Origin of the sequence: Roseburia sp. 1XD42-69, from assembly GCF_003612565.1 — a bacterium.
GTDB lineage: Bacteria > Bacillota > Clostridia > Lachnospirales > Lachnospiraceae > Roseburia_B.
The window spans coordinates 107,135-190,206 of record NZ_RAZG01000001.1 but is presented as its reverse complement, the minus strand read 5'-3'; the positions used below and the strand labels follow the sequence as shown (position 1 = coordinate 190,206).

The 83,072-nt window shown below is 31.0% G+C and carries 121 protein-coding genes and 2 tRNA genes (1 of these 123 cut by a window edge); 55 read left to right on the top strand and 68 right to left on the bottom strand.

The features are described from left to right. A partial coding sequence (locus D7Y06_RS01355) for a hypothetical protein (RefSeq protein WP_147415560.1) occupies positions 1-2,402 on the bottom strand: 2,402 nt, incomplete at its 3' end. A 131-nt stretch (positions 2,403-2,533) separates the two neighbouring features. Here D7Y06_RS01355 and D7Y06_RS01350 point away from each other — a divergent pair. Beyond that, complete coding sequence (locus D7Y06_RS01350) at positions 2,534-3,088, top strand: hypothetical protein (protein WP_120406036.1); 555 nt, start codon at positions 2,534-2,536, stop codon at positions 3,086-3,088. A gap of 49 nt (positions 3,089-3,137) precedes the next feature. Here the strand turns inward: D7Y06_RS01350 and D7Y06_RS01345 are convergent, their stop codons facing one another. Then, positions 3,138-4,022: a hypothetical protein gene (locus D7Y06_RS01345; RefSeq protein ID WP_120406035.1), complete on the bottom strand. Its 885-nt coding sequence runs from the start codon at positions 4,020-4,022 to the stop codon at positions 3,138-3,140. A gap of 3 nt (positions 4,023-4,025) precedes the next feature. After that, entirely contained in the window at positions 4,026-5,561 is a 1,536-nt protein-coding gene (locus tag D7Y06_RS01340; RefSeq protein ID WP_120406034.1) for an AAA family ATPase, read from the bottom strand. 202 nt (positions 5,562-5,763) lie between these two features. Here D7Y06_RS01340 and D7Y06_RS01335 point away from each other — a divergent pair, with 202 nt between their 5' ends. Next, positions 5,764-6,513 (top strand): XRE family transcriptional regulator, encoded by a 750-nt coding sequence (locus D7Y06_RS01335; RefSeq protein ID WP_120406033.1) that lies wholly within the window; start codon positions 5,764-5,766, stop codon positions 6,511-6,513. A gap of 186 nt (positions 6,514-6,699) precedes the next feature. On the opposite strand, the gene D7Y06_RS26420 is transcribed toward D7Y06_RS01335, so the two are convergent. After that, positions 6,700-6,876, bottom strand: a complete 177-nt coding sequence (locus tag D7Y06_RS26420; RefSeq protein ID WP_199714593.1) for a hypothetical protein — start codon at positions 6,874-6,876, stop codon at positions 6,700-6,702. Between the two features lie 52 nt (positions 6,877-6,928). Here D7Y06_RS26420 and D7Y06_RS01330 point away from each other — a divergent pair, with 52 nt between their 5' ends. Further along, positions 6,929-7,372: a DUF2513 domain-containing protein gene (locus D7Y06_RS01330; RefSeq protein WP_120406032.1), complete on the top strand. Its 444-nt coding sequence runs from the start codon at positions 6,929-6,931 to the stop codon at positions 7,370-7,372. A gap of 299 nt (positions 7,373-7,671) precedes the next feature. Here D7Y06_RS01330 and D7Y06_RS01325 read toward each other — a convergent pair whose 3' ends face one another. Together D7Y06_RS01325 and D7Y06_RS01320 are read right to left on the bottom strand one after the other, a co-directional pair. Then, positions 7,672-7,887 (bottom strand): hypothetical protein, encoded by a 216-nt coding sequence (locus D7Y06_RS01325; RefSeq protein ID WP_120406031.1) that lies wholly within the window; start codon positions 7,885-7,887, stop codon positions 7,672-7,674. 6 nt (positions 7,888-7,893) lie between these two features. After that, positions 7,894-8,481 carry a DUF3990 domain-containing protein gene (locus D7Y06_RS01320; RefSeq protein ID WP_120406030.1) on the bottom strand — a complete coding sequence of 196 codons (588 nt, stop codon included), beginning with the start codon at positions 8,479-8,481 and terminating at the stop codon, positions 7,894-7,896. A 245-nt stretch (positions 8,482-8,726) separates the two neighbouring features. On the opposite strand from D7Y06_RS01320, the gene D7Y06_RS01315 reads away from it, so the two are divergent. Next, complete coding sequence (locus tag D7Y06_RS01315; protein WP_120406029.1) at positions 8,727-9,275, top strand: hypothetical protein; 549 nt, start codon at positions 8,727-8,729, stop codon at positions 9,273-9,275. 195 nt (positions 9,276-9,470) lie between these two features. On the opposite strand, the gene D7Y06_RS01310 is transcribed toward D7Y06_RS01315, so the two are convergent. Continuing rightward, positions 9,471-10,088, bottom strand: coding sequence for a hypothetical protein (locus D7Y06_RS01310; protein ID WP_120406028.1), 618 nt, complete (start codon positions 10,086-10,088; stop codon positions 9,471-9,473). A 376-nt stretch (positions 10,089-10,464) separates the two neighbouring features. Between D7Y06_RS01310 and D7Y06_RS01305 the strand changes: the two genes are divergently transcribed. The 3 genes from D7Y06_RS01305 to D7Y06_RS01295 all read left to right on the top strand — a co-directional run bounded on the left by D7Y06_RS01305 (position 10,465) and on the right by D7Y06_RS01295 (position 12,938). Next, entirely contained in the window at positions 10,465-10,725 is a 261-nt protein-coding gene (locus D7Y06_RS01305; protein WP_147415559.1) for a hypothetical protein, read from the top strand. A 184-nt stretch (positions 10,726-10,909) separates the two neighbouring features. After that, positions 10,910-12,559, top strand: coding sequence for a hypothetical protein (locus D7Y06_RS01300; RefSeq protein ID WP_120406026.1), 1,650 nt, complete (start codon positions 10,910-10,912; stop codon positions 12,557-12,559). A gap of 13 nt (positions 12,560-12,572) precedes the next feature. Beyond that, positions 12,573-12,938, top strand: coding sequence for a hypothetical protein (locus tag D7Y06_RS01295; RefSeq protein ID WP_120406025.1), 366 nt, complete (start codon positions 12,573-12,575; stop codon positions 12,936-12,938). 426 nt (positions 12,939-13,364) lie between these two features. On the opposite strand, the gene D7Y06_RS01290 is transcribed toward D7Y06_RS01295, so the two are convergent. From D7Y06_RS01290 to D7Y06_RS01265, 5 genes are all read right to left on the bottom strand, one after another. Further along, entirely contained in the window at positions 13,365-14,171 is an 807-nt protein-coding gene (locus tag D7Y06_RS01290; RefSeq protein WP_120406024.1) for a bZIP transcription factor, read from the bottom strand. Between the two features lie 274 nt (positions 14,172-14,445). Beyond that, the gene (locus tag D7Y06_RS01285; RefSeq protein ID WP_120406023.1) at positions 14,446-15,897 is read right to left on the bottom strand and encodes a hypothetical protein; all 1,452 of its coding nucleotides are present in this window, start codon (positions 15,895-15,897) and stop codon (positions 14,446-14,448) included. Positions 15,898-15,932: 35 nt separating this feature from the next. Continuing rightward, the gene (locus D7Y06_RS01280; RefSeq protein ID WP_120406022.1) at positions 15,933-16,913 is read right to left on the bottom strand and encodes a DUF262 domain-containing protein; all 981 of its coding nucleotides are present in this window, start codon (positions 16,911-16,913) and stop codon (positions 15,933-15,935) included. A 986-nt stretch (positions 16,914-17,899) separates the two neighbouring features. Continuing rightward, a complete protein-coding gene (locus tag D7Y06_RS01270; protein WP_120406020.1) occupies positions 17,900-19,891 on the bottom strand; it encodes a phage tail tape measure protein in 1,992 nt (663 codons plus the stop codon). A 78-nt stretch (positions 19,892-19,969) separates the two neighbouring features. Further along, positions 19,970-20,392, bottom strand: a complete 423-nt coding sequence (locus D7Y06_RS01265) for a hypothetical protein (RefSeq protein WP_120406019.1) — start codon at positions 20,390-20,392, stop codon at positions 19,970-19,972. Between the two features lie 269 nt (positions 20,393-20,661). On the opposite strand from D7Y06_RS01265, the gene D7Y06_RS01260 reads away from it, so the two are divergent. Continuing rightward, a complete protein-coding gene (locus D7Y06_RS01260; protein ID WP_120406018.1) occupies positions 20,662-20,844 on the top strand; it encodes a hypothetical protein in 183 nt (60 codons plus the stop codon). Positions 20,845-21,051: 207 nt separating this feature from the next. Then, entirely contained in the window at positions 21,052-21,237 is a 186-nt protein-coding gene (locus D7Y06_RS01255) for a hypothetical protein (RefSeq protein ID WP_120406017.1), read from the top strand. Here the strand turns inward: D7Y06_RS01255 and D7Y06_RS01250 are convergent. From D7Y06_RS01250 to D7Y06_RS01130, 25 genes are all read right to left on the bottom strand, one after another. Next, the gene (locus tag D7Y06_RS01250) at positions 21,227-21,406 is read right to left on the bottom strand and encodes a hypothetical protein (RefSeq protein WP_120406016.1); all 180 of its coding nucleotides are present in this window, start codon (positions 21,404-21,406) and stop codon (positions 21,227-21,229) included. The genes D7Y06_RS01255 and D7Y06_RS01250 overlap by 11 nt on opposite strands. A 36-nt stretch (positions 21,407-21,442) precedes the next feature. Next, a complete protein-coding gene (locus D7Y06_RS01245; RefSeq protein ID WP_120406015.1) occupies positions 21,443-21,625 on the bottom strand; it encodes a hypothetical protein in 183 nt (60 codons plus the stop codon). A gap of 5 nt (positions 21,626-21,630) precedes the next feature. Next, the gene (locus tag D7Y06_RS01240) at positions 21,631-21,831 is read right to left on the bottom strand and encodes a hypothetical protein (protein WP_120406014.1); all 201 of its coding nucleotides are present in this window, start codon (positions 21,829-21,831) and stop codon (positions 21,631-21,633) included. Continuing rightward, complete coding sequence (locus D7Y06_RS01235; RefSeq protein WP_243119028.1) at positions 21,824-22,261, bottom strand: hypothetical protein; 438 nt, start codon at positions 22,259-22,261, stop codon at positions 21,824-21,826. The genes D7Y06_RS01240 and D7Y06_RS01235 overlap by 8 nt, the downstream gene beginning before the upstream one ends. 59 nt (positions 22,262-22,320) lie before the next feature. Continuing rightward, complete coding sequence (locus D7Y06_RS01230) at positions 22,321-23,208, bottom strand: GIY-YIG nuclease family protein (protein ID WP_120406013.1); 888 nt, start codon at positions 23,206-23,208, stop codon at positions 22,321-22,323. A 284-nt stretch (positions 23,209-23,492) separates the two neighbouring features. Further along, the gene (locus D7Y06_RS01225; protein WP_120406012.1) at positions 23,493-24,065 is read right to left on the bottom strand and encodes a hypothetical protein; all 573 of its coding nucleotides are present in this window, start codon (positions 24,063-24,065) and stop codon (positions 23,493-23,495) included. 8 nt (positions 24,066-24,073) lie between these two features. Next, positions 24,074-24,379 carry a hypothetical protein gene (locus D7Y06_RS01220; RefSeq protein ID WP_120406011.1) on the bottom strand — a complete coding sequence of 102 codons (306 nt, stop codon included), beginning with the start codon at positions 24,377-24,379 and terminating at the stop codon, positions 24,074-24,076. Between the two features lie 16 nt (positions 24,380-24,395). Next, positions 24,396-24,767 (bottom strand): hypothetical protein, encoded by a 372-nt coding sequence (locus D7Y06_RS01215; RefSeq protein WP_120406010.1) that lies wholly within the window; start codon positions 24,765-24,767, stop codon positions 24,396-24,398. Positions 24,768-24,778: 11 nt separating this feature from the next. Then, complete coding sequence (locus D7Y06_RS25790) at positions 24,779-25,567, bottom strand: glycoside hydrolase family protein (RefSeq protein ID WP_158591185.1); 789 nt, start codon at positions 25,565-25,567, stop codon at positions 24,779-24,781. Positions 25,568-25,951: 384 nt separating this feature from the next. After that, the gene (locus D7Y06_RS01205) at positions 25,952-26,212 is read right to left on the bottom strand and encodes a hypothetical protein (RefSeq protein WP_120406009.1); all 261 of its coding nucleotides are present in this window, start codon (positions 26,210-26,212) and stop codon (positions 25,952-25,954) included. 62 nt (positions 26,213-26,274) lie between these two features. Continuing rightward, positions 26,275-27,288, bottom strand: a complete 1,014-nt coding sequence (locus D7Y06_RS01200; protein WP_120406008.1) for an Ig-like domain-containing protein — start codon at positions 27,286-27,288, stop codon at positions 26,275-26,277. Between the two features lie 53 nt (positions 27,289-27,341). Further along, positions 27,342-28,100 (bottom strand): hypothetical protein, encoded by a 759-nt coding sequence (locus tag D7Y06_RS01195; protein WP_120406007.1) that lies wholly within the window; start codon positions 28,098-28,100, stop codon positions 27,342-27,344. Beyond that, a complete protein-coding gene (locus tag D7Y06_RS01190) occupies positions 28,090-28,683 on the bottom strand; it encodes a hypothetical protein (protein WP_120406046.1) in 594 nt (197 codons plus the stop codon). The genes D7Y06_RS01195 and D7Y06_RS01190 overlap by 11 nt, the downstream gene beginning before the upstream one ends. An 11-nt stretch (positions 28,684-28,694) precedes the next feature. Beyond that, entirely contained in the window at positions 28,695-29,717 is a 1,023-nt protein-coding gene (locus tag D7Y06_RS01185; protein ID WP_147415558.1) for a hypothetical protein, read from the bottom strand. An 18-nt stretch (positions 29,718-29,735) separates the two neighbouring features. Then, positions 29,736-30,188 (bottom strand): hypothetical protein, encoded by a 453-nt coding sequence (locus tag D7Y06_RS01180; RefSeq protein WP_120406005.1) that lies wholly within the window; start codon positions 30,186-30,188, stop codon positions 29,736-29,738. Between the two features lie 20 nt (positions 30,189-30,208). Further along, positions 30,209-30,976 carry a hypothetical protein gene (locus D7Y06_RS01175; RefSeq protein WP_120406004.1) on the bottom strand — a complete coding sequence of 256 codons (768 nt, stop codon included), beginning with the start codon at positions 30,974-30,976 and terminating at the stop codon, positions 30,209-30,211. A 2-nt stretch (positions 30,977-30,978) separates the two neighbouring features. After that, a complete protein-coding gene (locus D7Y06_RS01170; protein ID WP_120406003.1) occupies positions 30,979-31,188 on the bottom strand; it encodes a DUF5659 domain-containing protein in 210 nt (69 codons plus the stop codon). 88 nt (positions 31,189-31,276) lie between these two features. Continuing rightward, positions 31,277-32,293 carry a hypothetical protein gene (locus D7Y06_RS01165; protein WP_120406002.1) on the bottom strand — a complete coding sequence of 339 codons (1,017 nt, stop codon included), beginning with the start codon at positions 32,291-32,293 and terminating at the stop codon, positions 31,277-31,279. Positions 32,294-32,312: 19 nt separating this feature from the next. Then, positions 32,313-32,915: a hypothetical protein gene (locus D7Y06_RS01160; RefSeq protein ID WP_120406001.1), complete on the bottom strand. Its 603-nt coding sequence runs from the start codon at positions 32,913-32,915 to the stop codon at positions 32,313-32,315. Positions 32,916-32,930: 15 nt separating this feature from the next. Beyond that, complete coding sequence (locus tag D7Y06_RS01155; protein ID WP_120406000.1) at positions 32,931-34,394, bottom strand: hypothetical protein; 1,464 nt, start codon at positions 34,392-34,394, stop codon at positions 32,931-32,933. A 23-nt stretch (positions 34,395-34,417) separates the two neighbouring features. Further along, positions 34,418-34,606 carry a hypothetical protein gene (locus D7Y06_RS01150; RefSeq protein WP_120405999.1) on the bottom strand — a complete coding sequence of 63 codons (189 nt, stop codon included), beginning with the start codon at positions 34,604-34,606 and terminating at the stop codon, positions 34,418-34,420. Positions 34,607-34,625: 19 nt separating this feature from the next. After that, on the bottom strand, positions 34,626-36,128 hold the full coding sequence (locus tag D7Y06_RS01145) for a hypothetical protein (protein WP_243119027.1): 1,503 nt from the start codon (positions 36,126-36,128) through the stop codon (positions 34,626-34,628). A gap of 81 nt (positions 36,129-36,209) precedes the next feature. Next, the gene (locus D7Y06_RS01140; RefSeq protein WP_120405997.1) at positions 36,210-37,985 is read right to left on the bottom strand and encodes a hypothetical protein; all 1,776 of its coding nucleotides are present in this window, start codon (positions 37,983-37,985) and stop codon (positions 36,210-36,212) included. A gap of 10 nt (positions 37,986-37,995) precedes the next feature. Beyond that, positions 37,996-38,943, bottom strand: coding sequence for a hypothetical protein (locus tag D7Y06_RS26415; protein WP_199714591.1), 948 nt, complete (start codon positions 38,941-38,943; stop codon positions 37,996-37,998). A 15-nt stretch (positions 38,944-38,958) separates the two neighbouring features. After that, complete coding sequence (locus D7Y06_RS01130; protein WP_120405996.1) at positions 38,959-40,314, bottom strand: zinc-ribbon domain-containing protein; 1,356 nt, start codon at positions 40,312-40,314, stop codon at positions 38,959-38,961. Between the two features lie 681 nt (positions 40,315-40,995). Between D7Y06_RS01130 and D7Y06_RS01125 the strand changes: the two genes are divergently transcribed. Further along, on the top strand, positions 40,996-41,706 hold the full coding sequence (locus tag D7Y06_RS01125; RefSeq protein WP_120405995.1) for a hypothetical protein: 711 nt from the start codon (positions 40,996-40,998) through the stop codon (positions 41,704-41,706). 234 nt (positions 41,707-41,940) lie between these two features. On the opposite strand, the gene D7Y06_RS01120 is transcribed toward D7Y06_RS01125, so the two are convergent. The 12 genes from D7Y06_RS01120 to D7Y06_RS01070 all read right to left on the bottom strand — a co-directional run bounded on the left by D7Y06_RS01120 (position 41,941) and on the right by D7Y06_RS01070 (position 50,167). After that, positions 41,941-42,135: a hypothetical protein gene (locus tag D7Y06_RS01120; RefSeq protein WP_120405994.1), complete on the bottom strand. Its 195-nt coding sequence runs from the start codon at positions 42,133-42,135 to the stop codon at positions 41,941-41,943. Continuing rightward, positions 42,128-42,322, bottom strand: a complete 195-nt coding sequence (locus D7Y06_RS01115; protein WP_120405993.1) for a hypothetical protein — start codon at positions 42,320-42,322, stop codon at positions 42,128-42,130. Before D7Y06_RS01115 ends, D7Y06_RS01120 begins: the two co-directional genes overlap by 8 nt. Positions 42,323-42,446: 124 nt before the next feature. After that, the gene (locus D7Y06_RS01110; RefSeq protein WP_120405992.1) at positions 42,447-43,091 is read right to left on the bottom strand and encodes a hypothetical protein; all 645 of its coding nucleotides are present in this window, start codon (positions 43,089-43,091) and stop codon (positions 42,447-42,449) included. A gap of 98 nt (positions 43,092-43,189) precedes the next feature. After that, positions 43,190-43,283, bottom strand: a tRNA-Ser gene (locus D7Y06_RS01105). A gap of 136 nt (positions 43,284-43,419) precedes the next feature. Continuing rightward, complete coding sequence (locus tag D7Y06_RS01100) at positions 43,420-43,878, bottom strand: hypothetical protein (RefSeq protein WP_120405991.1); 459 nt, start codon at positions 43,876-43,878, stop codon at positions 43,420-43,422. Next, positions 43,878-44,168, bottom strand: a complete 291-nt coding sequence (locus tag D7Y06_RS01095; RefSeq protein ID WP_120405990.1) for a hypothetical protein — start codon at positions 44,166-44,168, stop codon at positions 43,878-43,880. Before D7Y06_RS01095 ends, D7Y06_RS01100 begins: the two co-directional genes overlap by 1 nt. Positions 44,169-44,238: 70 nt before the next feature. Further along, a complete protein-coding gene (locus D7Y06_RS01090; RefSeq protein ID WP_120405989.1) occupies positions 44,239-44,841 on the bottom strand; it encodes an HNH endonuclease signature motif containing protein in 603 nt (200 codons plus the stop codon). Between the two features lie 559 nt (positions 44,842-45,400). After that, positions 45,401-46,354 carry a tyrosine-type recombinase/integrase gene (locus D7Y06_RS01085; protein WP_120405988.1) on the bottom strand — a complete coding sequence of 318 codons (954 nt, stop codon included), beginning with the start codon at positions 46,352-46,354 and terminating at the stop codon, positions 45,401-45,403. Between the two features lie 43 nt (positions 46,355-46,397). Continuing rightward, positions 46,398-48,362 (bottom strand): zinc-ribbon domain-containing protein, encoded by a 1,965-nt coding sequence (locus tag D7Y06_RS01080; protein ID WP_120405987.1) that lies wholly within the window; start codon positions 48,360-48,362, stop codon positions 46,398-46,400. A 315-nt stretch (positions 48,363-48,677) separates the two neighbouring features. Continuing rightward, complete coding sequence (locus D7Y06_RS01075; protein WP_120405986.1) at positions 48,678-49,436, bottom strand: Rha family transcriptional regulator; 759 nt, start codon at positions 49,434-49,436, stop codon at positions 48,678-48,680. Between the two features lie 287 nt (positions 49,437-49,723). Continuing rightward, the gene (locus tag D7Y06_RS25785) at positions 49,724-49,870 is read right to left on the bottom strand and encodes a hypothetical protein (protein WP_158591184.1); all 147 of its coding nucleotides are present in this window, start codon (positions 49,868-49,870) and stop codon (positions 49,724-49,726) included. Positions 49,871-49,891: 21 nt separating this feature from the next. Then, the gene (locus D7Y06_RS01070; RefSeq protein ID WP_120405985.1) at positions 49,892-50,167 is read right to left on the bottom strand and encodes an HU family DNA-binding protein; all 276 of its coding nucleotides are present in this window, start codon (positions 50,165-50,167) and stop codon (positions 49,892-49,894) included. 194 nt (positions 50,168-50,361) lie between these two features. Between D7Y06_RS01070 and D7Y06_RS01065 the strand changes: the two genes are divergently transcribed. Further along, the gene (locus tag D7Y06_RS01065; protein WP_120405984.1) at positions 50,362-50,493 is read left to right on the top strand and encodes a zinc ribbon-containing protein; all 132 of its coding nucleotides are present in this window, start codon (positions 50,362-50,364) and stop codon (positions 50,491-50,493) included. Between the two features lie 138 nt (positions 50,494-50,631). On the opposite strand, the gene D7Y06_RS25780 is transcribed toward D7Y06_RS01065, so the two are convergent. From D7Y06_RS25780 to D7Y06_RS00985, 16 genes are all read right to left on the bottom strand, one after another. Further along, positions 50,632-50,802 carry a hypothetical protein gene (locus D7Y06_RS25780; RefSeq protein WP_158591183.1) on the bottom strand — a complete coding sequence of 57 codons (171 nt, stop codon included), beginning with the start codon at positions 50,800-50,802 and terminating at the stop codon, positions 50,632-50,634. Between the two features lie 29 nt (positions 50,803-50,831). Further along, positions 50,832-52,049 carry a hypothetical protein gene (locus D7Y06_RS01060; RefSeq protein WP_120405983.1) on the bottom strand — a complete coding sequence of 406 codons (1,218 nt, stop codon included), beginning with the start codon at positions 52,047-52,049 and terminating at the stop codon, positions 50,832-50,834. 7 nt (positions 52,050-52,056) lie between these two features. Continuing rightward, positions 52,057-52,287: a hypothetical protein gene (locus tag D7Y06_RS01055; protein WP_120405982.1), complete on the bottom strand. Its 231-nt coding sequence runs from the start codon at positions 52,285-52,287 to the stop codon at positions 52,057-52,059. A gap of 120 nt (positions 52,288-52,407) precedes the next feature. After that, a tRNA-Ile gene (locus D7Y06_RS01050) sits at positions 52,408-52,482 on the bottom strand. 503 nt (positions 52,483-52,985) lie between these two features. After that, positions 52,986-53,618, bottom strand: a complete 633-nt coding sequence (locus D7Y06_RS01045; RefSeq protein WP_120405981.1) for a hypothetical protein — start codon at positions 53,616-53,618, stop codon at positions 52,986-52,988. A 166-nt stretch (positions 53,619-53,784) separates the two neighbouring features. After that, on the bottom strand, positions 53,785-54,543 hold the full coding sequence (locus tag D7Y06_RS01040; RefSeq protein ID WP_120405980.1) for a hypothetical protein: 759 nt from the start codon (positions 54,541-54,543) through the stop codon (positions 53,785-53,787). Positions 54,544-54,565: 22 nt separating this feature from the next. Beyond that, positions 54,566-57,076, bottom strand: a complete 2,511-nt coding sequence (locus D7Y06_RS01035; RefSeq protein ID WP_120405979.1) for a hypothetical protein — start codon at positions 57,074-57,076, stop codon at positions 54,566-54,568. Between the two features lie 63 nt (positions 57,077-57,139). After that, positions 57,140-57,958 carry an antA/AntB antirepressor family protein gene (locus D7Y06_RS01030; RefSeq protein ID WP_199714589.1) on the bottom strand — a complete coding sequence of 273 codons (819 nt, stop codon included), beginning with the start codon at positions 57,956-57,958 and terminating at the stop codon, positions 57,140-57,142. A 239-nt stretch (positions 57,959-58,197) separates the two neighbouring features. Continuing rightward, positions 58,198-58,632 carry a hypothetical protein gene (locus D7Y06_RS01025; protein ID WP_120405978.1) on the bottom strand — a complete coding sequence of 145 codons (435 nt, stop codon included), beginning with the start codon at positions 58,630-58,632 and terminating at the stop codon, positions 58,198-58,200. Next, complete coding sequence (locus D7Y06_RS01020) at positions 58,616-59,020, bottom strand: hypothetical protein (protein WP_120405977.1); 405 nt, start codon at positions 59,018-59,020, stop codon at positions 58,616-58,618. Before D7Y06_RS01020 ends, D7Y06_RS01025 begins: the two co-directional genes overlap by 17 nt. 146 nt (positions 59,021-59,166) lie before the next feature. Then, complete coding sequence (locus tag D7Y06_RS01015; protein WP_120405976.1) at positions 59,167-59,526, bottom strand: hypothetical protein; 360 nt, start codon at positions 59,524-59,526, stop codon at positions 59,167-59,169. Further along, positions 59,516-59,734, bottom strand: coding sequence for a hypothetical protein (locus D7Y06_RS01010; RefSeq protein ID WP_120405975.1), 219 nt, complete (start codon positions 59,732-59,734; stop codon positions 59,516-59,518). The genes D7Y06_RS01015 and D7Y06_RS01010 overlap by 11 nt, the downstream gene beginning before the upstream one ends. A 158-nt stretch (positions 59,735-59,892) precedes the next feature. Then, positions 59,893-60,663, bottom strand: coding sequence for a hypothetical protein (locus D7Y06_RS01005; RefSeq protein WP_120405974.1), 771 nt, complete (start codon positions 60,661-60,663; stop codon positions 59,893-59,895). 103 nt (positions 60,664-60,766) lie between these two features. Further along, positions 60,767-61,618 (bottom strand): antA/AntB antirepressor family protein, encoded by an 852-nt coding sequence (locus D7Y06_RS01000; protein ID WP_120405973.1) that lies wholly within the window; start codon positions 61,616-61,618, stop codon positions 60,767-60,769. 363 nt (positions 61,619-61,981) lie between these two features. Then, positions 61,982-62,170 (bottom strand): hypothetical protein, encoded by a 189-nt coding sequence (locus D7Y06_RS00995; protein WP_120405972.1) that lies wholly within the window; start codon positions 62,168-62,170, stop codon positions 61,982-61,984. 1,273 nt (positions 62,171-63,443) lie between these two features. After that, positions 63,444-63,650, bottom strand: coding sequence for a hypothetical protein (locus D7Y06_RS00985; protein WP_120405970.1), 207 nt, complete (start codon positions 63,648-63,650; stop codon positions 63,444-63,446). Between the two features lie 273 nt (positions 63,651-63,923). Between D7Y06_RS00985 and D7Y06_RS00980 the strand changes: the two genes are divergently transcribed. From D7Y06_RS00980 to D7Y06_RS00965, 5 genes are all read left to right on the top strand, one after another. Continuing rightward, entirely contained in the window at positions 63,924-64,148 is a 225-nt protein-coding gene (locus D7Y06_RS00980; RefSeq protein ID WP_120405969.1) for a hypothetical protein, read from the top strand. A 176-nt stretch (positions 64,149-64,324) separates the two neighbouring features. Beyond that, positions 64,325-64,504 carry a hypothetical protein gene (locus D7Y06_RS00975; RefSeq protein ID WP_120405968.1) on the top strand — a complete coding sequence of 60 codons (180 nt, stop codon included), beginning with the start codon at positions 64,325-64,327 and terminating at the stop codon, positions 64,502-64,504. A 132-nt stretch (positions 64,505-64,636) separates the two neighbouring features. Continuing rightward, a complete protein-coding gene (locus tag D7Y06_RS00970) occupies positions 64,637-64,846 on the top strand; it encodes a helix-turn-helix domain-containing protein (RefSeq protein WP_120405967.1) in 210 nt (69 codons plus the stop codon). Between the two features lie 127 nt (positions 64,847-64,973). Next, positions 64,974-65,150 carry a hypothetical protein gene (locus D7Y06_RS25775; RefSeq protein ID WP_158591182.1) on the top strand — a complete coding sequence of 59 codons (177 nt, stop codon included), beginning with the start codon at positions 64,974-64,976 and terminating at the stop codon, positions 65,148-65,150. Positions 65,151-65,567: 417 nt separating this feature from the next. Beyond that, positions 65,568-65,759 carry a hypothetical protein gene (locus D7Y06_RS00965; RefSeq protein ID WP_120405966.1) on the top strand — a complete coding sequence of 64 codons (192 nt, stop codon included), beginning with the start codon at positions 65,568-65,570 and terminating at the stop codon, positions 65,757-65,759. Between the two features lie 453 nt (positions 65,760-66,212). On the opposite strand, the gene D7Y06_RS00960 is transcribed toward D7Y06_RS00965, so the two are convergent. Both D7Y06_RS00960 and D7Y06_RS00955 read right to left on the bottom strand, forming a co-directional pair. Further along, entirely contained in the window at positions 66,213-66,452 is a 240-nt protein-coding gene (locus D7Y06_RS00960) for a helix-turn-helix domain-containing protein (RefSeq protein ID WP_120405965.1), read from the bottom strand. Further along, positions 66,445-66,681, bottom strand: a complete 237-nt coding sequence (locus D7Y06_RS00955; protein WP_120405964.1) for an XRE family transcriptional regulator — start codon at positions 66,679-66,681, stop codon at positions 66,445-66,447. The genes D7Y06_RS00960 and D7Y06_RS00955 overlap by 8 nt, the downstream gene beginning before the upstream one ends. Positions 66,682-66,985: 304 nt before the next feature. Between D7Y06_RS00955 and D7Y06_RS00950 the strand changes: the two genes are divergently transcribed. From D7Y06_RS00950 to D7Y06_RS00935, 4 genes are all read left to right on the top strand, one after another. Next, positions 66,986-67,246, top strand: coding sequence for a hypothetical protein (locus D7Y06_RS00950; protein ID WP_120405963.1), 261 nt, complete (start codon positions 66,986-66,988; stop codon positions 67,244-67,246). Between the two features lie 176 nt (positions 67,247-67,422). Then, entirely contained in the window at positions 67,423-67,602 is a 180-nt protein-coding gene (locus D7Y06_RS00945) for a hypothetical protein (protein ID WP_120405962.1), read from the top strand. Between the two features lie 658 nt (positions 67,603-68,260). Beyond that, entirely contained in the window at positions 68,261-68,575 is a 315-nt protein-coding gene (locus tag D7Y06_RS00940) for a DUF4258 domain-containing protein (RefSeq protein ID WP_120405961.1), read from the top strand. A 2-nt stretch (positions 68,576-68,577) separates the two neighbouring features. Next, positions 68,578-68,805 (top strand): YgiT-type zinc finger protein, encoded by a 228-nt coding sequence (locus D7Y06_RS00935; protein WP_120405960.1) that lies wholly within the window; start codon positions 68,578-68,580, stop codon positions 68,803-68,805. A gap of 234 nt (positions 68,806-69,039) precedes the next feature. Here D7Y06_RS00935 and D7Y06_RS00930 read toward each other — a convergent pair whose 3' ends face one another. After that, positions 69,040-69,504: a type II toxin-antitoxin system PemK/MazF family toxin gene (locus tag D7Y06_RS00930; RefSeq protein ID WP_120405959.1), complete on the bottom strand. Its 465-nt coding sequence runs from the start codon at positions 69,502-69,504 to the stop codon at positions 69,040-69,042. A gap of 136 nt (positions 69,505-69,640) precedes the next feature. On the opposite strand from D7Y06_RS00930, the gene D7Y06_RS00925 reads away from it, so the two are divergent. The 35 genes from D7Y06_RS00925 to D7Y06_RS00770 form a co-directional block, all read left to right on the top strand. Next, a complete protein-coding gene (locus tag D7Y06_RS00925) occupies positions 69,641-69,841 on the top strand; it encodes a helix-turn-helix domain-containing protein (protein ID WP_120405958.1) in 201 nt (66 codons plus the stop codon). A 561-nt stretch (positions 69,842-70,402) separates the two neighbouring features. After that, the gene (locus tag D7Y06_RS00920; RefSeq protein ID WP_120405957.1) at positions 70,403-71,017 is read left to right on the top strand and encodes a hypothetical protein; all 615 of its coding nucleotides are present in this window, start codon (positions 70,403-70,405) and stop codon (positions 71,015-71,017) included. 85 nt (positions 71,018-71,102) lie between these two features. Beyond that, a complete protein-coding gene (locus tag D7Y06_RS00915; protein WP_120405956.1) occupies positions 71,103-71,330 on the top strand; it encodes a hypothetical protein in 228 nt (75 codons plus the stop codon). Positions 71,331-71,426: 96 nt separating this feature from the next. Beyond that, positions 71,427-71,666, top strand: a complete 240-nt coding sequence (locus D7Y06_RS00910; RefSeq protein ID WP_120405955.1) for a type II toxin-antitoxin system HicA family toxin — start codon at positions 71,427-71,429, stop codon at positions 71,664-71,666. A 12-nt stretch (positions 71,667-71,678) separates the two neighbouring features. Next, complete coding sequence (locus D7Y06_RS00905; RefSeq protein WP_120405954.1) at positions 71,679-71,882, top strand: type II toxin-antitoxin system HicB family antitoxin; 204 nt, start codon at positions 71,679-71,681, stop codon at positions 71,880-71,882. Between the two features lie 2 nt (positions 71,883-71,884). Continuing rightward, positions 71,885-72,094 carry a type II toxin-antitoxin system HicB family antitoxin gene (locus tag D7Y06_RS00900; protein ID WP_120405953.1) on the top strand — a complete coding sequence of 70 codons (210 nt, stop codon included), beginning with the start codon at positions 71,885-71,887 and terminating at the stop codon, positions 72,092-72,094. Positions 72,095-72,246: 152 nt separating this feature from the next. Beyond that, positions 72,247-72,642, top strand: a complete 396-nt coding sequence (locus D7Y06_RS00895; protein WP_120405952.1) for a PBECR3 domain-containing polyvalent protein — start codon at positions 72,247-72,249, stop codon at positions 72,640-72,642. 150 nt (positions 72,643-72,792) lie between these two features. Then, positions 72,793-72,990 carry a RepB family protein gene (locus D7Y06_RS00890; RefSeq protein ID WP_158591181.1) on the top strand — a complete coding sequence of 66 codons (198 nt, stop codon included), beginning with the start codon at positions 72,793-72,795 and terminating at the stop codon, positions 72,988-72,990. Between the two features lie 171 nt (positions 72,991-73,161). Next, entirely contained in the window at positions 73,162-73,356 is a 195-nt protein-coding gene (locus D7Y06_RS00885; protein WP_120405950.1) for a hypothetical protein, read from the top strand. Between the two features lie 317 nt (positions 73,357-73,673). Beyond that, positions 73,674-74,069 (top strand): hypothetical protein, encoded by a 396-nt coding sequence (locus D7Y06_RS00880; protein ID WP_147415556.1) that lies wholly within the window; start codon positions 73,674-73,676, stop codon positions 74,067-74,069. Between the two features lie 17 nt (positions 74,070-74,086). Continuing rightward, entirely contained in the window at positions 74,087-74,311 is a 225-nt protein-coding gene (locus tag D7Y06_RS00875; RefSeq protein WP_120405948.1) for a Lar family restriction alleviation protein, read from the top strand. Between the two features lie 84 nt (positions 74,312-74,395). Next, entirely contained in the window at positions 74,396-74,551 is a 156-nt protein-coding gene (locus D7Y06_RS25770; RefSeq protein WP_158591180.1) for a hypothetical protein, read from the top strand. Between the two features lie 63 nt (positions 74,552-74,614). Next, positions 74,615-74,887 carry a hypothetical protein gene (locus D7Y06_RS00870; protein WP_120405947.1) on the top strand — a complete coding sequence of 91 codons (273 nt, stop codon included), beginning with the start codon at positions 74,615-74,617 and terminating at the stop codon, positions 74,885-74,887. A 16-nt stretch (positions 74,888-74,903) separates the two neighbouring features. Further along, positions 74,904-75,203: a hypothetical protein gene (locus tag D7Y06_RS00865; RefSeq protein WP_120405946.1), complete on the top strand. Its 300-nt coding sequence runs from the start codon at positions 74,904-74,906 to the stop codon at positions 75,201-75,203. Between the two features lie 58 nt (positions 75,204-75,261). Further along, a complete protein-coding gene (locus D7Y06_RS00860) occupies positions 75,262-75,480 on the top strand; it encodes a hypothetical protein (protein ID WP_120405945.1) in 219 nt (72 codons plus the stop codon). Positions 75,481-75,510: 30 nt separating this feature from the next. Continuing rightward, the gene (locus D7Y06_RS00855) at positions 75,511-75,696 is read left to right on the top strand and encodes a hypothetical protein (protein ID WP_120405944.1); all 186 of its coding nucleotides are present in this window, start codon (positions 75,511-75,513) and stop codon (positions 75,694-75,696) included. Between the two features lie 123 nt (positions 75,697-75,819). Further along, positions 75,820-76,521, top strand: a complete 702-nt coding sequence (locus tag D7Y06_RS00850) for a hypothetical protein (RefSeq protein ID WP_120405943.1) — start codon at positions 75,820-75,822, stop codon at positions 76,519-76,521. A gap of 12 nt (positions 76,522-76,533) precedes the next feature. Further along, positions 76,534-76,764 carry a hypothetical protein gene (locus tag D7Y06_RS00845; protein ID WP_120405942.1) on the top strand — a complete coding sequence of 77 codons (231 nt, stop codon included), beginning with the start codon at positions 76,534-76,536 and terminating at the stop codon, positions 76,762-76,764. 15 nt (positions 76,765-76,779) lie between these two features. Next, positions 76,780-77,019 (top strand): hypothetical protein, encoded by a 240-nt coding sequence (locus D7Y06_RS00840; protein WP_120405941.1) that lies wholly within the window; start codon positions 76,780-76,782, stop codon positions 77,017-77,019. 100 nt (positions 77,020-77,119) lie between these two features. Next, positions 77,120-77,290, top strand: a complete 171-nt coding sequence (locus tag D7Y06_RS00835; RefSeq protein WP_120405940.1) for a type II toxin-antitoxin system HicA family toxin — start codon at positions 77,120-77,122, stop codon at positions 77,288-77,290. A 56-nt stretch (positions 77,291-77,346) separates the two neighbouring features. Then, entirely contained in the window at positions 77,347-77,766 is a 420-nt protein-coding gene (locus tag D7Y06_RS00830; protein ID WP_120405939.1) for a type II toxin-antitoxin system HicB family antitoxin, read from the top strand. Between the two features lie 56 nt (positions 77,767-77,822). Further along, a complete protein-coding gene (locus D7Y06_RS00825; RefSeq protein ID WP_120405938.1) occupies positions 77,823-78,113 on the top strand; it encodes a helix-turn-helix domain-containing protein in 291 nt (96 codons plus the stop codon). Between the two features lie 340 nt (positions 78,114-78,453). After that, a complete protein-coding gene (locus D7Y06_RS00820) occupies positions 78,454-78,723 on the top strand; it encodes a hypothetical protein (protein WP_120405937.1) in 270 nt (89 codons plus the stop codon). 27 nt (positions 78,724-78,750) lie between these two features. Beyond that, positions 78,751-78,909 carry a hypothetical protein gene (locus D7Y06_RS25765; protein WP_158591179.1) on the top strand — a complete coding sequence of 53 codons (159 nt, stop codon included), beginning with the start codon at positions 78,751-78,753 and terminating at the stop codon, positions 78,907-78,909. Positions 78,910-78,911: 2 nt separating this feature from the next. Next, a complete protein-coding gene (locus D7Y06_RS00815) occupies positions 78,912-79,154 on the top strand; it encodes a hypothetical protein (RefSeq protein ID WP_120405936.1) in 243 nt (80 codons plus the stop codon). Between the two features lie 54 nt (positions 79,155-79,208). Further along, on the top strand, positions 79,209-79,433 hold the full coding sequence (locus tag D7Y06_RS00810) for a hypothetical protein (protein ID WP_147415554.1): 225 nt from the start codon (positions 79,209-79,211) through the stop codon (positions 79,431-79,433). A gap of 35 nt (positions 79,434-79,468) precedes the next feature. Next, the gene (locus D7Y06_RS25595) at positions 79,469-79,636 is read left to right on the top strand and encodes a hypothetical protein (protein WP_158591178.1); all 168 of its coding nucleotides are present in this window, start codon (positions 79,469-79,471) and stop codon (positions 79,634-79,636) included. Positions 79,637-79,680: 44 nt separating this feature from the next. After that, complete coding sequence (locus D7Y06_RS00805; RefSeq protein ID WP_120405934.1) at positions 79,681-80,205, top strand: hypothetical protein; 525 nt, start codon at positions 79,681-79,683, stop codon at positions 80,203-80,205. Between the two features lie 55 nt (positions 80,206-80,260). After that, positions 80,261-80,713 carry a zinc-ribbon domain containing protein gene (locus D7Y06_RS00800; protein WP_120405933.1) on the top strand — a complete coding sequence of 151 codons (453 nt, stop codon included), beginning with the start codon at positions 80,261-80,263 and terminating at the stop codon, positions 80,711-80,713. A gap of 44 nt (positions 80,714-80,757) precedes the next feature. Further along, on the top strand, positions 80,758-80,988 hold the full coding sequence (locus D7Y06_RS00795) for a hypothetical protein (protein WP_120405932.1): 231 nt from the start codon (positions 80,758-80,760) through the stop codon (positions 80,986-80,988). A gap of 214 nt (positions 80,989-81,202) precedes the next feature. Continuing rightward, positions 81,203-81,391 (top strand): hypothetical protein, encoded by a 189-nt coding sequence (locus tag D7Y06_RS00790; RefSeq protein ID WP_120405931.1) that lies wholly within the window; start codon positions 81,203-81,205, stop codon positions 81,389-81,391. Positions 81,392-81,425: 34 nt separating this feature from the next. After that, on the top strand, positions 81,426-81,740 hold the full coding sequence (locus tag D7Y06_RS00785) for a hypothetical protein (protein ID WP_120405930.1): 315 nt from the start codon (positions 81,426-81,428) through the stop codon (positions 81,738-81,740). A gap of 17 nt (positions 81,741-81,757) precedes the next feature. Beyond that, the gene (locus tag D7Y06_RS00780; protein ID WP_120405929.1) at positions 81,758-82,489 is read left to right on the top strand and encodes a hypothetical protein; all 732 of its coding nucleotides are present in this window, start codon (positions 81,758-81,760) and stop codon (positions 82,487-82,489) included. Positions 82,490-82,600: 111 nt separating this feature from the next. Then, positions 82,601-82,804, top strand: coding sequence for a hypothetical protein (locus tag D7Y06_RS00775; RefSeq protein ID WP_120405928.1), 204 nt, complete (start codon positions 82,601-82,603; stop codon positions 82,802-82,804). An 85-nt stretch (positions 82,805-82,889) separates the two neighbouring features. Beyond that, positions 82,890-83,072: the 5' portion of a hypothetical protein gene (locus tag D7Y06_RS00770; RefSeq protein WP_120405927.1), read on the top strand. Its footprint extends 21 nt past the window's final position; 183 of the gene's 204 nt are visible here — the first part of the coding sequence; its start codon is at positions 82,890-82,892; the stop codon falls past the right edge of the window.

Sequence of the window (83,072 nt, the reverse complement as noted above, 5' to 3'; positions counted from 1 at the left end):
AGGACATCCTTCTTTTCATACAATTTGTCCAGAAATTCCAGACCATTTGTCGCATCCTCACCAAAGACATTTCCTAATTTTTTCACCGCATCATACATTTCATCAATGCCCATGGTATAGGATTTATCCCCTAAGAGATATTCCATTGTGGAGCGGAAATGTTTTCCGTAATCGCCGTTTTTAAACATCTCCATTGCGGATTTGTATGCTTCCTGGTAATTTTCAAACTCTGCATTGTAATCATCCTGCTCCATGGCCTTGTCATATGCAGATTTGGATGCCGCTGCACTTTGCAGACTTTCATCCATGCCGTGTAATACCTGGTCAAGTGCAAGGGCATCCTCTGTGATTGCGGAAAAACCGTCTGCGCCATTGCATACCTGGTTAAAACATGCGGCGGCGAACTGTGCGGATATGCCGGATTTTGTTAAGAGGGATGCAAGTTCTTCATTTTCCCTGGCAAGTGAGTAGAGGTCATCTTCTGCAATTCCTGCTTCTTTGGATAGTTTTTGCAATTCTTTCCTTGTGTCGGAGAAAGCTTCAGAGTCCCAGAGTGATTGGAAACGGTCGGAGAATGATAAAATATCAGTTTCATTAGTTTTGCGTATTTCATCCTGTAACTGTTCAAATGTCATATTACCGGCATTTTCAATGGTATAGGCAATTTCCAAATCTTCTGAAGATAGTTTATTTACATTTTCTTGTCCAAATGTATTTACTAATTGCTGATAGCTTTCTGACTGAATTAATCCCATTGTTTCTAACAGAAAGATTAATTGTTTAACTGTAAGACCATATGTTTCAGCTACATTTGTTAATTCTCCATAAGCATTAATTTGTTCCTGCGTTGCAATATTTGGATTAAAGTTTTCAATATCTTCCACGGAGAAAGATGTGATACCATCAGATATACCATCAATAGAATCTAGTGCAGAAGATATTTTATCTTGTAGCCCATCAGTGTTTGGTTCAAAATTTAGATTAAATTGCCATTCGCCAAACATTTGTTGTAACTCTGGATACATTGATTTAAAATAATCAGCAACATCATAGTCATAATTATTTGTAGCTTGGTCGATAGCAGATTGTAATGTTTTGGCATATTCGTTAGCAGAAGTTTTAAGAGTTTCTTCATTTCCTGAATTAACTGCTTTGTTATATGCTTCTTTTGCTTTATTGATTAAATCAAACTGTTCATCATATTGATTATTAGGATTATCAGTTAATATTTTTTCATATAGTACATGCTGATCATATAAATTTTTATATTTTACAAGGGCATCATCTACATCATTTGATATTTTTGTAAAATCATTCTCAAATCCAGTAGATAATTCAAAGTCTTGTGATAATTCCTGTATTCCATATAATTTATCCTGGATTTCTTCAAGAGTACCATAAACTTGAAAATGTTTTCCATCACCATACATATCGTCTACAATATTTAGACCATATGATTTTGCAATTAAATTATCTAATACGTCATTACCAGTTGTTTGCAACTCATAAAAACTGTGTCGCATTTTATCAACCATTTTATCCATATTAGATTGTATACGTGTATCATCTGTATTACCAAATGTCCACCAATCGGCAAATTTGTCACCGCCAGTTTTTTCATTGAATTCATTCTTGGCTTTAAAGTAAGATCTTTTACTTAATTCATCAAGTGCATCTGTCTGTCCATTGATTGCAGTTGTGATGTTTTCAATAGCGCCTTTTTCAGCTCCGAATTTTTCTATCAGCTCATTCTGAATTGTCATTAAGTCAACTCTGGCTTGTGATACTTCATCAAAAGAAGATGAATTGTCATTTATAACTGTTTTTAGTCCTTCAATTTTTTGTTTGTACCCTTCAATGTCAGAAGAATTATTGGATAATTCAGAACCTAAATTACTTGCAGATTGCCTAAGATTTTCTTCAGAGTGAACTAATTCATCAATTGTTTCAGCAACTTTAGATATTACTACACTGATAGCTAATCCTGCAAACATATTCCCAACCGTTGCAAGGGCCTGGAGTGCTACTTTACCTGCTTTTGCTGAAAGTGTCATACCTTCAACAGATGCCTTAAATCCCTCAGTGGTCATTTCACCATTTTTACAGGTTTTAGCATAGTCAATGATTCTTTGGTCAACATTCTCCATTTGTTCAGCTAATGCTTCAGTACTGAGAGAAGAACTGTTGAATTTTTCTTTGAACTCATCAAACTGCTTTAATATTTCTGGTGTTAAGATATTTGACTTTTTGCCACTGAATAAAGACGCAAGAGCACCGTTTTCACCAAATAATTTACCATTATTTTTAGCAAGTTCCTTTTTAAATTCTTTCCACTTTTCCTTAACATCTGTTATTGTATTTCCGAATATAGCAAATTCTTTGTTTTTTGTTGTGAATATCATACTATTAGAATTAGCGTTGTGGAATACGCTGTTAGAGTATTTGTGGAGAATACTCGGAATTTTATACTATGTGGAGTAGCATAAAATCTTTTTGTATGCTATAATACAGACAAATAACGAGGTGATTCTTCATGGGAAAAGTAATGTTTTGTAAGAAATGTGGATGGGTTGGTGGCGTTTTGTTTGGAAAAAAGTGTAGTTTTTGTGGCACAAAAATGGAAACACTACCAGAAGATATGAAACAAAAATATAACATTTTTAATGAAAATTGGTCAAAATTATATTCTGAGCTTCATATGCTTAATACGGCTGATGGAGCAAAAAGAAGAATAGAAGAACTACTTTCTCGTGAAAACAACTTTATTATGAATGAGGTTTCCTCAAACTCATTATTTTCGATAGAAGAATATAACAAGCAAGTTGAAAATAACAAGCAAGGATATTATGAAACTGTTGAGTATCACAATAAACAAATAGGAGAGCAGCAATCAAAAAATCTTGCCCGAATACAAAAAGAAAACGACAAACAAAGCTGTATACCTAAATGTCCTATCTGCGGATCAACTAACATCAAAAAGATTGCTATGACAACAAGAGCGGTGAAAACCGCAACATTTGGCATAGTTGGAGCAGTAGACGATGCAGGTAAAACATATAAATGTGGGAATTGTGGAAGTAAGTTTTAAATAGATTATCACATCCTTTCAAAATATAAAGGGCATCACAAGATGCCTTTTATTTATGTAATATAATTTTATGTTTTTTTGGGTCTTTTGATCCTTTTTTAATATCTCCAATATAATTACTTTCTCCTTGATGTTCTGGTTTATTATTGAATACTTCTATAGCCCCATGCTCAACATCAGTTGATAGATAGATAATTGGCTTAGTTTTAGACTTAAATATTTCTCTAATTGCACCATTATTGATTTTAGTTAAATATTCATCAAATAAATACCCATTTCTTAAAGAAACCTCTTTCCCTAGTGATAAGAATGCAGCAATTGATGCTTTCCCAGATTTAATTAATTCTTCTCTAGTAGTTTGATATTCTTTTGTCAACCATTTATTTGGTAATGGTTCATCTAATGTCGGAGCAATAATTATATCTTTTTTAAGCCCAACACCTTCACTAATAAGTATCGCAAGATATGAGTTTTCTTCTTTATAAATATGTCTTATGTAATGAACAAATGATGCAATTTCATCATTTATTTTAAAGTTATCAGGAGATAGAAATAATACACATTCAATAGTATTTTTAATAATATATTGTATCAACTTATTAAAATAGATATTCACATCATCATTATAAGAAGAAATATAACTACTTGGTATTAACCCATCCGCACATTTATAATCAGACAAAATTATTCTTTCGGTTGTGTCCAACAAATCAAATAACTTTCTAACAATTTCTTTCTTTTTAGAAGTTGGTTCCCGGTATTTATCAAACGGCTCTTTATTTAATTTTTGTAGAAGAGGTATCAGCAAATCACTTGATATATGTTTTTCAACCAAAAGTTTATTTACAAAATTTATAAGCTCATCTAAATATTTAAAATTATCCTCATCATAAGGTAAAGACCAAATAAGAGATGGGTCAATTACTAATTTCATTATTTATATCTCCATCATATTGTTTAAGCCAGTATCTACAATATCTGTTATTTCGGAATCATATTGAGTAAAAAAGAATTTGCTCTTATCTTTTTCAGTTCCCTTATATTTATCTATCTTCTTTAAACGTACATTAGAACTATGTGTTTCCTCGTTCTTTTCAACAATATAAATTTTGATAATATCGTTTAATTCATCATAATTTTGCATAACACGATGAATAATCCTATTAATAAAATGGTCACTATGAGTTTCAACTATTACATTTTTTTCATTTTTAGCAAGAGCAATAAGAAAGTCTGCCATTTGCAGTTGCATTTCTGGATGAAGATGTATTTCAGGTTGTTCAAGTAATAAAGATTGGTCTTTATTCATATACAATCCCTGAACAATTATAGGAAGAGCTTGACCCACTCCAAAGCCAACATCTACAATATTATGTTCATTAATATTAAGTGAAATCAATCCATTTGTTTTATTAGCTAAATCTAAAGTACCTAATTCTAAATAATTCATCCATCTTCTTACTAAACCACTGAATGTATCTTTTTTGAATCCCCATTTCACATATTTTTTTTCGCCATTTTGTAACACAATTGGAGGTATACAATCTGTTTTTATACTATTATATTCTTTTGCTAATAACATAGGCATTTTTTCGCCAGAAATGCCAACTGAATCAACATTACCATTTAAACTATACCTTCTTACTGGCTGTTCTCTTAATGGAGCAATAAAGTTAATACCATCTGTTTGAAAAGCAGCAATTTTGAATATTGATAATAAATTTGGAAGAGTATAAATAACGTCTCTTGGCATACTATCTGCATACAAATTTTTGATTTGTAAACCAGAAAAGTAACATGTACAAGGATAATTACAAAGAATCGTTGGTATGGTTCCTTTAGTGGAAGGAATTCCATTAACATTTAGAACCCAGCCAGCTTTTTCGGAATGTTCGTTCTTTGTTATATAAATGTAATGTGTTAAATCATCAATAGATTTTTGGTTAGAATCTAATAATTCTAATTCTATATTATATGATCTGATAATATTACTCTCTATATAAAATTCAAAAGACGCTTCTGATTCATTAGGACGTTCCACAATAATTTCAATAAGTAATTTGAAATATTTAACTTTTTTAATGTCTTTAATTTGATAAAATACTCTTTTTAATTCCTTAAAAGAAACAATATCCTGTCTTTTAACCAAGTTCTTGCCTTGTTCATTGGAGGTATCTCTTATTAAATAGGTATTTGTAATTTTAAAAGTTGTGTTCTTGTTAATGTCATCTTTTTTATTATGATAAATAATATCATCAAAAGAACCATTATCAACATAATCACCCGATAATAATAAAGAATGAGAAGAAGATTCACTCTCATAACTCTGTTTCAACATCAACAAACTCTTCAAAATAGAGCTTTTCCCACTACTATTTACCCCACACAAAACTGTGAGAGGAGCAATATCTATATCTGTCTTTTCTTTAAAACACTTATAATTCTCCAAACTAATCGACTTAAGCATCCCCATATCCTCCGTTACCTCCTTAATTTTACCATTATTTACCAAGTAATACAATCAGAACATATACTTATTTATGCGTTTTTTGCAATATCTATGTTTGATAGATAAAACAATTATATTCTATAAAATGTAACCTGTCAATATAATTCTACTTTTTATAGATTTTAACCAAGATATATGGTATTCTATTCAAAGAGGTGGATAGTTTATGAAAGATATTGGATCAAGGCTACGGGAAATGAGAATTAAAAATGGACTTACACAAGACGAATTAGCTGAAAAATTACAATATGGAGCTAAGGCGATTTCCCGTTATGAAAGTGATGAGAATTTAGGTAAAGTATATGATTTCCTAAAAATATGCGAATGTCTTGGTGAAGTAAATTATATTATCACTGGTAAAGAGTATATCAACGGCAAAGAGATAACACCAGAAGAAAAGAAAATACTCTCAGCCTATCATAATCTGACCGACTCGGATAGAAGAGTAGTAGACTTTATATTTAATATAAAACAAGAGAAACCAATACAATATTCTGACAATACAAATAAACTAATCAACTTGGGCGAAATTATTTTTATAGATACTTATCCGCAGCCAGTATCCGCAGGTAAGGGAAATATTTATATAGACGATAGCCCTGTTCCGCAATTATATCCAGCAACACCTATTTCTTCAAAAGCTGACTATTGCGCCAGAATAAGTGGAGATAGTATGTATCCTGATTATTTAGATGGTGATTTTGTATATGTCAATAAAACAAAAGAACTAAATAATGATGATATAGGAATTTTCTTTTATGACGGAGCAGCATATTGTAAAAAGTATTATGAGGATAAAAATATTAAAAAACTAATATCTTTGAATCCAGATCAAGAAAGATATAGTCCTATCGTTATTGAAAACGATAGATTTGAAGTACAGGGTAGGGTCATTGGTAGGTTTCATGCTGATTAGGTAGTCTTCAAAAAGAAAACATGACTAGAAGACGGGACATATTGCTTACGTTCTATTAATCCTGATTATAAAGATATAGGTGGATTTAACGAAATCAAAAGATGTCATTGTGTTGCGAAGATGGTATTAAAGAGTTGATTTATATGAACATATAAGCAGTGGTCTATTACAAAGGTAACTCGGATTTTAAATAGTAACATCCCCAAGAATTTTTTCTTTAAACAATTTAATAATTCGATAACATTCACTATTATTTACATCATTTGAATAAAGTGTACGAACAAGCATATCTGCAATATAATTTTCTTTTTCTAACTGTTCTGAAACTTGTTCTAGCATTTGAATCGTGTTATTATAAAACATATATAGAACCTACTTTCTAAAAATAATTGATAATGAAATTGGAGGTTATTAAATGAGACTTAATCCTGATTGTGTAAGGGATACACTTTTGTATTTGGAAGAACAACTTGCAATTAATTGTAAGGATAATACATTTGAATTTATAACATTGTCTCAGGTAACAGAGTGTATGTTAATTAAATATAAAAATAAGTACACAGAGGAAGACATATGGTATACAATTTATAATCTGAGACAAGTTCATTTTATTGAAGGTAAATTTAATGATACTGGAAACCATAAAATGATTCTATGCAATATTGAGAATATTACGTGGAATGGACATCAATTCCTTGAAACTATTCGTCCAAATACAATTTGGGAAGCTGTTAAAAATAAAGCGAAACAAATCGGTGGCATATCCATATCTGGATTAAGTATAATTTCATCCAGTGTTATACAAGGTTTAGCAAGCAATCCAGACTTTATACAAAGTATTGTTGATAAAATGAAGTAATATACATTTTTTAATAGAGCAGGACGGTGTTTTTTATTCTCCTAACAGAAGAGAATATACTAATGATGACCGTTTTACTAAGTATCCAGATGAATATAGAATTATCGGACAAGTCATAAAAGTTATAAAGCTGGAAGAACACGAATAATTTTGAGATAGAAGAGCAGTAGTATTTTATACAATCAATTTAATCACATCCTTCCTATTATATTTCTATGTACAATTTTGCATACAAATAAGGAATTGGATTGCATATAATCCAATTCCTTACGTCCCTTAAATCAAAATTATAATAGTCTTTACATCTTTAATAGATTTTCTGAAATATAATCCCCATATATGATGTCTGCATTTGTTTCAATATCATCGTGGAAAGTTTCGTCTGGAAATTTTACAAGTGAATCATATAAGAAAGAGTATTTAACCAATCTATATGATTCAATTTCAGATAAATTATACTTTTTTATAATAGTTTCAACAACAGATAGCATATATTGTTTAGCATCTTTTCTCATATAATTCTATCTCCTTCCTGATTTTCTTTTCTTTATTATAGCACAAGAAATGTTTTTTATGCAAGATAAAGATTTTTCAGTATGAAAAGAATATTGACTGCCGTAAAATACTCCATATTTTGGTAGGATATCTGAATAATTTAAATCTTTTAATTCTAGTTTTCTGTTTTTTATAGCATTGGCAATTTCAGCAATCTTACCATCAGCTATTTCACCATAAACCATATCATATTTATTATCTTTGTTATGGTTAAATATATTATGTTTATTCAAATAAGATAATTCTAAACGATTATTTATAACAAAATTGAACCAATCTTTTTCTCTTGGGTAGAAAAATTTTGCATTCATTTCTTTCCACAGATCATCTTCAATAGATACTTCAACCAGATATGGGTCTTCTCTACAGTTATATCTTCTGTTATAATCGTTTGTCTTTTTTAAAGCTCGTTCAATTGCTTTTTCTTTATAATCAGTTACATAAAATCCTTTACCAAAATCCAAATTTGGCAGACTTTTATTAAAATCTATTCCATGTAGCCATATATCAAACGCAGAACTTAAATTTGTTCCGTGATATGTCTTTAGTATCATAATGATATTCCTCAAACAGCATATTTTTATTTTGGTACTAATGACATTATAATACGTATTTCGTCAAAATGCTATTCAAAACATTCGTTCTTGTTTCGTCAACAGAACTGTTAATTGTTTTGAATATCATACTATAATATTTGCAACTTGTGGAGAGTCACGGCGATTTGTGGAGAATCGCTTATATACTTTTTGACAGAACAATGGTATAATTAACCTATCATTTCAAATACGAGGAGAGACTTATGAAATTAGACAAAAGATCAAAAATATTTTTAATCATATTCTTTTCAATAATTCTGATTCCAGTCATTATTATTGGTAGTATAAATTATGCAAAGGAACAGAAATTAAAAAACAGAATCGAAAATAGCAAAGCTACAAGAACTTTGGTACTTAATAATATTTCAACAGCAATTACTTTAGATGAACTTTTTGAAATCGAGCTTTCCAAAGAATACACTACTGAAAATGATATTAGTGTGCATAATGAAAAAATGACAATTATAACTTATACAAACGTTACTTTTTTTGGAGCAGACTGCAAAAAAGAGTATGTATTTTATGATAATAAGTTAGGTATATGTGACTTTGACATAGACACTTCACATTGGATGCCAAAAGATATATATGAAGAACTTGTCAAATTAAATGGCGAACCTGATGAAACTGAATTAAAATCTGATAAATTAGGAACAGATTATTATACTTGGTATGGCAAAAACGGTACACTGATTATGGCTGACGATAATATTTTAAGAAATATTGAAATACGTTTTGAGATAGAAGAGTAATAGTAACAAAATTTTATACAATCATATAAATCACCTTTCTTTCTATAAAAACAAATTAATAGTTATTGTATGTAAAATGTATAGCAAAAGACCCTACCCGTAGGTAGAGTCTTAAATTGGTTTGTTACAATAAATGATATAACAATCTAAATACCCGTAGGTAAAAAGATTTTAATGTGTATTTATATAATAGCATTAGTTGCTGCCTGTGTCAATAGGAAGATTAAGGAAATCAATAAATTCTTTTGAAATACGTTTTATTTCTTCTGAACCGATATTGATTGTACCCCTCCCCTTTATCTTTTCTAATCTCCTATAATACATGAATTTTGCATGATTTAATTGGATATAGGATCTTTTATTTTTAATTCCGTCTTTATTTGGCAGATTCAAATTATCCAAATATAAAATTTTCTTTTTTAATGGTTCGCTAGATAATGGGAGTATTAAGTACAGTCCGGCTATATATTCAGAGAAAACGATTCCATAATGTGTATTTGAAATTTCAGAACAATAGCCAAATCCATATTTAACGCTTACAATATCTCCAATCTTTAAATTGGTTGGATAATTTTTATGTCGCACCAATTCTTTTTTCTGAACTAATTCTTCATATTGCTTGGATTCTTTTGTATCTAGTAATTTCAATAATCCATTAATTTTTTGAAATTTTCGTTCTTTAGATGTATCTAATATCAAAGTATGCATCCAGTCAAGCAATTGTTCCTGTTCATCTTTATCAAGATTTTGAACCATAACATTTTTCAAAGAAGCATATAAGGACTGTATCTTTTTGTCTTGTTCAACACTCATTAGTGTTCTCCAATCGAAGTCAAAATATTTTGACATAAAATGTCAATATTAATATTATACCCCAACATTCGACAAAATACCACAAGAACATACATTCTAAACATGGTGAAAATTATTAATATTAATTTGTTTCTTCTTACGTCCTCTATGATTTTCCTTAGAATAAGCAATATATTATTCTGCTTTTAATAATGAACTTTATTACACTTTTGATGGCGAAAATTATTCTACAAATAATTTATGGGAAGATATTGATATCGCCGATAGTGGAAGTGGAACATACACTGTCAAAGATAATAAAATTATAACCTATATAAACAAAGATGAAAAGTATCAACGTGAGCTTGGATTTATATATGATAATTATATTGTTTCTTTGTGGGAAGGTGTATTATCAATAACATATAAAGATACCACTATAACAAATATACTTGGAGATATGATTCTCACATATAATTTCAAAGAAGACAAAACCTATGAATACACAGTAACCTCCAATAATAAAATAGTTCATACAGAAAATGGAACATACACAATAAATGGTAAAAAAGTTGTTTGCACAAGTGAAGAAGGCATAGTAACAACCTTTATCGGTGCAGATGATAAAGTATTTTGCATTGAATATGTGAAAGAATAATTAGTTCAATGAAATCACATCCTTTCAGTTTATTTTAGAGTATAAGACTACTCTATAAATCACACCAACTTCTGATATGATTTATACGGTAGTCTTTTTTTATTGTTAAACTGACGTTCTCCCTACCAAAATTTGTCATAGTGTGATAAAATATTCTTAATATCTGTTTTAAGGGAGGATAATTATGAACATAGAATCATTAATTGATTTCTGCAAACAAAAATTTCCAGAAAGAACGATTGACCTATGTGAAGCCATTGATTTGATAGTTGATACATTAATCAATATAAAATCAGATTTAGGCAAATCAATGTCAACCCTAATTGATAATGATGATTATGATTCAGTAGATGAGTATAAAAATCATGCTAAAACAGTCGCACAAATAATTCAAAACCTTAATAATATTTCTAACGACATTACAATAGATAATTTAGAAGATGAAGTGCAAACAGCGGAAGCGATTGAATCAAATAATAATTATATTAATTATAATGACAAATCTTTTAATGCAGATACTAATATACCACATACTCTTTATGAGGACTTTACATATACAAAGCCAGTAGGTATAGAAATTGAAAATACATATCTTGAAGCAAATGAATGGAGAGATGTATTTAATAAATGTTGCCAATATCTACTAAATAAAGATCAAGATATATTTGCAAGTTTTCTTACAGATACAACTATGCAAGGGCGTAAGTGTAAATATTTTTCTTATGATTCAAGCGAATTAAGAGAGGGTGTTCGTATAAAAGGTTCAAAAATTTACATAGAGTATAATGTAAGTGCGACTTTTGTAAGAAATATAATTATAAAAATGCTTGAAAAATACGAAATACCAAAACGTAATTGTCACATTTTTATTAGAAGAGATTTAACTTCCTTACACAATGAAAACAGTAAACTACAGGAAACGGCACAAAAACTAGAAGAATCGACTGATGAAATTAAAATTGGTCAATATGCTAAAGAATATTTTACTGCATATTTTCAAACTCATACCACAGAAGATGATATTAATCGCTTCACTGATAAAGATTGGTGTCATAATACATTTGGTATATGTTATCCTATATTAAAACAGGTTGATAAGAAACTTCCTATAAGTGAACAAGTTAATTATAATAATCAGTACAGAAGATATTATTCAAGTCCTATATTAAAGATCAATGAAAATGATTATATCATTTGCAGTCAGTGGTTTGCACAATTTAAGCCCAAATTAATGGATTGGATCAATTCTAATTCGGTTTCAATGACAATAAATAGAGACGAAAATATATTAGAGGTTGGAGATAAACTGAAATTTAATAAAAACTTCAATAGTATTTCTATACCTAAAATTCTATTTGTAGATATCCTTAAAACTATTAAGAACTACGAAAATAGAGTTTTTGAAACAGGGTATTTGTCTGAAATGTTTAATGTCCGCATATTAAGAGAAAGTGGTTATGAAAAATCTCAGCATGTTATTAATAATATCAGAAAATACTTAGAATCTGAGGGTTGTATATCTTTATATGCCGATTCAAAAAGGGGAAAATATGTTATTTCTGATCCCGTTAAGTTACATAGTTTAATTAACAAATATTCTTCAGAAGAAGATGTTGATACAGAAAATAAAAAATCTATTAAACAAAATATTATTATTTACAGTTATTTTGATAAAAAACAAATTGAAATTGATCCAAACAATCCAAATGATGAACATGCTTTTTTGCATACTTATTGTAAAGATAAGAAGGCTGGAGATAGATTCTCAGTACAATCAAAAGAATACGTTGTAGTAAGTTTTAGAAAGAAGCAATCTCAAAAAAGTAAATCTTAAAGGAGAATTACTTATGTCACAGTCAAATCAATCAAACGAATATAGCCGCTTATTTGAAAAATACAATAAAATGTCTAATGAAGAATTATCTGAGATTGCTAAACCTGAAAGTGGATATACAGAATTAGCAGTTAAAGTTGCATCTGACATATTAAAATCAGACAGAACAGAGTATTACAAAAATTTAAAACATGAACAACAAATAGCAGAGCAAAAGCAACAAATAGATAAAGATGAAATTCTTATCAACATGGGCAGAGATATTCATTCGATAAAGAATATGTTGCTGTTTTTTGTTATCCTTACAGTGTTAGGGATAATTTATGCATATTATTTAGGGAATGAAATACAAAGTTATTTGGGATCACTTCCTTTCTAAAATATTTGTGTGCTATTTATATATACAAAATAACAGTAGAAGAGTAATGCAACATAAAAAGCACCTACTTGGAAGTAGATGCTTTAAGTTGCATTGTAAATAGTGATACGATAGGCTAACTTCTCTGATTTCACATCTCAACCGCTAAGTATCGAATAAAGAAATCAAAACGAGATCCACATTCGTGTAATCCGCCTTACGGTTGTTGCCTCAGAACCACTATTTACCAATATAGAAAAAGAGCATCAGTACCAATAGGCACTCATGCTCCTTGTTCTCCGTGAGCCTCACACCTAAATTCTGTTTAACTAACCCAATGGCAGAAACAACTCATAGGCAGGACTCTGTAGGGTATAACATTGTTCCGTGAAACTTCCTGTTTCATTAAACAACATTATACAATAGTATATACCCAATGTCAACAGTTTATTCATCATTTTTATCCGATGTTTTGTCGGATTCCAAAGTATGAACTCTTTTTGACAATTTTTCATTTTGATTTTTTAGATTAGATATTTGCTTTTCCATATTATCTATCCTATTCTTTTGACGAGTATTTAATTCTTGAAATTTTAAGTTTTCTTTATTGATATTTACATAATCTTTATAAATATCTGAAAACATAATATAAAATAATTGTTCTTGAATTTCCTTTAATATATTTGGTTGTATTATCTCATGAAGTTCCAATATTCTGCCACCAGAAATAAATTTTGAGTCATTCATTAATAACACGCCATCTTTTACAAATCCTTCTGAAATGCAACACTGCCTATTTTCTTTAGTCATATTCGGATTATGAATTGGATGATAACATTTATCTCTCCATGTCTTCCCAGTTGTCATAGGAATTATTAAATATTTCTCATCTTTCTTTCCTACACATAAACCAGGATGTATATATCCAATTTCGCCTTTGTATGTTTTCCCATAGTCAATAGTGCATACTTGTCCAAATAAAACTTTTTTAGGTGCATTCTCGCTTGGAGTATACTTTTTAAAATGATTTCTCTTCATCCAATTTGATTCTGCAATGAGGATGGAAGAGGAGTCGTATGCATTCAGTTGGCGAATTATACAATTCATATTATCTATTAGTTGTAACACACCATTTAATATTTTTGGTTGATTTGTTGCTCGTGTTGTTTTATTTAATTGAGTGTTTTTTGTATAAAATCCAGTTTTGTCAATATAATCAAATTCAAGATTTGATGTATCTAAGTCTTTATCCAATTTGTAGAATCTCCAATCGCAAATTAGTATTTTCCACTATTATACGACAAGAGAGTGCAAAAATCTATTGGAACATATGTTTATAACAAAAGCATATAAAATAAGACTGGTAAAAAAATTACCAGTCCATATAATTCCTTAAAAATCTATGCCGTCTTAATAAGTCCTCTCCAATAATCCAATCTTCCTCTTACATTCTCTGCTGAACCTGTACCAGACTGGACGTACTGCTTATATTCCTCATTATTTTCATATGTCACGATGAAATTCTTTTTTAAGTATTTTCAACATATTTGTAGTGAAAACCATAATTTGCAACTTTTCCATTTGTTCGTAAAGAATTTCTTATTCCAACAACTGTAATACGGTTATCTTGTTTATTCATATCATTAACACAAATTTTTGCACTATTATAAACTTTCATAGTTTCCAAACATAATACTTTTTTTGTTAAAAGTCCATCATATTCGCACCAACCAAGTTCATTTCCCATTTTTAACCATTTCCTAATTAAATCGGCATTTAAGTGAAAAATTCTTGATATTGATGCTGCACTTAAATTTGGATGTTCTTTTCTATAGTCACATACTTTTTTGGTTAAGTTGCAACAAGAATCTTCTAAACATTTATTCCAATTAATGTTTGTTAAATCAAAAATATTTGCCAACTGGCTTTTCAAAATATTATCACGGAAATCACCAATATCCGTGATTCTAATTATTTTATAACCATGTTGTAATGCAAGCTCATCTTTTTTAGAGTCCTTGAATTGTGATTCTTCTTTTGTCTGTCCAGACATTTTATTATCAATTCTATGAAAACCACCATCTGTTTCAATAATTATTTTTTTAGTTTCTATTACGAAATCATAAATACCAAATGTGTTCTTATTAGTAAATGGATTATAATATTTACACCAATCATACTTATGCTCTGATAAATAATCATCAATTTGATTGCTAGAAATTAATTGTTCTAAAAGAGAGTGCATGTATCTTTCTATGAATGATAAATTATCATTACATTTACATGGTATAGTTTTTGTATTATATAAATTACTAATGGAGCGTTTCTTGGTGCTTATTTTATTACAATATGGACATTTAAAAAATATTTTAATGTCACTACGCTTACTATATAATTTTGCATCTTCATATCCATTTGGGAAAAATTTTATCATCCAAGGGGAAGTAGTTGGTATATCATTTATTCCTTCCACAACAATGCTTCCAGAACAACAAGTGCATCCATTACCTCTGGAAATCATATTTTCCGGCATCCATCCATTATCCCATCCACAAATATTACATTTATAGACATATCCTCTCACTTTATCGGTTCGTTTGGGCATTTTTATAAGACGTGTTTCTTGTTTTAATATTGTAAGATCACGATGATTATCTTTAAAGTTTTCTCCCAATGTATATCTATACTGTTTTGAATGTTTTCCAGTGATTTTCCCTAATCCTTTATTAGAATCTATTACTGAAACTGGTACGCTTACAATTTTTCCTTTATAATCTACTACAACTTTATTTTGATATTTTTCTCCTCTTATATAGTCTATGATTTTAAACTCATCTTCTAACTCATTATATACAAAACGAACTTTGTAATTTATTGTATTTTTCCAATCTACTCCTTTCCAATTACGAGGAAGGTTGTCTAAAAATATTTTTCCGATATTTAATTTGCCTCCTTTTTTACAATAAAAAACAACTGCCAATAACAGCAGTTGCTTTAAATAATAATATTATTATTTTATAATTCTCTAATAATTTTCCTCCAATAATCTAATCTACCTCTAACATTTTCAGTAGAAGATGTTCCTGATTGACAAAATATCTTGTAGTCTTGCAATTTCTCTGTGTCAGTATAATCAGATAAAAATTGTGTAATACTTTCTATCAATTTTGAGAATGATTTTTTGTCTTTTACACACCTATATGATGCAAATAAAATCATTGGGATATTAAGTTGTTTCACTTTTATCGTTTCAAATGCCTCATTAAATTTATCCATAGCTGTTTTCAGTATATCAACCTTATCCTGTGAAATCGAATCGGAATGATATGCTACGAAAACATCAATATCTTTCGTTCTGAATGAAGTGAAATCATTTTCATTATTCGTTTCAATCAGCATCAAAGTTTGAATAATTAAATCCCTGTCAGTGCCGTTTTTACGCTGCGCCTTTGTCATGAGTTTGTCCATAAATGGATGAGTAGCAAGAGAGTAAACAATCTCGCTAAATTCATCAGATTCTCTGACAATCCTTAATTGCTTTGCGTTTAATGGTTTGCCAGCATTTTGTCTACGGAATATTTCACGAACATCTTTTTCCGTACAATCAGTAAGTTCATATATTTGTAATTCTGAGCTAAGGATTATATCTTTGGTATCTTCATCTAATTTACTGAATTTTAAACCAGCTAATGATTTTTCTTCATCGTTTATAAGTACTGGTTCCATATCTTTTGACAATGCAAACTTATCCCCAAGGAAATCACGCACACAGCTTAAACGTTGTACGCCATCAATTACAGAAACGACACCATCTTGCTTAATACCGTAAGTTGGATTAGTAGGGTATTTACGAAGAAGAGAATCAATTAAATCCGTTTTCTGTTTGCGATTCCATTGTCCTTCAGGACGTTGCAATTTATGAGAAAGGAGAATGGTTCCCTTTTCCATTGCCTTGTTAAGAGCCTGTAGTGTTTTAGTTCTACAAGTATAATCCATATGACACCTCCGAAAATTTGAAATATTAAAAAATCATATTTTTAGAGTAGTGCATTTTTAATAAAATGTCAATATTTAGAATAAAAAAATATTCAAAATTTTTATGTCACAAATTTACAAAATATGATATAATAATTATTACGATACTAAGATTTGATTCCATAACCACTTCCAAAAAACTCGCCTCCACAGCGAGATCAGCTTGATCCACACAAGCCACCAAATAGTATGATATTTACAACAAAAACAGAATTATCGGAGGTGGCTCATGGGAAATATAATTGAAAGTATTGTTGAGTGTGAATCTTTATATGGGATGGTATGCGTATTATCTTGTTTCATTTTCTTTTATATTACCATTCGATTTGTAATGCCTTACATATACAAGATTGTATGTAAATTATGCAATACATTGGTAACATACAAAGATGTTCACACAAAAGCCAATGTTAAGGATGTCTCGTTTGAGACGAAATTACATCGGTGATATGGACTACTGGATTCCACTCTGGTAGTCCTTTTATTATTTTATTTCTATTTCATCTATTTTAGACTCCACTCCAAAATAGATATTCTTATCATCCACGATATGAAAGTAGGAGATAAGAATCCTACTGAATAATATACTGTCATATCTCAGCATAGTATCGAATGTATATTCTTACGGCAGCGTTGCATCTAACCGTCTGTAGCCATTTCATTACAGTGAGGGTTCATCATTATACAAATGAGTATAAAGAGAGGCTTCCCTGCGGATCTCATTTAGTATCACATTACTGTGATAGGCACAAGATTCCCCGTCCTTGTATTATCACAAAGAGTCTATTCAGACCATATCGACCTACATACGAATGAGTATGTATTTTATTTACTATCATGTATCTCATGACAGGCATAGAACCTTCTTGTCTTTGCCACAAGAATCAAAAACTATGCTGTCGGCACATTCACAACATTTCAACAGTGTTGATGACATACTAATATAATTAAGCCATACCGACGTTTTTTATGGAACTAAATAATCCAGCACCGAGTCCAATAGTTCCTAAAGAACCAAGTTTATCTATTAAAGAATCAATTGCTTTTACTCCTGTTGTCCCAATATCAACTAATCCTTTAAGAAAATCGCTGTCAAGAGCAGTATTTGACAAAGATTGAAAAGCGGCTTCAAGTTTTTGAATCTTTGCTTCTAATGAACCCATCCAACGTTCTTGCTCCTGCATTGCTGAACCAGCAGCATTTGCAGATGCTTCATATGCTTTTTGGATTTGTCCAGATTTAAATGCTTGTAAAATAGCAACACCTTGATTGGCTCTATTTTTACCAAACATTATTTCTGTAAGATCAGCCCTATCGGAATCACTAAGATCAAAATAGATTTCTGAAATTTCTTTTAACTGATCATATGTAGACTTAAAAGATCCATCATCTTTAAAAATATTTACAGTGCCCTTTGATAAATTATATATCTGGGTCTGAATCTTGCTTATCGATTCAATATCTTCATATTCTTCTCCAATACTTTGAAGTTCACCCTTCATCCCACGTAAGCGCATACTAACAACACGAAGACCGTTAGCCAATTCACCAACATTTTGTGTGATTTCTCCCCCACCTGTTAGAATCGCAAGGGTTTGATTGATATCATTTCCTGCAACTGCCATGGAAGAAGCAGCATTACGAAGTCCATCACCTAAAGATTTTGCATCTGTAGCAAATTCATTTCCTAAACGGTTTAGAGAATCTACAATTGTTATACTATTGTCAGCTTCTATATTAAACGCTTTCATGGCAGTTACAAGATCAGATACAGCCGTATCATCATCAACTTCACCAACATTAGCATAAATAGAAGAAATTTCTGCGAGCTTACTTGCCTCATCAAGTGAAAATCCTAATTTTGCCCAGTTTGCTGTTTGCTCAACTAGACTAGATACTGAACGACCTAAATTATAAGCTGATTCACTTGCGGAGTCCAAAAACTGAACATACTTCTTTTCTGTCTCATCAGTTACTTTATAAAGATTGGTCATTGCAGTGTCAATTTCATATACCGCTTTAGGCATCTTCTGTAACTGATAGACTAATGCCATTACTCCAGAACTTACAGAAAGCCATTGAGTAAAACTTTGTGCAGCCTGCGACATTTGATCCTTTAATGAAGCACCAAGTCTACCAATACCACGCATAGAATTTTCTGCTTTTTTAAATCCATCAGAAATTTCATTAAATTGCATTTTTGTCATCTGCGAATTAAGATCACGTAAACTCGCTATATATGCTTCATTAGTAGATATAACTTGTTTAGTTGCGGCGGTATTTTTCTGATTCCAAGCTTCAATAGCATTTGCTTTATTAAGTCTTTGCTGGACAGAAGTAAAACCCTTAGCAGAAGATTGAAGCTTAGTGTACTCATTACCAGACTCAATTAATTCTTTCTGTAATTTATCATTCAAAGATATAATTTCTTGATAATTACTTTCATCAAATGGTTGATTTATTCTAGTTTTTAAAATATCAAAAACATTTGAAACATTAGATGTTTTCTTTTGAATTTCATCTTCTGTTAGACCAAGACTTCTAAAATTTCCTTCTATCTTTGCAATCTGTGTAGGATAATCATTCTTAATTCCCCCATTCGATAAAAGTTGAATTTTATTGACTTGATTTGCAATTTTTTGTATTTCTGCATTAACTTTACCACTTGATTTACTAATGCCGTCAGTAACATTCTGAACAATGTTATTTCCAATTTGTAGACCAATCTTAGAATCAAAAGAAATATTAGAAATATTAATTTTTTGATTCAGAACAGATTCTAATTGTTTTAGAATATTAGAAATACTTTTTGGATCAATCTCTGCTTGAATCTTTAATTTGTCAATCTGATTTTGAATCTTATCAACATCAGAATTAATATTTCCTTTTGATTTTGCTTCATCTAATTTTGCCTGAAGTAATATCAAAAATTCATCCATATATACAAATACCTCCTTGTGTTTTTGACAATAAAATACCGCCGATAGAAGGGCGGTAGTAGTTGCAAATATTTAATTTTACCGAATTTTCAAACCTTGTTTTCGTAGTTCTTCTAATAATATATCAATACAATTCTCCTCACAGAAATCTATAAACACTTCCCAGAAACGGTGTTCTTTTGTTTCATCTGTAATCCATCCGCCGTGACTGCCGATATTTGCAGCATGTAATTGTTTTTCGCCAGTCCAAAAACTATTATAATTCATTTTAGATTTATCAATAAAAACCTGTCCACAAGTTTTAGTAAGCATCTTAGTTATTGCAGATCGCCAGAACTGATATGTTCTATGATAGTAGTCAGGTTCAAATACATCATAAAATTCTTCATCAATAATTTGCTGAAGACTTCCCAAAAGTCTGTTACATGCATTTTTAATGGCTTTGCCGCAGACAACATTTATCTTTTTTAAGTCATTAGGTGTTTTTATTATTGTAGCCATAAATCACATCCAATCTGTATTTACTTTTAGAAAATAAAATATTATAATATTTCCAAGCACATATGCGATCATATGACCACATTATGATTCGATAGCACGGCTATATGCTTGACTAAAGCGTCTGTGGGAGTGCCTTATGGCACAAAATCTACTGAGGTACATAGTACCAGAAAGGACGAAAGATATTCTCGTGTATAAACAACATATCTTGGGATTCTCCCAGTCTTATCTCCTTTTCTTGTATGTCAAGTACAGAAGGGAGGTGAAGAATGGTAGAGATTTTTATGACATTGGTTATTGTGATCATTTTGCTCATAGCTGTATGTTATATTGGAAGTCTTGTTCTTGCCAAGGACACAAAAGAATTCCATATACACCTTGGGCTGTTGAAAGGATTTGATATATCAGGTTCTTTCTATGAAAACAATAACCCACAGGAACATCATCAGTAACTAATAGTCCAATTCATCAGTAGGAGAGTAGTAGTGGAAGTAGATTCAAGAGATTAGCATCGTAGTGATACGGTGCTATTTCTCTGCATTATTTATTCCCTTACAGAAAAATAATCCCTCACAAGACAGTGAGAGTGGTAATATTTCATTTACTTTATTTACTTACAGTGTTATAATTTTCATATCAATTATATGGAGGGCGTATTCATGGTAACAACGCAACAAGGTAAAAATTTTGTACACGAACTTTTAATGGAATATATTAAGCAAAACAATATATTACAATGTGACAAAGAATTGATTCCAGAAAGAATTAATCAAATTGTAGAAGTTGAAAATATTATTTCTGAAAATGTACAAAAGAAATATCACAATATAAGTTTTATAGTGTAATTGGATTATTATCTTCGATTTCTCGAATGATACAATCAAATAAACATCTCGTTTTTGAAAGCGATACTTTTTGAGATTTGAGGATTTCAAGTATTTCTTTTTTTGTAAATACTAAATCTTCACCTAACTCTTTATTCCATTCTGTTACTCTATAAGTATTTCCATACATTTTTTATATTCCTCCAATCCCTTTGAAAGAGACATTTTATGTCTCTGCTTTGTTATTTGATTCATGAATCAATTTCGTCAGAGAATCCACAAATTTCTTTTCAAGTTCCTCTGGATTTTTAATAAGTTCCATTGCTTGTTTGTCAATAAACTGCCAAATAGCAAGTTGCCATTTAGTTCTTAACTGCCAACATCTTATTGTTCTAAGTAACGTAATCATATATTCTATTCCTCCTCTGGTTTTCCTAAATTCCATTTAAAAATAAATTTATTGTCTGGTGTGATGATTGTCATCATTCCTTTTTTAAAATTATATTTTTCACTTATAATCTGAGAACTTGTGTTTAATACTTTCATTAAACAGTCCTGAGCATCTACAGACCAGTTGTTTTCATCAAGATATTGTTTGATTTGTGGATCAGTCATTGATTATTACCTCAATTTCTGTTCTTGGATTATTTTTATCATATCCAGTTTTTAAGGTGAGAGAACGTAAATGCTTTTCATCGTCATCTACAATAAAACCTGATTCTGTAAACGAATCCAAGAGGAATTTTGGGACTTGATTATCAACATCGTGCCTTCTTTTAGTATCAAAAAAGACAGTCATGATAATATCAAAACTGTCTAATTTCATGTTTGTATATCCTAATTCATTTATTAACCAACAACCAAACAATTTCCATTTCTGCTTTAGTGCGTTCATTTGCATTCTCGGAAGTATACACCATTGATTTATTGATGGATGCCTGGGCTTATCTATTTGCTTTTTAGTAGCTCTTGGATGTTGTGAAAAATAGTATTGATTATATTTTTCAATAGTATCATTATCTATAACAAGTTTTATAAAAGTCACTTCCTTTACATAAAAATTCCACTATCCATAATTAATAGATAGTGGAGTAGCGATTTTATCTATTCAGTTACAGCATCATAATATCCGTCTGTTCTAAGCAAATCTATTATTTTTTCTTCATAATATACATATTCCATATTTTCTTTTGAAAATAGGATGCTATTGCCATTTTCATTTTTTAATAATATATAATTATTTATGTACATCCATTTAAATATATCCCATGAATGTTTGTTAGTATTTATTGAGAATGGTGTATCCATAGTTCTTATATCAACACCAAAAAATTTATTAGCTAGTCCATTACAAACTGATGAATGTATGTATTTTTTCATTACTAACGCAGCTTCTAAATTACCTAGTGCAATTTCAATCGTGTAATTGTCCAAAGTATCTAAAGCGAATTCATATAGTTCTTTTTTTGATGGTAATTGAAAGGAATATTCTTGTTTAAAATCCTCATCATAAATATAATAGATATGTAGATTGTCATCAAATATCATTTTTATAATAGGAGAATTTAACAAACTAAAAACTTGATTTTTATTTAGCAAAAACCATTCTCCATTTTTTCTATAATTTTTAAATTTTTCATGAATCTGTTTTTCGAGACATAAAGATTTTCCTGATGGAACACAAATCAAATTGATAAGGTGTATTTTATCTTCGAGTCCAAATTGCGTTTTAAATACAGTATTTATAGAGCGTAGTCTTTGTATAGGATTTTCTGATTTTCCTATTTTTATTAGATTTGTCACTTCGTTATACATAAAATAAACATATTCTATATGTGATGATGTAGAATGTAAACAATACGTCTTATATAAATATAGAAAATCTTGAACATTCAATTTTTCAAACATCTTTTTATAATAATCTAATATAAAATTTGTTTGTATTTCTAACATCTGTGTATAAAATTGTTTATATTCATCAGCTATTGACATAACTATAAATCTCCTTTACATTAAAAAATATTTTTCAGTTCCAATTTCTATTTCTACATTCATCTCCTAAAATTTCCTAAAAATAGAACAGAGTGGTGGTAGGAGATTTGACCACCACTTTTATCTGGGAGCGACCCATATAAGTTTGTTCTATAATAATGCCAGTTCAATAACCTCTGACATTTTGGTATGTGAAATACCTATATCAATTTATTGGTATTCATATAGATACTTCTCCAAATAAAAAGAGCAACCTCACAATGAAATTGCTCTTTCAATTATATTTACATTCGCTCAATCTTTTCCCATGTATACATTTCTTTTTGTACAACTGAATGTACAAATGAATTTTTCCCGTCAGCTTCTTCATATTCCTCAATCAAATCTTCCAGAGCTTCTAACTCCATATCATTGATTTTCCCAAGTTCATGATAATACCGATAAGATTGACTTATTTTGTCTTTTAACTCAGCCCTGATCCGCTTATTGTTCTTTCGTTCGCTTTCCATAAATCGCTCATCTGTATTACGTTTCATATCATCTATTTTCTTGGAAATATTAAATATTGATTCTGAAAGCTTATTCTGTGCATCAGTTAACTCTCTTTGAATGGTTAATGATTGTTCACGATCATGCACTCTGTTATCCATTATTTCTTTGATTGCAGACTGATTATTTTTTATTGTTTGTAGTAACTCTTCTTTATTTTTCTTTCTGTTGTATAAATCATCAAAAAAATCAGAAATTATTTTTCTATTCTTTACAATAATCCAACCTATAAAAATCAGAATTATAACTGCAATTACAATTATCATTGGATCAATATCTATTAGGTATTTAGTTAATATTTCTTCCATTCCATAAATCAGCCTTTCTTATTTGTGATTTGCACAATTGCTTGTTTAACCTTATCGAATCCCACCATAGATACCAAGCCACTTGCCAATCCCATTAGGACTGCATAAATAACATTATTTACAGTAAAAGGAACAGCATTTAGCTGATAATATACAGCAGTGCCTCCGCCTCCTACAATAAGAGCAGTAATAAGTGCAACAATATTATAAGACAAATTTACTTTATCTGTTGCGACATTTTTAATACCTTCAGTTACAAGACTACTTATTACAGAGAACCCAGAAAGCAGAATTAGAAACATAGTAGTTGTCATATATAAAAATCCTCCTCTAATTATCAGTTGTTGAAAGTACGGTTGTTATAACTTGATTCAAATCCAACTGTGATTTAATCTCATCTGGCATAGTATTTAACATTGCCATAGGTAATTGAATCTTATGGTCGCTACGAGACATTAAATAATATGCGCCTGATGACAAACCTAACTGTGCCACCCAAGCTCCGAGTAGAATTCCAAAACCATCAAGATTATATAACTGTGGAATGGAAGAGTAAGAAATATCTATTCCACTATTAATGATAGAATTGTATGCTTCTTTTACATACATACCATTTAAAGCAATACAAATAAAAAAACCTACTATCAAAATAACTGCTATAATATAATCAGCAAATAGTAATTTTTTACTAAATTCTTTCATTTTCCCTCACGCTAAAACTTTAATAATTTTTGCCATGTTTTCTTTCTGGCAGTAATTTCTCCATCAATTTTACATCCATTTGCTTCTTGAAACTTTTTGACGGCAGAATCAAATTTTTGCCCTGTAATACCATCAACAGTCCCACAATTATATCCAAGTGTATTCAAATATTTCTGTATTGGTTTTACAACCGCATGTTTAATATTTTTTGTTATAGATACTGTTACTGTTTTTGATAGGGTTTCATTCCCTGCAATTCCGTCAACTTTTGCACCAATAGCTTTTTGTATATCTCTTACAAAGTCTTTCTGAGTATATTTATTTACGGTGTTTAGATAGTTTGTATTAGCAGATTGTGTTATGTCAGTTTTTAAAAATAGTTGTCGTTCTTCTTTTCTTCTTGATGTCAACCCTGCAATAACTCGTCCATTAGCTTTATTATAAGATAAAAATTTATCTGCAATTTGTGAAATAGAACGAGTTCCATTTGCTGTTAATCCATTGATATTTCCAATGTTATAACAGAAACTCACCAATGCATCAAACTGGTTTTGATTCCAATGATATTTATTATCATATTTATTTACTTTTGATTCATATGATTTAAGACCTTCTTTTAATAATGATTCAGCTTTTGCCTGTGTAATTTTAGTTCCCATTGTTAGTGGTTTACCATCTATTGGTTTTGTCCAACCATATCCAATGGTAATAACCCCTACAGTATCTCTATATGCGGATAGCCGACACCCTTCAAACCTTTTGATAAGATTCAAACCATAATTGGAAATTGTATTTGCCATTCTTATCATCCTCTCTTTTTACAATAAAAAAGAACCAGATATTTTCTGATTCTTGTTAAAAATAGGAAAGTAGTAAACTTGCCTGACTATTGATTCCAAAACCGTTCACTCACAGGTACGTTATCTACTTTTATATTCATTCTCTTGAATAACCTTACTTTTGAATTTATCACCATATCTTATCGTTTATGTAAATTAATTCATTCATAATATTTGCAATCTCTTTTTTGGTCTATCTCAACATACCTATCTTTATCTTTGCAAAATTTTTGACTTATACATAATTGATCTATTGTTCCAGAATTTCCAATAAGATTACAAAAGATCATTATTTTTCCAGTACGTTCCGATAATTGTTCATAAGAATTTTTACACATAACTTACCTACAGTAGTTTAATAGAAAAATCAGGTTGCCCTATTTCACTTTTATATTTTACATTCACAGTTGTAGCAGGACAGCTGAAGTGCTTAACATCTCTAATTCTAATCCCATATCCATCAAAATTTATGTCCAACGTCTTTAAGGAATTGTTATAATTTATAACGCTACATTCCTTTTCTTTAAAATCATCCTTTTTCTTTTTAGTGCGTGTTTTTAAATTCCTACTTAGTTCATTATTCTGTTTAATTATTTCTTCTTCCATTGAATGTCCTCCAAAGATAAACGGATAGTATTTTTCAACTATCCGTTTTATTAAAACTATTTTTAGACTACAGTGACATCAATTTCATCAGAAACACCATTATATGTAACTGTAATTTTAGCAGTCCCAGAAGCTACAGCAGATACAATTCCTTTTTCATCCACAACAGCAATATCTGGAGCATCACTTACAAAAACGCAGTCAATATTATCTAACTGTACTGGTGAATATAAGGCTCCTTTTAATCCTATAACCGAAATGGCTGTTGTTTTACTTGTGTCAGTAGAATTAAGATTTATGCTTGCTGGAGTAGCAGCAAGTTCTGTCACATTTAAAGCTTTGACTGTATCATCAAACTCTTTAATATATGCATATACACTAGAACCATCTGTGCATGTATCTCCTTCAACCGCAAGAGCTTTACCATCAATATTTGTACTTGATACGCCGTCTGGTGTAAAGCTAATCGTAAAATTACCGCTTGGTTGATATGAAGGAATGATTACCTGAACATTACCAACTTTCCCAAGATTATTATTATGCTTATCTGCGTCAAGAACAAGTTTATAAACATTAGGAGCACTGTCAGCATCAATAGTAATAGATTTTGCAATACGATTATATTGATATGTTACTTTTACAGTCCCTTTTTCAATGCCATATTTAGTTAGATCTATAGTTGTTTTTTCTGGTGTTGTGGTTATAATAAGCCCATTATTTAACTCAACAGCAACGTCTCCAATAGGAACAGTAGGTAGCACCCCGATTCCATCATTGATCTGGATACATTCAGCAAGTTTATATACATCGGTAAGACCATCTGTAATTTTAGAGCCAACCTGAGATGCAATATATTCTAATTTCCAGTCTGCGGCCTCAAGTGTCACTCCTAACTCTCTTCCATACTTAAAAGAATAAATTAATTTATTCCCTTTACCTGCATTAACATTCTGTTCCTGCATAGAAACTTCAATAGAAGTATTAAGGTTTGTAGTACCAGTACATGCTAAAATATCGTCATAATATAAAGCGAAATTTGCAGTACTTACTAAAAAATTTTTTTCATTTTTAGACATTAAAAATCCTCACTTTCTTTATTATCTAAGAAACAAAAAAAAGAACAAAGCTATTAACTTACTTTGCTCTTTAATTCATTTTCATCCATTTTAATATTTTTATATTTATCATCCACTTCAAGAGAAGCCATCCAATGTTTGATTGGTTCTTTGAAAGAAACCATACCACTACATTCACCAGTTTTTGCAATAGTATATCCTTCATGTAATTGATAACGTTTAATATATCTCCAAAATTTGCGTATGGTCATATGCATAACTCTTTCTTCCGAAATATTCATAGCTATAATGAGAGAATCAATATAGTCCTCAATATTCGCTTGGTTTTCTTCTTTATTTACCGAATGTTGTGCATTTAATAATTTCTGTTCAGTGTCATAATTAAGAAATTCATCTATATCGAAATCTATTTCATTCTGAATAATAATAATCCTTCTTAGATCATCAAATATTTCAGGAGTGACTATTTTATTGTTTATAAATATGTTTCCTTGAAAAATTTTGACTTCTTGATCTTTACAACATAACCTTAAAAGTTGTAACGCAAAAAAAAGATATTGAGATAAATCAGATATTTTATATTCATTTTCCAAATCCGTATTTCCAAAAGAATAGAATAAGAAATCAAGATAACTCATTTTTATAATCTGTTTGTTTCTAAAAATACTATTTTTTCTTACAGTAATAGAATTTGAAAAAGTTTGGAACATAATAACATCATTCATAGTAACAGGATATAGTATAATATTATTGTAGGTGATAGGTTTATTGTAAATCAGAAATGGAAGTAAATATTCTTTATTAATTTTCACAACTATTTTCAACCTCGTTTAAATTTGTGACGTTGTATTTTAAACATTTTCCGTAATATTTGTTGTTTGGAGAATATAATGTGCAAAATCCCCTTTCAGCAGGTTCTATATTACCAATACCTTTAATTTTTCTATTTCCTTTTAGAATTCGATCTACAGTATCGCATAAAATATCTATGCGGTTGCCATAATGACCTACTTCATAACCCATCCCTTCAACTTCATTGATTGAAGGAACGGTATCATCTGTTATTCTGATGAGAGATTTTGATGTAAAAATGCATATATATAAGCCAAAGTCAGTAAAAATATTTTGTCTAATCATATTTATATCTGTTTCAACAAACACAAATGTTTTTTCTTCGTCAGTAGTATCGTCTACGAAATTATGATCAAAAAGTTGTCCCTGAACTTCATATTTCTTTCTGTCAATAAACCATGTACCACCAAGTAACATATCTTGTATTTCCAACTGATTATGTGGCGGCTTTTGTGGATTCATCAATGTGACAAAATCATTATTTTTCAAGAGGAGATTTATTATCACATTTTTATATCTTGATGCATTATATAAATTTGACATAATCACCTTTATCATTCAATTATTGTTATTTCAAATTCTGCTAAAACTTTACCTATGATAATTATTTGCAATAAAAAAGAAGATCCTATTAAATCTTCATTGTCTACTAATAAGTCTATTTTGTTTTCATATGAATTTACTACGAGTCCTAAATCGCCTACTATATTCCATTTAAAATCAACATCTCTCCAGCTAATATCATTTTTATTTTTATCTGTGAATTTTACAATATAAGGACGCTTATACCCATTTTTCAGATTTGTATTCCCAGAAATTACACACCTTAAATCTGTCGTTTCATCGGGTTCTGGTGGAGTTGGTGGGAGAGGAGTGGTATTTTTATTATAATCACATATCCTCAATTCCTGATTATCGTCATTTGGATTGAATTCTGTTTTATCAGCTATGAAACTTAACAAGGAACCCATATTACCAGAATTATACAGAACATCGTCACTACGAGTAATTTTGAACACCTTAGTAGGCTTAGTTGGCTTCATATCAATGAATACTCGTTTGCCTTCCAGTTCAAAACCTTCTTCACAATATCCAATAAGGATAGTATAGTTGTTAGAACTCAGCACAAGCGTACTATTACCTGTCTCTCCAACATCATACTTGGATGCAGAAACTATATTAGAATAACGCTCTATAATTTCCCCATTTGCAAGCTGCCATTTTAGAAGATAATTGCACTGAATCATTTTCCCTTCATAATGTACATCATTGACATTGAAAGAATTATATATAAGCCAGTATGTATCATCTTTCGTATCGTGCAGATACTCACCAATCTTAATTGGATTGTCATATGTGGTTAGAAAATTCTGATAGTTTCCATTTAGCGAACTATATTTCCGTTTATATATTCTGACTTTTGCAGGTCTGTCATCACATCCCAACACTGGATTCCAGAAATACATAGTGGGAGAGTAAGACGAATCATGTTCTAACTCTTCTTTTAATAGATTCTGTCCATCAATTATCATTTCCTCTCGTGCCGTAGAACCACTATGTTTGATTCGCTCTTTCATAAGTTGAAGGCTCATACATTACACCTTCTTTCTATTTGTAACTAAGTCAAACAACTTGGAATTTCTGTATGATTTATTGATTGCAAGTTGATCATTCTCTTTCATAAGTTCAGAACGTAATTCTTTTGCTTTTGTAAGCATATCTTTGTTATCAATCTTATGAAAATCAACAGTAGACATACGAGCCTTTAATGCTTCCCTTGTCAAAATAAACTCACTTGTAAGCCATTCTATCGTCATATAGTTACACAACAGAATAAATGTATCATCTGTCAATCTAAAATTAAATTGTCCAAGTTCATCGTCTCTTTGTGATAGATCCTGTTTGCATGACTGAAATTTAACGATGGCGGGTCTGATATAGCCAATAACAATGTCATAAGCCATTTCTTCTGATATATCACAAAAAGAACGATCCTTTATACTGCGGAAAACAGCATCGGCAAGTTCTTTGTATGTAGTATTAGCCATATCCATCACCTGCCTTTATATTATTCACTTAAAATATCAAAATGTAATTTATCCTGTAACAGTCGAAGTACATTGACATCAACTAATTTTCCTGTCTTATACATCTGTCTTACCTTGCTAATAAGAATATCTCGCATATTTACACGCAAAGCATCATCTACGACCTTGCTAATTGTAGCCAAATCAGAATTAAAAACTGATTTAAGATTGTTTAGCTTTGCAACATTCTCATATACAGGAGTAAGCCTGAACTTTTTAACAGCACGTTCGTCCATAAGAATAACCAATGGTTTATTAAGGAAATCGCTACTGTAATTATTCATTTCATTCAGTTCTGCAACCGTCATGTATTGAATTTCACCAATCTGTTTCCATCTGATTACAGCGTTTGTTGTCCTAGATTTATATGTAAGACCGCCAAATGTAATAGATTTAACTGGAATAGAAGTATCAAGGTCTAATTTATCTTCGTAATCGTCTTTATCGTCAGCGGATTCATCTAAATCGTCAATGGTTTCAGAAATAGCATCCAACAAAGACACTGGTTTAGTATCTTCCGATACTTCATCCTGTGATTTTTCTACATCTTTTGGTACATTGTTCTGTTCTACAGTCTGCGTCATATCTACGTTTTCTGCTAAATCATCGTCTTCAGCAGAAACAGCAGTATATGCGTCATTTTCTTTCAATTTTGCAATCAATTTATCTTTGCCAATATTACCTACTTTAAGACCTCTTGACTTTGCTAATTCTTTTAATTCGTCAAGTTCCATTTTTGTATAATCCATGTTTATAATTCCTCCATCTTTGATTTTTCTTTTAACTCATTCCAAGTGTTGATTGTCTTATTTAATTCTTCTGATTTCTCAAAAGTGAAATAAGTCAAATTATTAGTCTTGTTTTTAGACTTTTTAATGTAATTAAAACCTTGTGATTTTAAGAAATGATATAAGTTAAAAGAGTAGCAATGGAAAAATGAATTTTTCTGTTCTTTTTCCATATATTTACCTCATTGATTTATTTTCAGCACCAATTTGGGCATAAATAACACCTTAATCGGTGCTGAATAAAATTTATATATCTACTAATTAAGATACGGCATATTTGCCCATAAGATTGCTAAACACAATGCCGGTTCCTAATTTTGTCTGCACCTGACTGTCGTATGTCTGATCGTTCGTATCCTGTGCCGTAAGGTCTCTTGCCCTTGTATCACCCTCGAAGTACATCTTAATAGGTTTCTCTGCATCAGGCAGAACATAGATAGACTTATTATCTACTTTGAAATCATAAGTACCACGAACAAATGTCTGAGGAATCATGATTGCACTTACACCAAGACCAGTCAAATTCAGAACGCAACCATTAGTTGCAAATTCTTCTTTCTGAGAATTGGAAATAAGTTTTGTGTCCATACCTTCTGCAATCTGCGCAAGAGCAGTACGAGTACCAGCAAGAACTACATTTTTCTGAGAAGCAACCTGTACCTTCTCAATCAGATTTGCCATAGTAGTTCTATCATAAGAACCAGACTCTTGAAATGCGGAAGGAAGATATGTACCAGCACCATTGAAAGCAGTATAGATACGTGCATCAATTTCATTTTGGAAACCTTTCTGCAACTTAGCAAGCATTTCAGGAATAGTAACAGTACCCTTCAGGAATCTCTCTAATTCATCATAAATATGAATGTAAATCCATTCCGTAGATACACCAAAACTCTTTTTGCCCTGTAACTTCGTTCTGTCAGTAGACCAGTAATTACCAGCAAATTTTGTTGCAACAAGAACGGAATTGTCCTCAACTACAAACTCATTCTTATCGCCTAATGCACCGTTCTTCACTTCTACGAACTGCTCATAGAAAGGAGAACCTTCCCATGCAAGAGGCAGATTGGTTGTAAGTACATTTTCCATGACAGTAAAGATTTCATTCTTATGGTTTCTCCAACCCTGCCAAGTAAGTTTATCTTCACCAAGAATATCAAAGAACGCCTCTCTTATAGCCTGATCCGTAAACTTTTCTGCACCTTCTGCAAACAGACCAACTCTGCCAGTAAGAGAATCATTCATCAAATTTGTTAATTCAACAAGATAGTTTCCCATATTTTATATACCTCCCTAATTAGACATTCTTAATAACTTCAATAGTTACTTTGGTTACTCTTGTATCAGCGGAATATCCCATACCAACAGCGGAATCACCAGAACCGATAACAACATTTTGACCAATAGAACCAATGCAGTAAGGGAAACCAATTTCCTCAACGGCAATTACCTTACCAACAAAACCAGAAGTAGGCTTCGTAGCAACTGCTTTAGGCTTATTTGTAGAGCCATCAACAGTGATATACTGACCAACTGCTACAGGTACATCTTTTGTTTCGCTTTCTTTTGTTTCAGTAATGGGTGTAATACCAGTGCTATAAGTCTTGAACTTATTATCTTTCTTTAACTGATAAACTCTAAAAGGCACACCAGCCTTGTTAATATAATTCTCTTCATTCTGATCGGTTGCTCGATTGTTGTCATAAGACCATGCAGGATTTGCCACAAGATATACTTCATCAGAAGTAGTAGGAACAGAAGCAGTATAAATATCTGTTTCACCAGTTACTAAATCACCCTTTGCAACTAACATTCCATTTTCAATATCAGAAGTTGCCTGAAAAGACAGACACTTTGCGCCCCACATATTTGTGGTTTCGACTACATTATAATTTGCCATATTTAAAAACCCTCCTTATTTTCTGTGCTTGTCCAATAAATGACCATATCTATTAGTCAATTCATCATCTTTTTTAGAAGCTACATTTGTTTCCTGTGGCTGATAAGAGAAAGAAGCAGATTTACTTACCATTTCCTGACCTGCCATCAGTGTTAAGTCGTGCATAACCTGTTCTGTTGTTACTTCATCAGCATTAAGTTTTGCTTTGTAAACTAAGAATTTTGGACTTCTGCCAATCTTCTTTGCAAAGTCAGCAACGATTGTGTCAATCTCATTCTTATGTGCAAGACGTTTTGCCTCTGCATCAGCACTTTCATACTCAGAAAGCCTTGTGACAGCTTTGGTGTACTTATCATTTAACTCAGCGTAAGCGGTATCTCTAGCTTCAATATCCTCATTAAATGTTGCAGTAAGTTCCTCCGTAATAGAAAATGCTTTTTCTTCTGCACACCTATCTATAACTTTGTTAAAGTCAATTAAATCGTTCATAGATACTGCATTTTCAGTTTCAAAATCTACTACAGAAAATTTCTTTTCTACTTTTCCATCCCAATCAGCAGCAATGTTACCATCGTCATCAAGTGCAAATTCAACGGTATAAACTTTAAGACAATCATGCTTATCCATAACCGTAAAAGAATTTTCAGTTGCGTCAATAAATGCATACTGCTCGGTTGCATTTTCACTTTCGCCAACTGTAAAAGTAGAAAGAAAAGATTTCAACTTTTCTAAATCCATAAATTTCTTTTCCTCCTTATTAGGTTCGTTTGTTACATTATTTTGAACAGCGGTAGTAGTACCATCTGATTCATACTGTTTTAATTTTTCTAACATCAGCTCAAAGTTCTGTTTGAATTTATCTGTATCAATAGAAAAAGCCTTCACCCTGGAAGACTCAAAACAAGGTTCTATATTTTCATTTGCGTCCATACTACGCCTTAGCAAACATAATGCAGACATAGAGAAGTCATTAACTACAACATAGTCGTTATCATAGTTGTAATCTTCAAAGAAAATTTCCATTGATTGATTGAAATATATTTCATCACTATAAGCTGCCTCCATAATTGGATAACGATGTGTCCATAAGATAATATCAACTGAAAAATATTTACGTTGTTCTCCTGAACGCTCTGTAATTAAATCCATAGACGGATTACAGTCTTCTGGAATTACGCCAAACGGCACACATTCATTAACAAGTTCAATTCCATTATTATCTATGATAATTTTAGAATCATGACCGCCGATATAATAATTTCCATCATCATCTTTCATAAGATGTGCAACAACAGGAACATTTGAATAACCTTTTCTTGCAATAAATTTTTGTAATGCTTCTTCTGTTATATCAGAATAATTTCTATTACGTCCTGTGTAAAAGACATTACATCTACATCGAGTAAAATCTTTATTGATGACTTGAAAATTAGTAAATTTTGCAGTCATATCAATATTTTTTAATTCTGTATTTGGCAATCTACATCCTCCTTCCCAAATTTTTACAAGCAAACATTCGGATTAAATAAAAAAGAACCTTGCTCAAACTTTGAGTTCAGTTCCTTCATCAATTCATTTGTTTGTATAAACACAAACACTTCTTTATTATCAATGTTTCTTTTTGTATATTTGAAACCAATCGACTGTAATATATCTGCCTTTACTTGGTCTAAAATCAACACCTCACCCATATATTCAATCACCAACTTTCTATATGCGATTATCCATATTGTTTGAATCGTTGCCACGCTGCGTATCTGTAGAAGGAGCCAAATCAGTATCATCATTCATTGGTCTACCACCTTCTGATCCATCATTTGCAGTTGTGTATGAGGTTTTTAACACTTCCCACTTATCATAAATATCTTCTTTAAACATCTGCTCTGTAAATGAATTTCCAAGCATCTTTGCGGTATTTACACCCGTTGCTGCTAATAATTCTCCTTTAACTGGTAGAGATGCTTGTGCCAATTTTAATTTCTTTTCTATATAGTCATCTACGTCAAAAATAGTAACTGGTAAAATTCGATAGACAAATTGATAATCGTCATAGATGTAATTACGAAGTTTCATTTGCAAATCCATCCATGATTCAAGTTGGCGATATATACGATAAATATCAGAAGAATCTACCTTCATAGACAATTTCAATTCAGAACCGCTAGAAGCAGAAGATATGAGTGCTTTAGATACACCGGCTTCTCCATAATAATTTTCAACAGCCTGTTCAACCTTATTTTTATCATCTGATATAGTAGATTTTGACTCAATAAGCTGTAAGTCCATAGGGGATGGTACAACGCCAAAGCGATCAGGTAGGATAGACTTTGCCATTTCAACGAATGGATAGATTAACTCATCACCCATAGTTATATGACCTTCGTCATCAACAGGTATCTTGAAATAAACTAGTTTATATGCGTCTGCTTCTGATTTTGCTTTGACCAAATCTTTTATATCATCTATATCAAGTATTGAGGCTATCAAAGGAAAGAAGGGACTATACAAATATGTAAAATCATTATTATACTTCAAACACAATGAATTTTCATATGGAACCATAACCATATTATTCAGAGAAAATTCCTTTGATTGTTCTAATAATTCCTGTAATTCTAAAGGAAGTGTTTTTAAATATGAATTACTTAATAAGCTGCGATTGATAGCATATTGATAAATTGAACCGTTGGAAAGTTTTTTGATTTCACAATATCTTGGATCAATAAAAAATATAGAAATATCAGTATCATTTTCTGTTACAAATCCAAAACAAGCATCTTCAAGAAAAAGTTTTTTCATAATGTCAGTAATTCGATTATCTAGTTTGAATTTGTTTGCTTGCGCTGTGAATTTGATATAATTCTTTTTAAAATCTTTTTGATATTGTTTCTTGGCTTTATCAGTTTTAGTAGTACAAAACATTTTCTCTTGTTTTATCTCGGTATCAACAGTCCAGTTTACTACAGCCATATTAACAAAATAATCAATAAGTCTTTTATAATAACCACTTTTTAGATACATATATTGTGATAAACGAATTATAGAACTTCCATACTGTTCAGGGTTTTGAACGATACGAAGTATTTGACTTCTTGTAAATCCACAAATACGATTATATTTGAAAGCACCTTTATATGCTAACTCTGATAACGCCAGTCGTTTCAAACTTGCAAAATTGAAAGTCGGTGATTTCCCATTAAGAAAATTATCCACATTCTTTTTATCTTCTTGAAACTGTTCTTTTATTGCTCCGTTGTTATTTGTATTTTCTTCGATGTTTGACCACCGCCTTTCCTAGTGAGAATATAATTTTGGTTTACGTGCAAGAGCAGTGAGAGAGGAGACATTGATTTTTGTTTGCTTCTTATATATTTTGTTTTTATTTTCATTCTCCATTTCACAACAAATGCTTAACCCATACATAAGACTTGTTGCTCTATCTCGCTTAGTAGATTTCACAATTCTTGTATAGGTCATCTTTTCTGCATTTGTAAAATCTTGCTTAATGTTGCTTAATTCACTTTGAAGAATATCGTGTTGTATATACTGTTCATATTCATCTAAAGTAAGTTGTCCTTGCTTATACAAAGAATCAATTTCCTCGGATTGCTTTAACAATTCCAATGTATGATTTTCAAAACATGCTTTCATGTATGGATAATACAAATTTACGAAATTATTCATACCATGTATTGCACGAATAATAGGTAATGCACCTTCTATTGTTTTAATACCAACTTCGTCATCATCTTGTATCAATGGTGGATATTCAGTGACTTTACCAGTACGCTCATCTCTATATTCCCATGATTCATAAAACAAACTTGGCAAACCAGCACCAGCACCTTGAGCGTCAATCAATATTCGATCCGTGTTAGGAAATTTCAAATGTAATAATTCTCTTAACATATCTCTTTGTTTATTTAGTGGCATACCATTAACAACTTTAGTGAACACAATTTGCTTTAGATATGTACCGTCTGGTCTTGGTTTAAGTTTTATAACATGAGTACAAGCATTATCAGAACCTTTTGCATCAGAAACAGCAACGTCATGTGTGATAATGTAAATTGAATTAGATTTTTTTGGTTGTTCTAACTCTGGTCTTTCTAATACACGACACTCATTTGTTAATTCATAAGGAAAATAACTTTCTCCACTAGAGCCAACAAATATTCCTTCATACTCATAAGCAAATTTATCCTTTGTCATAGATGGTTTAGATAATTCTTGTTCAATATCATCTTCACCAAACAGTCCTGCTTGAATTCCTACTTGATAAGGAAAACACATAGCAATATAGTTTTTATTACCATCTATCATTTGTTCATAATGGTACTTAAATCTTTTGTATAGAGAACTTGTTTTCAGATAAGCAGAAGATATAAAGATTACTTTACCTTTTTCATTTTGTTTCCATTTCAAAGCATTAGGGCGTTTAGTTTTAGTCATAGGAATCAAAATAGTTTCGATAATATCATCTTTTACAAGCCGTGCTTCATCAATTAAGAGGTAATGGAATCTCCATGATCTCGCAGATTCACCACCACGATCTTGCGCAAGAGTAATAGCCCTAATCTCAGAACCTCCTTTAAATTCTGCATAACAGTCATCAGCACCAGTCCTGATAGGAAAGTTAATTTCTCTTGCAATAGTTTCATTTTTAGAAAGTTCGCCTTTTAATTTTTGTATAATGACATTTCGGCTCTGCTGTGACATACCAGATGCTATACCACATTTTAACCCCGGATAAAGAATAGAAACACATACATAGAACAAGCATACAATCCATGATTTACCAATACCACGACAAGCAATAAGGCAACTAAATTGACCTCTTCCCATTGCTCTAAGAATTACTCTTTGAAAAGGGAAAAGGTCTACATGGAGTATGTTAATTGCAAATTCGTCTATGTAATATCTGTAATATGAGAAAAATTCAGTCCACGCTTCATAATCAATAGAAGCCTCGTTGATTGGATCATTGGAAAATGTAGAATCAAAATCTTCTGAATGGTTTTTATCATAAAGTTGCTTTTCTTTTTTTAATTGCTTTTCATATTTATCCATAAGCATACCATTATAGCGATTTTGTGATAGTGCTTAAATAGTCTATCATTTCATCAATCGTATCTTTCTTTAGTGGAATATGTTCTGGAATCCAATTATGGGATTCAACCATAGCAGCAACTTTAGAAAAACTACTTATACCTACATCATTTACACTTCTGGTACTTTCACTGAATTTTGCAGATTTTGATAGGGTGTCAAAAGCTTCCCTTGCATTTTTATACCTTGCGTCAGCGCCTTCAATTCCATTTATCATTTCATCAAATGCTTTATCCATCTGAAGGCTTGCTTTTGCAATTTTACGAGCGTAGTCACGGTGGTTTTCTGTGATTATTTTGTAGTCTCGTTCAAGTCCAGCATAATAACTATTTAAGTAATCAATATCTTTTTGACTATACTTACCCATCCATTTATCATCATAAATAAGTTCTTCTTGTTCAATGGTGTTATTTGTAACAGATATAGCTGTATTTTGCTTTTTATCTCTTATATCAGAATATCTTTGTATTGTTTGCTCTTTCTTATTTTGTGTATTGGTATTCACAGTTTTATGAGAAAAACCATCTTTTTCAGAATCTACAAAACTTTTATTTCTATTTTGTCTCAATGTATTGATATTCTTAAAATAGAAACCAATAATTTCATTTCCATATTTAGCGATTTCATCATCAGATAAATAGCCATGTTCCTTTTTGCATTGTAAAAATGCAGAATCTAATCCATCTGTATAATATGGCTTGTCCAATCTCTGACACATTGTTTTTAATTTATTTTCATTAACAGTGCCATCTTTATTTATAACTTCCTTTTTCACACATGAAATACATATTGGTACACACCCATCTAATGAAAATAAAGGACTAGATGATTTATAAAAACCAGTGGCAATAGACTTATTATCGCCACAAATAGGGCATTTCTTTTTAATAGTTTCCTTTTTTGTAGCTATAATCGCCACTTCCTTTCAAATAAATTAAGCCGACTGACAAGACAGCCGACTTTCTAAAATGTTTTCTATATTATCAAACTCAGTATAAGGAATACGAATCAATAAAATTCCATTATCTTTACAATAATTGCTTTTTCTATTATCGTATCGTTGCAATGTTTCAAATCTAATTTGTGTATGTGAATATTCATTACCCCAGAAGTTAATTGGCTTAAAGTGTTGTATACCATCATATTCAATAAGACATTTGATAGTTCCATCTTCATTAAATATTACAAAATCAAACCGTAACTGTTTATTGCAATCACCATATAAATCATCAAAAGAAAACTCTCTTTCATAATTTAAATTATTATCATCTAAATAATCTCGGATTCGCATTTCGCCCTTACTACCAGAACAATTAGGGCAACCACCGCCATACATTAAATTAGAAGCAATAGAAGACCATTCGTATCCGCATTGTTTACACTTACAATTTACTTTGCTTTTATTTCCGTTGTATTTGGATACAATCTGAATATTTCTATCATTTTCTTTGACTTTAGATTCAAATTCTTCTTGTGTAAATTTTGCTATCCCAGCACAATAAATACATCCCAAACCTCTTTTGATTCCAGAAAGTGATTTTATTTGAATACCTTTATCTCTATGTTCATTACATATACAATGAACCATAGTTCTGCGACCATTTTTTGATATTTTAATAAATTCAAAATTGTGTTCTTCTACAATCTTTTTAATATCTTCTATTGGTGTCATGTGTAAATTTGATATGTGTTCTTTAGCACATGAATTACAACAAAATTTAGTATTGTTTTTAAATGCGTCATATGTAACTATTTGTTCACCATCTTCAATATGTTTATTACAAATATATGTTAATGGAGTTTTACAATTTATATATTCCATAGAAATTAAAGTTAAATTTCTTTCCTTGAATTCGTTTCTTATATCATCAATGTTTATATTTTTTGTTTCTGTGATTCTTGCTTTTATATATCTGCATTTAGGACAACATGTATTTCCAAGATTCAAAGCACTCATTGATGTATATAAAATTCCTTCTTCTGGATGTGCATTACATGTACATTTCATTTTGTTAAATATTCCAACATATTTATCTTCTAAAAGTAAAAGATTTAATTTTGATGCTTTTTTAATAGCTTCGTCAATATTATGTCTCTTACCAGCACAAAATGGACACCGATTTCCAGATTTAAAATTATCTGGAGCAATTTCAAATTTGTTGCCACATTTATTATGCTTCATTAACACTTTGGTTTTAGCTGTTTTATATTCCGATAATAATTCAAAATCGTTTCCAGTTAATTCAAAAATAGTGTGTTTAAAATCTTCTGTAGTTATTCTCTTTCCCATATTTTCTAACCTTCTTTCCCTAACCTCAAAAAAATCATTAAAAGAGTAGAAGAGTGGTGAGGTTAGTAACCAACTCACAAGGCTCATGATTTCCTTGCGTCTTCTACTCGGATACAACCACTTGTGTAACGAACACAAAAATCGATCCTCTCATAGTCGTTATTATTTATTTCTTTTTTTCTGTTAAATTTTTCTCCTCGTGACAGCATGTGCATACTTTTTTCCCTTTTTGTTGATTGGCTGGCAACGGTTTATTGCCAGATGATTGTGATTTTTTTTCTTGGCATGTTGTCACCATCCTTTCATTCTTTGAAATATTGTGTTATAATTGAAATTAAAAAAGACAGCCATGATGACTGTCTAAAATCTGAATAGCAGGACTTGGACCTACAGCGTCTGGTCCCAACCAGCGGACTACCAATTATCTTATTTTTTGATAGTGTAAAATTTTCTTTGATTTTTGAAATAGAAACATTTCCTATGAAATTTGGTATTGTGCAGGAAAATTGTTGTCCCATGCTATTTTGGTGTGATATTGGATAAACTACGTATATATTTCAAGACCTAAAGTAAAATTACACTATCTATTTCTGGCAAAAGCATTTACTTAAACATCTGGTATGATATACTTTAATTGTAATTTGAAATGTTTATTATTAAATTTTATTTATGGGTGTATATATGAGAGAGAATATATCTTTATTTTTGACTATCGTTTTAGGAGGCATTAGTATATATTTATATATAAAAGATAAACCTAATTGGGCTTCTATTATTGCTGTTATATTAACGATAATGTCACTTATTTTCACGATTAGACCTTCAATGTTAATGCAAAAAACTTCTGGAAACAATACAGAAGAGGAATACTATAGAGGAACTATAACAAAAACAGGTTGGGAAAGTAAGTTTATTGGACTTCGATATACCAATCCAGCAGGAATGAACATGTCTACAGAAGAAGAGCTTGATAAGATGAATGAGTTTGAAGATGGAAGTCCTTCTATAGTTTTTAATCAAAATGAGTTAGGGAAAGCAAAGCTTACTACTGTATTTGAAATGATGAGTATGTCTGATGACAAGTCAATTATTGCAGGAGTATGTACAGAGAGATTGACTGATGAAATAGATATTTTCCAGTTTATTGAGTCATTTGAGTCGCAAATAGATCGGCATCCCTTTTATAATTATGTACTGATTAGTGATGATAAAACTATAAGAATAGGTAACGATGATTACATTATGGTTAGTTACATGGTAGACTTTAACAATGTTTTCAGATATAAAGATAACTATTTTCGTATTGTTGGTGACAGAGTAATAATGATTTCACTTGATTATAATGATGAGAGTGCAAGAGATAATACATTAGATGCCTTCACTGCATATTAAAAAAAGAGCAGGAGATTTAATTCTTTTGATTTATTATAAATCGTAGATATTGTTGGAGGCAACTCTGACTCTGAAAATATCATACTCAGCGTATTATAATATCTCTTTACTGAACAATAAGGCTCTATTTCATAATGTATTTACTATGTAGTGAATTAAACCATTCTTCTAACTATACAAAAAGACTGTCATATCATAGTTTAACAGTCTTTTTGTTATGTTGTTTGCTACAAATTATTGATTTGCATACTTTAATAAAAGTTCTTCCATTTGCTCTTTTATACGTTTCTCTGTATTAAGTAGCTCATCTATTTGTTTTTGGTTATTATTTATGACAGCTTCTTGAGATTCATTACTATTATAAAGGGGGCTTAGTATTTTTTTGACATATTCATCTTCTGATAATAATGCTTGTTTAATACTATTCATTACCTGCACCTCCCTTCATTTTCTCTACTAAATAGCCACTGGCAAGAAGAGCTTTTTCGCATTTATATGACATAAGTCCTAAGCGGATATAAGGAAGTAAATATTTGTTGATTTTTTGGGTAATTTCAATTTTAGTATTCCCCAATTTTGATTCTCCAAAAGCTATGATTTGTAATAATGAAAGCATATCATTTCCACTACAATGTATAGGCATTGCAATGTATTGAGAATAGTCAGGATGATTATTTTCATCTTTATATATAAATCTTTCATTTACTTCATTCTTATCAATAAGTACATCTGGTTCATGTTTATTTTTTTTTAAATAGCTTTACCGCATAGAATTCAGAGTTTCTTCTAAAAGATAATGGTTTTCCATAAATATCTGGAGTGTTTCTAAATTTGCTAGAATGCGCAATCATTGTAATACTTTTAGATTTTCCTTTTGACAATGGATTTAATTGAAAAATACTTACGACAAAATCTTCACCATTAATTGATAAATCAGAAATTATACTTAAGATTTTTTCGCAAATCCAGTTACATTCTTTTCTAAAATTCCAATTATCAAGCGAAATTACATCATTTTTTTTAATGTTATTTGCTGTAGTATTTATATCATCTGCACTTGTTTCTAAGATTGCAGATAACGCAAGTTGACTTTTTTCATAAGCTTTGATTTCTTTTTCTTTTAATTTAATTTCAGATTTTAGATTTTTTATTTCATCATAGCATTCATCTAATATTTTGCTTTCTTTTCGATCATATATATAAGAAAAAATAAGAAATATTATAAATATAAAAGATAAAACAACAAGTGAAACTAACTTTAATTGGAAAAATTTATCTTCTTTTGCATTCCAGCTACCCATAGATGATCCGATTAAACCAATACTAACCGTCAAAATTAGTGAAATGGCATTTTTTAATTCTTTATTTTTGAATATCTTTTGCATAGCATTTCCACCTTATTCATATATATACATCATATCATATTGTTACGTGGAATTTCAACAACTTTATAAAAATTATCCAATAAAATGCTTATTTGAAGCGGTGACGGTAGGATTTGAACCCACAGGTCATGTTTTCCATAACACATCAGATTTCAAGTCTGCGCCGTTATAACCAGATTTCGGTACGTCACCATAAACGCAAAGCGGAACAATCGAAATCCATTCCTTTTAGAACACATCCGTTAGCAACGGAGTCCCAAACCTTATGGGTTTACTTTGCAAACAATAGGAGAGCAGTACAGCCACTCTCCACAATACAGATACTTTTTTACAGAACTTCCTCAGATGTAACCAAAAAGTCATTTACGTTGCTTCTGGCAATTTCTAAAAGTTCATGAATTTTTGTCTTAATCTTTGATTCAAATAAAATAATCTGTGCCTGTGTATATAATTCCTGCGTAGTTAGATATTTTTCATCCAATAACTCTTTTGAAACCTTATTATAATCAAGTTCCAAACTAATACTTAAATTCTCATTAATCGGGATTTTTTGGTCATTTAAATCTAAAACTACCTCAACAGCATCCTCTGTGTCTGACATAATAGGATTCCCGTTAGTAACAATGAATTTACCTTTAAATTCTATGTCTGCATAACGTAATACTTGTGGAAAATCCTTTGCCATCTCAAGTTCATCTGCTTCTGTCATAGTGCTTGTACCCCAAATTGGTACTAGAAGAGTTGAATATTTTCCCGCCTCAATATCTCTTTTTGGCTCAATTCTCATTATTTGTTTTCCTCGCTTTCTTTATCATTCAATTCATTATAGAGATCCCTGATATAGATGTACAAATCTCTAAGTACATCTTTACTGAGAGAACATCTTAGATCCTGGTACTTTAAATCAACATTATCTATTAAAAAATCAACCTTATTTGTATTTCTATTTACTTCAAATTTTGCTATGGTAGTGGGAGAGAAAAGCAATTCCAGCATATTCAGAGTTGTTCCACCATTACTTCTAACACTTCTGATTTCTCCCATCTTTAAAGGTCTATCAATATCATGAGTTTCCATTTATTTACCAACTTTCTTTTTATATTTTTGTTTTTATATAGTGGGCAGGAGAGGATTTGAACCTCTGATGTTATCTGCTACCATATTTAGCATTTCTACCCGCAAATGTTTCAGTTTGAGAATGACAATTTGGACAAAGAAATCTTAAATTATTAATAGAATGATTAGTATGATCACCATTTTTATGATCTAGTTGTAATGTTAATTTTTGTCCATTCCATACTCCTTTATTACCACAGCATTCGCATCTATATTCTAAAATGCCAGCTTTTATAATTCGTTCTTTTAATTTTGCAATATTTGTATAGGTGGAATTACAGACTAATATTTCAGATAAAGAATATTTTGGCTTTTGATTTGTTCTTTTATATGGTTTAAAGTGTGATGTGTTTATGTTATATGTATCGATTATATTTTTCATTACTTTAGCCATACTTCCGCTTGTTTTTTTAAATCCAAAAATTTCAAGCATATCACATATACTATTACAATGATTTACTTTTTCTTGTATTTCTTCCCTACTAAGATTCCAAACATAGCATTGTCTTATAAATATCACCTCATGTATTGTATTATTATCCCCGCTGTGCCACCTACCCATGAAAATAGGAGAGTGCTGAAAACTCTCCTGAATATTCTGTCTTTCCAGAATGTCAGACTGCCCAGCAGCCATTCGCTAATTTAATCTCTCAACACTTTCCTTATCAGTTGTCAGCCTGTTATAGTTTTTTTTGTTACTATTTATTTGACAATATATGGGATATTTTGTAGAATAATAAGTGCAAGCAGCATCCACGTTTTATTTTGGCTAGATAAGACGGTTAGGCGGTTGAGTCACGTCAGGACAGCGATGTTCTGTTAATCTTATAGATACCCTTGCTCAGAAAGGAGGGTGATAAAAGAAGTGACAATTTGTGAACTAATTGTAATACCTTTAGTTATTGGCGTTGTAAGCGGAGTAGTTTCAGCTTACATAGTCAAGTTCCTTGATAAAAGGCACAAAAATAACCGCCATGAGAAATAAAGCGGTTACTTTTGTGTTAATAATTCAATTTTGTTTTATTAGCCATTAATCGACCAAATTATGGCTCAACCGTCTAACGGATGCTGTTTGTTTTGTGTAGAATCTCTTTCTACAGAATATCTTAAACCAATTCGTAACTGTTGTCAATGTTTTGTTACGTAATTGCGGATATATTGTTGTGCTTGGATGAAATTGGAGATTTATTGGGTCAAATGTTGATAGAATCCTTTATTTTACGAACTTTGGAAGTATCCGTTTTTATGTAGAATTTCTTCGTGACATCAGTTCCAGAATGATTTAACATAACAGATACATCCTCTAAATTTACGCCTTCATTTTTAAGCAACGTGGCATATGAATGACGAAAATCGTGGCAGTGAAGTGTTGGTTCACCGATCATTTCTCCAATTACCTTACACCAATCATTCAAAGTTCCATTATTTATAGGTTTATCTTCAGTAACGTAAGGACTAATAAATACCCAACCATAATCATTTATCTCATTATCTTTTCTGTACTGTACAAGATTTTCAAGATATCTCTTTGTTTCTTCCGAAAAAGATAATTCAACAATTTTACCCTCTTTTTCTAATACGTCCGAAAATATTCTTTCATCCCAATCAATCTGTTCCCAACGTAAATTTGCAACAGCATTTACTCTTGCCATAGTAGTTAAGGAAACAAAAGCATAAGTCTGTAATTGAATATCTCCATGCTCCTGTAATTTCTCACGCATTAACTGTACTTGATCTTTTGTAAGATATGTTTGCACAGTAATTGGTTGTCCTGCTTTTGGACGTTCAATAAATTCAACAGGAGATTCTACGATTAATTTTTTCTTACGCAAAAACTTATAGAAAGCAGAAATAGAAGCCATTACACGTTTTTGTCTATTAACATTATTCCCTTGCTGTTTTCTCCAATAATAGTATTCTTCGAGATCTTCATCTTTAGCCTCGACTACAGATAAATTAAATTGATTGTTATACATATAAATAAACCACTGCATAAGATCTGAATTATACTGTAAAATAGTATTTTTAGATAAATCACGAATTGACATATCTATCTGATATTTTTGGAACAATTTTAATGTTTCTGGATTTATATGTTTTGCTTTTTCTTCATCATAAAGACAAATTCGTTTACTGCGTTCTGGCATTAAGTATCACTTCCTTTCAAACAAAAAAAGAAGTGATTAAATATTAAACCGCTTCTTTTAAAATCGTTTTAATTTTGTTATCTATTAATGACTGATATGTATTGTCGATTTCAGTCCAATATGGTATTTCTAAAAAATTATATCCATTTTTTAAAGCATATTCCTTTTTGTATTTATCTTTCCATTTTTGATATTTTAATTCATATTCAGGCGTAGTATTATAATGCTTTGCTGTTAATTGTGTAAATCCTGTTATTTCGTAATGTTGTTTCCCATGGACTTCAATAATCAATTTCAATTCGACAATTTCATTATCAAAAGGTAATGGAAAATTTGTTTTTGGATTAATAGGAACAATATTACAATTATGTTCATGAAGCGTATTATATCCATATTTATCCGTAATGTATGTATCCACTTTTTCTTGTAAAAATGATATACCTTTTTCATATGAACACTTAGGACATCTAAACTCATAATTTACACTATCACAAATACTTCTAATATAATCTTTGTGAATATCATCCTTACATTTCCACCATACTTTTTGACTTGAATATGGTAAGTATTCATAAGGCGTCTTATTATTTTTATCAGACCAATATTTAAATGACTCTGGATATATATAACCAAGACTATCTTCTTTGCAAACAGATTTTTTAGCACAATAACTACAATGATGTTCATGATTTTTTACATCATTAGGATATACATGAGTTGGAGGATGATATGTTGTATCTATACAATTCAACCAAACTTTTGATGTTCTTGTAGAAGGTGCTATTGCAAATGGATTAATTGTATTCATATCATAATTCCATATTTTTTCAAAATTATTTTTGCCATATTTGTCAATCATCCATTGAGCAAAACTATCTTTTGGATGAATCCTTATATGAGAACAATATGGACACTCGTTTCTTAAAGCATTTTGTCTGGAAACCTTATATGACCCATGATAATCTGTTTTGGTACATTTAATCCACACATGTTCTTTTGAATATGCAGGAATTTCCCATGGATTTTGTTTGTTTTTATCATAATCCCAGTATAATTCTAAAGCATTTTCACCTTTTTCGTCTATTAACTTTTGTGCAAAAGAATTACAATACTTACATCGTATAATGTCCATATTAGAAACATGTGCCAATTCATATTTTGTACTATTATGAATTCCTTTATCACATTTAAAATAGACTTGTTTATGTGCACAATATGAGATATGTTTTGGATCTAAATTATTTAAATCATAGTCCCATCTTTTTAACCATTCCTCATGATGTTGCTCTATGCACCAATCATAAAATGATTGTGAACGAATGCTTCCCTTTAAGTTTGCAACGGCCTCATTTCTCAAACATCCACAACTTAATGATTGTTTTCTTTTTAGAGCATTTTCACTAACCTCTTTAATTATTCCGCTTCCACATGTACATTGAGAAATCCAATAAGGAATATTTTTATTCTTTTTAGATTGTTTACTTTGTCCTTTTCCTATTATTTTCCATCTGCCAATAATATCACCAATATGAATATCTTCATAAATACGTCTTTTGTCTTTTATGCTAAATTGTTTATTAAATTCATCAATAGATATTTGGCAATCTTTTAATATTTTTAAAATGATTTGTCTTGAGGGTAAATTATATTGATATGTACATTTATTTGCTGTTGGAAATTCATGAAATTTATTTATATATTGATTATATAAAATAACCAAGTCATCATATTTCAAATCTCTAATATTTTTATGTGTTCCATTTACATCTAAAGTTCTTACTTTTCCAAATTGTAATAAAAATTCATTATATGAAATACCCTCATTTTTAACAACAGATTTAACAATTCCTGCTTGCGGAAGATTGTATTTAGATGAACATTGAGTAAGCATAGGAACACTGCTATATTTTTCTATATATTGTTTATATAGAATAATCAAATCATTATAAGTTATTTTTGTTGCTAATACTTTTCTATTACCAACATCTAAATAAACTGCTTTTCCCATTCATATTTCTCCGATCTCTCCGTATCAAAATTAAAATAGAAGAGGGCGGTGGGATACGGAGTACCACCTTCAGAAGTTAGCTAGACTTCCTTATCCTCTCCCAAATTCCAAATGCAGGTTCCGATACCAATTTAGCTTACAGTCCATACCAGTCCGTAAGCCAAATGATTCCCTAAGAAATCACATTGGACACTATATTTTTCTCCAAACAAAAAAGAAGTGAACATAAAATATTCACTTCCTTCCGTTCAATAAGTAACCAGCCTCATCACTGGTAGGGTATTTACTTTCACCAATACCATATCTCTATAAAACTTACCTATGTAATTCGTCTAATTCTTTTAAAATTTCTCTGACTTCTGATTCATATAACTTTACACAGCAAGTATATAAATCATCTATATATCCAAATTTTTCAGCATAACGAATTGTTGTAAGTTGATCTTTCTTCTTTATCTGTTTTTCATTATAATTTTCACATTTCATTTTTAGATCTGTATGAAAATTTTCACGAAAACATTTGTATAGTTCATTATATCTGTTTGCATATCCTCCCTGAGACTTCTTGCAAATTCTATTAATAATATCAGGCTTTTCATATAAAGGAATTTCATCTGTAAGCCCATTGATAACTATTTGCTTGTGATTATTTTCTTCAATCAGTTTTTCATTCTCTTCTACTTTTTCAAGTAATTGAACTAATGCCTCTTTATATGTAGTCGGTAGTTTGTATGGATTTTTAAGTTCTTGTTCCATTTCATCAAAACGCTTTACATATTTTGCAGTAAACAAAACACCCTTTTCACCAGTAAATTTATTTGCAAGAAAATCACATCCAAGTTTTGTAACGAGATAACAAGGTCTTTCTTCACCTTTTGCATCTACATACGATGATTTTATAAAATATTCAACCACCACGAAATCGTGGGCGTTAAGAATATCAATAATGCCTTTTGTTTTTCCGTCTTTCGTACCTTCTAATTTCTCAAGAACTTTATAGTGCTTCATTCCAAGCATTTCGGCAATTTCAAGCGTTGTGATAGTATTTTTGTGTTGATTTAAAATTTCATTCATTTACTTTTCTCCTTTTATTCAAAAATTTTATTTTCAGTAAAAGGAGAGTGGTGGGTAATTATCCCACAAGTCTCTCCATTGTTGGTGTGGTAGGAGCATACCCTACACATGCGTACCACCAATGGTTTATCCGTCTAAAGGTAATCAGTCGCTTCACTGATCGACAGTCATTTTCACTCACTGCAAATCTCTAAGTTATACTTCTCCAAACAAATAAGACCTACGCCCATTTTCTGAACGTAAGCCTTGCTTTATAAACTCTGATTAAGTATCAGATACTATAAACATCAATTTTCTAACTTTTCCATCAACTCTCTCACAGTAATTTCCTCTCCAATAGATACACATTCATCTAAACGATAGAAGAGTAGTTCTTTGAGGATTGTTAGTTCATCATCTGTCAAATCTACAGATTTTACAATTTTATCATACAATATTGTCACCGCCAGTCTGAATTACAGCCCTTTGACAGATTTTGAAATTGTAAACTTCAATTCGTCATGAGCAGGTTTTGTCCATTCCTTGCCTCCTGCAAGAGCAGCAACACCACTTCTCTCAGCAACATGTTTTACAGAAAACGTACCAATCCAAGGAAGAGGAATTTTTTCATCACGATTCTCGTTTAGTGATTCAAGTACAAATTTTCCATAGGCATTCATAACTGCCTCTGCAACCTTATTTGTGACTTCTGCCTCAGATGCAATTGCTTTAATCATATTATTCTTTACCATTATAAAAATCTCCTTTATTTTTGCATTTTAATAAAATAGGAGAGTAGCACGTACTCTCCAACACATGTGTTTATGGCTTTGTCAACCAAATATAATAATCATCCACTCGTGACGATTCTGTTGTTAAATAATATTCCATAACTTTCCAATCTGTAGTACAATAATATCATCACACAAGAGAGGAGATAGGGAATATGGCAACTACAGGTGAAAAGCCAGGGGCAGGTACATATACCTGTGATAATTGTGGACAGATAGTAGTGTTAGATGACAACACAGACACATTACCACCTTGTCCTAAATGTAATGGTACAGAGTTCCATTAATCTGCTAATGTAAAATGTTGGATCTCAAATGGTTTACCAAACCATTGTCTCCAGATTGCGAGCTGTTTTTCTCCATTCTGGAGACTATATTTTGAGTGATATTTTAGTGGTAATAACTGTTTTATGTAGAATAGAAATTTATTCATTAGGGCTTTCTCCTTCTTCAATGACAACTCCTGTTTGTTTTAACCATTCAGTTTCCATTTCAAGAATATGTTGAATTGTATCTCTATCATATTTTGTTTCTAACTGAATCCAATCAACCATTTCCTCAAAATCTAAAACAGGTACTTTTTTATCTTCGTTCATATTTCTCCTTAAAATTAGTAATCTATTTGTTAATCTAATGAAACAGGATAACAAGCCTTTATTCCATCATTATCAATTACGCAAACCATTTGTGAAGGCTTTCCACTAAGTCTCTTAGAAATGGTATAATCATCAGTGGTTCCGCTAAAACTACCACTTCTAATAATTTTTACGTTTGCAATATCATCATATGAACATCTATGTAAATGCCCATAAAAGATTCCTTTTGGTTTGAAATTAAGCATCATAACCAATTTAGACACACCAGATTCAGAGTAACTATCCCAATCGCCATGTACCATAAGATATTCATTGCCACGAATTATGCAAGTGGCAATAGTAGAATCATAATTTTCATCATCAATAAAAATTACATTCTGCAAATGGTCTAATTTTGCTTTTATATACCAGGGTATAAGATTATCTAATCGGTTTCCTCTAAGAACCTGATCCTTAAATGATGTCCTTGAGTGATTCCCCGCCACTCCATTTATATATACACTTCTAAAATGTTTACTCAATTCATAAATAAATGCAGAAATTAACTCCGCACTCTTTTGAATTTGCTCAGTGACATTTTCTCTATTTTCCAATTGCGTTGTAAAATGGATTTCGCCATTAAGAATATCACCTAATATACCGACATACGCATTTTCCGACTTATGTATCTTTTGTATTTCAATTATTTTTGATAAATACTGAGATAATCTATTAGCAGCAATGTCGGAATTATATTTTCCGAAATAATTATCTGTGTCAATTCCTAAATGAAAATCAGATAAACAGATAAATAAATCATTGTCAGCAGATGCAATAAAATTATTCACTAGTGGAAGAGTGGTAGAACCATTCTCTTTAATTAAGCGTTCTAATTTGGATAAATCTTCTTCAATTCTTGCATTTTCACGTAATGTTTTATTTAGGGCTGTACGCTCATCAAAAAGTTTTTGCTTTTCCTTCCTTATATCTTGTTTTTGAATCTGTAACTCTTTAAAATAAGAATCTTCATCTTTACAAGTCTTAAAAGCGTTAGCATCTAAATATCTCTTAGCTTGCTGATAGGGCTTCCTGTATGCTGCCTCGCTCCTGTACTCAGATTCGTCAGACCTGAATTCTGAATTTATAATTGTAGCTATTTCTTCCCAACTCATATCAAGAATTCCAGAATCTTTAGCAGAACCGAGCCTAAATATAAACTGTTCTTCATTCTCATTTTCTAATCTATGTAAGTCAGTAATAATACCCACCTACTTTCTATTCATCATCTTCCGACGTAATTAAGTCTAAATCTTCATCTGATTTAAGACTTACTCCAAATTCAATTGGCTGATTGATGAATACTTTTAACAAATCAGCTACTTTTACATCCTGTTCTACATCATTTTCATCAGTATATGTAATAAATGTTCCATCCTCTGATAAAACACCTTTTACTGATAATTTATCAGTCGTACTTCTTTTGAAAATTAGTTTAGATTTTGCCATAAATGAAATTTTCCTTTCATATGTATATTTTATTTTAAACTCTATAATATTTTACAATTTGTGGGCTATTGACGGAGAGCCTGGCTACGGAGGACTGTTTGTACTAAACAGACAAAAAAATACGGACTATTGGATTTGAACCAATGACCAGTGCTTTATAAGAACACCACTCTTACCATACTGAGTTAAGTCCGTAAAAGAAACAAATGACGATACCGCTAGAATAGCAGTACCGCCACCTGTATAAGAAATGAATATAAGAATACTTATAATCTCAAATATTTTAATGTAGTTATTACAGCCATGTACAAACCTAATCGTCAATTACACAACACGAATAAAACTCAATCATGGATTTTATCGAATTTTAGTAATTATATTTTAAACTTTACAAATAAAGAATTTTGACAAGTGAGTTTTAAGTTTTAAATGCTGAGTTTTGAATTTTCATTTCCAAAAGTATTTACATAAATACCTATTGAGCAGTAAACGATGTTATCTCAATAATCTGTATATGTAAATTTATCACCATTTGATAAATTTTCATTCAAATATTCTATCGAATATTCCTATATAATATTGGAATTTTGTTCATTAGAAAGCATTAAACTTTCATCTTGTTTTTACCTATGATGTCCTGCATAGGTGACAGGATGTAAGTTTTAGGTTTTCGTAATAACTACAATATAGTTTAAAAGTTAGAAATCTACTTCAATGAAGGTTGTTGCGTTAGAAAGAACAAGCACCGTATCCACATTAGACTTAAAACCATCAATGTCTGCTTCAAGAGTCTGAATCTTTTCATACAACCCAAGAGGGTCTACAAATTCAAATTCATTTTTCTCTCTATAAGGTTTCTCAACAGCTTCCTGATCCTCTTTACTCAATTTCTTATCAGAATCTTTCCCAACAAGAGTAGTAAGTAAATCATCTACCTTAGCATCCACTTTCTTATTTTCCTTATCAACAGTAGCAGTAGCGTTTGCATATTGACGTTTCATTTCATTAAGTAAAGTTTCATCATACTCAATAGAATTTTTACGCTCAATAGCTTCTGCAACAGTCATAATTTTATCAGCAACAGTGACTTCCGTAATTGCATTTGACTTTACAACAGCAGATTTTAGAGTGTTTCTATTTGCAATTAAATCAGTGACAGACTGATAAGATGCCTTTGCACGATCTTCAAAGTCTTCCTTCTTTACAACGCCAACTTTATCAGATGATTTTTTAGCAGCGCCACAAAGAGTAGCGTTGGTAATTGCCTTTGTGATTTTTGAATCATACAACTTCAACTCATTAAGTGCTTCCGTAATACTTATTTTTCTCATATTCAAATCGCTCCTTTATCTTAACTAATATATTTTATGTTACATTTATTATTTTTCTTTTATTGCCAAGGAAAGATAAATTTTATTGTCATTTTCTTTATATACCATTAAAAGAAAATAACATTTTTTCTGAAAAAATGTTTGAAAACCTTGGAAAATAAGACTTTTATGACACAAGGCTTTGTACACTTTTTTCCTTTTCTCTTGATTTTTTCATGCAAATACGATTAACTTGTTTATGTTTTTCTTTTGCACATTTTTGGCAATACTTACTAGAATAATCATTTTCTGATTTAATTCTGTAATTTTTGCCACAACTTTTACATTGTTTATAACCCTTTTTAAAATTGCCGATATATTGATTACCGATATTACTAAATTCTCTTACTTTATAACTTATCTCTCCAGAATTATCTAAGCTAACTTTTATATTTAAGTTATTAACTTTTTTCCCAAAAGTAATATATCCATTAGCATATAATTCGTGTAATAATTCATTTCGCTTATCGGAAGCAAGAGTAACATTTGCAAGTTTAAATACTTCTGAAATATCTTTTGAAGTCTTTTTATTAATCCATCCATCACAATCCATATATCTTGCAACAGCAAAGAATGTAAACATTAATTTCTTTTGCCTATCATTAGGCAATGAACTGATAAATTTTAACTCGTTTTCAAATATAGGTATGTATTCTCTTTCCTTAAATGTTCTGTCAATAGAATTATTAAATAGACCTTCACATGTACTCACGATTTTATTGTGATATTTATATTCTTGATAATTTTCTAAATCAAATGCCAGTATTCTCTCTTTAACAATATTAGATAATTGTTTTGTATTCAATTCATCAGAAAAATAGTATTTAGCAATAAGTGTTATGAAATATCCCATAGAGAGAGCGTCTGGTTTCTTTTTTGAAACCAAGATGTCTCTTATATATTCTTTCTCATTTAGTATGTACAGTGTTTAGCTCCTCCAATCTTAAAATAATGTTTTCACCAATACAATCCCAGCAAAACTGTTTATTTCCTTTATAACCATAAGTGATGTCTAAAATGATATTTAGACGTTCTTCATCATTAGGACATATTTCTTTTGCTTCTTGATTAAATTTAGTATAAAGAAAGTGCCTATTTCTATTTGATTCACCTTTATCATGATGTTTCTGTTTTTTGTATTCTCTTACACATTCACAATAATATTGTTCCAATTCTTTAAGAGCCAGTCTATGTTCTTCTGTGCAACGTCTTTTTGTTTTTAAAGTGTTATAGTCAAATAATGAATTTCTGCGCAATTGAGATTTATAACCATCTAATTGATTTTCAATATATCGGCAGATTTGATTCATTGAACATTTTCCTATACCAACAGGCATTTTAAATTCATACCAAAATAAAAATTCTTTCTGCTCATCGGATAAAACATCAATATTTTCATATAAATATTGAATAGAACAGTTATATATGGCATAGCATTTATCGTTGCTTTCTTTTATATATTTCTTATAATCACGTTTAGTTTCTTCGTAAATGTAAATCATAAAATATGGTTTGCGATATGCGCATATAGATTGTAAATACCTATCATCTGCACAGGCTCTCATATTATACCAACGACTGGGCATAGGAGTTGCAACAATTCCCTTAATCTTGTCTAATTCTGCCTGTTGATAGAGCTGTCCACAACCAATTCTATATTCCAATTCTTTATATTCCTTAGATTCTTTTTCAAAATGTGATTGCACTTCCATCATAGATGTCACATAATTAGTAATAGTACCGACCTGATTACCCATACCATTTTTATTCGTCTTTTTTACTTCTTCCTCAGTAACAATGATTTTTGATGTATTACGTTGTACACATTCAATAGCAGGAAGTTTCTTATAACGTCTTTTTAGTACATCATTATTTGTTGAAAATAAAATATCACTATCCCAGTCACATCCATTTTCTGCCATACAAAATGAATCCCAAGCATTAATAATCATAATAGTATCCATATATTGATACCAACGTTTACATTCTTCAGCATTATTCACCCTACACATTCGTATATTGTTATGACTTGTCATTGGACTTCTAAAAACAACAACATTATTTTCGTTTTTATCAATCCAAAACTTAGAATAACATTCACCTTCTTTAAGCAATCCTGTAACTTCTAATCCACAAATAGATTGCATTAAGGCGAACGGATCACCACTGGCAATTTGGTAATTACCTTGTACAAATAATTTACCAATCTTAGCATCGTTCATTTTCTTTTTAATAAATCTATGTACTGAATCAATTACATATGGATCACCCAACATATATTCACTTATATATAATGCTCGTTGCCATGAATTAACTTCTGTATTTTCTGTAATTCCTAAAAACTTAACAGTGGAAGCGTAGTCACCACACATAGCATCTTTCAAATAGTTTATTGTGGGTGTACAAAGTTCTTCTATATCATCATCTGTAAATTCATACGACTGTAAATACTGATAATTCAGTTCTCGTTGTTCTTCTAATATATAAGGTGATATTTTAGTTACAGAAAATCCATAGCCGCATTCTTTATAAGCATTTTCGTAACTTTCAATATTATCATAAGCCATCCATAGTTTAAGAGATGATTCAGTTATAATCATTTCGCATTCACGAATATCCTGAATATTTCCCCAAATATCTTCTATAAAGTAATTACCATTATTAAATTCTTCAACAAATTCAAGAATTGGAAACGGATAGAGCATTCCTTTTAACCACGCATTTCTTAAACAAACACCACTTGGTATATAATCTAATCCTAAAAATTCGGATACTCGTTTCATATATTCAATGGTACATATATTAAAACCATCTGATACAGTATTTTCAAGCTGCTTATGGAATACTGTTTCCATAACAGGTTCATCAGAATCTTTACCATCATCTAAAGATATTACATCTGCAAAATATTGTGTAACACAATCCTTTACAACCAAAATTCCATTAGGAATACAAATTGGTTGAGATGCTGAACAAGTCAGTGCTTTATATGCTTCGTATTTCGCTGGAACAAGTGGAATACTTTTATTTCTTTTACATTCGCAAAGTTCATTTAATTCATCTATGTATTTTGAATTACAAAATAGAAGAGTGTTATTTTTTAATCCTCCAGTTGTTCCTACAAATCTACGATAATTTATTCCATTAACTGTTACGCCTTTCTTACAAGTAGCTCGACCAAAATCTGATTTCTTATCTATAACCACTTGTATAAATATCTTTGAGAAATCAATTTCTGAAATCTCTTGTTTTAGAATTTTATTTGCCATTATACGAAATTCCTGTGCTTCAAACAATGACACTAATTCCTGGAATTTGAATGCATCTTTTTTTGTAATACTTAAATCCCAATTATAATATTTAAGTTTATTAGTTCCTATTTTAAAAATCTCATATTGAGGTACGCTAATTCCAGCCATTTATCCTCCTTTGCTTAATAAAAGATGTTTATACCAATGAAATTTCTATTCTAAGTCATTATCCTAGAAATTATTATTATCGAGCAATGACTGATACTTTTTTGCAAGCAGCTTTCGTCTTTCTTCATAATCATACATTTCCTGAAGACGGATCAAATCTGTATCAAACTTTTCCAACTCAGCGACCATCTGGAGTTCAAAGTTATTGAAATGGTTCCTTACAGGCTCATCTTTAGGTAGACAGTATTTAAAACGATAGTCTGATGCACTCATGCCGATAATGATTTCGTTAAGCAGGTTAGCTTCTCCCATGAATACTCCCTGATCGCCACGCTTTTTACACCAGTCTGGCATTGTAGGCATCAGTTCCTTTTTGGATAGGTTAATAATCTTGCGATAGTTTTTATAATGTTCTAAAGTTTCCCATCTATCAATATTCCACAAGCGTCTTGCTTTAAATGCTTTATCAATAGCGATAAAATATTTACGAGAAATGCGCCCAATTTTATTATTCTCCACCATAGACAATTCCTTTGCCATATCAAGAGTGAGAGAGTAGTCTTTTGTGTTATGCCCACCACTACCTTTTTTGCTTTCCCGTTTTGGAAAGCAAACTTTATAATCTTCGTTTTCTATAAATTCATACTTATCAATACGTCCAGCAATCCAAGCACCAAAAACTTTCCCGACTTTTAATTCTTTATGTAATGTCCTGGCATCAATCCAAGAACCATCCTCTTGCTGTAATACAGGTAATAGTTTCTGATATTCTAAAATGATTTGAATATCAGATTCCTTCAGATCTCCGTTTTTAACATATTGTTTCAGTTCCTCTTCTTTGAAACTATTCTTTCTCAGATTATTATTATTTTTGTTCATCATTCTTTCCTTTCATTTTCAAGTTGTATTTTGCATAGTTCTAATCTTATAACCAAGCCATTCCAATAATTCTCTCATGCCATGAAAACATTCATAATGACGATATTCACCATCTAAATTTTCAATATATTCTTCTCCATCATAAATTCCGTCACCACAAGAAGAACAATAGTGTACAGTTTTCTTGGGAGAATAATTAGGGCACATGAAATGGCAAGGAGTCATTCTACATATCTCGCAGATTAAGCAACACCTCCCACACCATATTTCTCTATTCGTTCATGTACATATCCGTCATTGGTTGTATAGTAAATATCTTGAATTCTAAGATCCTTAATTGCTACCATACAGGAAGGACAAGGGCGTGATAATCCAAACGGCTGATCATTGCGAATTCTATATATGTATAACTTGACTTTTGAAAAGTTAATATTCAAACGTCTGATAGAATTTATACAGTTAATTTCTGCGTGTAACTTTGGTAACATGATATCTGATGGTTTGCGGTATTTATTATATTTCTTCTGTATTGGATGAGTTTTGTTACAATTACAACCAATTCCTATAATATTTCCTTGATACACTGCCACACATCCAATGTGGGTTTTATAAAAATCAGATATAGTGGCAGCTTGTCTTGCTTTTTCAAAATATTTGTAATCAGTCTTTGTTATCATTTAGTTTTGCCAGTCTTTCCTTCTCAAACAACTCGTTACCACGCTCAAAACATGTCAGTTCATATTCGTATCTTTCTACAAAGCGATCAAAATATTTTTTGCCGCTTCCGTTATCAGTGATAGTGACACAATGGTGTACAATTCTGCAGATATTCTCTATAATGGTATCTCTAGTTCCTGATATGTATTGTGTATCAACCTTCTTAGAAGATAACTTCATCCGATCCTCCAAATCGGTACGATTCAACCACATTGAAAATGAATATTTATTTTCTTTTTTGTCAAAATGATATGCACATTCAGCTATGTAATTTGGATATCCCCAATTTGATAAGTCAATTGTGAGAGCATTTCCGTGATATCTTGGGTTCATCATTTCCTTTAACATTTTATAAATTCCTCCACATTTAAAAATTTCTAAGATGTACATTAGATTTTCAGAAAGAAAAGTTTTAGATGATACTTTTATCATTAAGTACGTCAAAATTTTCTACGCTAATGTACATCATTTAATTTCTAGCAAATAACACCATCCTAATTCTTCTTATTGGCTTGCCATTGTCTCATTCGTTCACCTGCAGCAATTTTCTGTTCATCAGACATTTCTCTTTTCTTTGCTCTAAAACTGATAAGTGTTTTATCTTCAACACGATATGTTTTTCCTCTACCTGTATCAGCAATGAGAGAGTACATATCTGGATTTGCTTTACATAATTTATCTAATTTAGTCATATATGTAGTATCTGAGGTATAGATTGTGGCATAATCTTCATCTCTCATAAAATTGATACATACTTCCTGTTCTGAAAGTGAAACTGAATTTGATAGTTTTGGTTTTTCAATAGTTATTTCTTCATTTTCATCAATGTTTATGTATCCAGATTTACTTGCCATAATTTTTATTCCTTTCAATACCTTCTCGATTTTTCTTCCAAAGTTTTTCTTCTCTTTGCTTATCTGCTTCTATACGACTTGCTATCTGAGATCCGTTTGTATTATCTTTCCCTCGATAATATGTATTGAAATCGGAAGGGTAAATTAGTCCTCCAAATTTTGTGTGATCTACTTCATAAATTCCATATCTGTTAGTTGTCTGTGTCATTAGTTACTGTAAATTCTCCTTTTCTGTTTGATAAAATTTTGGTTGTTAATGTTGTCTTCTTTGTCGTCATGGTTTTCGATTCTCCTTTTTTGGTGGTATGATAGTGGTGATGATGGATATTGATTCATGTTTACAATACTTATTTCTGTGTTTTGGAATTAATTTTGATAGAATTTTTTACTTACATAATTCTGATTTCTCAAAAATAAAATCCCATATTCTAATTCCTTCTCATAGTTATATTCTTCTTTTGTACATTGAACTATTTGATTATTTCTCAATATATACCGATAAGGACAGATATAAATAATATCATCAGTGTGCCAATTATCATTGGAATCTTTATATCTTGGCATCCTATGGGTTTTTATTAAACCAAGTTGTTCTAATACTTCTGTTGCTTTTGCAATCATTTTTCTATCACTACCTATAAAAGCAGCTATAGACTGAAACTGTGAATAAAATATTTCTGGTTTATTCTTCTTAGATTTTTCAGAATGTCCAGATGATTCATTCGTTCTGATCCAAGTAAATGCCTTTATATAAGATAACAGAAGAAATAGTATACTTTTATTTAATGGCTTGTATGGTGACTGATACTTATTGATTGTTTCTACTTCAAAGTCATATAAAATACCAAAATTGTTTTTTGGATTCATTTTTTCCATATTAATCAATGATGACTGAAAGGTATTCTGTATATATTTCTCTTTATCAAAGTCAATGATGTATCCATTTTCAAAGAACCAATCCATGCAATCTCTAAACTTGGTAAAAATATTTTTTTCAGTACCCCTATGCCAGTTTGGTTTATACTTACACCACTGAATCATATAAATAGGAGAGTAGTGAACAACATTTTCCCATGTTTGGTTATAATTTAAATAGAGCAAAGCCGATAATCTGTGTTCTGGTAAAGTATTTGCCAAAATTACTTCTTTTGGAATCTTTACAAAACGATTTACTGTATCTGGTAATTCTAATGTAGCTGTTGGTGATTTATTATTCTCTATGTAAAAAACGCCTCCTTTCTTATACCCACTTAGTTTTTCTGTTTTTTACACGATCATACTCTGTTTGTAATATTTGTTTTCTCTCTTCGTATGAGTAAATTTCCTGAGAAATAATTAACTGTGCATCATATCGTTCTAATCTTTCTACATCATCTAATTGATCTTCAGAAAAATAATTTCGTATCTGTTCATTAGAAGATATATTATGTTCTTTGCGATACTGTGTTGCAGACATTCCAAGTATTACAGTATTTAGTAATGAAAACTCAATAGAGTATAAATTGCCATTAGTAATCCATTCAGGAACACCATTAAGTAATTCTTCTCTTTTTGTGATTAAAGCACCACGCAATTCTTTGCAATTAATTAAGGTGTTTTTGCGGTTTGTATTCCAGTTTGTACGATTTTTAAATGCTTTTTCTATAGCGATAAAATATTTTCTCACTAACTTGGACATTTTCTTTAGCTCTTCGGATGTACGTCCACCTTTAGAACCGGCAAGCATTGCAATTTCCTTTGCATCGCTGAGCTTTAACTGATAATCAACTAATCCACTCCCCTTTAAAGGTGAATCAATAAAATAATCTATGTTTTCAACTAGTTCCAAATCTTCAATTTGTTGTTTGATCCAAGTTGAAAAATCTCGACTAACTTTTAATTGATTATGTAGTTCTTTTGCGCTAATTGTATTATTTTCATTTTCTTGTAAAATAGGCAAAAGTGACTGATATTCAAGGATTGTGGCTATTTCATTATCAGATAGTCTATATTGTTTTAATTCTTCTTCAGTAAATTGACCATCTTTGAATGACTCGCTTTCATATACTTTTCCTTTTCTTGGTTTTGTGGTATTTTTGTTTGTAATTCTCATGATTTTATTCCTTTCTTTTATCTTAATTTTTAATGTATATCACATCAGAGTGTGATATACTTGAAGAAAAAATGGCAAAGTATATCACACTACAGTGTGCAGAATCAGCCGTCTTTTTATAAATAAAGACTGATTATATAAATAAAGACTACTATCGTAATGAATTATTCGCATACGCTTCATAATTCATTACTCTTTTAAAAAATTTTTGATTGTTGATGGTTGTTGATGGTTGGTAGTTACAGGTGGTATAAATTACAAGTTGTAAGATAGAGTAGCAATGTCTATTTACATATTCTCTTTCTTTGGATATAAAATTCCTTGTATGTATTAGATCTACAATAGAAAATGCCTTGGATAAAATTAATCAAAGTATTCAAGGACTTCAGCAAAAATAGCTGTTAAGTCCTTTTTAATTTCTTCTTTGTCAGCTTTAAAGGCATCTATATCTATGGTTACACTGATTCCATGAGATATTGTTTCACCTTTACCATTTTTGATGGTTGGTTTTTCAAATGTAAATTTTTGAGGTATGATAGTTAGTTTTGCCATAATATATTTATCTCCTTCATTCTTAATTTGGTATTGTTATGTGCTCTTCTTATTACTTCTACATTCTGATGTGAAATGATTTATAAGTTTTCAAGTTATATTTATTGGTAGTAGGGTAGTAGATATCTGATAAATCCTAAATAATGTAAAATATACTCCCCCATTATCTGAATACTGTTTGAGGAAAATGATTTTTTATATTGTGATGGATATTTACTATTTCTCCATTTAATTGCCTTTTACATAAAAATAAGACAGACGATTTCTCATCTGTCTTAGTAGAAAATAATATTTTACATCGTAATCATCAGATTGTGAGTATGTAGGATTCTGAAAATCATATAATTTGATTTTTGCATTTTGTATGACTTCTTGATCTGAATTGGCAAACACACATATCCAATCCCATTTGTTTTCAGTCCTGTGGTCAATTTGTATCTGGTATTTGTTCATTAATATATCCTCCGTTTGTGTTTGTGTGAATTAATTGGTACAAGAATATATTCTCTTTCTGGTTGGAAATATTATTAAAAAATGAGGTGATGTGTATGAGATTAATTTATGAGTTCGGTGGGAGAGTAGTTTTGATGGAACAATAGAATGTAAAAGTATTGATTTTACAGGATATTTTAAGATTTTGATGAATGATTTTTAAGTGTGATTTTGTATATGATTTCTTTTCTTGAGTGCAATTTTAGAGTAAGTTCGGAATAATGCTTATTTTTCAAGGGTTTTGGAAGATTTCTAGGTTGTATTTTGTGGTTTGGGAATAGATTTGAATTGTCAGAAAATTTATATTACATTGATTTATAATGATTTTTAGGAATGGCACCGAATATGACTCCGAATTATTTTTGTGAATTGTTTATGTTTCGGACACAATTTTTAGGGGTGACGTGTGAATGGAAGAGATAGGGGGGTTTTTGGTAAATGGGTATTTATATGAAAATGTAAACCCACCTGGGGCTATAAAACATACAGTAATAGTATAGTATTATGGTATATTTAAGTTATGAATTGTCCATTTTCTGCAACTTGAATCTGAATAAATACAAACAAATATACCGTCAAGTAAAAATACTTTACACTAGTTGCTGTGCTGTCAAGTAATTTTGCTTGACGAGTTCGATGCATAAAGCCAAAATATATCAAAATGCTATTTTTATATACCATAATGCTACATCTATATTATCCAGCAACATCATAATATCACAACTCAAAATATATCATAATGCTATCTAATATATCAAAATGCCACATAATCATCTTTCTATCAATCCTCTTTCCCCTGAATATATCCATCCCTTTTTAGTTTTTCCACAATAGCCGTAGTTGTCCATTTATTCCGGTTCATGCCAGTATCAGACATAGCTTTTTCTACAGCTTCATATATCCAAAGTGGGTATTTCACACTATATTGTTTCATGTTCTCAGCGTCATATTTTGCTTGATATTCGCTCTGTTTTTTTCTATCTGACATTTTATACCATCCTTTTTAAAAACCATCTTAAATTGCATTTTAACACGTATTACCTAAGTTGTCAATCAATTAGCAAACTGCACAAAAATAACTAGGTAATACCTAAAATAATTATGTATTATTTTGCTATAAAAAACTAGGTATTACGTTGACAATCTAGGTATTACGTGCTATAATCTATACATAAGTTAAAGATAAAGTGTCACACCAAAACAAAGAAGTATATAGCAACAACTACACACAAACAACCACAATGAAAGGCAGGTACACAATATGAGAATACATTTAAACAATGCAACAGTTAGAGTATCAGGTTTTGAAAACAAAAAATCCTTTAGTCACATCTATCATAATGTTACTTGTATTGAAGAAGTAACAGCAAAAGAGATTGAAAAAGAATGTGGCGAAAAAATAGGTGCTTGCATTAGATTACATTTTGAAGATGGTAAAACAGCTACGTTTTCTAAAAAGTCAAAATTAGATTATGAAGTATTATAAATCCCCTGATGAGCAACGGTGAGAGCCGGCGAAACTACCCAAACAAGGGTAGTCGGGATAGCAGCATAATCCATAAGCACCACAAGCACATTGATAATTGAATAGACTTTGCACCTGAGTTGTGATATACTTACATTGTAGCAACATAAGCCACAATGTAGAAAGCAGGTGAAAGGATGGTACAAGAAGATATGACGCTTGACGAATTAAAACAGATTACCATTGATTATTATGTAAATTTGCAACGAATCAAAAAGGCTGATACGGGCAACAATCCAGAATTAGAGTATCAGCTAAAGGTATATAAAAACAAACTTGCTTCTTTGGGCATCCCGTCTGAAGAGTATGAAATGTAGCAAATAGGTATATCATAATCACGGTGTAAAGTCTATTGAATTATTAAGGCTTTACACCTTTTTAATGTAGAAATAATCTGATATAATGAAATAATCTAAATCAGTATATCAGGTTATAAGGAAGGTGGATACATGATTGCATATTATAAATTGTTAGACTTACTTAATAAAAGAGATATGACAAAAGAACAATTAAAAAATGCCTCTGGTATATCTTCAGCAACTATGACTAAAATTTCAAAGGGCGAAAGTGTAACATTAAAAACAATCAATGCAATTTGCGAAGTATTAAAAGTTCAGCCAGGAGATATTTTAGAATGGATACCAGACAAGAAACTTTAGAAAACTAAAAAAAATATTTAGAAAATAGTTGACAAGTAAAGCACAATAGTCTATAATAATACTTGTAAGGAACAAAGCACATTGATAACTCAATAGGGGTCACGTTTTAAGGTAGAAAGAGGTATGCATGACTGAAGAAGAGGTAAAACAGAATCTTATTGATAGATATGTTATGCTATTACAAATTAAAGCAGCAGAAACCGGAACAAATAAAGTCTTAGATATCCAGTTAGCAGTTACAAAAGTAAAATTGTCATCATATAATATTGACATTGAATCAATAGAAAAACTGATTCTTGAATAATAAACCCTTAAAAAACGTGATTCCTATTGAGCTATCAATAGATGCTAAAGGAACACAAGGGAAAACAAATCGGTATCATGGCAGTGTCAATAAGACCTGATACATTCTCAACATGGCAGCGTCAATAAGTCCAGGAGCGAAAAGAAAAATCCCCATTCCTTAACGAAACAGGGAAATTTCAAGAAGTGTTTTAACACTCATTCCTAGACAGTTTGAGTATAACACAATTCTTGATAATCTGTCAATCGGCAGATATTTCCCAAAAATAGAAGTAAGGATTGAACCTTGACAACTAAAGAAGTGGGTATAATAGAGTGTAGCAAATTGTGTACATCTAAATTATAATAGACTTTGCGCTTTGATTATGGTATACTATATATAATCAAACAACTGTTTTCATGATTAGGAGGTGAAAATATGCCTAGTAATGGTGAAATTATTGAAAGATCTATAAACGATTTTCAGAAAGTCCAAAAACGTATGTTATTAGCAAGAAAAGAAAATGCTGTCGAAACTTACGCAGACTTGAAAGAAGATTATATATCATTAAAAGTTATTCTTACAAGTTTGGGTGTGAATCTTACAACGATCGATAAGATTAATGAATGAGTAACCAGTAACTAAATAGTAAGCAGATTAGGGCGCAAGTCTATTATATATAGCTTACGCCCTTGTTTTTTATATAGGAAGGTGGATACATGGTAATCAAAACAAATCAGGAGCTTGCACAGGCAGTGAAACTAATCACGATATGAAGCACAATCGCTAGACCCCATACAAGCACACTTTAATTTATAGCAACTTTTATTTGTCTTGTTATAGTGAATACAACGCCGTTTATCTCTTTTAGTGGGGATATGTTTCTTTTTAGGTTTTTTGCTACTGGATGTAACAACGGCTTCACGGTGGTATTCTATGTGCCATCCTTCACCCTCTAATCTTGCATGTGCCTTGCTTATATCTCTATGACGTGCCATAAGATCATAACCTTTCTTTTGTTTTTAAGAGTATAAATATTATAGTTTATACTCTTTTTTGTTGCTCTGTCTGTGATTTCTAAATCTAATTCATAAAGATTTTATATCTATTCTTTTTTTCAAATTCAATTAATAATTTAAAACCAGCAGCATCCGCAATTCTTTTTACATCACGAAAAGCAAAATTTTCTTTTCCTACAATATTAGTATACTGTTGTGGTTTGCATCCCATCTTTTCTGCCACTTCTTTTTGTGTCAATCCAGAATCAATTATCATTTTTTTAACTTCTTTTTTTAGATGTTCATTGTCTATATATTCAAACATTTTCTTTTTCTTCTTTCTTGATAAAATCAATTTGCAACTCATAGCCGATACTATCCAGATATTGCTTTAAATCTGAAAAAGCAAGTCTATTATTATTGAACCTATTATTTAATTGTTGTGGTATGAGCCCACACTTTCCAGCTACTTCCGACATGGTTACATTATTATCAATAGTCAATTTCTTAAATTCATTTTTAACCTGTTTATTATCTTGAAAAATAAAAGCCATTCTTTTCTATATCCTCCACATTTTTAATATCTATTTTAATATTCTATTTTTGATTTTTATTTATACTTAAATATAAAGTATTTTCTTTTAATTGTCAAACGATAAAAATAAATGAAAAATATTTAAAAAATTATTGACATACAAATGAATATCATTTATAATCCCATTAAAGATAAACGAAAAACGTTGAAATGAAAATGTTATATAATAAAAAATAAATGAAAAATATTTAAAAAGTACTTGACTTTTAAATGAAAATCGTTTATACTTAGTACATAAGATAAAGAAAGGAGCAAGTCAAAAAGTGAAAAAATTAAAAAAGCAGTCACGCAAGAAAACAATCATTTATTTTCTGGACAGGGCAAAATATTATAATAACGCTGGTAAATATGATAAAGCTGTTGAAAAAATTAAAATTGCATATTCGATCTGGGAAGGCTATAAAAATTGGGAATCCAATAAAGCCCAAAAGATGCTAGACAAGATCATAGATGCAAGAGAGATAGTAATACATAATTACTTGACAGTAGAAGAAAGAAAAATTCGTGCAATAATAGGAGATTAACACATTCAGGCAAGCGGTCAAGCCGTGGGATTCAATTCTAACTTGCCATTTGGGATAAGTAGGAGAAAACAAAAGCAAGTTGCCCACTCTACCAAAGTAACAACTTGCTAATCTACAAGATAAGTTTTCACTTACCATTGATACATTCTATTATATTCATTTCTTTGGAAAAGTCAATGAAAAATCCCAAAACGAAAATAGAAAACAATATCAGGAGGATTAAACTGGGTAATGACCAGAAAAGAGGAAATCAAACGATAGCAAACAAGGCTGCTTGGCATAAGCAAATGACCGACATAGAACGACAACAAAACGGCGGTATGATTGAAAGAAGACCGAATCCAGATATAGCATAGTATATATTCCGGTGGAATGGTATAAGGTGGACACAAACGGCTTATATCTCTGGGTATCATATTTCCTTATAGATTTGATGAAATCTATCGTGAATTAGGACACGTTACAAATTCCTTTACATAGGCTTATAAGTCTGATTTATACGGTTTTATCAGAAAAAACCTATTCCACGAAAAGTTGAATTGCTATTGATGGAAGCGGGCAAGGAATTGTCTTAGGGGTACGGAATAAGCCTAGTATAGCAAAGGAAAGAAAGTGAAAAATTGACTATGCAATATAACAAGTAGCTGAAATAACCGCTAGTTTGAAATCGTAAATCAAACATAAAAATTCTATCGCTACAAAATAAAAGCGATTAATAAATACACAAGAACTTTTAGAGAGTGTCAAGAACCTTTGGCACTCTCTTCTATATTAAAAGCGGTCAACTGCTTTTCAAAAAGGAATGTGATGTTCAAACGAGAAATAAGAAGCAACAAAAGCAATACATAGTTTTATTAACCACTCAATACAATGAGGACATAGCCATTAAAGCTGGATGCATTTAGCCGTATCTTTTGAAAAGTCTCTTTTGTGGGTATGGATAAGTAATAAAAAGGTTTTAAATGATTCAATAATCTGTTATAATTAGAATATCAATAGAAAAGTTGGTGTAAAATGATAACGATAGAACAGTTAAGGGCAATAAATAAACCTGAAAACATAGCAGTAACAGAACATGCTAGAATTCGCTTGTATGAACGGAATATTAGCATTGATGATATTGTGAATGGTATAAACACTGGTGAAATTATTAAACAATATCCAGACGATAAACCACTAGCAAGTTGTTTGATATTGGGATTTTCTGTTAAATCACAGTATATTCATATAGTAGTAAGTTGTGATACAGATTTTATATATCTTATAACTGCATATTTTCCCGATCCTGATATGTGGGAAAGTGATTTTAAGACAAGAAAGGGGCGTTAATTATGGTATGTATGGAATGCGGAGCAAAAGCCGAAAAGGGATATACAACAAGCGTAACAGACTTAGGTAATTGCCTTTTAATCGTGCGCAATGTTCCTTGCTATAAGTGTACAGAATGTAATGAGGTTATCTATACAGGGGATGTTATTAAAAGATTGGAGCAGATCACAGAACAGGCGAAACAATTTACACAGGAAATTTCTATTGTAAATTATAGTAGTGCTGCATGATGGAATTGTAAGGAAATAAGTATGGACAGTATAAAAGGATTGGTTTTTCCAGTCCTTTTTTGTTTTGGGGAAAGATAAGTTGAAAAAACAAAAGCACCTAGTATAAACTAAGTGCTTTCGGATAATTGATGATACTACTCACTACTAAAAGTAGTGGAAAATTGATGTTTACACATCTTTTGTATCTTTAGTATACACATTTATTATATGTATGTCAAGAAGAAAAGATACAATTTATTTGCTTTTTATACTATTTTTTTGAACTTTTGGTAATGGTGTAAGTAAATATTCACGTTTGATTTGATAGTCAATAGCTTTCCAATCTTTTTCAGTAATTGAAATAATTGAACCGCTTTTTCTCATTGGTTTGTCAATTCGGGAAATATCAATCACACGCATTTGCTCAACTAAAACAGTAGAATTTTGCTTTTCCAAGTCAACATGATATTGTTTCCCATCATTCAAACGTTGCGTTGTAAGTGGTAATACTGTTATAGTCGGCGAATTTGGGTAAGTCCTTGTAACTAAGACCGGACGATGTTTCCCTTCCTCTGAGCCGATATTACAGCCCATAAAAGCCCAATAAATGCAATTAGGAATAATTGGAAAAGTTTTTGTTTGTGGATTGAATTTTAGTTCTGATTTCGTTTTAGTCCATTCCATAAACATTTCCAGATCGTCATACGGTATATTCTGCATTGGTTTCACCTTCTTTCGTAATATGATATTTCCATTATATAGCAGGAAAGAAGATGGGTAAATCAGAAAATATGTTCTTTTACAAAAAGAGAAATATTTGGTATAATGGATACATCAAATATAGGAAGGTGATTGTATGATTACTTATTATAAATTATTAGACCTGTTAAATCGTAAGGGAATGACAAGGGAAGAATTAAGAATTCAAGCAGGCATTACAACTAATGCAATTAAAGCAATTAACAATAATGAGCCTGTCTCACTTAAAGTAATAGACAAAATCTGTAATGTCTTAAAGTGTCAACCGGGTGATCTGATAGAATGGATTGAACAATAATCTTGAAAAATTCAAGAAAATCTTGAAAAAGTGTTGACAAGTACTTTTATTTATGGTAAGATATAATCAAGTTAAGGGAATAAAGAAAAGCGGTTGACACCGACCAAAGTAATCACCGCTTTCCTAACCTTCACAACAGCATATAGCCATTGCATCTTTATTATACTTATCTATTCAGGCTATGTCAAGTCGTGAAAATCCCAAACTTAAAGCTTTATCAATCCGCAAACTAGGGTTATTAAATCCGAATAGTGCTTTTACAGGTGTGTTTGTGTGAGGGTTGCACTTTGAAAGTTTCATATGTCTGTACTTGTAGTATATTGTTTACCCTCTTATCTGCATCGCTCAAGCGGATAAGTAACCGATATATCAGCAGTTAGAGATATACCGCAAAATAGGGAGCAAGGAAACGCACATAAAACACGCTAGAGTAGCGATGTATTGCAGGAATGATACAAGATTAGAAGCAGACACTATGTCACATTATAACCTGTACTTCCTCGTAGTATGTGACGGGTAACGCAAAAACAGGTTAAATAATTTGAAGGAGGTAACCATATTATGAGTAAAGCACCTATTAATTTTGAATTAATCGACAGTAAATCACTTGCTTATCTGAATGCTTTTGTAGATGCAAGAATCGCCATTGCAAAAGAGGATATGCGACACATGGCAGAAATGAAGCCGTTAAAAGCAAAACTTGAAGCAATTCACGAAAACAGGGAAATTGATTTAAAAAATGGCATGAATTTAGATGATGTCATCCGCAAACATTCCAGCGTTGAAGTAGATAAGGCTATCAGAGCAGAAAACAATTTACATAAGGAAACTTTAAAACCTTTAAATGAAGACTTGAAAAGCACATATGCTTTTATGCCTGATGGTATGTATGATTCTTATGTGCGCAAGATTGAACTTGGTAAACGTGGGGATTTTATCGAATGTATCAGGGGATTTCTTGAGAATATCGGTATAGAAGAAGTGGGTCAATCGGCACTCTGTAAGTTATCAGAACAGATTGCAGATCGGCTGGGTGTGAGTGTTAGCAATTCTAAACAGTTGTTAGAAGAGGGCGTATTTTCTTCTACAATGAGAGATAGACAGTTCAGTAAGTTGTTTATGTCTATATTTTGTGACATTCTGGTATTGAATAGAGTTATTGTAGTAAATATGTAGAAAAGCAATACAAGGGCTTGCATCCGTCAAAAGTTGCAAGCTCATTTCATAAAAATGTAGAAAATAAGATCAGGAGGAATTTATCATGTTAATTAAAGACTTTTTATCAATGTTTGTTGAAAATGAAGAAAGTGGAATATATTGTGCGATAGTTGATTCTGAAAATTATGAATTGCCTTCAGGATGCGAATTTGACGAAAAGAAAGGTACATTATTTCAGGGAATGTCAAATAATATTCCCGTTGATTTATTGCAAAGAAGGTTTTCAAAATGGGATATGTTTGGCAATGAATTTATTTTCGTGTGCCAATGAAACAATTATTTCAATTAGATATGAACGGTTTTTGATAATGCTTGAAAAAATCGGGAAATCTGATATAATTAATATACACAAAGGAAGTGAATCAGAATGAACCAAAAGACATATAATGATGTAATAAGCGGAAAATCCGACAACAATATAAATTTTAGTGATTTCTGCAATCTTATTGTTGATTTAGGTTTTTCTTTTAAAGGACAGAAAGGCTCCCACAAGTCATATTATCATAATGGAATAAATGAACGTATGACAATACAGAATGCCAATTCAAAGGCTAAAGGGTATCAGGTTAGACAATTAAGGAATATTATTAATAAACACGGCTTATAAGGAGGTTTTAAGATGGCAGAGTATTCTATTTTTATGCAATATGATCCACAAGATAAAATATATGTTGCAAGCGTTCCTGAGTTACAAGGATGTATGGCACACGGGGAAACAAAAGAAGAAGCGTTGAAAGAAATTGAAATAGCAAAGGAATTATGGATTGAAACGGCTTTAGAAGATGGGCAAACAATTCCAGATCCTGATATTATGGTGGTGTAAATATGTACAAATATTCTATGGTTATGTCATGGTCTGAGGAAGATCAAGCCTATATTGTGTCAGTTCCCGATCTTCCTGGATGTATGGCAGACGGAGAAACACCAACTGAGACAGTAGAAAATGCAGAAATTATTATTCAAGAATGGATTGAAACGGCACTAGAAGACGGGGAAGAAATACCAGAGCCACATTTGTTTTCTATGCCAGTTTAGATAGGGGGCCGATAAAGATTACTATACAACAGAAAATTGATATGGCGTTGGAATATTCTGGAATTAGTACCCTCCCCAATTGTCAATTTTGTGTAGATAATCTATAAAATATATGTTATAATTTTCCTATTAAACAAAAGGAATATAACAAAATGTCGGACAAATTAATTATAGTAGGGAAATACAAAAGTAAATTTAATTCCATCTTAGGAATAAATATAGAACCTAAAGATATATACAGATCAAAAGGTTTACCTGCTCATATGCTGAAAAGTAAACATGCAAAATGTTTGAAATATATCGACTATATACCAGATATTATTGATAATCCTGATTATATCGGCATAAATCCAAATGAAAACGGCACACAATCCATAGAACTAATAAAAAGATACCGTGATAATGTGATGATAGGAATTAAATTAGATAAAGATAATGATTATTTGTATGTGTCTACTATGCACGATATACAGGAATCAAAGATTCAAAGGCGTTTATATAGTGGCAGAATAAAGGAATTTAAGATTGACAATGCCGAAAATACATAGTATATTATAGGTACAAAGAGAATATGATAGTAATAAGCATGATTATTTTTGAGGTCGGAAATGGTTCCCGACACACTCGCAAGAGTACCTGAGATGCTGGATACACCGCCCAGCCAAAAATAATTGTGCTTTTATTATATAGAAAAGGAAGTGATAATAATTTCACCAGTATCAGACGCAAAGAAAAGAGCTAATAAGAAGTGGACAGAAAAAAATTATACACAAGTAAAATTATCAATGCCAAACGAAGAAGCGGAAACACTTGATAATTATTGTAAAGAAAAAGGTCATACAAAAGCTGGATTCATACGGCAAGCAATAAAAGATAAGATGGCAAGGAATGAATAGGACATATATTTTTAATATGTTCTATTTTTTTATCTTAAAATACAATAGTACTATTGTACATAATTCACAAATATTTAATAGAAACATTGGTACTATTGCATATTGAAAAGATACTGGTACTAGTGTACAATAAAGACAGTTAAAGAAATCAAACAAACGGAGGTAAGGACAATGACGAAATCACAAGCATTAAAGAAATTTGAAAATGAATTACAGATAGCGAAAGATGCAATTGAAGAAGGTTATACATTTGATAAAGCCGTAGAGATTGCAAGTGAAGACATAGAAGACATTGACACAAACGGTGAATATTTCTTTGATTTATGTTGTGAAGAAATAGACGGCTTAAAATGTTACCGTGATTAATCTAACCACCCAGCAGGAGCAAGCAACATACACGGGATTCGATTTCCCGTTTGGGCATTTACAAAGAAAACAACTAATTGTTGCAGTACATTGAACTTGCGCTAACACGGCATAGCAAGTATAAAACAGCCGGGAGATGGTGAACTCCTCAGTTGATAGAAAAAATTCACTAGATGCAGAATTGTTATAATGCAGCCTGAAAGTCTGATCAACTTTCAGACAGTCCCAAGCCTGGAAAATGCAGAGGGTAACAAGAAATCAATAGAGAAATAGTTGTTATACATAGACAATCAAAGAAAGGTTAAATGGTGAAAATTATGTTAAGAACAAATAGTAAAGAAGTAAAGGCAAAAGTAAGGCAGTATATTATGGATGGATTCCAGCCGGAAGCATACGGCTATGAGCAGTATTACAACGTAGACAAGGAAAACTTTTCTTGTGTGGCTCATGCAATTTATGAATGCTTATATACAGAAAAAATTAAATACAATAACCAGAAACTTTCTAAATATGAGTATTTCAAAGACTGGATGCAGGGGCTTTGTAGTATGGTAAATTCTTCTTACTATTACAATGTGTCGGCTATCGATTTACTTGCAGACTGGTTAGAGGAAACAGAGGAAGAGAAGAAGCGTTTCACAGAAGAACAGGCAGAAGAAAAGATAACATATTTGTTGTATCGTGAGTTAAAAAGCGGTTGTAAATTCTTTTAAGTGGAGGTTATAAGGCTATGAAAAATGATTTTACATGTGGAGATATTGAAAAATGTAATCCTGAAAAAACTAAACCTTGCCCATTTTGTGGAAGTAAAGAGATTGTTATTGATAAATACGAACATAGAGCAGGTGAAAGATTTAGAATTTTTTGTACTGGATGTATGGCAATGATTGATCCTGGATATGCACAAAACAAACATACAGTAATTGAAATGTGGAATAAAAGAACGGCACAATAAAATTGTAATTTGAAAGGAGATAACTAAAATGGAAATTAAAATAGCAATGGAACTATTAGAAAATTTAGATTAGGGGGAAAGACAATGACTGAAACAATGAAAAATATATTAAAACAGATTTCAGATTTATGTAATAAAGCTTCAGAAGAAGTTTTTGAAAACGATCAAACAAGAGAAATTTTAAATACATGTGACAAACTTCAATATTTGATAGATGATTACTTTAATATTAATGAATAGTATGTAATTAAAGTAATGAAAATATAAAACAAAGTAGGCAGCAAACAAAGAGGAAAAAGAATAATGATAATATACAATATCGGATCTGAAGCAATAGAAACAGTTTACACATATGAAGAATGGCTCAAAGAATATAACCGCCGGGAAGAAAAGTGGAGAATCAAACAGAGGACAGAACGCTTTTATTATATGAAACAACAGTTATCAGGTGCAATAATGGCAACTATTGGAATTGTAACGCCGTTTGTGCTGGATGGAGATGCAACATTTTCACTTGTTGCGTTGCCACTTGGAATATTTTTGATGATGACACAAGAAAAAGTTATGACATTTTAAAAACTGGGGGGATAACATGGATTTTAAAGCATATGCAGAACAGAAACGTAAAAAGGCACACAAGGACATTATTTTTGATATTTGCATGGTGATTAATAATTGCGCCTGTTGCTATAATGACGAAACTAGGCAAACGGAATGTTATCCGTTAAATTGCGTGGAACTACATAAAGTAACAGCAAATTCTTTCTATATGATTCCATATGAAAATAGCAAGACAAACAGAGAATTGATTGAGATTGCAGATAGACACGGCTATAAGTGCGGTTTAGTATTAGAAGATAATGAAACGATTATGAAATTTTGGAAAGAATAAATCGTGTATTTCATTGGTTATCGGAAAGTGATAAAATATAAATATGGAGATCGTAAAAATGAAAAAGAATGTAAATGCAATAGATAAAATTATAGCAGAATTATCCATGCAATGTTATTTGGCAGCGAATAGGAAAATTGCAGGAAGAGTAAAAAGTTATACATTATCTCAAGAGTGTTTAGATGCAATAGAGATAAAGCATGATTATCAAAATGGAATAATTACAGATGAAGAATATAAGGCATGGTGTCTTAAATGGAATTTGACACATCAATGAAACTACTGCTTCAACAATGGAGGAATGAGCATGAAAAAGCATGGATTTAGAAAGTTTGATAATGGATGGCGTTTTAAAATTGGAGGGACTTCTTGGGAAGCGTTTGGAATTACACTTAGATATTTTAATAAATGTGGCTTCCGTCTTTTACTGAATTTCAATACGGATTTTCTTATAAATCTTTTTGGATTTAATCAAAAAATCATTGGTGTTTAAACCGTATACAAGCCCATTTAAAGCCTTAAATCAGCGCATATGCAAATATGTATGTGCGTTGCATTAAGTCCTTAAATAAGACAAATAAGCATCATAGAAAGGGAAGTATAGAGCAAGTGACAAGTGGAAATGTTGCTTGCTTTTATTATTGGAAAATTAAATAGAATGGAGAAAATTTTTATGCGTACAGTAACAGAAACTTATAATGTATATACTTATCCTGAATTATCGGAGGAAGCAAAAGAGAAAGTAAATCAGTGGTATCTTGATGATCCATGCAGAAATGACGAATTTTCGAAAATTTACACAGAAGATTTACACAATATTTTTTCTAACAGTAACTTAAAGATGCAATATTCTTTAGGCTATTGTCAGGGGGACGGCTTAAATATATACGGAAAACTTGATTTGATGGACGTATTCAAGGTAATCCGGAACAAGTTATATTGTGGTGAAACATTCAAGGATTTTTGGGATTATATGACGGAACATGAGCAGAAGACCATAGAGGCATATATGGAAGTTTGTGGAAGAACTGTTACATTGCCTTATAATGACGGACATTATAATTATTGCGTATCTGATAAGACGGATTTTGCTGAAGGTTGGATATATGATCTTGAATATCAGCAGTATAAAAATATTCAGGTTGACACAATCCGAAAAATGGAAAAATTAGTTGCTGATATGTTTGTAATGCTTTCTAAACAATATGAAGAATACGGCTATAAATATTTTTATGAAGCGGATGAAGAAGAAGTAACAGAAACTTGTGAAGCTAATGGATGGGAATTTTTAGAAGATGGAACATTTTATGCAGCGTAGGGAGGGCAGAGCATGAGTACAAACGACTATATAAGACAATCAGCACAAAAATATCATTGGAACAAATATTATTCTGTTATGCGTCCTGTATCAATCGGGACACATCCAAAAGCTGGTATGATGGATTTTATCAACTATGATACCAGAACGGAAGTAAATGGGCGTATGGTGTGGGCAGAGTTGTATTATAACAGGGAATTGACACAGAAGGAACTGGAAGATTTTGAGATGGAGAAAGGATAGGGAGGAAATATATACATGACAAAGGAAGAAAGAAAAGCAGTAGGCAACTATTTTAACACATTCCATATGTATTGCGAGAATGATGTGATTGAACGTTTGAGGCGATTACAAGAGAAATTAGCGTATAAAGGGTTGATATTTAAGTTTGATGGAAGTAAATACGCTATTTTCCCAATGGATCAATTTGATAGAAAACCAATAACAGATTACATATTTTCGTTGGAAGAAATCGAAAATTTTGTTGAGAATATGTAAAGCAATGAAAGAATCGTTTTATGCGCATGAAATAAGTATAAATTATTGTTGACATATACGTATAAAGTGTGTATAATCCATATATAAGGAGGAAACACTATTGAAACAAAGAGATTTGATAAAGAAATTGGAAGCTGGTGGATTTGTTTTTGAAAGGCATGGAAGTAATCATGATGTTTATGCGAGAGGAACAGAGAAAGAAGAAGTACCAAGGCATAAAGAGATTGATGAACGATTAGCAAAAGCAATCATAAGGAGAAGGGGATTATAAAATCCCCTATCTCTTCAAGAATATAGAATATAAGTTCCTAGAAAGGAGAAAAGAAAATGAAAAATATATACCCTGTGTTTTTTACAAAAACAGATACGGTTATACTTGTAGAAGTTCCTGATCTGGAAATCTTGACAGAAGGGAAAGATATGGTAAATGCTGTTGAAATGGCAAGAGATGCCATAGAATTGAAATGTGTATCAATGGAGGATGATGGAATGGAAATTCCTTTGCCGTCTGAAATTAGTTCTTTAGATGTAAATAGCGGAACTTTTGTGGAGGATGGAACAACGGTTATATCGCTGGTTGATATTGATTCCGGGGAATATCGAAGGAAAATTGACACAAAAGCGGTTAGAAAAAATGTTACTATCCCTAGTTGGCTTAATTATGAGGCGGAACATGCCGGAATTAATATATCGAGAGTTTTACAAGAAGCATTGATGAATGTACTTAATGTACAACGGAATTTTTAATCTGAATTGAATAATAATTTATAACCAGTCAGAAGGCATTAGCGGAATATTCGTTAGTGCCTTTTATAGTGGTTGAAATAATTCCCAAAACGTTGTATAATATCATAAATTGGAATGGAAAGGAAGTGACCAGTATAACGCTACAACAAAAAATAAAAGTTGCCTGTGATACTGCCGGAATGAGTTTGACAGAGTTGGGAGCAAAAATGGGCATGAGTCAAGCATCTATTTCAAAGCGTGTAAAAACAGGAAAGTTTACGCAAGAGGAATTACAAGAAATGGCTGCATTTATGGGATGCAAGTATGAATCAAAATTTATATTTCCTGATGGAAATGAGATTAAGTAAAAGCATTGTGCAAATTGCATGGTGCTTTTTCTTTGTAAAAGAATATTCCGAAAACAGAAAATAAATTCCAAAAAGGTATTGACATTCCGAAAACGTTATGATATAGTAAATATAACGAAAACGGAATTATAAATAAGTTTTCGGAAGAGTACCAAAAGAACTCTTATAAACCTCTTTTGGGTTGATGGTGAAGCGAGTGCAGTATTGCGAAGGATAAGCGGTCAACAGGATGTGATACGGTTTGTATCCAGTATAGAACATATTAAAAATGATGTGTCCTATAGTGTATATAAGCACAGAATAAATGGAGAAATAAAGAGTAGAAAGGATGGTAATTGATATGAAAGTAAAAGTACAGGCTAGAAACGAATGGGCAAAACAAAGATACAAATTGTTTAATGAAAAAATTGACAGTTTCAAAGAGCATAAAGCGTATTCGTCATGGTTAAGGAAATATGCAGATGATGCTATCAAATGGAATGAAATGTCAGGGTATTTGATGATAAAAGCAGCGGATTTTATCAAGAGAATTGAAAAAATGCCACTTGAATATATAAGAGATTGGATTGAGGGAAAAAATCGGCTTGAATGGAAAACAGAATATCAATAGAACAATGGATTCATGGAAGGAGAAGTTATGAGAGGTATTAAAAATCCGAATGTAGATATTAAAATATGTGGAAACGATGTTGTTGTGGCAGATGGAAAGACAGAGTATTTTCGGAAACTTAAATCAAGACAGACAGTTGCTATTGCAAATGATATTTATTTTGCGGAAAAGTATATGGAGGTGTGATTATGAAAAAATCAAATGTGGTAGAAAATTACTTCCAAAATGTTATTAAAAAATCATGGACGTGGGAAAAGTTGACTAATGAAGAACGGCAGCGATTTATTGATATGGGTGTGTTTGACAAGATAAAGGGTAATGATAATACAAGGATTGAATGGTTAAACACTGTATATCAAGCCTTTTTAACTGCATTGGAATTTACGCCGATAGGATGGAGAGAAGATGAAAAAGATATTCCTCAATTTTAAGTAACAAATGGCAAGGAAATAATGATTTTAAGTGGAGAAGTGGAGGTTTTATATATGAAGGATTTATGGATTAAATACAAGAATGAAAATGGAAAAATAATTAATAGGGAATATGATACTATAATGGATTTTATTGATGAAATGGAATCCGATAATATTGATATTCCTATGTTAGATTATGAGATTATTAGCTACATATTTTTTGAAAATAGGTTAAATAGTGAATATGGAGGAACTATTGAAGGTCTTTTGGAACATTGTAAAGAAATAGTGCAATGAAAACACAAATTCAAGTTAGAAACGGAGGAAATTTAATGAAAGCAATAAATATTAAGTGGGACACAGATGGGCATATGGAATTGTTAAAGCAGTTACCGACAGAAATGGAAATTCCAGGGGATATGACAGATGAAGAAGAGGTATCTGATTATTTATCAGATAGAACTGGATTTTGTCATTTTGGTTTTGAGTTAGTTGATTAAAGACTGAAAATCAGGATTTCAAGAAGTTAGGAAGGAGAAAAACTATGGAAAACAGAGTTGTGAATTATAAAGGATATGTTATCAGTACAGAGGAGGGGACAGAAAAAGGACTATTTTTCAGGAGCCCTTTACAGGAAGTTAGTTTTGATGCTTACTATAACGAACCTAAAATGTCAGCATGGAAATATTTGCATGATATTAATAATCCTTTTAGAAGGGTTTTTGAAATCCTGATCGGCAATGGGAATATTGTTAAAAATATCAAAGAGTGGTCTAATGATGCGGATTGGGGAGGATTTACAGGGAATATTTTATGCTGTCCGATTTACTTTAAGAGGATATATAGGCGATTGAACACCGTATCAAGTGGAAGTGATGATATTCAGGAAATCAATTCATATGGATATGAGGGTGAATTTGAAATTTGTGCCGGTCATTGCAAAAAGGAAAAAACTATTATTGAAATGAAAAATGGAAGGAAAATCAGAATTAAAAGAGGCGAAGCGTATCATTTCACATATGAACACATTGTAAAAGAAATTATTGATACTGGTGTTGTCGAAGAATAATAGGCAATGAAGTCGGAATTTCATCGAAAAATAAAGGAAAGAGAGGAATAAAAGAATGATTATAGCAATTGGTAAATATATAGGTTCAGTTGGTGAGTTTTATCATGAAATACCTGCTTATGTGGAAAATGGTATTTTAGTATTAGGGCATAATGGTAGTAGCTTAGAGTATGGAGGTTGTCTTGATTCACCTGATAAATATGCGGTGGAAGATTTTGAATATTTTGCAAATCATACTTACAGAGGAAGAAGTTTCTCAACCCCTCACTATTTATATAAAGGAAAAATTCCGTATGAAATAATGGGGGTTTATTCTTCTTCAAAATGTCTTTTGTACACATATCTTATACCTTGTAGAGATGAAACGTATTTTTGCAAATGTAAAGATTGTGGAAAGAATTTTGTACTTGATTGTTATGAGATACCATTTTTTAAAGGTAATGGACTTACAGTGCCCACTGTTAGATGCAAAAGTTGTATTTCAAAGAAGAAAGATAAGAATAAATAAAGGTAATGAAACTCGTATTTCAACTTGGTATATTGGAGGAAAATATGGAAAAGAAAATTGGAACGGCAAACTATAAAGGAGCAGCTTATTTTGGCTTGGTGGAAGGTCAAAAATATATCTTGGATATAAAGGAGCTGGGAGTTGTTGTATATAACTTAAAGGGAACATATATAACAGCAAGTAGAACAGATGCTTTTGATAATATACATGATTTTTGTAAGCATGAAGACAGGAATTGTTTAGCTTGTGATTGTTATCATATATGTAGTTTATAATCTTCCTTATGATGGAGAAGATTATAGGTATGACAGAGAATTGTTTGTGTCGAAAATTAAAGAAGAAAATGAGTGATTGGAGGAAATAAAAAATTGAATAAAATAGATGATGAAAGAATCTTAGATATTATAGAGAAGGAAACAATAGAAGCAGCACATGAAGAATATATGGAAATGGAAAGATTGTATTTGGATGGAGATTTGGAGGTGTAGTGTGGCATTTAAAATTATAGAAAAGAATGGAAAAAGTTATAGGAAAAATATCAATACTACGGGACAATGTGTACATGATCCAGAAATTAGATGTGTATGTTGCAATCCAGAATGTGATCATAATTGTAGTATAGATGATGAATTGGAAGAAGAAATGGAGAATATGTTGGAAAAATTTATATTCTCTTAAAATTCGCATTTCAAGGAAGAAATGAGGTGAAGATATGGCAAAAATAGATGTTATCAATAATAAAATGGCAATGTTTATGGTGTGTGAAGCAATAGGACAAGATAGGGATGTAATAGATATCCAAGCAGATGAAAATGGATTATATGATGTGAAAATTCTGTTCAATGATCAAGAGATAAATGTAGAAAGATTCATTGAAAATTTACAGAGAAATTATCAAGAAGCAGTTAAAAAGCAAGCTGCTGATTTACTGAGTGCAGAATATGATAAGATACTTGGCAAAATTTATGAGATACAAGAGGTGTTAGAACATCATAATAAGATTTTTGAAGAAAAAGTTTATGGTTAGTAGAGGGTGGTGAAAAATTGAACAATATAAATTCAAGAGTGGGAGAAATTGAAAATAATCGTTTTGGAACTGAAATGAAAATTGTTAAGTATGATGGTTATAATGATGTAACTGTTGAATTTCAAGATGAGCATCATTATAGATTGCATACAACATATACCAATTTCAAACGCCACCAAGCATTAAATCCGTATGACAGATCAGTATTTGGAGTAGGATATTTAGGAGAAGGCAACCATAGTACAGGTACTTCAAAGAAAAGAACACAAGAGCATAGAGTATGGAGAGGTATGTTGGAACGCTGCTATTCTGAAAAATATAAAGAAGATAATAAATCCTACTATGGCATTGCTACAGTATGCGATGAATGGAAGTGTTTTCAGAAATTTGCAGAATGGTATAACAACAATAAATATGAAGTAGATGGAAGACTGCATTTGGATAAGGATATATTATATCCAGAAAACAAAATATATTCTCCGCAAACGTGTTTGCTGGTTCCACAGAGAATAAATATGTTATTCATGACAAGACCTAATAAAAGTGGATTACCTAATGGTGTTAGGAAAGAAAGTAAAGGAACATTTTCGGCAGTCTATAATGGAAAAAATCTTGGTAAGTTTGATTCTATAAAAGATGCTGAAACGGCACATTATAAAGCCAAATTGGAAGCTATAAAACAAGTTGCGGAAGAGTACAAAGAAATTATACCTCAAAAAGTATATGATGCTTTGATAAATTGGTCTTAAAATGTACCTTTCCTTTGATGAAAAGTTCTTTTAATTGGACACATAGAATAGTATAATGAAAATATAAACAAATAGATCAAAGTCCTACATAGTAGGCAGAAAGGAAAATATATGGAAACTTTAATTGGATTGGCTGTTATCTTTTGTGTATGCTTTTTACCTGGAATCATTACGAATGTTAAATTTGACAATCGGATGCCACCAGAAGGATATAAAACAGATTACGGTGCAATGAGCCATGATTTAGCAATGGGAAAATCTAAGAATGAAGTGATGAGTAAAGCTAATCGTGGCGGTTACGATGTTAAAAAGTGAATATGGAAGCGAATAGAAAGCCACTGGAAAATAAAATCTGGTGGCTTTTATAGTGGATAAATGATATAATATGGAGGACATAAGTATGAATGACAAATATGAAGTGATAAAAGAGTTTGAATGTCATGGAGAACAGATGGTGGCTGTTAGGATCGAGAATAACGCTCATGTAATGAGTTTAGAGGAATGGCATAAAATTTACGGCAGCAATCATCAAGATAAATGGGCAACTAAAGTTGATTGGAATAGTTTTACACCAGAAGGCGGT

Bases quoted from the DNA above. Each gene is read 5' to 3' on its own strand.
- D7Y06_RS01075 (WP_120405986.1), bottom strand. From the start codon at position 49,436: ATGAATGAAATTTTAAATCAACACAAAAATACTATCACAACGCTTGAA.
- D7Y06_RS01350 (WP_120406036.1), top strand. From the start codon at position 2,534: ATGGGAAAAGTAATGTTTTGTAAGAAATGTGGATGGGTTGGTGGCGTT.
- D7Y06_RS00985 (WP_120405970.1), bottom strand. From the start codon at position 63,650: ATGTCAGATAGAAAAAAACAGAGCGAATATCAAGCAAAATATGACGCT.
- D7Y06_RS01225 (WP_120406012.1), bottom strand. From the start codon at position 24,065: ATGGAAGAAATATTAACTAAATACCTAATAGATATTGATCCAATGATA.
- D7Y06_RS00970 (WP_120405967.1), top strand. From the start codon at position 64,637: ATGATTGCATATTATAAATTGTTAGACTTACTTAATAAAAGAGATATG.
- D7Y06_RS01200 (WP_120406008.1), bottom strand. From the start codon at position 27,288: ATGTCTAAAAATGAAAAAAATTTTTTAGTAAGTACTGCAAATTTCGCT.
- D7Y06_RS00830 (WP_120405939.1), top strand. From the start codon at position 77,347: ATGAAAAATATATACCCTGTGTTTTTTACAAAAACAGATACGGTTATA.
- D7Y06_RS01095 (WP_120405990.1), bottom strand. From the start codon at position 44,168: ATGGAAACTCATGATATTGATAGACCTTTAAAGATGGGAGAAATCAGA.
- D7Y06_RS01230 (WP_120406013.1), bottom strand. From the start codon at position 23,208: ATGTCAATAGCTGATGAATATAAACAATTTTATACACAGATGTTAGAA.
- D7Y06_RS01215 (WP_120406010.1), bottom strand. From the start codon at position 24,767: ATGAAAGAATTTAGTAAAAAATTACTATTTGCTGATTATATTATAGCA.
- D7Y06_RS01115 (WP_120405993.1), bottom strand. From the start codon at position 42,322: ATGCTTTCATTATTACAAATCATAGCTTTTGGAGAATCAAAATTGGGG.
- D7Y06_RS00865 (WP_120405946.1), top strand. From the start codon at position 74,904: ATGGATTTTAAAGCATATGCAGAACAGAAACGTAAAAAGGCACACAAG.
- D7Y06_RS00800 (WP_120405933.1), top strand. From the start codon at position 80,261: ATGATTATAGCAATTGGTAAATATATAGGTTCAGTTGGTGAGTTTTAT.
- D7Y06_RS01170 (WP_120406003.1), bottom strand. From the start codon at position 31,188: ATGGAAAAAGAACAGAAAAATTCATTTTTCCATTGCTACTCTTTTAAC.
- D7Y06_RS01190 (WP_120406046.1), bottom strand. From the start codon at position 28,683: ATGTCAAATTTATATAATGCATCAAGATATAAAAATGTGATAATAAAT.
- D7Y06_RS25595 (WP_158591178.1), top strand. From the start codon at position 79,469: ATGAAAGCAATAAATATTAAGTGGGACACAGATGGGCATATGGAATTG.
- D7Y06_RS00805 (WP_120405934.1), top strand. From the start codon at position 79,681: ATGGAAAACAGAGTTGTGAATTATAAAGGATATGTTATCAGTACAGAG.
- D7Y06_RS01240 (WP_120406014.1), bottom strand. From the start codon at position 21,831: ATGACTGATCCACAAATCAAACAATATCTTGATGAAAACAACTGGTCT.
- D7Y06_RS01070 (WP_120405985.1), bottom strand. From the start codon at position 50,167: ATGGTAAAGAATAATATGATTAAAGCAATTGCATCTGAGGCAGAAGTC.
- D7Y06_RS00905 (WP_120405954.1), top strand. From the start codon at position 71,679: ATGGCAGAGTATTCTATTTTTATGCAATATGATCCACAAGATAAAATA.
- D7Y06_RS01250 (WP_120406016.1), bottom strand. From the start codon at position 21,406: ATGTATGGAAATACTTATAGAGTAACAGAATGGAATAAAGAGTTAGGT.
- D7Y06_RS00820 (WP_120405937.1), top strand. From the start codon at position 78,454: ATGAAAGTAAAAGTACAGGCTAGAAACGAATGGGCAAAACAAAGATAC.
- D7Y06_RS01340 (WP_120406034.1), bottom strand. From the start codon at position 5,561: ATGGGGATGCTTAAGTCGATTAGTTTGGAGAATTATAAGTGTTTTAAA.
- D7Y06_RS00875 (WP_120405948.1), top strand. From the start codon at position 74,087: ATGAAAAATGATTTTACATGTGGAGATATTGAAAAATGTAATCCTGAA.
- D7Y06_RS01325 (WP_120406031.1), bottom strand. From the start codon at position 7,887: ATGAGAAAAGATGCTAAACAATATATGCTATCTGTTGTTGAAACTATT.
- D7Y06_RS00895 (WP_120405952.1), top strand. From the start codon at position 72,247: ATGTCGGACAAATTAATTATAGTAGGGAAATACAAAAGTAAATTTAAT.
- D7Y06_RS25790 (WP_158591185.1), bottom strand. From the start codon at position 25,567: ATGGCAAATACAATTTCCAATTATGGTTTGAATCTTATCAAAAGGTTT.
- D7Y06_RS01125 (WP_120405995.1), top strand. From the start codon at position 40,996: ATGAGAGAGAATATATCTTTATTTTTGACTATCGTTTTAGGAGGCATT.
- D7Y06_RS00845 (WP_120405942.1), top strand. From the start codon at position 76,534: ATGAGTACAAACGACTATATAAGACAATCAGCACAAAAATATCATTGG.
- D7Y06_RS00880 (WP_147415556.1), top strand. From the start codon at position 73,674: ATGTTAAGAACAAATAGTAAAGAAGTAAAGGCAAAAGTAAGGCAGTAT.
- D7Y06_RS01045 (WP_120405981.1), bottom strand. From the start codon at position 53,618: ATGAGAAAAATAAGTATTACGGAAGCACTTAATGAGTTGAAGTTGTAT.
- D7Y06_RS25770 (WP_158591180.1), top strand. From the start codon at position 74,396: ATGACTGAAACAATGAAAAATATATTAAAACAGATTTCAGATTTATGT.
- D7Y06_RS00885 (WP_120405950.1), top strand. From the start codon at position 73,162: ATGACGAAATCACAAGCATTAAAGAAATTTGAAAATGAATTACAGATA.
- D7Y06_RS01310 (WP_120406028.1), bottom strand. From the start codon at position 10,088: ATGAGTGTTGAACAAGACAAAAAGATACAGTCCTTATATGCTTCTTTG.
- D7Y06_RS00940 (WP_120405961.1), top strand. From the start codon at position 68,261: ATGATAACGATAGAACAGTTAAGGGCAATAAATAAACCTGAAAACATA.
- D7Y06_RS00860 (WP_120405945.1), top strand. From the start codon at position 75,262: ATGAAAAAGAATGTAAATGCAATAGATAAAATTATAGCAGAATTATCC.
- D7Y06_RS01000 (WP_120405973.1), bottom strand. From the start codon at position 61,618: ATGAGAATTACAAACAAAAATACCACAAAACCAAGAAAAGGAAAAGTA.
- D7Y06_RS01085 (WP_120405988.1), bottom strand. From the start codon at position 46,354: ATGCCAGAACGCAGTAAACGAATTTGTCTTTATGATGAAGAAAAAGCA.
- D7Y06_RS00785 (WP_120405930.1), top strand. From the start codon at position 81,426: ATGGCAAAAATAGATGTTATCAATAATAAAATGGCAATGTTTATGGTG.
- D7Y06_RS01205 (WP_120406009.1), bottom strand. From the start codon at position 26,212: ATGGAAGAAGAAATAATTAAACAGAATAATGAACTAAGTAGGAATTTA.
- D7Y06_RS00900 (WP_120405953.1), top strand. From the start codon at position 71,885: ATGTACAAATATTCTATGGTTATGTCATGGTCTGAGGAAGATCAAGCC.
- D7Y06_RS01280 (WP_120406022.1), bottom strand. From the start codon at position 16,913: ATGGATTATACTTGTAGAACTAAAACACTACAGGCTCTTAACAAGGCA.
- D7Y06_RS00915 (WP_120405956.1), top strand. From the start codon at position 71,103: ATGTTAATTAAAGACTTTTTATCAATGTTTGTTGAAAATGAAGAAAGT.
- D7Y06_RS01010 (WP_120405975.1), bottom strand. From the start codon at position 59,734: ATGACACAGACAACTAACAGATATGGAATTTATGAAGTAGATCACACA.
- D7Y06_RS01180 (WP_120406005.1), bottom strand. From the start codon at position 30,188: ATGGCTAATACTACATACAAAGAACTTGCCGATGCTGTTTTCCGCAGT.
- D7Y06_RS01335 (WP_120406033.1), top strand. From the start codon at position 5,764: ATGAAAGATATTGGATCAAGGCTACGGGAAATGAGAATTAAAAATGGA.
- D7Y06_RS00930 (WP_120405959.1), bottom strand. From the start codon at position 69,504: ATGCAGAATATACCGTATGACGATCTGGAAATGTTTATGGAATGGACT.
- D7Y06_RS01030 (WP_199714589.1), bottom strand. From the start codon at position 57,958: ATGATGAACAAAAATAATAATAATCTGAGAAAGAATAGTTTCAAAGAA.
- D7Y06_RS01015 (WP_120405976.1), bottom strand. From the start codon at position 59,526: ATGGCAAGTAAATCTGGATACATAAACATTGATGAAAATGAAGAAATA.
- D7Y06_RS01120 (WP_120405994.1), bottom strand. From the start codon at position 42,135: ATGAATAGTATTAAACAAGCATTATTATCAGAAGATGAATATGTCAAA.
- D7Y06_RS01160 (WP_120406001.1), bottom strand. From the start codon at position 32,915: ATGGCAAATTATAATGTAGTCGAAACCACAAATATGTGGGGCGCAAAG.
- D7Y06_RS00910 (WP_120405955.1), top strand. From the start codon at position 71,427: ATGAACCAAAAGACATATAATGATGTAATAAGCGGAAAATCCGACAAC.
- D7Y06_RS00945 (WP_120405962.1), top strand. From the start codon at position 67,423: ATGAAAAATCCCAAAACGAAAATAGAAAACAATATCAGGAGGATTAAA.
- D7Y06_RS01175 (WP_120406004.1), bottom strand. From the start codon at position 30,976: ATGGATTATACAAAAATGGAACTTGACGAATTAAAAGAATTAGCAAAG.
- D7Y06_RS25765 (WP_158591179.1), top strand. From the start codon at position 78,751: ATGAGAGGTATTAAAAATCCGAATGTAGATATTAAAATATGTGGAAAC.
- D7Y06_RS01265 (WP_120406019.1), bottom strand. From the start codon at position 20,392: ATGGCTACAATAATAAAAACACCTAATGACTTAAAAAAGATAAATGTT.
- D7Y06_RS26420 (WP_199714593.1), bottom strand. From the start codon at position 6,876: ATGTTTTATAATAACACGATTCAAATGCTAGAACAAGTTTCAGAACAG.
- D7Y06_RS00810 (WP_147415554.1), top strand. From the start codon at position 79,209: ATGAAGGATTTATGGATTAAATACAAGAATGAAAATGGAAAAATAATT.
- D7Y06_RS00855 (WP_120405944.1), top strand. From the start codon at position 75,511: ATGAAAAAGCATGGATTTAGAAAGTTTGATAATGGATGGCGTTTTAAA.
- D7Y06_RS00815 (WP_120405936.1), top strand. From the start codon at position 78,912: ATGAAAAAATCAAATGTGGTAGAAAATTACTTCCAAAATGTTATTAAA.
- D7Y06_RS01245 (WP_120406015.1), bottom strand. From the start codon at position 21,625: ATGATTACGTTACTTAGAACAATAAGATGTTGGCAGTTAAGAACTAAA.
- D7Y06_RS00775 (WP_120405928.1), top strand. From the start codon at position 82,601: ATGGAAACTTTAATTGGATTGGCTGTTATCTTTTGTGTATGCTTTTTA.
- D7Y06_RS01150 (WP_120405999.1), bottom strand. From the start codon at position 34,606: ATGGGTGAGGTGTTGATTTTAGACCAAGTAAAGGCAGATATATTACAG.
- D7Y06_RS00935 (WP_120405960.1), top strand. From the start codon at position 68,578: ATGGTATGTATGGAATGCGGAGCAAAAGCCGAAAAGGGATATACAACA.
- D7Y06_RS00960 (WP_120405965.1), bottom strand. From the start codon at position 66,452: ATGTTTGAATATATAGACAATGAACATCTAAAAAAAGAAGTTAAAAAA.
- D7Y06_RS00920 (WP_120405957.1), top strand. From the start codon at position 70,403: ATGAGTAAAGCACCTATTAATTTTGAATTAATCGACAGTAAATCACTT.
- D7Y06_RS00840 (WP_120405941.1), top strand. From the start codon at position 76,780: ATGACAAAGGAAGAAAGAAAAGCAGTAGGCAACTATTTTAACACATTC.
- D7Y06_RS01260 (WP_120406018.1), top strand. From the start codon at position 20,662: ATGGTAGAGATTTTTATGACATTGGTTATTGTGATCATTTTGCTCATA.
- D7Y06_RS01025 (WP_120405978.1), bottom strand. From the start codon at position 58,632: ATGATAACAAAGACTGATTACAAATATTTTGAAAAAGCAAGACAAGCT.
- D7Y06_RS01320 (WP_120406030.1), bottom strand. From the start codon at position 8,481: ATGATACTAAAGACATATCACGGAACAAATTTAAGTTCTGCGTTTGAT.
- D7Y06_RS00975 (WP_120405968.1), top strand. From the start codon at position 64,325: ATGGTACAAGAAGATATGACGCTTGACGAATTAAAACAGATTACCATT.
- D7Y06_RS00980 (WP_120405969.1), top strand. From the start codon at position 63,924: ATGAGAATACATTTAAACAATGCAACAGTTAGAGTATCAGGTTTTGAA.
- D7Y06_RS01255 (WP_120406017.1), top strand. From the start codon at position 21,052: ATGGTAACAACGCAACAAGGTAAAAATTTTGTACACGAACTTTTAATG.
- D7Y06_RS01330 (WP_120406032.1), top strand. From the start codon at position 6,929: ATGAGACTTAATCCTGATTGTGTAAGGGATACACTTTTGTATTTGGAA.
- D7Y06_RS01080 (WP_120405987.1), bottom strand. From the start codon at position 48,362: ATGGGAAAAGCAGTTTATTTAGATGTTGGTAATAGAAAAGTATTAGCA.
- D7Y06_RS01110 (WP_120405992.1), bottom strand. From the start codon at position 43,091: ATGCAAAAGATATTCAAAAATAAAGAATTAAAAAATGCCATTTCACTA.
- D7Y06_RS01300 (WP_120406026.1), top strand. From the start codon at position 10,910: ATGAACATAGAATCATTAATTGATTTCTGCAAACAAAAATTTCCAGAA.
- D7Y06_RS25775 (WP_158591182.1), top strand. From the start codon at position 64,974: ATGACTGAAGAAGAGGTAAAACAGAATCTTATTGATAGATATGTTATG.
- D7Y06_RS01295 (WP_120406025.1), top strand. From the start codon at position 12,573: ATGTCACAGTCAAATCAATCAAACGAATATAGCCGCTTATTTGAAAAA.
- D7Y06_RS01345 (WP_120406035.1), bottom strand. From the start codon at position 4,022: ATGAAATTAGTAATTGACCCATCTCTTATTTGGTCTTTACCTTATGAT.
- D7Y06_RS01100 (WP_120405991.1), bottom strand. From the start codon at position 43,878: ATGAGAATTGAGCCAAAAAGAGATATTGAGGCGGGAAAATATTCAACT.
- D7Y06_RS00795 (WP_120405932.1), top strand. From the start codon at position 80,758: ATGGAAAAGAAAATTGGAACGGCAAACTATAAAGGAGCAGCTTATTTT.
- D7Y06_RS01185 (WP_147415558.1), bottom strand. From the start codon at position 29,717: ATGAAAGAGCGAATCAAACATAGTGGTTCTACGGCACGAGAGGAAATG.
- D7Y06_RS01165 (WP_120406002.1), bottom strand. From the start codon at position 32,293: ATGGGAAACTATCTTGTTGAATTAACAAATTTGATGAATGATTCTCTT.
- D7Y06_RS00995 (WP_120405972.1), bottom strand. From the start codon at position 62,170: ATGGCAAAACTAACTATCATACCTCAAAAATTTACATTTGAAAAACCA.
- D7Y06_RS25780 (WP_158591183.1), bottom strand. From the start codon at position 50,802: ATGAACGAAGATAAAAAAGTACCTGTTTTAGATTTTGAGGAAATGGTT.
- D7Y06_RS00870 (WP_120405947.1), top strand. From the start codon at position 74,615: ATGATAATATACAATATCGGATCTGAAGCAATAGAAACAGTTTACACA.
- D7Y06_RS01220 (WP_120406011.1), bottom strand. From the start codon at position 24,379: ATGACAACTACTATGTTTCTAATTCTGCTTTCTGGGTTCTCTGTAATA.
- D7Y06_RS01055 (WP_120405982.1), bottom strand. From the start codon at position 52,287: ATGGCAAAATCTAAACTAATTTTCAAAAGAAGTACGACTGATAAATTA.
- D7Y06_RS00965 (WP_120405966.1), top strand. From the start codon at position 65,568: ATGCCTAGTAATGGTGAAATTATTGAAAGATCTATAAACGATTTTCAG.
- D7Y06_RS01270 (WP_120406020.1), bottom strand. From the start codon at position 19,891: ATGGATGAATTTTTGATATTACTTCAGGCAAAATTAGATGAAGCAAAA.
- D7Y06_RS01090 (WP_120405989.1), bottom strand. From the start codon at position 44,841: ATGGCTGCTGGGCAGTCTGACATTCTGGAAAGACAGAATATTCAGGAG.
- D7Y06_RS01020 (WP_120405977.1), bottom strand. From the start codon at position 59,020: ATGTTAAAGGAAATGATGAACCCAAGATATCACGGAAATGCTCTCACA.
- D7Y06_RS00925 (WP_120405958.1), top strand. From the start codon at position 69,641: ATGATTACTTATTATAAATTATTAGACCTGTTAAATCGTAAGGGAATG.
- D7Y06_RS01130 (WP_120405996.1), bottom strand. From the start codon at position 40,314: ATGGGAAAGAGAATAACTACAGAAGATTTTAAACACACTATTTTTGAA.
- D7Y06_RS00955 (WP_120405964.1), bottom strand. From the start codon at position 66,681: ATGGCTTTTATTTTTCAAGATAATAAACAGGTTAAAAATGAATTTAAG.
- D7Y06_RS01035 (WP_120405979.1), bottom strand. From the start codon at position 57,076: ATGGCTGGAATTAGCGTACCTCAATATGAGATTTTTAAAATAGGAACT.
- D7Y06_RS01140 (WP_120405997.1), bottom strand. From the start codon at position 37,985: ATGGATAAATATGAAAAGCAATTAAAAAAAGAAAAGCAACTTTATGAT.
- D7Y06_RS01065 (WP_120405984.1), top strand. From the start codon at position 50,362: ATGGCAACTACAGGTGAAAAGCCAGGGGCAGGTACATATACCTGTGAT.
- D7Y06_RS01315 (WP_120406029.1), top strand. From the start codon at position 8,727: ATGAAATTAGACAAAAGATCAAAAATATTTTTAATCATATTCTTTTCA.